This is a genomic window from Kitasatospora sp. A2-31, assembly GCF_022288725.1.
GTDB lineage: Bacteria > Actinomycetota > Actinomycetes > Streptomycetales > Streptomycetaceae > Kitasatospora.
The window spans coordinates 530104-644249 of sequence record NZ_JAKNTA010000004.1; the positions used below are offsets into that span (position 1 = coordinate 530104).

A 114146-nucleotide genomic window follows, 5' to 3' on the forward strand; every position below is an offset into this window, starting at 1 on the left:
ACGCCCCACGTCCGGAGGGCGGCCGGACGGTTGTGGTTGAAATGTGATCTATTTCTGTGCGGGCGATGAGTGGTTGGTGGTCTCATGGGCCAATGACCTACGCGTACCCGCCGCCGGCTGCCGCTCCGACCCGCCCGTGGTGGCGCCGACCTGCGGCGATCGTCCTGTCCCTGCTCTTCGTGCCGCCGCTCGGCCTGGTGCTGGTGTGGACCTCGCTCTGGCAGCGGCCGGTGAAGATCGCCGTCAGCGTGATCGGCGGGATCTACTGCCTGATCTGGTTCGGTGCGGTGCTCGCCGACCCGAAGCCCAGCCGTACCGAGCTCGTCCAGCCGGCCGCGGCGGCCACCTCGTCCGCCGCCGCCCCGGCCCCGAGCCCGACGGTCACGCCGGCCCCCACCCCGACACCCGCCCTCACGCCCACCGCCACGCCCACCCCCACGCCGACCGCCACGGCCACGCCCGCTCCGACGCCGACGCCGAAGGCGGCTCCGGCGGTCACGCCCACGCCGACCGCCGCGTCGCCCGTGTACTACACGAACTGCGCGGCCGCCCGGGCGGCCGGTGTCGCGCCGCTGCACCGGGGCGACGCCGGGTACCGCGCGGGCCTGGACGCGGACGGCGACGGCGTCGCCTGCGAGGCCTCCGCCGCGAGCGGAGGTTCGTCCTCCGGCTCGGGCTCCTCCTCCGGCTCGGGAGCCGCCACGAGCGGCGGTTCGTCCTCCTCCGGCGGCTCCACGTCCGGCACGGACTCGTCCACGAGCGGCGGCTCGTCCTCCGGCGGCGGGTCGGCCGCCTCGGGCTCCAGCGGTGGCGGAGCGGCGCCGTACTACGCCAACTGTGCGGCCGCCCGCGCCGCCGGCGCGGCTCCGCTGCACCGCGGCGACGCGGGGTACCGCGCGGGGCTCGACCGCGACAACGACGGCGTCGCCTGCGAGTGACCGCCGCCCCGGGCGGGCCCCGGCCGTCGTGCGCGGCACGGGGCACGCCCGCACCGCCGCGGTGACGGAGATCCCCGGGTCGCCGGCGCCCCGCGGGCGCGGAGCCGGCCGGCCCGGTCCCCGCGCGGTACCCGGGGCCGCCTCGCCCTCGGATGCACCGAAACCTCCGCCGTGCCGGATAGTTGACCAGGTGGCTGATCGTGGAACGGAGCGGAGAGGGCAGTCGATGGAGTTCGAGGACAGGGTGCCGTTCGTGGTCCGGCTGGAGGCCGAGGACCGGCAGGCTCTGTTCGCCTGCGGCACCCCGATGGTGTTCCCCGTCCGTCAGGTGCTGCTGCGCGAGCACGAGCCGTCGGCGCACGTCCTGATTCTGCTGTCCGGCTGGACCAAGGTGACATCGGCGGCCGCCAACGGCTACGAGGCGCTGCTCGCCCTGCGAGGGCCGGGCGACATCATCGGAGAGGCGGCGGCGCTCAGCGGCCGGCAGCGGTCGGCGACGGTCACCGCACTCGGACGGGTGGAAGCACTCGCGGTCGACGCCGACCGGTTCGGTGCCCTGCTCGACGAGCGGCCCGCGATCTCCAGGCAGTTGCTCGCGCTGACCGCGGACCGGATGCGCGACAGCGACCGGCGCCGAGTGCAGTTCGCGGCGCTGAACGTCCAGGAACGGCTGGCGCTCCTCCTGCTGGAGCTGATCCGTACCCACGGGAGGGAGACCCAGGACGGCGTGCAGTTGACGCCCGGGCTCACCCAGAGCGAGCTCGCCGGCTCGGTGGGCGCCTCCAGGGAGGCGGTGGCGCGCCTGTTGAAGGGGCTGCGTGAGCGCGGGATCGTCCGCACCGAACGGCGAGGTCTCGTGGTGATCCGGCCGGAGGTCCTGCGATTGATGGCGCGCCAGGCCGGGGTCTGACGCTCCGTCGGACACCGGACCGACGACTCGTCGGATCCCGTCGCCCCGGACTCCTTCTGTGTACACGGTCACATGGCGAGTGTGCTAGGTTCCGTCGCCTCACACTCCGTCTCCCTGGCATCTTTTGGGTGTTCAGACGGGCCGGTGTGCGGCCCGTGTTCCCAGTGGAAGGCAGCACATGCCCGAGCCTGTCAACCGGACGATCCTGCTCCTCGACATCGAGCGGTTCAGCCGCCGTGACGACGTGGTGCAGGCCGTCCTGCGGCGAACCCTCAAGTCGGTCGTGGACCAGACGCTGCTGTCCGCCGGGGTGGAGGTCACCCAGCAGTACCGCGAGGACCGCGGCGACGGCCTGATCGTGCTGCTCGGCGGCGAGGTGGCCAAGACGGCCGTCCTGCGCGCCCTCCTCACGGTCACGCCCGAACTGCTGCACGAGCACAACCGGCTCGCCTCCCGGGGCGCTCAGATGCGACTGCGGATGGTGCTGGCGGCCGGCGAGATCGCCCACGACCCGCAGACCGGCACGGCCGGCGGCCTCGTCGGGCACGACCTCAACCAGTCGTTCCGGCTGCTCGACTCCGACGCCCTGCGCACGGCGCTCGCCGAGCGGGTCGACGCCGAGTGCGTGCTGATGGTGAGCCCGGTGGTGTACGACGGCGTGGTGCGGCACGGGCACCGGGGAGTGCGGCCCGAACACTTCCGGCGCACCGAGGTCGCGGTCAAGGACGGCGTCCTCGACGCGTGGCTGCACCGCGGCGGCGAGCAGGCCGCGGCACCCGGCGCCGGCGGAGCGGAGGAACCGGCCCGACCCGGGCGGCCCGACGGCGGCCCGACCGGCGCCGGCGCCGGCGTCTCGGCGGCGGCGCCCGCGGCGCCCCGGTCCGGGGCGGCGGAGCGGCCGGGGGCGGTCTTCCACTTCCACGGCGCGCCGGTCGTGCACGGCTCCGTCGTCGGCGGTGACCAGCACGGCGTCAGCGGGGGCCGGGTGACGGGCGACGTGGTCCTCGGCGGCTCCGTCCGCAGGGGCGTCGGTGAGGACGGCCCGCACGCCGGGAGCGCGTCGTGAACCTCCTCCACGGGCACTCGGCCGCCCCCGCCGGCGGCGCGGTCGACGCGGGGCCGTACCCTGATGACGCTCAGGTGGCGGGCGGCCCGGCGGCCGGACCGGATGATCCCGACGGCCCCGCCGAGGCCTCCGAGGAGCACGCCTGGGACTCCCGGCGCGACCTGTACCGGCACACCCCGGGCATTCTGCTCGGCCACTCCGCCCGCCTCGGCGGTTCCCTGATCGGAGGGGACCAGCACGGTGTGAGCGGCGGGCACGTCACCGGTGACGTCATCCTCGGCGGCAGCAAGGTGGAGTACCACCTGGGCGGGGACGCCGAGGAGCGGTCCGGCGAGATCCCTGCCGCCGAGGTGGAGGCGCTGGCGGTGCACTTCGTCTACCCGGCCGCTCCGCAGGACGATGCGGCCGGACCGGACGGGCCGGGCGACGGCGCCCCCGGAACGGGGCCGGTGCAAGGACCCGCCGTCGATCCCGGCCCCGGCGCGTGGCCGCCCGGCAGCCCGTTCGGCGTGGCCCTGGCCCAACTCCTGGAGCACCGGGTCGCGGTGATCTCCGGCCCGGCGACCACCGGCCGCCGCTCCGCCGCCATGATGCTGCTGCGCGCCGCCGGATCCACCTCCTACCGGGCGCTCGATCCGGCACTCACGCCCGGCAGGCTGGCCGGGGAACTGCGCGAGGGCTGCGGCCACCTGCTGGCGGACTTCGCCACCGGGCCCGAGCGGCCGCTGCGTGAGCACCACCTGCGCGGCCTGAGCGAGAAGTTGCGCGCCCTCGACGGCCACCTCGTCATCGTGGTCGGGCCGCACCCCGTACTGCACGGCGGCATCGGGCACGTCCCGTGGCAGCCGCCCGAGCCCGCGGAACTCCTCCGCGGACACCTGCGCGGCCGGGACCTCGCCGGGCACGGGGTCGAGGAACTCCTCGACCTGCCCGCCGTCCGGTCCGTCCTCGGCCACCGGCGGCCGGTGGCCGAGCTGGCCTCCTTCGCGGACCGGATCGCCGAGTACGCGCGCGGCCACCTCTCCCTCCAGGGCCTCGCCGGCTTCGGCCACTACGCGGCCGAGCAGCAGGTGCGCGAATGGTTCGACAGTGCCGAACAGTCCCTGCACGACAAGGCTTTCCTGATCGCGCTGGCCGCCTTCGACGAGGCCCCGTACCCGCTCACCGCCGAGCTGAGCGACGTGCTCTACGGGCTCCTCCAACGGATCGAGGATCCGGCGGAGCCGGCCCGCATCCCGGTCTTCGGCACCTCGAGTGCCCAGCGGGTGGAACGGGCGCACGCCGACCGGTACGAGGAGGCCGAGGAGACGGAGTGGGGCCCGGTGCTCCAGACCAAGATCCAGTTCCGGGACCGGCTGACCGCCCTCACGCTGCTCCGTGAGGTCTGGATCGGCCACCCGTCGGCCCGCCCGGCGCTGGTGGCCTGGCTCCGCCGGCTCGCCGTCGACCCGCGCCCGCTGGTCAGGACCCGGGCCGCCTCGACGGCCGCCGTGCTCGCCCGGACCGACCTCCCCTCGGCCATGGCCCTGCTCGTCCGCCCGTGGGCGGCGGACCGGCGGTTCCGTGCCCGGCTCGCCGCCGCCAACGCCCTGACGCTGGCCCACCACCTGGACACGCCGCACGTGCCCCGCATCCTGCGCGAGTGGTGCACCTCCGACGACCACCGGCTGCGCTGGACCGCCGTGCGCACCTACGCGCTGGTGGGGGACTCCTTCCCGGGCGAGGCCGTGACCGCCCTGGTGGCCGCGGTCCGGGCACTGGAGAAGCGCGGGAAGCCGGCGCCCGGGTGGCCCCAGGAACTGGACGAACTCGCCGACTCGGCTGCGTCGCTGCTGCTCGCCGCGGGGCAGGGCGCACCCGGCCGGGCCGACGGCGGTTCGGACGGCGTCCGGACGGCCCGCGCCGGGACGGGCGGGAGCGAACCCGGGGCGGACCGCAGCGGTGCGGCGCCGAACGCTGCCACGGACCCCGTCGACGGGCTCTGGCCGACGCTGCTGCCGCTGCCACCGCGAGGGCTGCACCGGGACTTCGTCCTGCGCACGGTGGTCTACGCCTGCGGCCCCACCGACGGCGAACGCGGAACCGGCCGCCCGCTCCTGCTGGACCACTTCGGCCGGGCCGAGCGCGCCCCCGGAACCCCCGGTGCCCTCCTGCGGCAGTCGGTCGCCGGCCTCCTGCGGGCCGTGCTGAACGACCCGACGTGTTCCCCCTCCGGGCTGGTCGCCCTGCGCAGGTGGGTCACGGCCGCCGACACCGACCCGGACGCCGAACAAGCCCTCGCCGACCTGCTGCCGATGCTGGCCGCCTCGGTCGAGGACACCAGGCGACTCGCGTACCTGCTGGAGAACCTGCGCGGCGGACCGTCCGATCCGGTGCCGTCGGTCGCTGTCCGGCTGCGCGCGACGCTGCCCGGGGGTGCTCCGGTGGGGGCGGAGTCCGCTCCGCGGCCCTCGCCGGTGCCGTCACCGCGGTCCTAGCCGGGGGCGCCGGCGCGTACCACTGCCCCTCTCGAACCGCCGACCGCAGCCCGACCGGGCCACCGGCCCGGCGGTGCCCCTGCCCCCTGCCCGTGCCCCTGCCCCGTGCCCCCGCGCCACGCGACGTGCCTTCGCCGTCCGCCACCAGTCCGCCGGCAGTCCGAACCATCCGATGGAGAGCAACACCATGATGAGCCAGCCACCGCAGTGGCAGCAGAACGCGAACCGCGGCACGCACCTGGTCGACCCGGTCGTCACGATCCAGGAGCTGTCCCGCTTCAAGCCGCTGCGCACCACCCGCATCGACTACGCCCTGGTCTTCACGACGGCGCAGGGAGGTCTGGACACCTACCTCCCGCCGCGGCGTCCCAGCCGTACCGAGCTCGCCACCAAGCGGTGGAACAGCGTGTACGAGGTGGACATGGGCCTGCACGAGGTGGCCACCGCGGTCGAACTCCCCAGCAGTAACGAGGCCTTCCTGTTCGACGTGTCGCTGAACTTCAGCTGGCGGGTCGCGGACCCGGCCGCCTTCGTCGCCAGTGGCGAGCGGGACGTGCCCGCCATGGTGCAGCGGATCTGCGACACCCTGATGCGGCCGCTGCTGCGCGGGTACGCGATGGAGGACAGCGCCGCGGCCGAGAAGGCGGTGCAGGAACTCCTCGGCTCGTCCGGGCCGCTCGGCGCGGAGGCCGGGCTCCACGTGCGCTGCACCGTTCAGATCCGCCGGGACGAGGCCGCGCTGGACCACGCACGCGAGCTGCGCGAGCTCGAGTACGCCCGGCAGAAGCTGGATCCGCAGCACGAACTGCGCATGCGGGAGGACGAGTTGGCCGCCGAACGGGCGCTCGCCCAGGGGCGTCACCAGCACTGGATCGAATCGCAGAACCAGGAACTCGGCCACGAAAGGCAGTTGGCCCGCGGGCGGCAGGAGCTGGAGCTGCAGGAGATCGAGGTGAAGAAGATCGAGTACTACGCCTACTGGCTGGAGCGCGGTGGGCCGGGGGCGATGGCCTTCCAGCTGGCCCGTCACCCGGAGGACGCCCGGCTGGTGATGGAGAACCTCCGGGAGGACCAGCTCCGGGCGATGCAGAACCAGTTGCAGGTCGCGATGCAGGCGCTCGGCGGCGGCCCCGGCGGGCTGGAGGAACACCAGCTGGACGAGCCGCGGCGGTTGGCGGCCAACGTGATCCGCGAAGTCCTGAGCACGAAGCTCGTGCCGGCGGCTCCGCTCGGGCGGTCCGAGGTGGAAGGCACGCCCCACCCGGGGCCCGCCGCCGGTGGCGAGGACTTCCCGCTCCTGCCGCCGCAGCCCGCCGCCCCGGCCACCGAGGCCGGCCGGGGGACCGCTGCCGCAGGGGCGGACCCCGCGGACGGCGGGCCGGTCTTCGGCTACCACGTTCCGACCCCGCCGGCAGCCCCGTGACGCGGCCGGCGCCGGAGCCGACCGCGACGCGGGTGGGCTCGGACCCGGACCCGTCCGCCACCCGGGCCGCCGCCGCCCGCACGGCCGAGCGCCTGGTCACCGATCTCCGCCAGGAGACGGCCAGGGCGGACACCAAGGGCTCCGTGCTGGTGGGCGCCCAGGGGATGGCCGCCGCGGCCTTCGTGGGCATCCTCACCGGGCGCGGCTGGGATCCGGCCGACCTCTCCGTCGGCGGACGGCTGCTCTGGTGGTCGGGGGTGGCCTGCTTCCTGGCCTCGACGGGCGCCCTGCTCATGGCGGTGATCCCGCGCTACCGGACGGGTGTCTGGCGGCCGGGCATGCCCCTCACCCATTTCGCCGACATCCGAAGTGCCGCCGGCCACGGTCCGGCGGCGCTCGAGCAGGCCCTCCGTGAGACCGACCGGGCACCGCTCGCCGCCGCGCTCTCCGCGCTCACCGAGAACAGCCGGATCGTCGCGGGCAAGTACCGGTGGCTGCGGGCGGGCATGATCTGCTTCACGGCCGCCCTGGTCCTGCTGCCCGCCGCGTTCCTCGCGGGCTGACGCCGCTGGCCCTCCCGCCCACTCCCTCACCTGATCGACCTGCCACAGAGGTGCCCGTCATGTCCGTCCACGAACCGCACCCGGCCCAGCCCCTGCGCCGGGCCGATGAGCCGCCACCCGCCTACCCGGGTGAGCCCGCTCCGGCGTACCCGGGGGAGGCCGTCCCGGTGTACCCCGGTGAGCCCGCTCCGGCGTACCCGGGGGAGGCCGTCCCGGTGTACCCCGGCGAGCCTGCTCCGGCGTATCCGGGGGAGGCCGTCCCGGTGTACCCCCGCGAGCCGGTCCCGGCGTATCCGGGGGAGGCCGCCCCGGTGTACCCCCGCGAGCCTGCCCCCGCGTACCCGGGCGAACCGGCACCGCCGTATCCCGGCGGACCGGAACCGGAACCGGCAGCGGTGCCGTCGACGACAGGACCGCTGCCGCCACGGTTGACCGGGGAACCGCCGCCGTACCCCGGCCCACCCTCCGGGACCGCGTCGACGGCCGACCGGGACCCCGCCGCCCGCCCGGTCCCGCCGCTGCCACCGGTCCCGGCCGTCCCGGAACCGCCCCGGCTGCCGCCGGCCACGCCCCGTGCTCCGTTCGAGCAGCCGGACGTCCCCTCCCGGCTGGGTCTACCGGCCCACCAGGACGATCTGCTCCTGCAGTCGGGCCGCAAACACCTGAAGTCACGTGAACGGGGCGCGGACGGCGCCGCCGTCCTGCAGCTCGTGGTCACCCTCCCGACGGCGTCGATCAGCCTCGGCGTGGTGGCGATCGGCGGTGCGATGGTCAACCCCGTCGTCGGGGTGGTCGCGACGGTGCTCTGGGTGCTTTCCGGGGCCCTGGTGTTCCACCGTCCCACCGAGACGGTGATCGCCCGCCGTCTCCTGGGCATGCGGCGCCCGGGCCCCGCGGAGGCGGGGCGCCTCGCGGAGGTCTGGGAGGAGGTGGCGCGTCGCGCGGGCGTCCGGCCGGGGACCTACGAACTGTGGATCCAGGAGCGGGAGGAGCTCAACGCCACCGCGACGGCCGGTCACATCGTGGCGGTCACCCGCCACGCGATGGACCGTCTCCCCAACTCCCGCCTGGCCGCGATCCTCGCGCACGAACTGGGCCACCACGTGGGCGGTCACACGTGGGCCGGCATGCTGGCGGACTGGTACGCCCTCCCCGCCAGGACGCTCCGGCGGTTGACGGTCCTCGTCCTCGCCCGCCTGGTGAGCTCGTCCGACAGGCGGATCGCCGGCTGTGGCGGGTGCCTCACCCTCGTGGTCGTGGCCTTCGTCCTGGCGGTCGCCGCCGACCTGTGGTGGCTGCTGCTCCCGGCCGCGCTCGCCCCGCTGCTCGTCGCCTGGCTCCACCGCCGTGCCGAGTACCGTGCGGACGACTACGCGGTCGGCCTCGGGTTCGACGTCGAGCTGGCGGAGGTGCTCGCCGAGGAGCACCGCGCGCGGACCGTCGCGCCGGCGCCACCTACGGGGTTCTCGGACGAAGGTACCCCGCAGGGCCAGCCGGAGCCGGCGGGCGCGCCGCGGGGGACATCCGCCCACGCCGATGTGAAGGCCCGGCTCGACCGTCTCCTCGCCGGTGCCGGGACAGCCGCCGGACGCCCGCCCGCCGCCTAGCCGACCCCGCCCGCGGCGGCCGCCGTCCCGGTGGGCGCTGCGGGCGGCCGGTGGCCCTCACCGTCCCCGGTGGGCGCTGATGAGGTCGGCGTAGCGGTGGCCGCTGGTCTTGATGGTGCGGCGCTGGGTGGGATAGTCGACGTGGACCAGGCCGAAGCGCTTGTCGTAGCCGTAGGCCCACTCGAAGTTGTCCAGCAGGGACCAGGCGAAGTAGCCGGCCAGCGGCGCGCCCTGGGCGGTGGCGCGGGCGCACGCGGCGAGGTGCCGTTCGAGGTAGGCGGTGCGCTCGGGGTCGTGGACGGTGCCGTCGGGGGCGACGGTGTCGCGGTAGGCGGAGCCGTTCTCGGTCACATAGATGCGCCGGGCGCCGTACTCGCGGGTGAGCCGCAGCAGCAGTTCCTCCAGGCCGGGGGCGTGCACCTCCCAGGGCATCGCGGTGTGCTCGGGATTGGGGCCGGGGACCTGCCGGAAGTACGGGGCCGGACCGGCCGGGTCGGCGGTGACGACCTGGCGGAAGTAGTAGTTGAGGCCGAGCCAGTCGAGCGGCGCGGCGATCAGGTCGAGGTCGCCGTCGTGCTCCGGCAGGTCGACGCCGTACACCTCGCGCATGTCCTTCGGGTATCCGCGGCCGAGGACGGGGTCCAGCCACCAGCGGTTGACGTGCCCGTCGGCCCGGACGGCGGCGGCGCGGTCGGCCTCGGAGCCGGTGGCCGGTTCGATCGGGCTGAGGTTGTTGACCAGGCCGATCCGGGCACCGCGGACGGTCTCCCGCAGCACCCGCACGGCGAGGCCGTGGCCGAGGTGGAGGTGGTAGGAGGCATGGACGGCGGCGGTGAGGTCGGTGAGGCCGGGAGCCATCGCGCCGTCGAGGTGGCCGATCCAGGCGGAGCAGAGCGGTTCGTTGAGGGTGGCCCAGTCGGTGACCCGGTCGCCGAGGCGGGCGGCGACGGCGGCGGTGTACTCGGCGAACCGCTCGGCGGTCGCGCGTTCCGGCCAGCCGCCGCGGTCCTGTTGGGCCTGGGGGAGGTCCCAGTGGTAGAGGGTGGGGAAGGGCCGGATGCCGGCGGCGAGCAGGCCGTCGACCAGGCGGTCGTAGAAGTCCAGGCCCGCCGGGTTGACCCGGCCGTCGGCATGCGGGACGACGCGGGGCCAGGCGATCGAGAACCGGTAGGCGCCGAGGCCCAGCCGGCGCATCAGCGCGATGTCCTCGGGCCAGCGGTGGTAGTGGTCGCAGGCGGTGTCGCCGGTGTCGCCGTTGGCCACCCGGCCGGGGGTGTGGGCGAAGGTGTCCCAGATGGACGGGGCGCGGCCGTCGGCGTCCGTCGCGCCCTCGATCTGGTAGGCCGCGGTGGCCGCACCCCAGAGAAAGTCGTCGGGCAGGGAGCTCAGCGCGCTGAGGTCGGTCACGGCGGGCCTTTCGGTCACGGTGGGGGTTGTGGTCTCGGCGGAGGTCGCGCTCTCGGCGGGGGTGGTGGTCCCGGCGGGGTCCGGCGCCGGGGAGTCGGTCACTTGACGGCTCCGGCGGTGAGGCCGGCGACCAGGTAGCGCTGGAGCAGCAGGAAGCCCGCGACCACGGGCACGCTCACCACCAGCGAGGCGGCCATCACCTGGTTCCAGTAGACGTCGCTGAGCGTGGCGTAGCCCTGGAGGCCGACCGCGAGGGTGCGGGTCTCGTCGTTCGTCAGCACCGAGGCGAACAGCACCTCGCCCCAGGCGGTCATGAAGGCGTACACGGCGACGGCGACGATGCCCGGCACGGCGGCCGGCACGACGACCCGCAGCAGCGCCCGGAGCGGCCCGCAGCCGTCGACCAGGGCGGCCTCGTCCAGGTCCCGCGGGATCGAGTCGAAGTAGCCGACCAGCATCCAGATCGAGAACGGCAGCGAGAAGGTCAGGTAGGTGAGGATCAGGCCGCCCCGGCTGCCGTACAGCGCGACGCCGGTGGCGTTGCCCACGTTGACGAAGATCAGGAAGAGCGGGAGCAGGAACAGGATGCCGGGGAACATCTGGGTGGAGAGCACCGTCACGGTGAACAGCCGCCGGCCGCGGAAGCGGTAACGACTCACCGCGTACGCCGCGAGGACGGCGACCAGCACCGAGCAGACCGTCGCGCCGCCGGCCACGATCAGCGAGTTGACCAGGTACCGGCCGAGCGGGACGGTGTGCCAGATGTCCAGGTAGGGCCGGAGCGTCACGGTGCTGGGGAGCCAGCGGAACGGCCCCTGGACGTCCCGGAGCGGCTTGAGCGAGCTGCTGAGCATCACCAGGACGGGGACGCCGCTGAAGACGGCGAGCGCGGTCAGGAAGATCCTGCGGAGCCGGCGGAAGGACGCGGGCGGGTCGATCATTGCGCATCCCTTCGGCGCGAGGTGGCGAACAGATGGACGGCGGTCACCAGCAGCAGGAAGAGCAGCAGCAGGACGGACATCGCCGAGCCGGCGCCGAAGTTCCAGGTGACGAAGGAGGACTGGTAGATGTGCACGGAGATCAGGTCCGCCGCCTCCGGTGCAGACCGCCCGAACAGCACGTACGGGGTGTTGAAGTCGTTGAACGTCCAGAGGAAGAGGACCAGGACGAGCACCGTGTTCACCGGGCGCAGCGACGGCAGGGTGATCCGGCGGATCTGCTGCCAGACGCCGGCGCCGTCCAGCGCGGCGGCCTCGTAGAGCTCGCGCGGGATGTTCTGCAGGCCCGCCGTGAGGGTGAGGAAGGCGAACGGCCAGCTGCGCCAGACCGAGACGGTGACCAGCGCGGCGAAGCTGTTGTCGCCCAGCAGCCAGAACGGCTTCTCGTCGACCAGGTGCAGCTGGTCGTGGAGGACGTGGTTGATCAGCCCGGTGTCCCGCTGGAACATGAACGACCAGGTGATGACGGCGGCGTAGACCGGCAGCGCGTACGGCAGCAGGAACAGCGCGCGCAGTGCGCCGCGGCCGCGGAAGGAATCCTGCATCATGATCGCGGCCGTGGTGCCGAGCAGCCAGGCGAGGCCGACGGCGAGCACGGTGAAGGTGCAGGTGACCCAGAACGAGTGCAGCAGCGCCCGGCCGACGGGCGCGTGGAAGTCCACCGCCATACGGTAGTTGGCGAGTCCGGCCCAGGGCGCGGCGGACCAGTCCCGCACGAAGAACTGGGTGAGCCGCTTGAGGCTCATCACGATGCCGACCAGCATCGGCACCAGGTGGATCAGCAGTTCGAGGGCGAGGGCGGGGAGCAGCAGCAGGTACGGGAGGGTGCTCGGTCGGAGGCGGGGTCGGAGGCGTTTGCGGATCACGTCAGTTGGCCGGCATCTGCTGCTGGGCCTTGGTGAGTTCGGCCTTCACGGAGTCGTCGGTGGCGGGCTTGCCGGCGGCGGCCGCGGCGAGCAGGTTCTTCACCGCGGTGCCGACCAGCGTCTCGAACTGGCTCTCGTCGGGCACCTGCGGGAGCGGCCGGGCGCCGTCCGCGAGCACGCCGGTGAGGGCCTTGAGCTCGGGGGTGGCGAAGGCCGGGTCGGTCTGCGCCTCCTTGACCGGGGGGATCGAGCCGTACGCCTTGTTGAGCCGGGTCTGCTCCTCCGTCCCGGTCATGAACTCCACGAACTTCAGTGCGCCGTCGGTGTTGCGGGTGCCGCGGAAGACGGCGAGGTTGATGCCGCCGACCATCGAGGTGGTGGCGCGGTCGCCGGTGGCGCCGGCCGGGGCGGGGACGGGCGCGACGCCGTAGTCCTCGGGCTTCATGCCGTGCGAGGCGAGGTTGGCGCCGGCGGTCTGCCACATCAGCATGGCGGCCTTGCCGGTGGCGAAGTCGGTGACGGACTGGTTGTTGGCGTACTCGGCGTTGCCGGGTGCGGTGATCTTCTCGGTGCCGAGGAGGTCGACGTACTGCTTGACGGCGGCGACGGCACCGGGGCCGGCGAAAGTCGGCTTCCCGGCGGCGTCGAAGAAGTCGGTGCCGTGCTGCTTGGCGAGGACGAACGCGTGGTGGACGTTCTCGTTGACGTTGCCGCCCTCCACCACCAGGCCGTACCGGCCGCCGGCGGTGAGCTTCCTCCCGTCGGCGACCAGCTCCTCCCAGGTGGCCGGCGGCTTGTCGAGCCCGGCCTCGGCGAAGAGCTTCCGGTTCCAGTACAGGCCGTAGGCCATCGAGTAGAGCGGGACGGCGGCCGGGTCCTTCCCCGGCGCGCCCGTGGAGGCGAGTGCGGCGGGCAGGAAGCGGTCGCGGCCGCCGATCCGCCCGAACGCCGCCTGGTCGAAGGGCAGCAGCGCGCCGGTGGCCTGCAGCGAGGCGGACCAGGTGTTGCCGATGTTGAGGACGTCCGGGCCCTGGCCGGAGGTGGTCGCCGCGAGGATGCGGTTGAGCAGGTCGGACCACGGGACGACCTCCAGCTTCACCTTGATGCCGGTCTGCTGTTCGAACCGCTTCAGCTCCGGCTCCAGGACCTGGCGGTCGTTCTCCAGGCTGGTGCCCTGGTTGGAGGCCCAGTAGGTGAGTGTGCGCGGGCTGCTGTCGCCCCCGCCGCCGGCGGTGGAACCGCCGCCGCAGGCGGTGGCGGTGAGGACCAGGGTGGCGACCAGGGCGGTGGCCGCGGCGGCTCGGCTCATGGGCATGACCGATGTGCCCCTCTCGGGCTGGTGGGCTGCTTCCGGGGTGAGGTGCGGTGAGGGTGGGGTGGGGCGGGGTGGGGTGGGGCTGGGGTGCGGTGGGGCCGGGGTACTGCGGGGGCGGCCCGCGCCGGGGCCTGCCTGCTCCGGCGCCGGGCTGCTTACGGGTGGACTGCGGTGAGCATCAGGTGCGGTGAAGTCCGTTACTGGAAGACTTACTTCAGGCCGTGATTTAACGTGTGAGAAAAGCTTCCGTCAAGGGTTCGGACAGCGATAGATTCGGGTCAGGAGGGAGATCCCATGACCGTGCGGGGCAAGAAGACGGTGCGTGACCTGCGCAGAGGCAGCCGGTCGGCACTGCTGCGGCGGCTCTACTTCGACGGGCCGCTCAGCCGGCAGGAGCTGGGCGCGGTCACCGGCCTGAGCGCCGGATCGATCAGCAACGTGACCGGCGAGCTGCTCACCGACGGGCTGATCGAGGAGTGCGGCTCGGTGGAGTCCGACGGCGGGCGGCCGCGGATCCTGCTCCGGGTCGCGGCCCGCCGGGCCTTCCTGGTCGGGGTGGACGTCGGCGAGACGCAGGTCCGGGTCGCGCTGTTCGACCTGGCCCGGACGGAGCTGGCCGCCAGCGACCGGCCGCTCTCCGACCAGGGTCACGACGTGGACCACGTGGTCGAGCTGATCCTCGCCGGACTCGCCGAGGTGCTGGAGCGGACCGGCGCCGACCCGGCGGCAGTACTCGGCGTGGGCATCGGCGTCCCGGGCATCGTCGAACAGGGCGACTCCGACCGGGTCGATCCCGGTGTCGTCGTGCACGGTCAGACCGTCGGCTGGGACGCCGTGCCGTTGGGCCGGCTGCTGCGGGCCGGGACCGACCTGCCGCTCTTCGTGGACAACGGCGCCAAGACGCTGGGCCAGGCCGAGATGTGGTTCGGTGCCGGGCGCGGGGTCCGGCACGCGGTGGTGGCCCTGTTCGGCTCCGGCGTCGGCGCCTGCGTGATCGCGGACGGCGCCCGGTTCCGCGGGGCCACCAGCAGCGCGGGGGAGTGGGGCCACACCAAGGTCCACGTCGGCGGCCGGCGCTGCCGGTGCGGCGCGCGCGGCTGCCTGGAGGCGTACGTCGGGGCGGAGGCCCTGCTGGAGCGCTGGGGCGCGGCGCCGCCCGGAGGCGAGAAGGCCGGGCTGGCGGCGCTGCTGGCCGCGGCCGAGGCGGGCGAGCCGGCCGCGGTCGGCCTGCTGGCCGAGGCCGCCGAGTACCTGGGCGCGGCCATCGCCGACCTGGTCAACCTGTTCAACCCCGAGCGGATCGTGATCGGCGGGTGGGCGGGGCTGCTGCTGGGCCCCCGGCTGCTCCCCGGCATCCGGGCGGCGGCCACCGAGTACGCGCTGCGGTTCCCGCGGGAGCAGACCTCGATCGTGCTCGGGACGCTCGGCCCGGAGGCGGTCACCGTCGGGGCGGCGACGCTCCCGCTCTCGGACTTCCTGGACTCCGGCGGGGAGTTCCCGCGCCGCGCCGCCGAGCGCCCGGCGGCGCTGCCCTCGGGCGGACGCTGAGGCGCGGCCGCCGCGTCCGCCGTGCCCCGGCCGTCGCGTCCGCCGTGCCCCGGACGCCGTGTCCGTCGTGCCGCCGGTGACCAGGTGAATCGGCCGAATCCGCCGGCACACAGCCGAGTTCACGCCATGAGGAAAGTCTGCGCGCAGGGTTGACACCCCCGATCGGCAGCCCCGAGACTCCCGATCGGGGGCGCTCCCCGGGCCCGGACGGCGGGTCGGTGGCGCTCCGTCGCACACCCCGGTGACCGGCCGCCGCGGCGGTCCGTGCTGCCCGCACGACCGCCCGGATCCCACCCGCCCCCCGGCCGGCCCCGCCGCTCCCACCGCCCGGCGCCTGCGCTGCGCCGGGCGCGGTCCGGTGTGCCGCCCCCGCACCCACCCACCCCCACCGCAGGAGTAGCCCATGAGGCTGACCTCAGCACGCCCCCGCCGGGGCCCCACCGCCCTGCTCGGCCTGGCGGCCCTGCTGGCCGGCGCCGCCCTGGCCCTCCCCGCGCCGCCCGCCCAGGCCGCGCCCGCCGCCCAGTCCGCGCCGCTCCAGGACCGGGCCGCGGCCGCCGCCTGCGGCACCGACGACGTCGCCCGCGGCCGGCCCGCCACCGCGTCCTCCACCGAGAGCGCCGCCCTGGCCGCGGGCAACGCCGTCGACGGCGACCCGGGCACCCGCTGGTCCTCCGCCTTCGCCGACCCGCAGTGGCTCCAGGTCGACCTCGGCTCCGTCCGGCAGCTCTGCCGCGTCGTGCTCGGCTGGGAGGCCGCCTACGGGCGTTCGTACCAGGTGCAGGCCTCCGACGACGGGGTCGGCTGGCGGACGCTGTACGCCACCGACAGCGGCGCCGGCGGCACCGAGACGCTCGCCGTCTCCGGCAGCGGCCGCTTCGTCCGGTTGAACGGCCTGGCCCGGGGCACCGGTTGGGGCTACTCGCTGTGGAGCATGCAGGTCAACGCCGGTGACGGCGTCCCGCCGGTCCAGGGCGGCGGCGACCTCGGCCCCAACGTGCTGGTCTTCGACCCGGCCACGCCCGGGATCCAGGCCAAGGTCGACGAGGTGTTCCGCAAGCAGGAGGCCAACCAGTTCGGCCCCGAGCGCTACGCCCTGCTCTTCAAGCCGGGCAGCTACGGCAACCTCAACGTCCAACTCGGCTTCTACACCACGATCGCAGGGCTCGGCCTGAAGCCGGACGACACCTCCGTCAACGGGGACGTCACCGTGGACGCCGGTTGGTTCAACGGCAACGCCACCCAGAACTTCTGGCGCTCCGCGGAGAACCTGGCGCTCACCCCGGTCAACGGCACCGACCGCTGGGCCGTCGCCCAGGCCGCGCCGTTCCGCCGGATGCACGTCCGCGGCGGGCTCAACCTCGCTCCGGCCGGCTACGGCTGGGCCAGCGGCGGGTACATCGCGGACAGCCGGATCGACGGCAGCGTGGGCAACTACTCGCAGCAGCAGTGGTACACGCGGGACAGCGCGATCGGCGGCTTCTCCAACGGCGTCTGGAACCAGGTGTTCTCCGGCGTCCAGGGCGCGCCCGCGCAGACCTTCCCCAACCCGCCCTACACCACGCTGGACACCACCCCGGTCTCCCGCGAGAAGCCCTTCCTCTACCTGGACGGCGGCCAGTACAAGGTGTTCGTCCCGGCCAGGCGGACCGATGCCCGCGGCGTCTCCTGGGACGGCACCCCGCAGGGCACCTCGCGCCCGCTCGACCACTTCTACCTGGTCAAGCCCGGTGCCACCGCCGCCACCATCAACGCCGCGCTCGCCCAGGGACTCGACCTGCTCTTCACCCCCGGCGTCTACCACGTCGACCGGCCCATCGAGGTGACCCGGCCGGACACCGTGGTGCTCGGCCTCGGTCTGGCGACGGTCGTCCCGGACAACGGGGTGACGGCGATCAGGGTGGCGGACGTCGACGGTGTCCGGCTGGCCGGCCTGCTGATCGACGCCGGGGCGGTCAACTCGCCCTCGCTGGTGCAGATCGGTCCGGACGGCGCCGCCGCCGACCACGCGGCCGACCCGACCACCCTGCAGGACGTGTTCATCCGCGTCGGTGGGGCCGGCCCCGGCTCGGCGACCGCCGGGATCGTGGTCAACAGCGACGACGTGATCATCGACCACACCTGGATCTGGCGCGCCGACCACGGTGCCGGCGTCGGCTGGACCACCAACCCCGCCGACTACGGCCTGCTGGTCCGCGGCGACGACGTGCTCGCCACGGGCCTGTTCGTCGAGCACTTCAAGAAGTACGACGTGCAGTGGTCCGGCGAGCGCGGGCGGACGGTCTTCTTCCAGAACGAGAAGGCCTACGACGCCCCGAACCAGGCCGCGGTGCAGAACGGCGCGACCAAGGGCTTCGCCGCGTACAAGGTCGACGACGGCGTCACCGTCCACGAGGGGTGGGGCCTCGGCAGTTACTGCTACTTCAACGTGGACCCGACCATCCGGATGGACCACGGTTTCGAGGCGCCGGTCCGGCCGGGCGTGCGGTTCCACGACCTGCTGGTGGTCTCGCTCGGCGGCAAGGGACAGTACGAGCACGTGATCAACGGCACCGGGGCCGCGACCTCGGGGACGTCCACCACCCCGTCGACGGTGGTGTCCTACCCCTGAGGGCCCTCGATCCGTCGAACACCGGTTCCCTCCGCGGCGACTCGACTACGCTGGCCGTGATCACTGCCAAGATCGACCGAGGGGGTCCACCCATGCCGTACGAGCCCGGCGCGAAGGTGAAGCTGACCAGGGACACCCAGGTCACCGGAGACGGCACGGCCGGTAGGGCCGGCCTCCCCGGTCCGCTGTTCCTGGCCCAGGGCCTCGAGGGCGTCGTCACGGGCGTGGCGGCGGGAGCCGGCGGCGCGGCCGAGGCCGCGCTCGCGGCCTTCGACCAGCAGATCGGCGGCGCCCGGTTCGACGGCTTCACGACCCACCTGCTGGATAACCTCCGTCAGCAGGTCATCGGGAACGGGGCGTCCGCCGCCGGCGCCGGGTCACGGACCAGGTACCGGGTGCGTTTCGTGAACGGGTTCGTCCTCGACGGTCTCGAGGAGGACTGGCTGGCCGGAGCCTGAGCGCCCGGCACCGCGCCCCCGCCGCCGGCGGGGGCGCGGTGTCCGTGGCGCGCCCCCGTTCACCCCCCGGTCAGCACCGCCGGCGTGGGCCCGTCGGGGCGGACGGTGATGCTGTACGCGGCGCCGGCCGGGGTGCTCAGGAAGCGGGGCCGGTGAGCGGGGAGCAGGAGTTCGAGCAGCGCGGTGGTCTCCCGGACGGCGAACTGGGTGCCGAGGCAGGCCCGGGCGCCGAGGCCGAACGGGTAGTAGGAGCCCAGGTGCGCCGGCCGGGCGCCGGGCGTGGTGAAGCGGGCCGGGTCGTAGCGTTCCGGGTCGGGCCAGAGGGCCGGATCACGGTGGGTCAGGTAGGGGCTGACGACGATGTCCGTGCCGGCCTCGATCCGGTGTCCCACCAGGGTGTCGTCCTCGGCCGCGTGGCGGGGCAGGATCCATGCGGACGGGTAGAGCCGCAGCGTCTCGTTGACCAGAGCCTGCACCGCCTCCCGCCGTTCGGCGGAGCCCGCCGGCCCGGCCGCCGGCACCCACGCGCGTGCCTCGGGGTAGCGGTCGAGCAGGAGGAAGAGCCAGGTCAGCGTGGTGGCGGTGGTCTCGTGGCCGGCCACCAGCAGGGTGACCAGCTCGTCGCGGATCAGCCGGTCGGTGTACTCGGGGTGCTCCTCCCCGGCCTCGACCAGCACCCGCAGCAGGCCGTCCCCCTCCGGGGCGCGCCGGGCGGCGTCGATCGCGGCGTGCGCGACGGCGTCGATCCGCGCGAGGTCCGCGGCGACCGCGGCCGGAACGCCGGCGCCGTCCGCGGGCAGCGTCGGCATCGCGGCCACCACCCTTGCCACCGCGGCCAGTTCGCGGTCGGTGCGGTCGTCCAACGGGTGACCGGTCAGGGCCCGCCAGATGGTGTCCAGCGCGAAGTGGCGCATCTCCTCGGCGACGTCGAACCGCTCACCGGTACGGGCGTACTGCGCCCAGCGGTCGGCGGTGCGGCGCGCTGCACCGGCGATCCGCTGCTCGTAGCGGCGCATCCCGGTGCCGGTGAACTGGGACTGCAGCAGCCGGCGTTGGCGCTTCCAGGCCTCGCCGGTGGCGCAGAGCACCCCTTCGCCGGCCAGCATCCGGGCCCGGTGCGAGCGCTTGACGTACCGCTCGGGGTGGCGTCCGAGCAGGTGCTGGACGGCCTCCGGGCCGGTCACCAGGACGGTCGGGCGCGGCCCGAGCCGGATCGCGGCCACCCCGCCGAGTTCGCGCTGCGCCTGCGTGAACAGCTCGACCAGGTCGCCCTTGCGGGCCTGCCACCGCGCGACGGCCTCGGCCGGCAGCTCGGGTACGGGCCGACCCGCCCCGGCGGCGGGGCGCGGAACGGGTGCGGAGTGGGCTTCCGTGGCCACGGGGGACTCCTCGTCAGGCCGGCAGGGTCAGAGGCACTGTCGCGCATGACTGTACGTCACCGGGCTCTCACGGTCACCGGTAGCCCGTACGGGCGACCGCGCACATCACCCGACCCTGCGCGCGGCGCTGTTCCACTCGGCCGGCGGACAGGCACGTCGCGTGCGAACCGGTAGCCTTCGGCGTGGCCTGCCCGGCCGTCTTCTCGGTTCGCCCCTTCGGATGGGAGATCGCATGCCCGGGACCGCGCCCACTACGCCCCGCAGGACCGCCGGCAGACCGGCGCGGTGGCTGGCCCCGGCACTGCTGCTGCCGGTACTGGTCGCCTGTGGCGGAGGAGGTGGATCCGACTCCGGGGCGGGCGGGCAGAGCTCGGCGGCCGGTACGGCCGAGCTGGGGGGCACACCCCCGGCCGAGGGGCAGCAGCCCGAGGACCAGCGGACGAAGGCGGGCGGGAACCAGGGCGGGTTCGCCGGCGCCGGCAACGTGTCGGCCAGCGTCACCGGAACCTGGCCCGACCGCATCTTCCTCAGCCTGACGAGTACGGTGACGAGCACGTTCACGGCCACCGTCAAGGATGTCCATGACTGTGCCGGCGGTTCGAAGTCCTCCGCCTCCACGAGCGTCCCGTTCAGCGGGGGCAAGGCGAGCACTCAGGTGAGCCTCTCGGGGCCGAGGCCCGCCACCGAGACGATCAAGATCTGCTTCACCGTGACCGCGGGCGGGAAGAGCCAGCCGGTCAAGGCGGACGGGAAGGTCGACGTGCCGGAAAGCACCGGGACGAGCGGGGGCGGTGGGAACGGCGGCCAGAACGGGGGCGCCACCTCCGGAACCACCTCCGGAAGCAGCGCGAGCAGCAGGAGCACCCCCTGAACCCTGCCGCGGAGGGGCCGTCCTCCCCGGAACCGCCCGTCGAGGCCGAGGAACCCGAGCCCGCCGCCGAACCCCAGCCGTCCCCGGGGCCTTCCCCCGGCCGCTCGTGGAGCAGCTGGCTCGGTCTGATCGCCTCCTGGATCGGGCCGACCACCCTCGTCACCGCGCTGCTGTTCTTCTTCGGCTTCGCCTACACCGACTCGCTCTACAACCACTTCGGTCTGGACGCCGCGACGCTCGGCTTCGGCACCCAGGACCTCCTGCTCCGCAGCTCGCCCGCGCTCTACCTCCCGGCCGGGGTGCTGCTCTGCGGCGCCCTGCTGGCTGCGCTCGCCTACCACTTCGCGACCAGGACCGTCCGCGCCGGAGCCGAGGGGCGCCGGGCAGTCCGTCTGGCCTGCCGGGCCGTCGTGGCACTGGTCGTCCCACTGGTGGTGCTCGGCTTCCTGGCCGGGTTCGAAGTGATCGACGCGGGCCCGATGGGGACCCCGCTGCTGCTCGGCGGCGCGCTCCTGCTGGTCGTGCTCGCCCGGCTGCTCGCCGTCCGCACCACCGACGCCCCCTACCCGCTCACCGGAGAACGGGCGGCGCTCGGCATCAGCCTGGCGCTCATCGTGCTCTGCTCGTTCTGGGCCGCCGGTGGCTTCGCCCATCAGAAGGGGGAGAGCGACGCCGAGCGGCTCGCCGACAACCTTGCGCTGCGCCCGGCCGTCGTCCTCGACACCACCGAGCGGCTCTACCTCCAGTGGTCCGGGGTGGACGAGCGGGCCCTGCCGGACGGGGGAGCGGGGCAGCGGTTCCGCTACCGCTACCGGGGCCTGCGCCTGCTGGCGCAGGTCAACGGCAAGATGTTCCTGATCCCGCGCGACTGGACCTGGGAGGCGGGCAACGTCCTGATCCTCCCGGTCGACGCCAGCGTCCGGATCGCCTTCCACCCGGGGTGATGACACGCCGCCCGACGCGGACGCGGCCGTGCCGCGGGTCGTCCCCCTCGACGACTCCGCGGCACGGCCTGTCCCGCCGTTCGGCAGTGGATCCGTCCGCTCAGATCTGCTGCCAGAGCGCCGGGACGATCGGGGGCTCCCAGCCGACCTGGGCCGTGTGGCCCTGGATGCAGCGGTAGCTCGCACCGTTGAAGGTGACGACGTCACCCGCCCGGTAGGTGGTGCCCGGCGTCCAGGTGCCGCCCGGGTCGGGGTCGGTGCCGACCACCAGCGAGTAGGTGGTGCTGTGGGTGGCCGAGCCGGTGCCGGTCACGGTGAGGGTGTAGGTGCCGGCCGCGGTGCCGGAGCCGACCGCGATGTTCAGCGTCGCGGACCCGCCGGACTGCACCGAGGAGGGGCTGACCGAGGCCGTGACACCGCTCGGCGCGCCCGAGACGGCCAGGTTCACCGTCTGGGCCGACCCGGAGGTGGTGGCCGTGGACACCGTGGCGCTGACCGAGCCGCCCGGGGTGGTGGTGCCCGTCGCCGGGTTCACGGCGATCGAGAAGTCGCTGGTCGGCTGGCCGCCGCCCACCGAGGTCTTCCACAGCGTGTACGCGACGCCGTCGGCGCTGCGGTCCAGCGCGGTGGCGTTGATGTTGCCCGTGGTGTCGCACGCCGAGTGGTAGCAGGAGTCGTACGCGCGGCCCGCGGTGCCGCCCCACTTGGCCGCCTGCGCCGAGGTCTTGGTGGCGCTGGCGCCGGCCGCGTAGCCGGAGGTGGGGATGCCGGCCTGCTGGAACGAGTAGTCGTCCGAGCGGCCCTGGCCCTCGACGTTCTCCTCGGGCTGCACGCCCAGGGAGTCCCAGTAGGCCTTCATCGGCGCCGAGGCGGCGGAGTTGAGGTTGTTGATGAAGTAGCCGGCGTTGGGCGAGCCGACCATGTCGAAGTTGTAGTAGCCCTTGATCGCACTGCGCTGGCCGGCGCTCAGCTGGCCGACGTAGTACTGGGAGCCCTGCAGGCCCTGCTCCTCGCCGGTCCACCAGGCGAACCGGACGTGCCGGGTCAGGCCGGGGTTCTGCTGGGCGAGCACCAGCGCGGTCTCCAGCAGGACGGCCGAGCCGGAGCCGTTGTCGTTGATGCCGGGACCGGCGCCGACGCTGTCCAGGTGGGCGCCGAACATGGTGACCTGGTCGGACGGGCCGCCCGGCCAGTCGGCGACCAGGTTGTTGGACTGGTAGGTGCAGGAGGTGCAGGTCTGCTCGCTGACGGTGTAGCCGGCGGCCTGCAGCCTGCCCTTGATGTAGGCGAGCGACTGGCTGTGTCCGGCGGTGCCGGCCCGGCGGTTGCCGCCGTTCTGCGAGGCGATGGTGTTGAGCTGGGCGAGGTGCGCCTGGACGTTGGCCACGCTGACGTCGGGCGCGTTGCCGCCGGGGTTGCCGCCGCCGACCGTCAGCGTGTACTGAGCGGTGTGGGTGGTCGCGCCGGTGCCCGTCACGGTGATCACGTAGCTGCCCGCCGGGGTCGCGGCCGAGGTCGCGACGGTCATCGTCGCGGAGGAGCCGGCCTGGACCGAGGACGGGCTGAACGAGACCGTGGTGCCCGCGGGCGCGCCGGAGGCGGTCAGGCCGACCGTCTGCGCGGAGCCGGAGACGACCGAGGTGTTGACCGTCGCGGTGGCCGAGGAGCCGGGCTGGACCGAGCCGGTGGCCGGGTTCAGCGTCATCGAGAACTCGGGGCCGGTGCCGGAGCAGGTCGGGTCGCCGCTCTGGGCCGGCACGCTGACCGCGTCCCAGGCCGCCCTGGTGCGGGTGAAGAGGTTGCAGCTCGGGTCGAGGCTCTTCGCCGCGGTCAGGGTGGCGGTGCGGTACCGCTTGTAGGTCATGCCGCTGGTCTTGAGCAGCATGCCGCCGTAGAAGATCCGGCCGGCGTCCTTGATGCCGATGCCGGTCACGGAGGAGTTGTTGCAGGTCGGGCTGGTGGGCTTGCCGCCGCCCGGGTTCGAGCCCTCGGCCAGCAGGTAGAACCAGTGGTTCAGCGGGCCGGCCGCGGCGTGCACCTCGGTGCCGGGGATCGAGCCGGAGTAGCAGTTGGGGTCGTTGTTGACCTGGGAGGGGTTGGCCATGTTCCGGATCGGCCCGCGGCCGACCAGGTTGATCATCTCGCCGACGGTGTAGTCCGGACTGTCGTACGGCGAAGGCTCGTTGGCGTAGGCCTCGGTGAGTGCGCCGAAGATGTCGCCGGTGCCCTCGCCGAGCCCGTTCTCGTTGTTGGCGCCGCCGGGGGTGTACTGGTCGATGCCGTGGCCGAACTCGTGGCCGACCACGTCGATCGCGGCGATCCACTCGTTGGCGTTGTTGTGGCCGATGGAGACGGAGGTGCCGTCCCAGTAGGCGTTGACGTCGTTCAGGCCGACCTTGACCGGCCAGCTGCCGCCGTTGCCGTCGTGCCCGTTGCGGCCCAGCCAGTCGCGGAGCATGTCCCACTCCTTCTGCGCCGCGAACATCACGTCGGCGCAGCCGGTCTCCTTGCTGGTCGGGCTGCCGTTGCCCCAGGAGTCGCTCGACTTGCCGAACACCTGGCCGCTGCTGTAGTCCGCGCAGCTCAGGCCAGGCCGGTTCGGGTCGCGCAGCGAGTACGAGCCGCCGGAGGCGGTGGTGCTGATCGTGACCGGGGCCGGGCCGTTCCACTTGCTGTTCGCGGTACCGGCCTTGACGTCGTCGTAGCTGTCGATCAGCTCGCCGCTGCGGGCGTCGACGAAGACGTGCAGCCGGCTCGGGGCGGTGGCGGACCGCCCGCCCAGTACGGTCTCCCAGGCCAGCCGGCCGGTGCCGTCCTCGACCCGGACCACCAGACGGCGCACCTCGACGCGGTCGACCGCGGCCAGTTGGGTGCGGGCGGTCTTCTCCGCCCGGGCGGCGCTCACCAGCGGTGTGGTGGAGCCGCCGACCGGCCCGGTCGCGGCGGCCTGCAGGCCCCGGACCCTGCCCTGGCCGTCGGCTATCACGACGGCGTCGCCGCCGACCACCGGCAGGCCCTGGTAGCTGCGCTCGTAGGCGACCGAGTAGAGGCCGCCCAGCCACGGGGTGACGGACCGGCGTTCGTAGCTCTCGCCGGGCCCCTTGGCCAGGGCGTCCAGGCCCGCCGCGGCCGCCTGGTCGGCGGCGTTGACGGCGGCGGCCAGCGCGCTCGGCGGCGCGGCGGCGGCCGGTCCCGGATCGGCGGCCGCCTGCCCGACCGCGGTGGCGGTGAGCATGCCGGCCAGGACGGTCAGGGTGGTTCCCGCCGTCAGCAGTCTGCGTTTCATCTCCGAGGCTCCTCGAACGTGGGGGTGCTCGACCGCGGGCCGCGCCTGACTGGCACTCACCGGGGCCGCAGGGGGACGGCCGGTCGGTGGTCCGCGCTCGGGTGCCGGAACCCTCACATGCCGTCATGCCACCGTCAACGGCTGGAGTGCGGTGCTCGTGCAGTTGGCAAGTTCTGTCAAGCTGCGGGTTCTGTGGAGAGGTTGAGACCAAGAGGTTGAGACCAGTCGGCGGTACCGGATGTACGCGGCGGCTCCGGTCGAGTACCGTCCTCGGTGAGGTCCTCGGCAACGGAAGGACCGGACCGGGGGAGCGCGCGAAGGATCGACCGGGAGCGGACTCGGGAGGGCAGCCGTGCACCGCAACCACGCCACTGCACCGGACGCGGCCGACGTACCACCCGTCGCGGAACCGCCGGTTGACGTATCGCCCGTCTCCGGACCGCCGGTTGACCTACCGCCCGTCGCCGGACCGCCCGTCGCCGGACCGCCCGTCGCCGGACCGCCCGTCGCCGGACCGCCCGTCGCCGGACCGCCGGCCGAACCGCTCTGGCGGGCCTTCGGCGCCCGGCTGCGGCACTGGCGACGCCGGGCCGGCCTCACCCAGGCGCAGCTCGGCGCCGCGATCGGCTACGACCACACCGCCGTCAGCAAGTTGGAGCACGGCACCCGCCGGGCCGCCCCCCGGCTCGCCGCCCGCCTCGACGATCTGCTCGCCGCCGACGGAGACCTTCGCGCCGCCTGCCGCCGGGCCGAGGAATGGGGCCGTGAGGCGCCCGCCGCACCGCCCGACTGGGCCCGCCCGCCACTGCCCGACGCCCCCGGCGCCGGCCCCCGGCCCCAGCCCGCGCCGCCGCTCGTACCGCCGCCACCGGTCGTCGACCCGCCCCGGCGCCTCCCGGACTACGGCATGCTCTGCCCGCTGCACGGGGCGGACGGCTGCGCCGTGCCCGCACCCGCCGACGCCGCCGCCCTGCACGCCGCGTTCTGCGCCGCCGACCCCGACACCGCCCCGCCGCTGGACGCCGACACCGCCCACGCCCTGGCCGGCCTGCTCGCGGCCCGGCTCCGCGCCGGCGAGACGCGTGCCGCGCCCGGCAGTGCCGCCGTCGAGGAGACCCTGCGGGTCGTCCTCCGCCGGCTCGCGCGCACCCGCTCCGCCCGCGACCGCCGCCCGCTCGCCCGGCTGGCGGCCGAGTACGCGCACGCCGCCGGCGGCCTGCGGATGCAGCACGGGCGCAACGCCACCGCGATGGCCTGCTTCGACCGCGCGCTCACCTGGGCCGAGCTGGCCGACGACCCGGCCACCCAGGTGGCGGCGCTCAGCGACATGAGCACCCTCGCCCGGCTCGACGGCGACCCGGCCGCCGCCCTCGGCTACGCCGTGGAGATCGGCCGCGCCGCGCCCGGCCGGCACTGGGCCGGTGCGATGTCCCAGGTCGGCCGGGCCCGCGCCTACGCCCTGGCCGGCGACGTCCGGGGGACCGTGCGGCACATCGCCCGCGCCCGGCTCCACCTCGACCACATCGGCGAGCACGACGAGTCCGACGCGCCCTGGCTCTCCATCGCCTCGATGCGCCTGCGGGTCGAGGCCGGCGCCGCGGCCGCGCTGCGCGATGCCGCCGTCGCGGTCGACGACCCCCGGCTGGCGCTGCGCGCCGTGGATGCGGCGGGCACCGCGCTGCGGCTGCTCGCGCCCGACCAACTCCCCACCGCACGGCTGCTCTTCACCATCCGGATCGCCGACTGCCACCTCTGCGCCCACGACCCGCGCACCGCTGCCGAGCTGGTCGGCCCGCTCCTGGCGGAGGCCGCGGTGCTCCCTGCCCTGGTCCGGCACGAACTGCGCGGACTGCTCCACCGGCTGGCCGCCGCCGGGCTGGCGGGATCTTGACGATCGCAGGCGATCACGCCGCTCGTGGGCGGTGCCGGGCAGGCGCGAGGATCGAGGCACCGCCGAACAGGGCGGGCCCCGGTCCCACCGTCGAGGAGCACCCCATGGCTGCCACCACCACCGCTTCGACCGCCACCGCGACCGCGAGCGCCGTGCTGAGCGTTCCCGCCGCCGACCCGGCCGTCGCCGCCGCCCACTACCTCGCCCGCCTCTCCTTCGAGGCCGACGTCTCCGACGTCCACGCCGACCTGGCGGCGGGCGTGCCCGGGGTTGTCGTGGTCGACTCCCGCAACGACGCCGCCTGGTCGCAGGGCCGGATCCCCGGCGCCCTGCACATCCCCACCGCACGGATCGCCGAGCTGGCGCCGCAGCTGATCGGCCGTGACACCACCGTGGTCACCTACTGCTGGGGTCCCGGCTGCAACGGTGCCACCCGCGCCGCGCTGGCCTTCGCCCGGCTCGGGTACGCGGTCAAGGAGATGATCGGCGGCTTCGAGTACTGGGCGCGCGAGGGCTTCGCCTACGACACCGACCACGGCACCGACCGGCGCCCGGTCGACGACCTGACCGCGCCGCGCTCGGGCGTCTCCTGCGCGTGCTGACACCCGCTGCGGCGCCCGGAGACCTGGGCGCGCGCGGAGACACAGCGGAGCTGTTTGATCGGCTTGGCGAAGAGCAAGACCACTGCGCTGCCAAGCTCACTGGCTATCGACTACGGGGCCGGGTGGTGGTTGGTCTGTCACAGCTTCCTCGGCGACACCGAGGTGTTGATGGCGAACGGCGAAAGGCGGGCGATCAGCGAGGTTGCCGTTGGTGACGAAGTCTTGGCGACCGATCCCCAGACGGGCCTGAATGAGTCAAGGCCGGTGACCGAAGTGATCGTGACACCAGCCGACCTGCAGTTCACAGACCTTGAGCTGTCCGCATTCGATATCACCGGAACCGGCGCCGACCAGACGGAGTTCCGAGACCACCACCTGGCATCATCCGTTCTGGAGTCTCACAGCCCAGCGATGGCTTGATGCGCAGGATTTGAGCGTAGGCTCGGAGCTCAGGCGCCCCGACGGAAGCGCCGCGCACGTGACCAAGGTGCGGAACTATTCCGACGGCAAGGTGACTTACAATTTCAGCGTGTCTGAGGTCAGCACGTACTATTGTCCGTTGGCGTGGTGGCGGTTCTTGCACACAATGCAGAGCCGCGATGCATGACCTCGGTCATATTGCAAGACACCCTGCTGACCGATGAAGCGCAGGCGGCAGGGAAGAACCAGAAGGTCCAGCGGGATCTCGACAGTTTGTTCAAGCAGTTGGCCGCAGATAACATGAACCCGGGTAAGGGGACCAAGGCTCTCACCGGAACGGACATCAGCTATGCGCGAGGGCAGAATGGTGGCCGCGTGTTCTTTCGGAACGTAGACGGCGGAATCGAAATCGTTGGTAAGTCGAGCAAGGGCAACGAGCCGAAGGTCATAGGAAGGCTGATGAAGCTCTATGGGAAGCGCTGATCCCCTGTACCGGGTGTCAAACCCCCGGTTCGACGCCCTCTTCATGCTGGGTGCGGACGACTCGGTGGAGACCGTGGACAACGTGGACGCCGAGTTGATCCATCCGGATGGCAGGAGGTGGAGCGCCACCTTCATGACGCTGGACGAGATCTCGCGCGTCATGGATCGGTGGCGTGAGACCGGAGAATGCTTCGAAGGACGGTACTTCCACTGCGATGACCTGGTGATCGTTCGCGACCCCGGGGTCCAGGTGATGGTCGAGGTGTTCGAGCGAATTCTCGACGAGGGCGATCCGGACGATATCCTCCAGCGAATCGAGTGACTCCGACAGGCGGTCGCGACTGAAGTGGGGCGTGTCTTCGAGAAGACCTTCTCGAAGACACGCCCCACTATTGCTTCCCGGCCGAGGCGGTGGCGTTGTCATTACGAAGTCGGCACGCCCGTTTCGCGGAAGTGGAGAAGCGGGGCTGGAGTACCGGCTGGCGCGGTGTGACGTCCGCCGGGTGGACCGCCCCATCCCCCGGGGGTGCAGCTACCTGCACCCCCCGTCGGGCAGCTGGACGCAATGGCCGGGAGCGGCCGGCGCGGAAGAGTCGACCCGGCCCCCGTTCCGAGTCAGTTCACTCTCAATTATGGTGACGGGTGGACGCAAACCTTCTGTCACAGCTTTCTTCCTGACGCCCAGGTGCTGATGGCGAATGGGACACGGAAGCCGATCTCCGATGTCAATCCGGGCGACGAGGTCCTGACAGTGGACGCGGGTTCGCAGGGCAACACGACGAAGACCGTTACCGGCGTCATCGCGACCGGGAGTGATGAGTCGTTCGTGACCGGGGAAGGGCGAGAAGTCCGAGTCGCTCGTGGTGACTGATGCGCGTCCCTTCTGGGTCGCGGGCGAGGACCGTTGGGTGGACGCCGCCCAACTCAAGTCTCCGGGCATGAAGTCCGCATCACTCAGGCCAGTCGACTTTGCGTCCCGTCAGCGCACTTACGACCTCGTTGTCGCTGACACACACGCATACTATGTAGCTGCATTCGAGATGCCCGTGCTAGTGCACAACTGCATGGCCCGGGTCGGGCGATGGATGGGGGAGGATGAGTATCAGAAGATGGTGAGTACGGGTAAGGTCCAAGCGGAGAACAGGGGGCTGGGAACGCATGTCGCCCAGCCGCCGGACGTCGAGGCGCCTACCGGAGGCAGGCGGCCCCCGGATCGATCTACGTCGAGTTCGACGTTCCATGCTCCTGTCTGAAGGTTGGGGGTAAGCCTGGCTGGAAGCTCATACCATTTTTGAGAACCTGAAGACTACGGATCGCTCCGAAAAGCCGTCCTGCGTCGTAAACATCGAGCACGCTGAGCGGGCGCTCCTCGCATCCGGGTGGGCCACCGGTGAGCTTCAGGTCTCGGTGATCGACTACGGCGTGGATCTGGAGCCGCGAGAGCAGTACCGGGTGATCTCCCTCATGCAGGAGGTGGAGCCGATGATGCGGCCCCTAGTCGACTGGATCTCCGGAGCGGCTGAACTCGACTGATGGTGGGGACGGGTCCTCGGATTGTCGAGGACCCGCCCCCACTCGCAATTCGGACGGGTGCGGCTGTGTCCGCCGCGATGGGTGTGGGCGGCGCCTCCCGGGGCCTGGCGTCCCGAGGGGCGCCGCGATTGCTGCCGATGCCTCGAGTAGTGCTTTGTTAGGGGGCTTGTCACATCGTGTGGTCGGTAGTTCTCTGATCGTGCCGGCGCAGGCCCGGTTGGTGGGGAGGGTCAGGCAGATTCTTCTCATGGGCGATGAGCTCCGATGCATCGTCACATCGTGCTGGCATGCCGAGGGTGCGTCCAGCGGCCACCGGACGGATCGAGCGCGAGGGGAGAGGGGGAAGGCGCGGCCGGCCCGCTGACCCGGGCCGGGCTCCGGTCGGGCTCCGCGTCGCCGCGACCTTGCCTCCGCAACATCGCGACCAGACCAATCCGCGGTGTCAACGAACTCGCGGACGAAGGGGGCTGGTGCCCCTGCTCGATGGGGCAACCCCGCAATGCTTCACCGGGTAGGGCGAGGGACGGCAGGAGAAGGCAGTGGCGCACGTGCGGGGCGGGCCGTGGTCCGCAACGGCCATCCCGAGTGAGTACGGCTACTCAGGTGCCGCTGTGCCGGGCCGGGTGAGAATGTCGGACATGATCCCCTGGCCGGTGGACGTCCTGCTCGGCGTGCTGCTGCTCGTCCTGGAGACCGGGGCGGCCCTGAGGTGTGTGCTCAACATCGCCTTCGACCAGTGGCAGCGGTCGAAGGGCGGGCGGCCCGGTTCGAAGGAACGGGGGCCCGCGCTCGTCGTCGTGCCCGTCGTACTGCCGCCCGCGCTTGGTGCAGGTCTGTGGTGGGTGGGGCTGCCGGTCTCGGCCGGCATCCAGTTCGCCGTGCCCGGCGTGCTCGTCCTGCTGCTTGCGGTCCTCGCGGTGACGGGTACCGCCAAGAAGCGTCGCGACAAGCGGGACCGGGAGGCAGCGGCAGCCGAGCGTGACCGCGGGTTGGACATTCCGCCACCCGGCAGCATCGTCGTCCCCTTTCGCTGGGACCCGGAGGCGCAGCGCTACACGGCATCCCTCGAAGGCTTCCCGTTCGGGCCGCCGCTCCGTCCCGGCGGCTTCGACGGCGATCGCCCCGACGAGGGATCAGCCCTCCCACCCGATCAGTAGCCCCGTGCGCCCGGACCGGTCGGTAGGCCAGCTCTCGACGCCGTGGCACGTCACTGCCGACCCCGCCCCCCTTGATGCCCCCGGCGATCCCCGCCACGATGATGGTCACCCATCCGGCGGGTGGCCGTACTCAAGCAGGGTCCGGGCCGTTCCAACCTCCACATGGAGGGCCTGATGCACGAGTTGACCGTCTCCTGCGGCGCGGAGTTCGTCGAGCGCCTGGAGTCGCTGCCCGGGCTGCCGAAGGCCAGCGGGATCACCCGGCTGCTACACCCGGAGGCGGGCGAGCTGCGCCTCGCGTACGAGACGCTGGACCTGCCCACCGACGACGACCAGCGCCTCCTCGTCCACCTCCCGGCCGACGAGGCCACCGCGGCCGCGCTCGACCGCCTCACCGGCCTCCGCCCCGGCGCCCTCCGCGCGGTCTGACACCCCCGGAGGTGCCGGGCCCCCGCGGGCGTGGGCGGTCCGGACCGCTTGGGCGTGCGGTTGCGCGGGCGTGAGTCGTGTACGAATATTCACGGCAGTGCGCACCGCGCGTGACGGCCGGTCACCCGGACGTCCCCGCCGGCGTCGCGGCCGCCGGACAGGTGCGTGAGCATGTGGTCATCGCCCGCCACCCGGGGCCCGGCTCGACCCGGGACCCCGCCCGGGCAGTCCGATGCCGGCGTCCGTGGTCCGCGCGGGCGCCGACCGGGCCGTCACCCGAACGCGGCGGCGTTCGCGCGCAGGCGGCCCTTCCACCGAGCCGGAGCGACCCGCGATGACCGATGCCCCTGGCGTCACCGATGCGACCGACGCCACCGATGCCACCGACTTCCTCGACCTCACCCGCCTCCTGACCGCCGAACCCGCCCCCGACCCGGCGATCGGTGAGGCCTATCGACAGCGCCTCGCCTCGGCCTTCCCCCACGATCTTCCCCGGCTGCTCGACGCCCACCGCAAGGCCGTCACGCAGCCCGACCCGGCCGCCGCACTGCAGTCCGCGCTGGACGCCGACAGCGGGCTGGCCAGGGTGGCCCGGGAGACGATCGCGATCTGGTTCACCGCGGAGTTCACCCGGCCCGACGGTGCCATCGATCCGCCCGGCAGTGCCGAGCAGTACCAGTCCGGCCTGATCTGGCAGGTGATCCGGGCCCATCCCATCTCCCACGCGCCCGAGCTGCCGCCCCCGCTCGGCGGCTACGGCTACTGGGCCCGGCACCCGTGAGTTCCCGGTCCGCGCCGGGTGGCCGGCCCCGGCACCGGCCCCTGCCCGGCGCCGTGCCCGGCCCGGGCGGCCGCCCGGAGCGCCGGCCCGCGCCACGTGGTTCGAACACCTCCGACTCGAACACCTCCGAACCTCCGACCCGAGGACACGCCCATGGACAGCCCGTACGACGTCGTGATCATCGGCGCGGGGGTGGCCGGCGCGCTCTGCGCCTGCGAGCTCAAGAAGGCCAGACCCGACGCCCGCATCCTCCTCCTGGAAGCCGGCGCCAACGGCGTCGACCTCACCGAGCGGGCCGAGTACGTCGAGGCCTACCAGGTCTCCGCCACGCAGCCGACGACCTCCCCCTTCGCCGGCCTGCCCAACAACAAGGACCGCTGGGCGCCCTCCTCCGACGGCACCGGCGATCCGTTCACCATGAACAACTACTACGTCGAGACCGGCCCGGACCTCTTCAAGAGCGGCTTCCAGCGCATGGTAGGCGGCAGCACCTGGGCCTGGCGCGGCAACTGCCCCCGCTTCCTGGCACCGGACTTCGCGCTCAAGTCGACCTACAAGGTCGGTGCGGACTGGCCGCTGGACTACGACGAGCTGGAGCCCTTCTACGCCCGGGCCGAGACGGAGCTGGGCGTCTCCGGCAACCGCGCCGAGTGGGACGGCCTCACCCGCCGCTCCACCGACTTCCCGATGCCCGGCATCGTGCCCAGCTACGGTGACGAGGTGGTGCGGCGCGCCCTGGCCGCGATCCCGGCCATCGACGGCACGCCGGTGACCCTGATCACGAACCCGCAGGCCCGCAACTCCGAGGTGTACCAGGCACGGCCCGCCTGCCGGGGCAACTCCAGCTGCGTCCCGATCTGCCCCTCGGGCGCCAAGTACGACGCCGGGGTGCACGTCAGGCAGGCCCGGAAGCTCGGAGTGGAGTTCCGCACCGGCAGCGTGGCCGTCAAACTGCTGGCCCCCCAGGACGGCGGGCCCGCCACCGTGGTCTTCCGGGACTGGACCACGGCCGACCGGGCGGAGGAGCGGGTGGACGGCCGGCAGGTGGTGCTGGCGCTCGGCGCGGTCGAGACGGCCAAGCTCTGGCTGCTCTCCGAACTGAGGGACGACAGCGACCAGGTCGGCCGCAACCTGATGGACCACCCCACCGAGGAGGTCGTCGGCCTCCTGGGCGAACCGGTCTTCCCGTTCCGCGGCCCGCAGACCACGCTCAGCATCGAGACCTTCCGCGACGGCGCGTTCCGCAAGGCCACCGGCGGCTTCAGGATGACCGTCGGCAACGACGGCTGGGGGCGCACCGAGTCGCCGGCAGCGGCCCTGGACAAGCTGATGTGGAACGCGGACGCGCAGCGGATCAGGACCTTCGGACAGCCGCTGCGCGACGCGCTGGAGCACAAGGTCACCCGGATGCTGCGCTTCAGCTACTCCACCGAGCAACTGCCCGACCGGGACAACCGGGTGACGCTCTCGGCCGAGAAGGACGCCCTCGGGGTGCCCCGGCCCAAGATCGCCTACCGGATCGACGAGTACTCCAAGCGCTCCCTCGCCTACGCCCACAGCGTGGCCCGCCGGATCTGGCAGTACCTGGAGGACACCGCCGGCGCCGACCAGGTCGACCCCAAACAGCCCACCCTCGGCTTCAAGGGCTCCGGCCACACGATGGGCACCATGCGGATGGGCAAGGACCCGAACCGGTCCGTGGTCGACCCGAACGGCCGCGCCCACGGGTACGCGAACGTCTGGGTGATCGGCGCCTCCGTCTTCCCCACCGGCGGAACGGCCAACCCGACCGTCACCGTCGCCGCCCTCACGATCAGGACCGCCGAGAAGCTCGCGGCGGCGCTGTAGGAACCGACGCCGGCCGCCGCCCTCAGCGGGGCGGCGCGACCAGCCCCAGCTCGTACGCGGTGATCACGAGCTGCACCCGGTCCCGCGCGCCCAGTTTGGTGAACAGGCGGGACACGTGTGACTTGGCGGTGGCCACCGAGATGACCAGGTCCTGCGCGATCTCGGCGTTCGAGCGGCCGCGCCCGACCAGCGTGAGCACCTCCCGCTCCCGCTCGGTGATGCCCTCGACCGGCTGCGGCGGGGCCGCGGGGAGGCGCGTGGCCGCCGGCTGCCGGACGAAGTCCGCGATCAGCCGGCGCGTCACCCCCGGCGCGATCAGCGCATCGCCCGCGGCGACCACCCGGACGGCCGCGAGGATGTCGTCCAGCGCCATGTCCTTGACCACGAACCCGCTCGCGCCCGCCCGCAGGGCGCCGTGGACGTGGTCGTCCTCGTCGAAGGTGGTGAGGACGAGGACGCGGGTCGTCCGGCCCTCGGCCGTGATCCGGCGGGTGGCCTCGATCCCGTCCATGCCGGGCATCCGGATGTCCATCACCACGACGTCCGGGGCGAGTTCGGCGGCCAGCCGGACCGCCTCGGCGCCGGTCGCGGCCTCTCCGACGACCTCCAGGTCGGGGTGGTCGGCCATCAGCACGCGCAGGCCGGATCTGACCAGCGGCTGGTCGTCGGCCAGCACGACGCGGACGGGCGTCACCGGGCCGCCTCCGCCGCCGTGGCCTTCGTCGGAGCCGTGGCCGGCACCGCGACGGGTTCGGGCAGCGGAAGCCGCGCCAGCACCCGGAAGCCGCCCTCGGGGCGCGGCCCGACGCTGAGCCGGCCGTGCAGCAGGGCGACCCGTTCGCGCATGCCGACCAGGCCGAAGCCCTGGTCCGGGTTCCGCCCGGGCGCGCGCCGCACGCCGCGTCCGTCGTCGACGACCTCCACGGACAGCTCCTCGTCCCCGTATCCGACGACCACCCGACAGCGGTCGACAGCCGCGTGGCGGACCACGTTGGTCAGCGCCTCCTGCACGATACGGTAGGCCGACAGATCGAGTTCGGGCGGCAGCTGCCGCTGCTCACCGCTTCGCCGGACCTCGACGCGCACACCCGCGTCCGCGGTCGCCGCCGCCAGCCGGTCGAGGTCGGCGAGGCCCGGTGCAGGTGCGGGCGGCTCCCTCCGCGGGTTCGATGCGGCCGAGCCCCGGTCGGCCGCGGCCGGACCGCTCCGACGGAGCGACACGAGCGTGCGCCGCAGGCCCGCCAGCGTCTCCCGGCTGGTGGCCTCGATCGCCGCCAGCGCCTCCCGGGCCGCGGCCGGCTGGGTGTCGATGACCCGCCTCCCCATGCCGGCCTGGATGGCGACGATGCCGATGCTGTGCGCCACCATGTCGTGCAACTCCCGCGCGATCCGGAGGCGTTCGGCCGTGATCGCCTCGGCCACCTCCTGCGACCGCAGGGCCGCCGCGTGATCACGGCGCTCGCGGCTCAGCAGGCCGGCTGCAGCGGCTGCGACGAGCGCGAGCAGCGCGATCACCACGTTGACGGTCAGGTTGTCCCCGTGCGCGAACGCGGCGACGACGAGGAGCTGGACGGTGAACGACCCCGCGCCGGCGACGACGGCCGCCCGGCGGGCGCAGGTGGCGACGACGAAGCCGAGGACGGCGTCCGCCGCCAGATAGGAGAGGAACTGACCCTGGTATCCCACCGCCGGCCGGTCAGGGGCGGCGCCGGAGGTGGACAGCACCACGGCGGTGGCCCCGACCAGCGTGAGGGCCAGTACCGGCAGCGGCTGCCGTCGTACCATCCCGATCAGCAGGGTCGCGGCCAGCAGCGAGCCGACGGCCGGCACCGTCGCGGGCGCTCGTGTCGAGCCCCCGATCAGGAGGAGGACCACGAGGAGGTAGAGCACGCCGCCCGCCCAGGCCGCGGCGGCGTGGCCGGTCAGCGGGGATGCGGCCCTGTGGCCGGAAGGTCGCGGGGGCTCGGCGGTCCGTGCGGCGTCGTCCATGCGGCGAGACTAGCCAGCCGTCATGCGCGCGGCATCGGCCCGGGGATGTAAGCCTGCGGGCGAATGCGGACGGCTCGGGTGCCGCCCCCGGTCCGATGCCCGCGGAGGAGCCCCGGCGGCAGAGTCGTCGGCGTGATCGAAGTCAACGAACTCACCAAGCGATACGGCGACAGGACGGCCGTGGACCGGCTCTCCTTCTCCGTGCGGCCGGGCCGGGTCACCGGATTCCTCGGCCCCAACGGCGCGGGCAAGACCACCACCCTGCGGATGCTCCTCGGCCTGGACGCGCCGACCGGCGGGGCGGCCACGGTCGGCGGCGTGCCGTTTCGCCGTCACCCGCGCGGGCTCCGGCACGCCGGCGCCCTCCTCGATGCCCACCAGGTGCATGGCGGCCGCAGCGCGGCAGCCCACCTGGCGGCGCTGGCGCGCAGCAACGGCATCCCGCTGCGCCGGGTGGAGGCGGTGCTGGGGGAGGTGGGCCTGGCGGACGCGGCGGGCCGCCGGGTCGGCGGGTTCTCGCTCGGGATGAAGCAGCGGCTCGGGATCGCCACCGCGCTGCTCGGGGATCCGCCGGTGCTGATGTTCGACGAGCCGGTCAACGGCATGGATCCGGAGGGCGTGTTGTGGGTGCGCCGGCTGTTCCGGCGGCTGGCCGAGGAGGGGCGGACGGTGTTCCTCTCCAGCCACCTGATGTCGGAGATGGAGAACACCGCTGACGATCTCGTCGTCATCGGCCGAGGTCGATTGATCGCCGCCGAGCCGGTCCGGGACTTCGCGGCCCGCAGCGTGCGGCGCTGCGTCGTGGTGGGCACGCCGCGGGCGGCCGAGCTGTCGACGGTGCTGATCGGCGCGGGTGCGTCGGTCGAGCCGGTGGACGGCTCGGTGGGCGGGGAGCGGATCACCGTGACGGGCCTGCCCGCGGACCGGATCGGTGTGCTGGCCTGCGGGCACGGGATCCCGCTGACCGAACTGACCACCCGCACGGCGTCGTTGGAGGAGGCCTTCATGGAACTCACCGCGGACAGCGTCGAACACCAGGCGGGAGAGCGCCGATGACCACTCGCACTGCTGTGCCACCGGCCCGCTTCGGAGACCTGCTCGCCGCCGAGTGGATCAAGCTGCGGTCCCTGCGCTCCACGGCCTGGACGCTCGCGCTGACCACGGTGTTCGTGGTCGGGTCGGCGGCCGTGGCGGCGCTGGCCGACGTCCGGAACCTTGCCCGCGGGGGTTCGGGTCGGGCGTGGCCCGAGGGCTTCCTGCCCTTTGATGCCTACCCGCCGGCAGGCTACCTGACGTTGATGTTGGTGGCGGGGAGCGCGGGGGCGTTGACCGTGGTGAGCGAGTACGGCACCGGTTCGATCCGGACGACGACTGTGGCGGTGCCGGCGCGGGGGGCCGTGGTGCTGGCGAAGGGGGTCGTGACGGGGGTGGTGTGGACGGTGGCGGGGGCGGTCATCTCGACCGGGTCGTTCCTGGTCTCGCAGGCCGTCCTCGACGGGGAGGGGGTGGGTGTGTCGATCACGCACCCGGGGGTGGCGCGGGCGCTGGTCGCGTCGGCGTCGCTGGCCCCGGTGTGCGGGGTGGTCGGCGTGGGGCTGGGGGTGCTGATCCGGCACGGCGCGATGACGATGGTGAGTAGCGCGTTCCTGTTGCTGATGCTGCCGATGTTGTTCTCGACGAGCTCGCGCTGGTCCGCGGACGTGAACCACGTGACTCTGTTCGCGGCGTGGAAGCGCCTGGTCCAGAACTGGGGCGACTCGCCGGACAATTTGGAGTACACGGCCACAGTGCCCGGCGCGGTGGCAGTGATGGTTCTCTGGCCGCTGGTGGCGGTCGTACTGGCGGTGCTCGCGGTACGGCGCCGCGACGTGTGAGCCGGCGGGAGTGGGAAGTCGGTGGATCCGACTTCCCACTCCGAGTCAGACGGCCCCGAACTCGCCACCACACACAGCATCGACGAACGACTGCCAGGACCTGGCAGGGAAGACCAGGACTGGGCCGCTTGGGTCCTTTGAGTCACGGACCGGTAGGACACCATCGAAGCAGTCGGCGACCTCGATGCACTGCCCTGCGTCGCCGCTGTAGCTACTCTTGCGCCAAGTCGAGCCGCCAAGGCTCATGTTGATAGATCCTTCCGTGCAGCACGGATCATGTCCAAGGACACGGCCCGCATTGGGGCTTCAACCTGGAGCCGATCGTATCGCCTGCGCCAAATGGCAACTGTGGTTCGGTCTCGCTCCAGGAAGCCACGATTCGGAATCTCCGAATAGCCGAGCTGGCTCTCATCCGGCATGGTCAGCAGAGTGACGGCCGTTTGAAACGGGCGGGTGGCCAGCGAGAACGGAACCACCTGCACCAGGACGTTTGGACGGGTAGCCAGGTCTGCGAGGTACTGGAGCTGGTCTCTCATCACGGATGTGCCACCAAGCGACCAGCGAATGACGCTCTCGGCCAATGCTGCGTACAGCAGTGGTGGGTGCGAGCGGTGCAGCAGCTGTTGACGGGCTAGCCGGAAGTTCAGCCGTTCGTCGGCTTGGTCAGGCGTGATCTCGCCGCGCAGAACCGCCTCGGACAGTTCGGCTTGTGCGTATGCGCGAGTCTGAAGTAGCCCAGGAATGAGGGTGATCTCGAAGAGCCGCAGTTCCTTGGCTTTGGCTTCGAGGCCGGCGAACTCGGTGAACCCCTCGGCAAGGCCTGCCGAGTTCGACGCTTGCTGCCACATGAGGGCAAGGGTTCCGTGGGTGGCCAGCGCCTGGTCCGCCGAGCGTGCGAACCTCAGCGAAACCTGCTTCGAGCCAAGTTCCGCGAAGGAGACGGTCGAGTAGTGGAAGCCTATGAGCTTGGCCAGCTGAGATTGAGTGAGACCAGCGGCCTCGCGTGACCTGCGGAGCTGCACGCCGAAGGGCGCCCATCGACCGGATGCGGGATCAAGTTCCTTACGGTTCACCACTGGTGCTCCAACTTGGGCCTCAGGGAAGTCAAGACCAATTCCACGTCCGAGGGTAGCCCTCGCCGGGGCAGGATGGGTACAGAACGTGAAACCCCGACTTCGGAGGGTGTCCATGACGCCGCCTGCTCGCATCCAGCCACCGCCCGGACTCCACGGGTACGGCGTGCGCTGGGACCGCACTGCCCGGCTCTACAGGGTGCGGAACGAGGTCACGGGGGAATGGCTCTGCGGTCCCTCCGGTGAACTCCTCGGCTTCTCCGCCCTCACCGCCGCCACCTCGGCCTGGCGGACCTTCGAATGCCGCCGCAGGAGCGTCTGATGACCTCCGTCCTCACCCGCGTCACCGAGGAGCAGCGCCGCGAAGCCGCGTACGCGCTCGAAGACCTCGTCGCCGTCCTCGCCCTCGCCGGGGCCGACCTCCCGAACGCCGAGATCGACTGGCGCCACGGCCGGATGACCGGCTCCTACCTGATCGACCTCGGCTGCGCCACGCCCGAGCGCGTCACCCGCATCACGGACCTCCTCCGCAAGGGCCTGCGCAGCGAGCAGCAGGCATGAGCTCCATCCTCACCTCCGAGCTCGCCGGGCGCCTGCTCTGGTGGTTGCTCTTCGCCACCTCGCTCCTCGCCGGCCGTCGCCGCCTCCCCACCGGAACCTCCACCCCCAGCACCGAAAAGGACCACGACCGTGCGCACCGTCCGTGACCCCCGGCTCCTCGCCAAGCCGCCCGTCTGCCGGCTCGGCTGCCTCGCGCTCCTGCGCGACCAGGCCGGTCACGTCCTCCTCGTCGACCCCGACTTCCTCGACGGCCTGATCCTCCCCGGCGGCGCGGCCGCCACCAACGAGCCCCCGCACCTCGCCGCCTCCCGCCACCTCCAGGCCCAGACCGGCATCGTCCGCCGGATGACGCACCTGCTCGCCGTCGACTTCTCGCCCGCGGACCGGTACCTCGAACGCCTCAACCTCGTCTTCGACGCGGGCGTCGTCACCGGTCCGGCCGCGCGACGACTCGCCGTGCCGCCGCAGCACCACAGCAACCTCCTCGGTGCGCGCTTCGCCGATCCCGCCCACCTCGGCGCCCTCATGAGTCCGGCCCAGAACGCCCGCGTCCAGCAGGCCCTCGCCAACCTCGGCCGTTCCCTTCCGCTCCTCACCCACGGCCAGCGGTCCGCCTGACCTTTCGTCAGGCGCTGCGCGATCGCCTGGTCCGCGGGCATCGGCCGGGCGTTCGGCAGTCGCCTGTGCATTCGCGGTTGCCCACCCGTTGGAGTGGGCCGGCGGCGGGTGGTCTGTACCCGCACCGGTTGCTTGGTTTGAATCGACCCACTTCGTCGGGGAGGTGGTACCGCCCGCGGTACCGCCCCCGACCTCAGCCCTCACCACTGAAGCGGAGTCGGACGTGACCCCTGTGCACGATGGCGTCTACGCGATCGCCAAGCCCGATGAGCAGTTGCTCACCCTCCAGGCGGCCAAGGAGTTCGTGGTCCTGCTGCCCCCGACCGGCGAGGTCGGGGAGCAGGACTGGGAGGTGAGCGGCGTCGCCAACGGCAACGTCGTCATCAAGAACCTCCGGCACGGCAGTTACATCGGCCTGGACGGCCCGGTGGAGGTGAACCAGCAGGTCCGCGGCACCCCTGAGCCCTTCGAGTGGGCGCTGCGGCAGGCGGCCGAGCGGTTCACGTTCCACATCGTCGTCCCGGGCGGCCCGGTCGAGGGCCGCGAACTGGCGCTGGACCTCAGCGTGCTGGACATCTTCCCGCAGCGGACCGCGCTGCGCCCGCTGGAGGAGCGCGACCAGGCGCAGGCCTGGCTGTTCCAGTTCCGTGAGTAGCACCCGTTCCCCTCGGTAGCGGGTGCGGGGCGCCGGGGCCTTCCCGGCGCCCCGCGTCGTGGTCGCGGGGGCCGGTGGAATGATCGACTCGCTGGAGACGCACTCCCCGGGAAGGAATCATGCACTTCACCCTGGTCGCCGCCCTCCCCTCCACCGCGCCGAGCGACATCGACGCCGCGCTCGCCGAGGCGCTCGCCCCGTTCGACATCGAGCGGGAGGTGGCGCAGTACCCGGCCTACGAGCCGGCCGCCCCGAGCGGCAGCACCTGGGTCGAGACCGCCCGGCGCCGCGGTGAGCTGCCGGACCGCGACGACCTGACGTGGGCGCAGGTCGCCGAGACCATCAACCGCGTCCGGGGCTACGAGCCGGGCGACGACAACCACCTGTACGTCGACGGCGAGGGCCGCGCCTTCTTCCTCAGCACCTTCAACCGCAACGGGAAGTGGGACGGCTACCGGATCGGGGGTCCGCGGTCGGCCCACTTCCTGCACCGTCCGGACGCGGCCGGCGACCCTCGTCTGATCACGGTGCAGTACGAGGACGCCCCCGGGGCCGGCGCGGCCGCCGCGCTGCGCTGCGACGGCGGGCCGCGAGCCCTGCTCGACTTCGAGGCGCTGCGCGAGGACGGGGGGCGCGAGGCGGGCGAACGCCACGACCGGTGGACGGCCCTCGCCGGCGGGCTGCCCGGGGCCCGGCCCTGGGCCGACTTCCTCGCCCGGCACCGTGCCGACGGGACCGGCTACCCGCTCGACCTCGCGCGGGAGGACTACAGGGCCCAGACGAGGTGTCGGGCGGCCCTGGGCAGCGAGGAGTTCGGGCACTGGCCGGGCGAGTTCGCCACGAGCCGTGAGCGGTACGCGGCGCAGGCCCGCGACGCGGCCGTGCCGGGCGGTGCGCTGCTGCTGCCCGACGGCACGTGGCTGGAGCCGGGGGCGGGGGTGGACCGCGCCGCCTACCTGCGGGCCGCGAACGAGTGCCTGGACGGCCTCGACGGCGACACCGTCCTGGTCGCGGTGCACTGCCACCGCTGATGCGGGTGTGAGTGGTCGGGGTGCGGACGTGCCGCTGTGCGGCGGCCGAGGCCTCGCGACCGCGACGGCCGTTTCGAAAGCGCGGAGGAAACCCCTTGCCAAATGGTCAAGAAGTGTTGACCATTGGAGTCATGCCTAGCGATGATCTTCCCGGGACGTCGTTCCACGTCACCACCGACGAGCAGTTGCGCGCCGTCTCCAACCTCACGCGTCACCGGATCATGGCCGTGCTCCGCTTCGAGCCCGCGACGATCACGCAGATCGCCGAGCGCGTGGGCCTTGCCAAGGGGAGCTCCAGCTACCACGTGCGGCTGCTCGAACGGGCCGGCCTGGTGAAGGTGGTGCGAACCCGGAAGGTCCGGGGGGTCACCGAGCGGTACTACGCGATGTCCGCGCGGTCGATCGTGCTGCCGGACCGGGGCACGGGAGAGCCGGATGTGCTGATGCGGCACGCGGTGGCCGACCTGGAGGCGGCGCCGGTGGACGGCGAGCGGCACGTGCGGATGGCGCATCTGCGGCTCACCGACGAGCAGTTCGCGGAGCTGGGGGCGCGGCTCCAGGCGCTGGCGGACGAGTACCGGGAGCTGTCCGATCCGTCGCTGCCGGACGCGTCGCTCGTCTTCGCACTGTTCCACCCGGCATGGCGCGAGCAGGGCGAAGGGGGTGCCGAGTGACCTCGGACGTCCGGACGCTTCCGACCGGGTTCGGTCGACTGTGGACCGCGCAGACGGTGTCCTCGCTCGGTGACGGGGTGACTCATGCGGCGCTGCCACTGCTCGCGCTGGTGTTGACGCGGGATCCGATGGCGCTCGCCGTCGTCACGGCCGCCGGAACGCTGCCGTGGCTGCTCTTCGGGGTCCTCGGCGGCGCGCTGGTGGACCGCTGGGACCGTCGGCGCACGATGTGGATCGCGGATGCGGCGCGTGCGGTGCTGCTCGCGGTACCGGCGGCGGCCGCCGCGCTCGACGTGCTGAGCATTCCCCTGCTCGCGGCCGTCGCCTTCCTGCTCGGCCTCGGCGGACTGTTCTTCGACACGGCCGCGACGGCCTATCTGCCGGACCTGCTCGGCCGTGACCCCGCGCTCCTTGAGCGCGCCAACTCCCGCCTTCGCGGGGCCCAGACCGCCGCGTCCGGCTTCGCGGGGCCGCCCGCGGGCAGTGCGCTGCTCGCGCTCGGGCGGTCGGTCCCCCTGCTCGCCGACGCGGTGTCGTTCGCGCTCTCCGCGCTGCTCGTGCGGTCACTGCCCGCCGTTCCCCGGCCCGTGCCGCAGGCCCGTGAGTCGCTCCTGCGCCAGGCGCGGGCCGGTGCCTCGTACGTGTTCCGGGACCGCTTGCTGCTCGGGCTCGCGCTGCGTCCGGCGGTCGGGAACATCGCCTTCTGTGCCGTGGAGACGGTCCTCGCCCTGTTCGCGCACGACCGGCTCGGCACCGGCACCCTCGGCTTCGGCCTGCTCCTCACGGCGGAGGCGACCGGCGGGCTGCTCGGCGCGGGCATCGCCTCGTTCCTCGGCCGACGACTCGGCACCGGCGCCGCGCTCACCTGCACGGCCGCAGTCGAGGGGCTGGCCGTCCTGGGCCTCGCCGTCGCTCCGGATCCCTACGCCGCCGGCCTCGCGCTCGCCGTCTGCGGTGCGGCCATGGGCGCCACGATGGTGCTCGGCCCCTCCCTCCGGCAGGCGGTCGTCCCCGCGCACCTGATGGGCCGGGTCGCCTCCACCTCCCGCATGCTCGGCATGTGCGCCGCCCCGTTCGGCGCCTTCCTCGGCGGCTGGCTGGCCACCGCCTACGACGTACGGGCCCCGCTCCACGCCGCCGCCGGCCTCCTCCTCGTCATGACCGCCGTCACGGCGACCATGACCGGCAACCGCCGGGTCGAGGCGGCGCTGCGTGCCGCGACGCAGGCCGGTGATCCCGCTCGCCCGGAATCCCGGGAGCCCGTCCAGCTGGGTGCCGTCTAGGGCCCCGCGCAGGCGGCGCGCCTCCGACGGAGAGGTCGGCGGTGGCCGCGCCGATCCGCCGCGTCAGGGCGCGCAGCGCCGTGCCGATGGTGGCCGTCGGCGTGCCGTCGCCGCCCCGGATGCCGAGGGAGGCGGCCACCGCGGCGGTGAGTCCGGGCGGCACCCTGATCCAGACCGGGAGGACGGGCAGGGCGGCCAGGGGGGAGCCCCGGCGCCGGAAGAGCAGTACACAGGTGGCGGCGCCGACGAGCGCCGCCGCCACCGTGAGCCCGTGCCGGACACCGTCGACCCCCGGACATCGCCCCTCCCCGTGCCGGACGGTACCCCCGTACCCTTCCGGCTACCCCAGTGCTCCCGGGCGGGAAGCCGTTCCCGGCGGTCCTCGTGCCGGCACCGCCGCCGCGCCGGAGCTCAGCCGCCGGCCGTGCCGACCCTGCTGCCGGCCGCCGGGAGTCCGTACTCCACCCCGGTCAGGAGCTCCGAGAGGTCCCAGAGGCGGCGCCCGGTGTCGGCATCGGTGGCGGCGGGCGCGAGCGTCACCCGGGTCGGGGCGCCGCGCAGTTCGCCCGGGCCGTCGGGGCCGATGAACTCGCCGCTCCGCACGCCCGGATGGGTGGCCGCGTAGAGCTGCGGCAGCGCACCCCGGTCCGGGCTCTGGGCGAGCGGCCGGGCCAGGACGCCGAACAGCAGCCGGTGGAGCCGGGTGGGCGCACCGGTCACGATGTCGGTGGCGCTGTAGCCGGGGTGGGCGAGCAGGCTGCGGACCGGGCTGCCGGCCTCGGTGAGCCGCAGGTGCAGCTGCCGGCCGAAGACGGCGTTGGCGAGCTTGGACTGGTTGTAGAAGGCCATCGGCCGGTAGCCGCGGCTGCCGTCGAGATCGTCGAAGCGGATCCGCCCGCGCCGGTGGTTGATCGAGGTCACCGTGACGACGCGCGGATCGCGCCCCGCGGCGAGCAGGTCGAGCAGGAGGCCGGTGAGCGCGAAGTGGCCGAGGTGGTGGGCGGCGAACTGGAGTTCGTGCCCCTGGGCGCTGAGGGTGTGCGGCGGGGCCATGACGCCGGCGTTGTTGACCAGGACGTCCAGCCGGGGGTGGTCGGCGTGCACGCCGCGGGCGAACGCGCGGACGGAGTCGAGGTCGGCGAGGTCGAGCCGGCGTACCTCCAGCCGGGCGTCCGGCCGTTCGGCGGCGAGCTCCCGGGCGGCTCGGCGGCCCTTCTGCTCGTCGCGCACGGCGAGGACGACCGTGGCGCCGCGGCGGGTCAGCGCGCGCGTGGTGGCCAGGCCGAGGCCGCTGCTGGCCCCGGTGACAACGAAGACCCGCCCGGTCTGGTCCGGGATGTGTTCGGCGCTCCACTCCTGATGCTCAGTCATGAGTCACATGCTGACCGGGATGGCACTTGGTGTCAACCTGCCTCCGAGTGTCGCTCAGGGCATCGCGCTACCATGGCGCGGTGAGCCAGGTGACCTCCCGCCCCGAACCGACCATGACCATGGCCGAGCGCAAGCGCCGGCTCGTCGCCGACGAGTTGGCCGCGGCGGCCCTGCAACTGCTGGCGCAGAAGGGGTTCGACACCGTCACCATCGACGAGATCGCGGCGGCCGCCGGCGTCTCCAAGCGGACCTTCTTCCGGTACTTCGCCTCCAAGGAGGACGTCGTCGTCCAGGTGCTGGCCGACCTCGGCCCCGTGATGCGTACGGAGCTGGCGGCCCGCCCGGCCGGGGAGCGGCCCTCGCTCGCGCTGCGGAACGCCGTCTGGATCTCCGTCGCGGCCTGCGCGGACGGTGCGGAGCGCGGCGGGGCGTCCGAACGCGCCCTGCGGGTGGTGCAGTTGATCCTCGGGACGCCCGCGCTGCTGGCCCGCTTCCTGGAGCGGCAGGCGCAGTGGCGCGACGAACTGGCCGCGGAGCTGGCGCACCGCCTCGGGCTCGACGCGGCCACCGCGATGTACCCGCCGCTCGCGGCGGCGATGGCGCTGTCCGCCTTCGACGCGGTGCTGCGCCGGTGGAGCAGGAGCGACGGGGCCGAGGACCCGGCCGCCCTGCTGGAGCAGGCCTTCGCCGTGCTCGCCCCGGCGCTGGACACGGTGGCCGGCCCGGCTGCCTGACGCACCGGACGCACCGGTGCCGGGCGGGCGCGGCGCCGCCCGCCGGTGCGCCGGGCCCGCCTCGCGGCAGGGGCCGAAGGCGGGCTCGGGTCGACGGGCCGTGGTCGAAGGCGGGGGTCGGATGGCGCGGTGGCGGAGGGATCGCGAGGGTACCGGTGCGGCGCGGACGATCAGGTGAGGTCGGCGTCCGCGATCCACGAGCCGTGGATCATCGCCGGCACGCGGCGCGGCAGGTGGACGGTGGCGACCGGCGGGACGGACAGGTCGGAGGCGTCCAGGACCAGGAGCTTCGAGGCGTTCAGGTTGAGGTCGCTGACGACGGTGAGCAGGTAGCCGGCGTCCTCGTCGGTGGCGCGCGCGGCCGGGACGAACACGGCCTCGCTGGGCAACTGCCCGGTGCCGAACGGCAGCAGCTGCCGCGTGCCGGTGCGCCGGTCGTACTTGACCAGGGTGTGGTTGCCGACGCCGCGGTCGTCCGGGAAGGAGAGCGCGTACTGGTAGCGGTGCTCGCGGCCGGTGAAGGCGTCGTTGATGGTCGGGAACTCGACGGTCAGGTCGTCGGTCTGCTCCTCCCGGACGGTGCCGGCGGCCAGGTCGAGCGTCCACCGGCGGCTGCGCGAGCCGGAGTTGGGCTCGGCGCCGCGGCCCGGCGCGCCGACCCACCAGTTCCAGGAGCGCCGCCAGCCGTCCCGCCCGACACTCGGGCCCTCGACCACGATCCGGCCGGCGCCGTCCTCGTAGGCGTTGGCCAGGTGCATGGCGTAGCCGGGCAGGAGCGGGAACCAGCGGACCTTCGCCGCGCCGTCGGCGCCGCGCGGCATGACGCCGATCCGTGCGGCCTGCGCGTCGTCCCAGGCGTAGGGGATGCCCGAGTGCTCGGACGGGTCGAAGGTGACCGAGCCCTCCAGGAAGACCACGTGGTTCTCGGTGATGGCGAAGTCGTGCTTCAGCGCGGCGCTCGCGCCGGGGACCTCCTGGCTGGTGAGCACGGTGCCGTCGGGGGAGGAGACGTGGTGGATCAGGTAGGGCGGGAACGGGGACGAGGCGAAGAAGTGCAGTTCGCCGGTGGCCGGGTCCTCCTTGGGGTGGGCGGTCATGGCCGAGGTGAGGCGGCCGTTCCAGTCGAAGGCGCCGACGGTCTCCAGCTCGGGGGTGAGCTCGAACGGCAGGTTCGCCTCGCAGAGGGCGAGCAGGCGGCCGCCGTGCTCGATGACGTGGGTGCCGGCGGTGGAGGCGGTGAGGTCGGGGCCGTGCTCGGTCAGGTAGGGGGCGCCGTCGAGGGCGGGGGTGTGCACCCAGCGGTTGCGGTACCACTCGGCGCGACCCTCGCGGAGCCGGATGCCGTGCACCATGCCGCTGCCCTTGAACCAGTGGGTGGGGGTGACGCCGGGCTTGGGGTTGTGGCTGTTGCGGACCAGCCGGCCGGTCAGCTCGGGCGGCAGGGTGCCCTCGACGGTGAGTCCGGTGGCGGTGAGCTCGTCGGCGACCGGGGTGTAGTGGCCGGTCAGGTAGGGCTTGGTGGTGGCGGTCATGGCGCAGTCCTCGGTTTCGGCCGGTGATCTCGGGGTGGTGGTGCGCAGGGGATCCCCGGGCCGGGTCAGCGGCGCTCGGCCTCGGCCTTGAGGTGGTCGAGCCAGGCCTCCAGGGACGCCCGCAGCGCGGCCTCCAGCTCGGCCGGCTGCGCCTCGACGGGCGCGCCGGCCCAGGACTCCTCGGTGCGGACGGTCACCGCGCCGTCCGTCTCCTCGAAGGTCCAGACGTGGATGCCGTCGATGCCGTCGGCCGGGCCGCCCCAGACGATCCGCCGGCCGGGGACGAGCTCCAGGACGGTCGAGGTGATGTCCAGGCCGTGGGTCTGCCACCGGAAGGAGGCGCCGGGGGTGAGCGGACCCTCCAGGTGGGCCCGGTCGACGTCCGGCAGCCAGGCGGCCCAGGAGTCGATGTCGGTGTGCAGGGACCAGACGGCGGCGAGCGGGGCGTGGATCGTGGTGGTGAGGCGGACGACGGCGGGGGCGGTCTCGTCGATGGTGTGGACGGTCATGGCGGGCTCTCCTTCGGTGGGACGGGCGGGCCGGCGAATGCGGCGCCGGGCCGTAAAGCGCTGTTCGTACCGATTTCCGTGCGGCGAGGAGGCGCTCGGAATTCATGTGTGATTGACCACTCACTCATGCGGTCAAAAGGTGGGCGGGGCGGCGGCCCGCCGGGGGAGTGCGGGCCGCCGCCCCGCCGCGGCGGGGTGTGGCTGTGGGGCTCGGGGCCCGGTGTCGCGGTGCTGGGGTACTGCGGGGCCGGGGTGCTGCGGGGCCGAGGTGCTGCGGTGCGTCAGTAGTGCGTGATCCCGGCCGACAGGGTGCGCGTCCAGGGTGCGTCGACCTCCTCGGCGCCCATCGACACCAGCAGGTGACAGAGCATGCCGGTGGCGAAGAACTCCTGGATCTGCCGCTCGTCGCCCCCGGAGGCGCCGCGGACGTACTCGACCATGCGGGCGTAGCCCGCCCGGACGGCGTCCCGGATCGCCGGCTCGGAGACCGCCGCCGCCTGGGCGTGCAGCTGGACGAGCATCAGGTCGTTGTCGCTGATCAGCTTGGCGTAGGCGTCCCCCATGGCGTGCAGGACGGCCTCCGGTGCGCTGCTCGCGGCGTGTGCCGCCCCCTCCTCCAGGCTGGCCCGGACCCGGGTGAAGCAGTGCTCCACCACGGCGACGAACAGGGACTCCTTGTTCGGGAAGAGGCGGTAGACGTAGGCCTGCGAGATGCCGGCGGCCTTGCCGACCTCGGTGGTCGTGGTGCCGAAGTACCCCCGCGAGGCGAAGGCTCCGATCGCGGTGCGGAGCACCGTCTCCCGGCGCTCCTCGGCCGTGGACAACTGGCGGGGGCGTTCGTTCTTCATGTGAGTACTCAATCACTCACACCCGCCCGAGTCAACCCTCCGTCAGTTCCGCCGGAGCTCCGGGGATCGCCCTGCGGTTCGCTGGTCCAGACCATTGACGCTCGCCGATCCGGCTCCCTAGCATGATCCGCACTGCGGCGGCCATACGGGGGCCCGCCGCCTCGCCGAGCGCGCAGCTCCCTCCCACCGACAGGGCGCGCGGCCGAGCTATGACCTGGCCCTGCCGTCGTCGCCGACCGCGGGGCGGGCCACGAGGAGCATGATGAGCACGTCCGTCCAAGCGTCCGTCCAAGCGTCCGACCACGGGTCTGCCCACACGCCCGCCCGGAGCTCCCTCCGGGGTTCCGACCGCGACTCCGGCCATGACTCCGACCGCGACTCCGGCCATGACTCCGACCGCGGCTCCGCCGGCGACTCGGGACGGGCGTCCCGGCCGGGCGGGGCGCCTGCGGGCGTCCTCACCGTCGGTCAGGAACGCCTGTGGTTCCTGGACCAGTTGGACCCGGGGGATCCTTCCTACAACATCCCGCTGGTGCTGCGGCTCAGCGGCCGGCTGGACCCGGCGGCGCTGCGCACCGCCCTCGACGGCGTGGTCGCCCGGCACGAGGCGCTGCGCAGCCGCTTCCCGAACGACGACGGCCGTCCGTCCGTCGTGGTGGAGCCCCCCGCGCCGGTCGCGCTGGAGGAGGCCGACCTGCGGCACCGTCCGCAGGAGCTGCCCGCCGCACTCGCCGTACGCACCAACCGCGGCTTCGACCTCGCCCGCGGCCCGCTGCTGCGCGCCGCCCTGCTGCGCACCGGCGAGGACGAGCACGTCCTCTGTCTGGTCGTCCACCACATCGCCGCCGACGGCTGGTCGCTCGGCCTGCTGCGTACCGAACTCGCCGACCGCTACGCCGCGTTGCGCGTCGGCCGCCCGCTCGACCTGCCGCCGCCGCCCTCGTTCCTGGCGCACGCGGCCGCCGAGCGGGCCCGGTTGGCCGGCCCCGAGGCGGTGGAGGCGCTCGCCTACTGGCGCGAGCGGCTGGCCGACGCGCCCGCCCTGGAGCTGCCGCTGGACCGGCCCCGGCCGGCCCGCCCCAGCAGTGCGGGCGCCTTCCACACCCGCGTCCTGCACGGCATCGGTCCCGAGCTGGAGGCCTTCGCCCGCGCCCGCCGGCTGACGCCGTTCATGGTGCTCGCCGCCGCTCACCAGGCGGTGCTCGGCCGCTGCACCGGTCAGGACGACTTCTGCCTCGGCGTGCCCACCGCCGCCCGCACCACCGTCGAGGCCGAGCAGGTGATCGGCTACTTCTCCAGTGCCCTGGTGCTGCGTGCCGACCTCTCCCCCCGCTCCACCGGGGATGCCCCTGCCGGCCCCCCGACCTTCGCCGACCTGCTGCGTCGCACCCGCTCCGGCTGGCTCGGCGCGCTCGGCCACAGCCAGGTGCCGTTCGAGCAGCTCGCCGAGGAGCTCCGGGTGGAGCGCGACCCGGGCCGCACGCCGGTCTTCCAGACCCTGCTGACCGTGCACACCCAGAGCGGCGGCGCCCTGGACGAGCACGCCTTCGCCGACCTGCGCTGCACCGAACTCGACGGCGGCTACACCGCGGCCAAGTTCGAGCTCACCCTGGACGTCCGGCAGGACGGCGCGGACCTGCAGGCGATCTTCGGGTACCGGACCGACCTGCTGGACGAGGCCTGGGTCAGCCGGCTCGGCCGCCGGTTCGACACCCTGCTGCGCGCCGCCCTCGCCGACCCGGACACCCCGGTCCACCTGCTGCCGCTGCTGGACGGCGAGGAGCTCGCCGAGGTCGGTGCGACGGGGGCCGGCGTCGCCGAGGCCGGCCCGGCGCTGCCGCCGCACCCGGGGACGGTGCTCGCCGCGATCGACCTCGCCGCCGTCGAGCAGCCTGGCGCGATCGCCCTGGAGAGCTGCGAAGGCCGCCTCACCCGGGCCCAACTGGCTGCGGAGTCGGGCGGGTTGGCGGCCCGGCTGGCCGCCGCCGGGGTGCGCCGCGGCGACCTGGTGGCGTTCTGCCTGCCGCGCGGCCCGCGCGCGGTGGTCGCCATGCTGGCCGCATGGCGGGCCGGCGCCGGCTACCTCCCGCTGGACCCGGAGTACCCGGCGGCCCGGCTGGCCTTCATGCTGGCCGACAGCGGCGCCGCCGTCCTGGTCACCGCCGACGGCCGCCCGGTCGAGGGCCTGCCCGCGGACGTCCCGGTGGTCCCCGCCGTCCCGGCCGCCGCCGCGGTCGGCCCGGCTGTCTCCCAGGACCAGGACGCGATCAGCCCCGACGCCGCCGCGCGGCCCGAGGACCCGGCCTACCTGATCTACACCTCCGGCTCCACCGGCACCCCCAAGGGCGTCCTGGTGCCGCAGCGCGCGCTCGCCGCCCGGGTCGCCTGGATGCGCGAGGGTTACGGCGTCACCGCCGCCGACCGGGTGCTCCAGTTCGCCTCGCTGAGCTTCGACACCTGCGCCGAGGAGGTCTTCCCGGCGCTCGCCGCCGGCGCCGCCCTGGTGCTCGCCGCACCCGGCGCCACGCTGCCCGACCAGCTCGCCGAACCCTCCGCCGCCGGGCTCACCGTGCTCGACCTGCCCACCCCGTACTGGCACCGGCTCGTCGCCGACCTCGACACCACCCCGTGGCCGGCCGGCCTGCGACTGCTGGTGCTCGGCGCCGACCAGGTGCAGCCCGAGGCCGTCGCCGCCTGGCGGGCCCGCTTCGGGGACACCGTCCGGGTGGTCAACTCCTACGGGCCCACCGAGACCACGATCATCGCCACCACCGCCGACCTCGGCGCCGTGGACGCGACCGCCCGGCCGCCGATCGGCCGCCCGATCGGCGCGACCACCACGGTCGTCCTCGACCGCCACGGCACCCCGGTGCCGCCGGGCACCCCCGGCGAGCTGGTGATCGGCGGGGCAGGAGTGGCCCACGGCTATCTCGGCCGGCCCGGTGCCACCGCGCGCGCCTTCGTGCCCGACCCGGACGGCCCGCCCGGCGCCCGCCGCTACCGCACCGGCGACCTCGTCCGGCGCCGACCCGACGGCGCCCTGGAGTTCCTCGGCCGGATCGACAGCCAGGTCAAGCTCCGGGGCTACCGGATCGAGCCTGGCGAGACCGAGAGCGCCCTGCTCGCCCTGCCCGGCGTCGGCCAGGCCGTGGTGACCGTCCGGGGAGACGCCCTGGTCGGCTACGTGGTGCCCGCCGCAGGCGCACCCGCCCCCGAGCCGGACGCCCTGCGCACCGCGCTCACCGCCGCCCTGCCCGGCCACCTGGTGCCCAACGCCCTGCTGGTGCTGGACGCCCTGCCGCTGACGCCCAACGGCAAGCTCGACCGCCGTGCCCTGCCCGCCCCCGACACCCGGCCCGACCTGCGCGCCGCCTACCTCGCGCCGCGCACCGAGGCAGAGGAGCTGGTCGCCGAGGTCTGGCAGGAGGTGCTCGGCCTCGACCGGGTCGGCGCCCTCGACGACTTCTTCGACCTCGGCGGCCACTCCCTGCTGGCCACCCGCGTCGTCGCCCGGATCCGTGCCGCCGTCGACCTCGCCGTGCCGCTGCGCACCCTCTTCACCCACCGGACCGTGACCGCCTTCGCCGACGCCGTCGAGGCCGCCCTGGTCGCCGAACTCGCCGAGCTGTCCGAGGACGCCGCCGAGGAACTGCTCGCCGCGCAGGACTCCCCGGAAGGGACCCCCACGCCGTCATGAGTACCGAGACCCCCGTCGCCGGAGCCCCGGTCGCCGGAACCTCAGCCGCCGGAGCGGCCGAGCCGCCCGCGGCCCGGCTCTCCGCCGCCAAGCGGGAGCTGCTCAGCCGCCGCCTCAAGGCGCGCACCGCGCCCAGGCAGACCGTCCCGCGCCGCCCCGAAGGCGCCCCGGTGCCGCTCTCCTACGCCCAGGAACGCCTCTGGTTCATGGAGCAGTTCGCGCCCGGCACCGCCGCCTACAACATCCCGGTGGTGCGCCGGCTGCGCGGACCGCTCGATACCACGGCGCTGCGCCGCGCGCTGGACGCCTCGGCCGCCCGGCACGAGACGCTGCGCTCGCGCTACCCGGCCACCGAGGACGGCCGCCCGGTGCTGGAGATCGCCGAGCCCGGTCCGGTCGAGCTGGCCACCGCCGACGCGGCCGACGAGGAGGAGGCCGGCCGGCTGGTCGACCGGGCCGCCGCCGTCCCCTTCGACCTGGAGAACGGGCCGCTGCTGCGCGCCCTGCTGGTCCGGGTCGCCGCCGACGACCACCTCCTGCTGCTGGTGGTCCACCACAGCGTCAGCGACGGCTGGTCCAGTGAGGTACTGGTCTCCGAGGTGCTGCGCGGCTACGCCGCGTACGCCGCCGGCAAGCCCGACCCGCTGCCGGAACTCACCCTTCAGTACGGCGACTTCGCCATCTGGCAGCGCGAGCGGCTGAGCGGCGGGCGGCTGGCCGCCGAAGTCGCCCACTGGGCCCGCGAGCTGGCCGGCGTCGAACCGCTCCAGCTGGCGCTCTCCCGGCCCCGCCCGCCCCGGCAGACCTTCGACGGCGCCGGCTACGGCTTCCGCGTCGACCGCGACCTGCTGGACCGGCTTACCGCCCTCGGCAAGCAGCACGACGCCACGGTCTACATGGTGCTGCTGGCCGCCTTCCAGGCCCTGCTGGCCCGCTACAGCGGCCAGACCGACTTCGCCGTCGGCTCACCCATCGCCGGCCGGCCGGAACCCGAACTCGAGCCGCTCATCGGCATGTTCGTCAACGTGCTGGCGCTTCCCGCCCGGCTCGGCGGCGACCCCTCCTTCGCCGAACTGCTCCAGCGCACCCGGGAGACCTGCCTGGAGGCCTACGCCCACCAGGAGCTGCCCTTCGCCCAGCTGGTCACCGAGCTGAAGGTGCCCCGGGACGTCAGCCGACCGCCGGTCTTCCAGGCCGTCCTGGCCGTCCAGAACTACGCCACCACCCGCGAGGCCATCGGCGAACTCCCGCTGGACGTCCAACCGGCCGGCGTGCGGGCCAGCGGAACCCGGTTCGACCTGGAACTGTTCCTCCAGGAGTGGCCGGACGGCCTGGCCGGCGCCTTCAACTACAACACCGACCTGTTCGCCGAGGAGGACGTCGCCCGGCTCGGCGGCCACCTCGGGCGCCTGCTGGAGGCCGTCACCGCCCGGCCCGACGCGCCGCTGTCCACCCTCGACGGCCTCGCCGAGGACGAACGCGCCTTCGAGCTGGAGGAGTTCAACCGGACCGCGGTCGACCGTCCGGACACGACGCTCACCGCGATGATCGCCGAGCAGATCGCCCGCACCCCGGACGCCGTCGCCGTCTCCGCCGAGGACGCCCCGGCCCTCACCTACCGCCAACTCGACGCCGCCGCCGACCGGATCGCCGCCCGCCTGGCCGCCGAGGGCGTCGGCCCCGGCAGCCTGGTCGCGATCAGCGCCGAGCGGTCGCCCGAACTCGTCGCCGGCCTGCTCGGCGTGCTGCGCTCCGGTGCCGGCTACACCCCGCTGGAGCCCGAGTACCCGGCCGAACGACTCGCCTTCCTGCTGGAGGACAGCGCAGCGGCCGTCCTGCTCACCCAGCGGCGGCTGCCCGTCCCCAAGGGCTGCACCGCCCGCGTCCTGCTGCTGGACGACCCCGCCGAGTGGCCCAGGGCCAGGAACCGGCCGGCCGCCCCGACCCCCGACGACACCGCCTACCTGATCTACACCTCCGGCTCCACCGGCCTCCCCAAGGGCGTGCCCAACACCCACCGCGGCATCGCCAACCGGCTGCGCTGGATGCAGGACGCCTACCCGATCGGCCCCGGCGACGCCGTCCTGCAGAAGACGCCGGCCGGTTTCGACGTCTCCGTCTGGGAGTTCTTCTGGCCGCTCGCCACCGGCGCCCGCCTGGTGCTGGCCAAGCCCGGCGGCCAGAAGGACGCCGCCTACCTGCGCGACCTGATCGCCCGGGCCGGCGTCACCACCGCCCACTTCGTGCCCTCCATGCTCACCGCCTTCCTCGCCGAGGACGGCCTGGAGAAGTGCGCCCCGCTGCGCCGGGTCGTCTGCAGCGGCGAGGCCCTCCCGCCCGACACCGCAAGGGAGTTCGCCGCCCGGCTGCCGCACTGCGCGCTGGCCAACCTGTACGGGCCCACCGAGGCCGCCGTCGACGTCTCCGCCTGGGAGTGCCAGGGCCCGCTGGAGACCGTCCCGATCGGCCTGCCGATCCACAACACCCGCCTCTACGTGCTCGACCGGGCGCTGCGCCCCGTCCCGCCCGGCGCCCCCGGCGAACTGCACATCGGCGGCACGGCCGTCGCCCTCGGCTACCACCGCCGGCCCGGCCTCACCGCCGCCCGCTTCGTCCCCGACCCGTACGGCCCGCCCGGCTCCCGGCTCTACCGCACCGGCGACCTCGCCCGCCGCCGGCCCGACGGCACCCTGGAACACCTGGGCCGGATCGACCAGCAGGTGAAGATCCGCGGCCTGCGGATCGAACCCGGCGAGACCGAGGCCCTGCTGCGCGCCCGGGACGGCATCGCCGACGCCGCCGTGGTCGTCCGCGAGGACACCCCCGGCGACAAGCGCCTGGTCGGCTACCTCGTGCTCCACCCCGGCGCCGAAGAACCCGACCCGGCCGCGCTGCGGGCCGCGCTCAAGCAGTCGCTGCCCGACCACCAGGTTCCCACGGCCTACCCGGTACTGGACGCGCTGCCGCTGACCCCCAACGGCAAGCTCGACCGCCGGGCGCTGCCCGCCCCCCGGGTGCGCCGCCCCGGCTCCGGCGTCCTCGGCCCCCGGACCGAGGCCGAGCGGGTGCTCGCCGGGATCTGGGCCGACGTGCTCGGCGTGCCCGAGGTCGGCACCGACGAGGACTTCTTCGACCTCGGCGGCCACTCGCTGCTCGCCACCCAGGTGGTCGCCAGGGCGCGCAAGCGCCTCACCGAGGCCGGCGCCCGGCCGATCAGCGTGATGGACCTCTTCACCTGCCGCACCGTGCGCGACCTCGCCGCCCTGGCCGACCTCTCCGAACAGGACCGCGGCCCGCGCAGGCTGCTGCACCGGCTCACCCGTGCCGTGCCCCCCGGGCGCCGCCGGCTCACCCTGGTCTGCGTCCCGTACGGCGGCGGCAGCGCGGTCGTCTACCAGCCGGTCGCCGACCGGCTCCCGGCCGACACCGAGCTGTGGGCGGTCGCCATCCCGGGCCACGACATCGGCGTCACCGAACGGCACCTGCCCTTCGACGAACTCGCCGAGCAGCTCGCGGCGGAGATCCGCGAGCGGGTCGAGGGCCCGCTGGTGGTGTACGGCCACTGCGGCGTCGGCACCGCCCTGGCGGTCGCCACCGCCCGGCTGCTGGAGGCCTCCGGCCGCGAGCTCGACGCCGTCTACGCCGGCGCGCAGTTCCCCTTCGCCAGGCCCCGGAGCAAGGTGCTGAGCGGGCTCAGCAAGCTGGCCTCGCTGGAGCCGCTGCTCGGCGACCGGGTCTACGTCAACTGGCTCACCGGCATGGGCGTCGACACCTCCGAACTCGACCCGGACCAGATCCGGTTCATCGTCGGCAACATGCGCCGCGACTCCGCGGCGGCCGAGGAGTACTTCACCCGGGCCATCGCCGAGATCGACGCCGGCGCGCCCCGGCTCAGGGCCCCGATGGTCTCGCTGGTCGGCGACCGCGACCCGGCGGCCGACTTCTACCAGGAGCGCTACCGCGAGTGGTTGCTGCTCGCCGAGCGGTCCGCCGTCGCGGTGCTCGACCAGGGCGGCCACTTCTTCGTCAAGTACCGGGCGGACGAGGTGGCCGAGGCCGTCACCACGGTCCACCGCGCCGTCCTGGACGGTGAGACCGGCCGGCTGCCGGCGCAGGGGCCGGAGGCCTCGTGGTGGTTCCACGGCGAGACCGGCCCGCCCGCTCGCCCGGCGGGGGAGGTGGTCGGCGCGGGGGAGGTGGTCGGCGCGGGCGGGGCCGCCGGGACGGCCGGTGCGCCCGCCGAGCGGACGGCGCCGGCCGACGACGGGCCGCAGCCCAGCATGGGCCGCTTCCTGGCCGTCGCCGCCGGGCAGCTGGTCTCGATCACCGGCTCGGCGCTCACCGAGTTCGCACTTCCGGTCTGGATCCTGCTGGAGACCGGATCGATGGCCCGCTACGCGCTCTACGCCGTCATCGCCATGCTGCCCGGCATCGTGGTCGGCCCGGTGGCCGGCGCCCTCGTCGACCGGCTGGACCGGCGCCGGGTCATGCTGGCCGGTGACGTCGCCGCCGGCGCCACCCAGGCCGGGATGCTCGCACTGCTGCTCGCCGGGCAGCTGCACTCCTGGGAGGTCTACGTCCTGCTCGGCGTGCTCTCCGTGGCGCTCACCTTCCAGCGGCTCGCCTACGCCTCCGCGGTGCCGCAGATCGTGCCCAAGCAGTACCTCGGCCACGCCAACGGCGTCGTCCAACTCGCTTTCGGTGCAGCACAGTTCGTCGTCCCGCTGGTGGCCGTGGCGCTCATGGCGGAGATCGGCCTGCGCGGCATCCTGATCATCGACGTCGCCAGCTACGCGCTCGCCGTCGGCATCCTGCTGGCGGTCCGCTTCCCCCGGACGCTGCCCTGGACCCGCCGCGAGTCGCTGGTGGAGGAGATCAAGCACGGCTTCGAGTACTCCTGGCGCAACCGGGGCTTCCGCTCCATGCTGCTCTGGTTCGCCGGCCTGAACGTCTTCCTCTCCCCCCTGTTCCTGCTGGTCACCCCGATGGTGCTGGCCTTCTCCGACCTCGCCGGCGCCGCCCGGGTGGCCGTCGCGGGCGGCGCGGGGGCGCTGCTCGGCGGCATCACGATGGGCTTCTGGGGCGGCCCCCGCCGGCACCGGGTGCGCGGCATGCTCGGGCTCGCCGGCCTGCTCTCCGCGGCGTGCGCCGTCACCGGCCTGCACGCCGGCCTCTGGGTGATCGCCGCCGGGGCGTTCGGCATGTCCTTCGCGCTCTCCCTCGTCAACGGCGTCTACTCGACCATCGTCCAGGTCAAGGTGCCGCAACGGTTCCACGGCCGGGTCTTCGCGCTCAACACCCTGGTCGCCTGGTCCACCCTGCCGCTCGGCCACGGTGTGATCGCCCCGCTCGGCGCCGCCCTGTTCGGCCCGCTGATGGACGACGGCGGCGCGCTCGCCGGCTCGTTCGGCCCGCTGCTCGGCACCGGGCCCGGACGCGGCATCGCCCTGATGTACCTGCTGTTCGGCCTGGCGATGCTGGTCCTGGTCGCGCTGGGCCTGCGCCTGCCGGCCCTGGCCCGGTTCGACCGGGACGTGCCCGACGCCGAACCGGACGACCTGGTCGGCCTGCGCGAGCGCGCCCGCGCCGCGGCGGCCCGCCGGGCCGAGCGGCCGGAGCCGGCCGCACCGTCGGCGCGGGCCGGCGGCTGACCCCGCCGCAGCCGTGTCCGAGGCCCGTCCGAGGCCCGGCCGCAGCCCCTCCGCAGCCCCGGCGGCCGATCCCGGCCGCCGGGCCCCGTCCCTCCCCGAGGAGTACACCGTGAGCACCGCAGCGCACTACCAGGTGGTCGTCAACGACGAGGAGCAGCACGCGCTCTGGCCGGCCGGCACCCCGCTGCCCGCAGGCTGGCGGGCCGAGGGCTTCACCGGCAGCGAGGAGGAGTGCAGTGCCCACGTCGACGAGGTCTGGCCGGACATCCGCCCGCTCAGCCTGCGCCGCCGGACGGCCGGGCCGGCCGAGTGAGCAGCCCCGCCGCAGGGTGCCTCGCCCGACCGTGCGGCGGCGCGCGAGGCCGTGCCGCCGGCCCGTCCCGGCTGGCCCGGGACGGCCCGGCGGCGGCCCGGCGGTGGCGGGTCACCCGCGGCTCAGGGCGAGCGCGTCACCGTGCAGCGCAGGCCGCGGAAGGTGGACGAGCCCATCTCCGGGTTCTCGTCCTCGTTGCTGGTCAGCAGGTTGACGTTGGCCTCGCGCCAGCCGCCGTCCGCGCCGCGCTCGGGGTACCACCAGGCGGCCGGCGCCACCACCACGTCGGGGGCGATCCTGTCGGTGACCCGCACCCGTAGCCGGATCCGCCCGGTGCGGGTGGCGAGTTCGGCCCAGTCGCCGTCCCCCAGGCCCTCGCGGGCGGCGGCCTCGGGGTGCATGTCGAGCAGGGGCTCGGGCTCCTTGCTGCGCAGCGACGGCAGGTCGCGGAACTCGGAGTTGAAGTAGAACGGCGAGTGCGCGGAGGTGAGCAGGTACGGGCCGTCCTCGGGGCCGCCGACCGGTGGGCCGGCGACCGGCAGCGGCGGGTAGCCGAAGGCCCGGAGGGCGTCGCAGCGCAGGCCGACCTTGCCGCTGCGGGTGCCGAAGCCGCGCTCGCGGTACTTGTGGTAGACCAGCGGGGTCGCCCGGTAGTGGAGTTCGGCCAGCTGCCGCCAGTCCATCCCGATCGGCTCCAGCCGGGTGTCCAGGGAGTCCCGGGCGTCCGGCCAGAAGTCGGCGGACAGGCCCAGCCGGTGGGCGAGTTCGGTGAGGATCCACTCGTCCGAGCGGCTGTCGCCGACCCGGGCGAAGGCCCGCCGGGCCGCGACGTAGTGGGCGTGCTCGACGATCTGGTCCCGCTCCAGCCAGCCGCCGACCGGGAGCACCACGTCGGCCATGGCCGCGGTCGGGGTGAGCCGGAGGTCGGCCGCGGCGAGGAAGTCCAGGCGCTCCAGGGCCTTGCGGATGCGATCGGAGTCCGCGTAGTTGAGCAGCAGGTTGCTGCCGTGCACCAGCATCGTGGTGACGGGGTGCGGGGCGGCCGGGTCGAGCACGGCGTCCCAGACCGAGCCGGGATGCGCCCAGCCCGACATGGCGAGGATCCGGTGCCGGTCGCCGCCGAGCCGCTTGGCGGCCTGCTCCGGCGGCAACAGCTCGGCGCGCGGGAAGGAGCGCCGGCCGTCGATGCCGGGCGGGTCCCAGAGGACGTCGCCGCCGGGACGGTCGAGGTTTCCGCAGATCGCCGAGAGCAGCAGGACGGCCCGGCAGGTGTGGAAGGAGTCGCGGTGCTGCTGCGGCCCGGTGCCCAGCTCGATGGCGGCGCTCGGTGCGGCCGCGTACGCGAGGGCGGCGGCCCGGATCTCCTCGGCGGGTACGCCGGTCCGCTCGGCGACCGCCTCCGGGGCGTAGTCGGCCACGTGGGCGGCGAGGTCCTCGAAGCCGACGGTGTACTTCTCGACGAACTCGTGGTCGTAGGCGTCGGCCTCGATCACGGTGTGGATCATCGCGAGTGCCAGTGCGGCGTCCCCGCCCGGCCGGACCTGGAGGAACGTCTCGGCCCGCGAGGCCAGTTGGGTGCGCCGCGGGTCGACCACGATCATCCGGGTGCCGTCCCGGACGGCGGCGAGCAGCCGGGTGCCGATCACGCCGTCGCCGTGGGTGAGCGCCTTGTTGGAACCCCAGACCAGCACCAGGTCGGGCCGGCCCTCGTAGTCGCAGAAGGTGAAGCCGCCCGCGGTGAGGATGCCGGCCATCACCCGCGGGTAGAAGCAGACGTGCGCCGGCCCGAGCACGTTGGGCGTGCCGAAGCTGTTGGCGAACCGGAAGACCCATTCCTGGTAGTTGCGGTCGGTGCCCTGGGCCAGCACCACCGACTCGGGACCGTGCTCGGTCCGGGCCCGGTCGAGGGCGGCGGCGACCCGGTCCAGCGCCTCGTCCCAGCCGATCTCGCGGAACTCGCCGCTGCCGCGCGGTCCGGTGCGCAGCAGCGGCGTGGTCAGCCGGTCGGGGTGCTCCAGCTGTTCCAGCGAGGCCCGCCCCTTGGCGCAGAGGAACCCGTGGTTGTTCGGGTTCTCCGGGTCGCCCTCGATCGCCGTGAGGCGGCCGCCGTCGACGGTCACGATGGCGCCGCAGCCGCCGTGGCACATCCGGCAGATCGTCCGGTGCCGGCCGTCCTCGGCGAGCACCTGGACGACCGGGAGCGGCCGGCGGTGCCGGTCGGCGGGACTCTGCGGGGTCATGCGGTCCTCCGTGGTCGGGGGCGGGGCGGGGAGCGGGCGGGTGGCGCGGGGATCGGACGGGGCGGCGCGGGGAGCGGGCGGGTGGGGCGGGTCAGCCGCGCGGGCGCCGCCCGGTGTGCACGGCGTGGTCCGCCAGCAGCGCGCGGCAGGTCTCGTCGTCGATCGGCCGGATCGCCTCGCGCAGGGTGAGCCCGGAGACCCGCGGCAGCCGCTCGCGCAGCCACCCGGCGACCTCCTCCGGGTGGTGCTTGGCGCCCTCGCGCAGCGCCCAGCCGAGCGCCTTGCGCACGAAGAACCGGGTGTCGGTCAGCAGCGGGTCGGCGAGCTCGCCGAAGTCCTGGAAGTAGTGCGGGAACTCCCCCCGGTCCCGCAGGGCCAGCAGGTAGGAGAGGATCCCGCCGCGCCGCACCCACTGGTGGTCGTCCCGGCTCCAGCGCAGGAAGTCCTCGCCTGTCTCGGGCAGCCGCAGCAGCAGGGCCCCGGCGCCCTTCGGGGCGATCAGGTCGACGTGCGCCCACGTCCCGCACTCGCGCAGCAACTGCTCCAGGTAGACGACGTCCTCGCGGACGAGCAGGTCGGCGCGGTTCTCCAGGAGGAGGGCGGCGCAGGAGCGGGACTCGTGGACGGGTGGGGCCCAGAGTTCCTCGGTGAGTTCCAGCAGGGTCTCGCGGTCGAGGCCCGGGTGGCGCCGGACGAAGTTCCGCACCAGGGTGCGCATGGCGGGGAGGGGCACCCCGAGGTGCTCCAACTCGCTCTTCAGATAGGCCTTCTCGCCTTCGGCCCGGCCGGGCACGGCGCTGTCCTCCAGCTCGGACCGGAGCCGGTCGGCGAGCACGGGGGCGGGCGGGGCGTCGAGGGACTGCGGGGGCTTGCGGGTCACCGATGGTACTCCGGGTCGGACGGGGCCGGACGGGCCGGGCGCGGGGGCCCGACCCGTCCGGACGCGGGTGGTTCTGGCTCTCTGACGTTACGTCGATTCGGTTCGGACGCAGGCGTCAGTCCTGCTCGCCGGCCGTGTCAGCTGGCGTCGTGGTAGGGGAACTTGAGCTCGCCCGCCCACAGGTACTCGGAGGCCGGGCGGCCGCTGCGGCCCTCGGTGTAGCGGAAGACGTCCTGCCAGATCGCGCTGACCTTGTCGTTGCGGTAGGCGATGCTGGGGCCCTGCTGGTCGTACCAGCGGACGATCTCCAGGAAGAACGGGCCGGTGGCGTCCTCACCGAAGTAGACGATCGCGCGGTCGCCGGTGGTGAGCTTCTCGTCCCGCAGGGTCGGCCAGTCGCGGGCCATCAGCTCGTGGAACTCGGCGACCTTGTCCGGGCGGACCAGGTAGTGGGCGAGCCCGGTGTAGGCGTCCTCCTCCGGGAGGTCGGGCTCGTCCTGGTGGTAGCCCATCCGGTGGACGATCGGGTAGTCGACCGGCGGCCGGCCCTCGCGGGCCTCGGTGATGGCGGCCATCTCCTGCCAGATCGCGTTCACCTCGGGTGTGTTGAAGGCGCGGCTGACCGCGTTCTCGTCCACCCAGGTGACGATCTCGAAGAACACCGGGCCGTGCTCGCTCTCGCTGTGGTACACGGTCGCGGGCTCGTCGGTGACCAGCCCGTGGGCCTTCAGGGTGGGCCAGTGCTTGGCGATGATGTCACGGGCCTGCTCGGCACAGCCGGGCTTGACCATGTACGTCGCCATCATGTGGGTGGACAGCACCACGGGGGACTGGGACATCGGATGACTCCTTGGTTCTGGTGACTACAGGTGCGGAGATGGGTTCCGGGGGCGGCGCGGTGCCGCCGGTGGGCGGCCGGTCAGGCCGTTCCGGGCTGCTGGGCCGGTCCGGCCGTCTCGGCCTTCCCGGCGCTCTCGGGCTGCTTGGCCGGGGCCGACTTCCCGGCCGCCGGGGCGCTGCCCGTGGTCCTGGCGGGGGGAGGCTTCGGCGGCCCGAAGGCCGGGGCGGGCGTGTCGCGGATCAGCAGCAGCGCGGTCACCCAGCCGAGGGCCAGCAGGCCCACCGGCAGCAGGAGCCCGCTGTGCATGGCGTTGGTGAAGGCGTCCGCGAAGGCGTCCTGCACCTTGGCGGCCTGCGCCGGGTCGGCACCGGCCACGGCGGGCGGCGGGCCGCCGCTGCCGATCTTCACGGCGCCGTCGGTGAGCGGCGCGAAGGCCTGCTTGAAGCCCTCCCGGGCCTCCGCGGGCAGCGCCTGCGCCTGCTCGTTCACCCAGCTGCGCAGCCCGCTGGAGATCCGCATGGACAGGACGGCGCCGATCGCCGCGCTGGCCAGCAGCCCGCCGATCTCCTGCGAGGTGTTGACCAGCCCGGACGCCACACCGGCCTGCGGCGGCGGGACCTGCCGCATCCCGACGCTGAACAGCGGGGAGAAGACCAGGCCCATCCCGAGGCCGGCCAGCAGGAAGGGGCCGATCAGGTCGAGGGTGCCGGTGTCCGTCCTGGTGACCAGGATGAACGCGCCGAGGCCGGCGGTGAAGCAGGCCAGCCCGGTGAGGATGACCGCCTTGCCCGAGCCGCGGTCGGAGAGCTTGCCGCCGATCCCGGCGACCAGCGCCGAGGTGAGCGGCATCACCGCGATGGTGAAGCCGGCCCGTAGCGGGGTCATCCCGAGGACGGTCTGCAGGTAGAGCGAGATCGGCAGGAAGGCCCCGAGCATCGAGAAGCCCATGACGGCGGCGACGATGTTGGCCGAGGCGAAGTTGCGCAGCTTCAGCAGGTCGAAGGGGAGCAGCGGGCCGGAGCGCTGGTGCCGCCGCTGGTCGAAGCCGAAGTAGACCAGGATCAGCAGGCCGGCGGCGATCGAGGCCCAGGCGGTGGCGTCCCAGTCCAGCCGCTCGCCCTCGATCAGCCCGAAGGCCAGGCCGCTGAGGCCGAGGATGAGCAGGGCGGTCGGCACCAGGGCGAGCGGTTGCCGCTTGCCGGGCCGGTAGTCGTGGACGTGCTTGAGCACGAGGTAGGCGGTGGCGAGGCCGATCGGCAGGTTGAGGTAGAAGATCCAGCGCCAGTCCAGGTAGCTGACGATGACCCCGCCCAGCGTCGGGCCGGTCAGCACCGCGAGCCCGGAGAGCGCGCCGGTGAAGCCGAAGGCCGCACCCCACTTGGACGGCGGGAAGACCATGGTGACGATCGGGAGGATCTGCGGGGCCAGCATCGCGCCGCCGACGCCCTGGGCGAAGCGGGCGCCGATCAGGACGCCGGCGTTGGGCGCCGCCCCGCACAGACAGGAGGCGGCGACGAACAGCGCCAGGCCGTAGAGGTAGACGCGGCGGGGCCCGAAGAGGTCGCCGAGGCGGCCGGCGACGATGAGCAGGGTGGCGTAGCCGAGGATGTAGGCGCTGAAGACCCACAGGCCCTCGTCGAGGGACGCGTGCAGGCCGGACATCACATGGGGCAGCGCGATATTGACGATCGTCATATCGAGCAGCGTCATGAAGAAGCCCATGCTGAGCACGCCGAGAATCAGCCAGGGACTTTTGTCCCGGGTCTGCCGGTCGGGCATAGGTGGCTCATTTCTTGGAGCGCCGGAAGCCGTCGGCCGGAATGCGGGCACCGGGCTTCGGAATCGGGGAAGCGCGGAATGTCCGCCGGCTCGGCAGGGCCGGCGCGGAGCGGTCGCGGCGGTGAGGCCGCGAATGGACGGGACGGGTCAGTCGGCGCGCCGCAGCAGTACCGCGTTGGCGTCGACCTTGAGCACGTCGGTGTGGAGCTGGAACGGCAGCAGCGGGCCGCTGCTGAACAGGTCGGCCGGGAAGTGGCGCTCGATCGAGGGCGCGTCCACCGGCTTGAAGGGGAACATCTCCTGACGGCTGCCGCGCAGGTACAGCAGGCCGCCCGGGTGGAGCAGCCGGGCCACCTCGGCCGCGTAGCGGTCGCGGTCCTCCGGGCCCAGGTGGTGGAAGCAGCCGCGGTCCACCAGGAGGTCGAACTCCTCGTCGGGCAGGTCGAGTTCCCGGACGTCGCCGACCCGGAGCTCGACCTCCAGGCCGAGCCCGGCGACCCGCTCGCCGGCCAGCGCGACCGCCTCGGCGCTGATGTCCACACCGGTGGTGCGGTAGCCGGCGCGGGCCAGCGCGACGGTGTCCCAGCCGGTGCCGCAGCCCAGGTCGAGGGCGCGGGCGCCGGGGGCGGGCGGCGTGGCGGCGAGGAATCCGACCAGGTCGGGGGAGGGGGCGCTGAGCTCCCAGTACTGGTGGTGGTCCCCGGCCTTGTAGGCCCGGTCCCAGTCCAGGGTGGTCGTGGTGGTCATGGTCGTAGACCCCTTCCGGAGGCGCGCCGGACCGCACCGTGCGGCCGGCGGGGCACGCCGGCCGGCGTGCGCGGGGTGAGGTGGCCGCCGCCCGGACCGCCCACGGTGCCGGCGAGGCCGGTGGCCGAGGGGGTCGCGGTGGCGTACCAGCCGATTACCTCGGGGCGCCCGGGCGTCAGCACCGGCGAGCCCCGGTAGACCTCGTAACGCGGCCAGCCGGCGCGCAGTTCGAGGCCGAGGGCCGGGGTGACGTGGCGGTGGCGGACGGGCGGTTCGGCCTGGGCCGAACCGCCCTGCCAGAGCATCAGCCGCTCGCTCAGGACGGGCAGCACGCGGATGCCCAGGCTGTCCCGGCGCGGATCGAGCAGGGACAGCCCGGCGACCCGGTCCCGGGGCACCGACAGGCAGGCGTCGAACCGCCTGCGGTCGGGCGCCGTGGACTCCGGGTCGTCGTACAGGATTTCGATGCCGACGGTACGGTCGTCGGAAATCCCGCGGTTGAACAGGAATGCGGTGAGGCGAAGCCAGGTCGCCTCCCGCGGAGTTCCGTTCGCCGGATGCCTGAGGCTGATCACGAGAAGTGGTCGGGGGAGCACCGGGAACCATTCTCCGGTCCCCTGGAATTGCCCGCCCAATGTCTGCGGCCTATTCACAGGGGTGACGCTATCAACGGGTCAGTCCTCGCGTTTGACTGTCCTGGACACGTTCACGGCGGATTCCGGACCGATCGGCTCCGCTCCCGGGCCGTCGGTGCGCGGCCGCAACAGCGCCGCCGCCCGGGCCACGCTGCGGGCGAGCTCGTCCACCCGGGCCCCGAGCTCGGGATCCGCAGGCTCGCCGCCCGGCACGGCGCTCCGGGCCTGCGGGACGGCCACCTGCTCGGGCACCATCCAGGCCCGGTACCAGCGGACCACCAGACGCAGGTGGTTGAGCGCGTTGGAGTTGCTGCGGCCGCCGAGCGCGCAGATGGCGCCGAAGACCTTCCCCTCGACGTGCTCGAAGTCCAGCAGGTCGAGCGCGTTCTTCAGGGCCCCGCCGATGGTCCCGTGGTACTCCGGGCCGGCCAGGATGACGCCGTCGGCGGCACGGAACTCCTCCCGCAGCAGCTTGACGTCCGGCCGGCTCGGCCACGGGTCCTGCTTGTCGCCGTTGCAGAACGGCAGGTCCAGCTCGCGCAGGTCCAGCAGGGACGTCCGGCAGCCGTCGGCCTCCAGCAGGGACACGGCGCGGCGCAGCAGCAGCTGGCTGGTCGAGCCGGGGCGCATCGAGCCGCCCAGGCCGAGGATCCGGGGCGGCGCGGCGGCGCTCACGCGTCCTCCTCGCAGATGGCGTCCGCCGGGCAGCAGTCCATCGCCTCGTACACCAGCTCCTCCTCGTCCTCGTCGACCGGCTGGCGGGCCACGTAGGTGTAGCCGGCCTGGTCGTTGCGGACGAAGGAGTCGGGCGCGATGCACCGGCAGGTGTCGCAGTCGGTGCACTCCGCGTTGACGAAGAACCGCCCGGGCACGTTGTCCGGCAGCCTGGCCGGCACGGGGAACCCGCTCATGCGCCCACCTCTTCCTCGGCCTCGGCGGCCGGGAGGTACCCCCACCGCTCGCTCATGCGTGACTCCGTCCCGCGTGGACCAGCTCCAGGACCCGCTCGGTGTCGGTGCGCAGCAGGTGGCCGTAGGTGTGGCCGAGCTCGTCCTCCGGCGCGTACGCCAGCAGCTCGACGCTGTCGAAGCCGGCCAGGTAGTCGAGTACCCGGCGGACCTGGTCCGCGGTGTCGACGCTCAGCCCCAGGTGCGACATCAGCGAGCGCTTGCGGTCGGCCGGCAGGCCGGCCCAGTCGCCGTAGGCGCGGCAGGTGAAGAACTCCACCTCGGTGCCGCGCTCGGTGGTCAGGTTGATCCAGTGGCCGGGGGTGCCGTGCACCCGCGGGGCGATGTGCGAGGGCCCGGAGGAGACGCGGCTAAGGCCCGGGTGGTCCCGGACCGTCTCCAGCCAGGCCTCGAACTCCTCCTCGCGCCGGTAGTCGCCCAGGTAGACGGCCACGTGGTGCAGGCCGGTCAGCCGCAGGGTGCGGGCGTCCAGCGGCTGGCCGAAGAAGGAGAGCAGCGCGTCGTCGGTGGTGGTCGCGGCCGCCCGGTCGGCCCAGTCGAGGACCTCCTTGAGCGCGGGCTCGCGGTCGGCGCCGGTCGGCAGGTACTCGGTGGCGGGGAACAACAGGCTGGGTGCCATGGCGAATCAGCTCCGTCGGGCGGTCAGGTAGTCCGTGATCAGGGTCTCCAGGTCCTGGTGGCCGGCGTAGGGCTTCAGCAGGTCCTGGTAGAGCTCGGGACGGCGGCCGTGCAGGCAGAAGTAGAGGCTCTTGCGGAACGAGAGGTCGACCTCGCGCAGTTCGCGCACCCGGTCGAGGTCGAGCTCGGCGATCAGCACGCCCTCCTCCTCGTCCAGGGAGCCGACCAGCTGCTCGGGGGCGGCGACGGTGCTGTGACCGGCCACCGAGATGGATACCTGCCGGCCGGCCCGCTCGCCGGTGACCTCGCCGACGGCGCTGGCCAGCAGGGTGTAGCAGACGTTGAAGGAGGAGTTGGCCTGGATGCACGGGCGGGTGATCTGGATGTTGCCGCGCAGTGCCGCGCCGGGCACCGCGATGATCTCGGCGCCGCGCATGGCGAGCGTCCGCGGCACCTCGGGGATCCAGAAGTCGGAGCAGACGCAGATGCCCAGCCGCCCGAACGGCGTGTCCACGATGACGAGTTCGTCGCTGGGGGAGACGGTGACCATCTCGGCGGCGAAGCGGTGGGTCTTGCGGGCCTTGGCGGCGATGCGGCCCCGGTCGTCCAGCAGCACCGAGGTGTTGTAGTAGCGGTCGCCCTCCCGCTCGACGACCGTGCCGCAGAGCAGGTAGCAGCCCTTGGCCCGGGCCACCTCGCCGAGCCGGTCGAAGACCGGGCCCGGTACCGGCTGGTCGATGACGCCCTTCAGGTGGGCGCGGCCGGGGAAGTAGAACGGCGGGCCGAGGAAGAACTCCGGCAGGATGATCAGCTCGACGTCCTGGACGGTGTCCAGCAGGGCGAGCGTACGGGCCAGGTTGACCTCGGGGTCGTGATCCCAGAGGGTCTGGATCAGCGCGACCCGGGGCCGGCTGGTGGCGAGCGTGCGGTCGGTCATCAGGTCAGGCTCCATCCGGGGCTTACGGGGTGTCCGGCGTGTCCGGGGTGTCCGGGGCCGACGCGTCGTCCGGGTCCCGCCCGGCCGCCGCGGCCCAGTCGGGCAGCGGCCCGTCCGGGTGGGTGGCGGCGGTCAGCGCCAGGCCCAGCGGCGAGCGGCGGAAGTCGGCGGCGAACGGCGCGGCCTCGCGCATCCGGCGCAGTTCGTGCAGGTCCAGGTCGGCGGTGAGCAGCACCTCCTCGCGGTCCGCCTCGGCCAGCACCGGCTGCTGCTTGCGGAAGTCCCGCGAGTAGGCGCCGATCGCCAGCGGGCTGCGCAGGATCGCGCTGCGGCCCATGTAGGTGAGGCCGGCCAGGGTGTTCTCGCCGGTGGCGCTGGCGAACAGCACGTAGGCGCAGTTCTCCGCGGCCCGGGCGAGCAGCATCTGGCGCACCGGTTCGGCGAACGGCCGCAGCAGCACCGAGGGTGCGACGATGATCTCCGCCGAGTCGGCGAACAGGCCGCGCAGCACCTCGGGGAACTGCACGTCGTAGCCGAGCGCGAAGCCGATCCGGCCGAGCGGGGTGTCGAGGACGCGGGCGCCGGTGACGCCGGTGATGAAGTGCGCCTCCAGGTCGTACACCATGGTGCGCCGCGCGGTGCCGGCGAGCTCGCCGGTGTCGTCCAGCAGGACGGCGGTGCTGTGCACGTGCTCGCCGGAGCGCTCCAGCACGCCGGCGGCGATCCAGATGCCGAGCTCACGGGCGAGGCCGGCCAGCCACTCGGTGAGCGGTCCGGGCACCGGCTCGGCGATCTCGTGGCTCTTGGGCAGGTTCAGCGCGGTGGCGAACACCTCGGGCAGGACGACGAGCCGGCAGTCGTCGTCGGCCGCGGCGCGCACCAGCTTCTCGGCCCGCTCCAGGTTCTCCGCCCGGCGGTTGGTGGCGACGGACAGCTGGACGACGCCGACCCGGTACCGGCGAAGGTCTGCGGTGGGCATGGTCGTGCTCCTTCCGGTGTCGGGTGCGGTCGGGACGGCGGGCCGGGCGCGGGGCCCCCCCGGGGGCGGGCACCGCGCCCGGCCGGTGGCCGGCGGACCGTCAGTCGAAGATCCGCTCGTAGATGCCGGGCTCGCCGACCGTGTACCCGGTGTCCCGCGGCTTGGAGGAGACCACCAGGTTGATGCCCTCCTTGCTGACGCTCCAGCTGTCGAGACCGAGCTGGTCGAGCAGCTCGCGCATCTCGTCGGTGGAGTACGAGGCCCGCAGCGAGCGCATGAACTGGTTGGCGTCGCCGCCCGCGTACTGCAGCACGAAGGAGACCATGCCCTCGTCGGCGTCACGCGCCAGGTCGTACAGCAGCACGGTGCCGCCGGGGCGGCAGACCCGGTTCAGCTCGGGCAGGATCCGGGCCGGCTTGTCCCAGCGGTTGATCGCGCAGAAGCTGAACACCACGTCGAAGCTGTCGTCCTCGTACGGCAGCCGGGTGTAGCGGGCCCAGTCGCAGGCGAAGTCGCCGCCGTAGGAGACCAGGTTGGCGAAGATGGTGTTCTCCCGGGCCACCTCCAGGAAGGCGTCGTTGCTGTCCAGCCCGGTGAAGGTGGAGTCGGGGTGCTGGGCGGCCAGGCGCAGCGACAGCAGGCCGCTGGCGCAGCCGATCTCCAGCACCTCCTTGTCCGGACCGCAGTCCGGCCCGATGAGCTTCATCATGTGCTGCATCGGGATGATCATGGAGGTGCGCACGCTCCGGTCGTACGCGCGGCACTCCTCGGTGTCCTCGAACGGGTCGCCCTGCGGGGTGCGCTCGGCGAGGTCGAAGATCCGGCCCCGGCGGGACCGGCGGGTGGTCTCAGAGCTGGACAACGGGGAGTCCCTTCCGGCCGTCGGTGCGGTCGATCTGCCACTTCAGGATCTCGGTGCTCGCCGAGGTCGGCTGCGGGAGCCGGTAGTTGGCGTCCGAGTAGAAGCTCTTGGAGATGTTGTCGATGTAGTACCAGCCCTTCGGGTAGGTCACCTGGATCGCCTCGTCGTCGACCTCCAGGAGCCCCTTGGCGACCAGGTCGTCGACCTTGTCCTTGAAGTACTCGTACGGGTCGACGCCGTGCCGCTCGCGGTAGACCGAGCGCTTGACCCGCAGCAGCTTCAGGCCGAGGACGAGGCTGCGGCAGCGCTGCTCGTGCTCGTCGGTGTAGGCGCCCATGACGACCGGGAGCCGGCCCTCGTTGCACCGGCTGATGTACCCCTCGATGTCCGGCTCGTTGAGGTACATGTGGTTGTTCAGGTACCCGTAGGCACCGGAGCCGATGGCCACCATGTCCCCGCACCGGCCCCAGATCTGGGACAGGTGGTCGGTCAGGTAGAAGGTGTCCGTCTCCAGGCCGCGGTACGGCTTGCTGCCGTCCTTCAGCACCGGGTAGGTCTTGACGCCGGCCGCCTCCCACTCGGGCCGCATCGGCTCGATGAAGTCGTTGTAGGTCAGCGCCAGGTAGCCCGCGTCCATCAGCGTGGTGTGCAGGTACTGGTACATCTCGTCGGCCTCGCGGGTGCTCGGGCACGGCGGGGTGGCGCCGCTCTGCAGCGCGAAGAACACCTCCGAGCCCGGCATGACCGCGTAGTTGTAGACCGAGAACGAGGTCACCGGCAGGTCCATCAGGGTGCGGATGTCCTGCGCCCAGAGGTCGGCGGTCTGGCCGGGGATGCCGATCATGTAGTCGATGCAGAGGTTCTCCAGGCCGCTGCGGTCGATCAGCTCGATCGTCTTGGTGGCCGACTCGCCGGTGTGCGCGCGGGCCCGGCCGAGGTAGCGCAGCAGCGGGTCGTGGAAGGTCTGCACGCCCAGGCTCATCCGGTTGACGCCGTGCTTGAGCAGCACGTCCAGCTTCTGCTGGTCGACGTCGACCGGGGTGGACTCGATGGTGATCGAGCAGTCCGGGCTGAAGTTGAGCCGCTGCTTCATGAAGCCGAGCAGGTCGTCCAGCTCCTCGGCGCGCAGCGTGGTCGGCGTGCCGCCGCCGAAGTAGCCGGAGGTGAACACGGTGTCCCGGACGTGCGGCAGCTGCGAGTACAGGTCGATCTCGTTCTTCAGCGCCTGGATGTAGCGCTGCACCAGGGTGTTGCGGGTGGAGAACTTGTTGTACGGGCAGCTGGTGCACACCTGGTTGCAGAACGGGATGTGCACGTAGAACGACGTGGTCTTGGGGAACTTCTCCCGCGTGGCGTAGATCTGCTCCGCCGTCAGGGGCTTGACGTCGCAGGGGTACCAGCGGACGAACTCGATGTCCCGCTCCGGGTAGTCCCGCCAGAAGCTCGGGGTGTCGAGGAAGTTCCGGGTGATCGCTTCTTGGGTCATCTGCCTCTCCGGTCGTCAGGGTGCGCGGTGGTGCTCGACGGTGAGTGCCATCGGGCCGTCCGGGTCGACCACCCAGTCGGCCATCTCCGCGGCGTCGAGCCGTGCGCGCAGTTCGGCGCAGGTCCAGGCGCCGCGGAGGGAGTCCAGGTAGGTGCGCAAGCGGTACTGGCCGTCGGGCGAGTCGTCGGCGGCCATCTCGCGCAGGGTGTACTCGAGGATGAACGGGTCGGGGTCCCGGCGCAGGTCGTTGACCAGCAGCCGGCCGCCGGGGGCCAGGGCCCCGGCGAAGTCCCGGAGCAGATCGGCGGGTTCGGTGCACTCGCCGAGCGCGTGGACGCTGTAGGCCAGCGCGAACCCGCCGGCCAGGCCGTCCGGGAGCGGGTCGCCGGGCCGCCAGTGGCCGACCGGCACCGCCTCGCCGAGCCGCTCGCGCAGCGGGGCGACGGCGTTCGGGTCGGTGCACAGCACCCGCAGGTCCACCGGGCGGCGGGCCAGCAGGAGGGAGGCGAACCCGCCGTAGCCGGGTCCGACCTCCAGCACCGGGCCGCCGTCCGCGCAGGCGGCCTCCAGCAGGTCGAGGAACTCCTCCTTGTACTGGTTGCGGGCGGCCACGTACCGGTCGTACGCGAGCCGGTCCGCCTCGTCGGCGAGCCGATGGCGGGTCGGCGTCCGTACGTCCGGCAGCAGGCCGGTGGACATGCTGCTCACACCTCCCTCAGCAGGGCGTACAGCTCCCGCTCGGTCTCGGCGACGGCCCGCAGGGCCTCCCGCAGCTCCCCGGCGAGTCGTTCGCGGACCGGGCCGAGCCCGTCCGCCGCGGCGGCCCGCAGCCGGGGCAGCCGCTCGCCGAGCAGGGCGGCACGGGCGAGGGCGGCGGGGCCGCCGTCCAGCAGCTCCGCCTCCCGTGCCCGGTAGGCCGCGCCGAGCTCGGCGAAGTCATCGGTCCAGTCGGGCAGCAGCAGCGCGATCACCCGCGCCCACTGCCCGGCGCTGTCGGCGCAGAGCAGCGCCGCGTCGGCCAGCCGGTGGTCGCCGGTGAGCTGCGCCGCCTCGGCGAGGAACTCCCGGAAGAGGTTGCGGAAGGCGTTCCCGCCGGTGCCGGCCAGCTCGAAGTCCACGAAGGCGCCGGCCAGTTCCTCGACCACGGAGAGCGCGGGGGCGTCGCTGCGCAGCAGGTGCTGCAGCCCCGCCCCGTAGGAGTCGAGGCCGCGCAGGCCGAAGGTGGGCACCGGCGGGTGCAGCATCGCCCGGCAGGAGTACCGGATGCCCTGGCGGACGTCCTCCTCGGTGGGCAGGCGGGCCGTCTTCCAGTCGGCCCGCAGCAGCGCGTGCCGGGGTGGGAACGGCTGGTGGGCCGAGGCCCGGGCGGCGGCCAGCTCGGCCGTGGTCAGGGTCTGCGGCCGGGCGGGCCGGTCGGAGACGGTGACGGTGCCGGCCTGCGGGTCGTGCCCGAGCACCACGATCGCGTGGGCGCCGAAGTGCCGGGTGGCCTGGAAGTACGGCAGGTGGAAGAGGTCCACGTAGACCACGGCCGGGCGGCCCTGGTCGAGCTCCTCGCGCAGCTCGGCCCAGGCCCGGTCCGGGTCGTCGTCGACCGCGACCTCCACGTCCAGGCCCACGCCGGCGGCCATCCGCCGGGTGAACTCCGGGAACGGGCCGTTGCGCCCGCCGGTGAAGCCGCGTCCGCCGGGCGGCGGCGGCAGGTGCATGAAGCTGATGCCGCCGGCCAGGCCGAACAGCATCGCCTCGCTGACCTGCAGGCCGTGCGCGGCCAGTTGCTTGCGCAGCGAGGCGGTCTCGCAGTGCGCGCCGCCGTACAGCGGCTCCGGGTCGGTGGTGCTCATGCGACTCCTCCCGGGGAGACGGGCCGCTCGGCCCAGGCGGCCCAGGCGAGCGCCTCCGGGGGGACGGCGCCGGCCGGTGCCGCTTCGGCGGCCTTCGCCTCGGCGGCGATCTCGTCCAGGACCGAGCGGGTGTAGGGGTTGGCGTCCGAGGGCGGGTAGTCCAGCGCCGTCCCGACCAGGACGTTGCGGATCGCGGCCCGCACGATGTCGGTGGGCAGCCCGCGCCCGGCCAGTTCGGCGGCCAGCTCGGCGCAGGCCTTGAGGGCGACCTTGGTGGCGGCCCGGTTGGCGGGGCCGACGACCTTCTCCGGCCCCAGCACCACCTCACCGAGGTCGGCCGCCAGGGTGCGCAGGAGCCCGATCCGGCGCGGCGCGGAGGTCACCAGGACGGTCTTGAGGCCGAGCGCCACGGCGGTGAACTGGCAGACCGGCTTGAGCCCGACCACCTCCACGTTCAGCTCCGGCAGTTGGTCGGTCGGCACGCTGGTCGCCAGGTTCACGAACAGCGGCCGTCGGCCGATCTCCTCGGTCAGCGCGGCGAGCCGGCGCAGCGCCGCCTCGGTCTCCTGCGGCGGCACGCAGATCAGCACGGTGTCGGCGGCCGACAGGATCTCGCGCTGGTCCATGTCGGGCAGCGACAGGGCGGCGGCGACCCGCCGGGCGACCGCCGGGTCGCTGTCGTTGAGCAGCACCGGGAAGCGCTCGGCGAGCCGGTCGGCCAGCACCGCGCCGAGCCGGCCGAGGCCGACGACGGCGATCGTGCCGGGGTCGTTGTGCCGGGGCTCCGCCGGATTGCCGGGGCGCAGACCGAGTGTCACGAAACCGCCTCCAGGTCCTCGATGGTCAGACTGCCGGGCTTGAGCATCCGGTCCATCGCCCGCCGGACCTGCGCCCGGTCGATCGGGGCGACGTGAGCAGGCACCCCGAACTCGGCGGTGACCCGCTCGGCGACGGCCGCACAGAGCGCCTCCGGGTCGCCGCCGTCGGCCTCGACGCGGATCTCCACCCGATCCCCGGCCGGGCCGGCCGCCCAGTACAGACCCGCGCCCGCGGTCGAGAGCACGGTCTGCTCCAGCGCCAGCTTGTTGATCCGCCGCCCGCCGACGATCAGCTGCTCGCTGACCCGCCCGTGGTGGGCGAGCACCCGGCGCGGACTGCCGCAGGCGCACGGCTCGGCGGAGACGGTGACGAAGTCCCCGCTGCGGTAGCGCAGCAGCGGCATGGCCCGGCCGGCCAGCGAGGTGATGACCAGCTCCCCGGCGGTGCCGTCCGGCACCGGCTCGGTGGTCTCGGGATCGATCACCTCGAACAGGTGCCGGTCCTCCGTCAGGTGCAGGCTGCCCCGCTCGCAGACCAGCCCGAGCGAGTTGGTCTCGGTGGACCCGTAGGCGTTGGACAGCTGCACGCCCCAGAGCGCGGCGATCTTCTCCAGCTTGGCCGGCGAGCAGGTCTCGCCCACGTACAGGAAGGTCCTGAGCCCGATCTCCGCCGGGTCGCGGCCGGTGTCCCGGAGCATGTCGTACAGCCGCAGCGCCCGGCTCGGCGTGCAGATCAGCGCGGTCGGGCGGACGGTCCACATCATCTCGACCATCCGCTCGAACGGGCAGACCAGGCTGAGCGTGCCCACCGGGACGACCGCGGCGCCGACCTGCTCCAGCGCCCGGTCCAGGTCGTACGAGGCGAAGGCCAGCTCGTACGGGATGGCGATGAAGGCGAGGTCTCCGGGTCCGAGCACGTGGCCGACGGACTGCTCGACCGCCACGTTGCCGCGGATCCAGTCCTCGTAGGTGATCATCGAGGAGGTCGGGCTGCCGGTGGTCCCGGTGGACTCGCCGTAGCGGATCAGCTCCTCGCGGCCCACCGCGAGGAGGCCGAACGGGTAGGCGCCGCGCAGCTCCGCCTTGGTGGTGAACGGCAGCGCCCGCAGCCCGGCGGCGTCCGTCGGCCGCACCGAGCCGAACTCCGCGGCCCACTTCTCCCGATAGAACGGCGAGTTGGCGAAGGCGTGGTCCAACTGGCGCCGCAGCATCGCGAACTGGTGGTCCGGCACCTGGTCGGGGCTGAGCTTCTCGAACGCCGCCAGGTCGGCCAGCGCGGCCTCGCGGATCTCCGGATAGCGCAGGTGCGGCGGGCGGTCGGCGGTGGTCACCGGGCATCCTCTCCAAACATCAGCTGGGTCTTGATCCTGGTGCGGGGGTCGAGCCCGAAGGCCTCCTCCGCCCGTTCGGCCGGCAGCCGGTGGGTGACCAGCAGCCCGGCCTCCTCCCGGTGCCCGGCCAGGAACTCCTGCGCCCGGGCGAAGCCGCCGGTGCCGCCGATCGAGCCGACCAGGGTCAGGGCGTTGGCCACCAGCAGGTCGGTGCGCAGTGCCGCGCTGCGCCGCAGCCCGAAGCAGAGCACCCGGCCGCGCGGCACGGCGCAGGCCAGCGCGGTGGCGAGGCCGTCGGCGCCGCTCGAGCAGTCCACCGTGAGGTCGTAGCGGGCGGCGGCGGTGAGGGCGGCGTAGCCGCCGGCCGACCGGGCGGTCGGGTCCGGCTCGGGGGCCTCGGTGCGCACCCGGGCGCTCGGCAGCAGGTCGGCGACGGCCGCGGCCTTCACCGGGTCGGCCTCCAGCAGCTCGACGTCGCCGGTCCCGTAGGCGCCGGTGAGCAGCAGGTAGGAGGCGAGGCCGAGGGCGCCGGCCCCGATCACCAGGACCCGCTCGTCGGGGCGCGGGGCGACCCGGTGCAGGCCCTGGGCGGCGACCGCGAAGAACTCGGAGAGCGCCAGCAGTCCGGGGCCCAGGCCGTGCCGGTCGGGGTAGAGGTAGCGGCGGTCGACCGTCTGCAGCCGGGTGGAGAAGCCGTCCACGGTGAGGCCGAACTTCTCGATCCGGGCGCAGACGTTGCGGTCGGTGCCGCAGCGCGGGCAGTCGCCGCACCAGCGCGAGCAGTCGCCGGTGACCCACTGGCCCAGCAGGTCCCGGCCGCCCGGGCCGGTGTCGACCACCCGGCCGGCCCACTCGTGGCCGAAGCGCAGCGGATAGCTGCTCGGCCCGCCGTAGGTGCCGTCGTACAACGCCTGGTCGCTGCCGCACAGGGTGACCCGGTCGACCTCGACCAGCACCTCGTCGGGGCCGAGCGGCGCGGTCGGCGGCTTGGCCTCCTCGACCGAGATCCGCCCGGGGGCGGTGAGCCGCAGGTCCGGCCCGGCGCTCATCGCGCACCCCCGGCGGGCGGCGTCGGACGCGGCGGCAGGTGCTCGTTGAGCTCGGCCTCGATCCGCTCGCTCTCGGCCCGCGCCATGGTGATGCGGTCGCGCAGGCTGATCGAGTTGAGGCCCCACCACAGGTACCAGTTGTCGTTGGCGAGGACGCGGGCCTGGATCTCGTCCAGGAGCGCGTCGTCCTCGATGACCGCGCGGGACGCGTAGTACTTGGGCACGATGAATCGCTCCGTTCCGGTGATCATTCCCTCGGCGACGGCGGTGGCGTGCAGGGCGGTCCCGCGGCACACCCGCAGTCCGAGGGTCCAGAAGGCGTGCACGTCGGGCGTGGCCGGCGGCACGAGCTGCTCCATCACGTCGAAGGTCTCGCGGACCGAGTCCCGGTCGTCGCCGGGGCTGCCGATGAACAGGCAGTGCTCGACCCGGATGCCCGCCTCCACGAAGCGGCGGTGGGAGTCGACGATCTGCCGTTGCCGGAAGTTCTTCTTCAGACCGCGCAGGATCCGGTCACAGGCCGAGTCGGTGCCGAACTCCACGTAGTAGCAGCCGGTCCGGGCCATCAGGTCGACCAGCTCGGCGGTCACGTTGCCCGGGTTGACCATGCAGGACCACGGCATCTCGATGCCGCGCCGGACGAACTCGCGCAGCACCTCCAGCGAGTAGTTCAGCGGCAGGTTGAACACCCCGTCGACGATCTCCAGGACCTCCAGGCCCTCGTCGCGCAGCCGCTCCACCTCGTCGGCCACGCGGGAGACCTCGTCGAACTTCACCCCCGTGCCGTCGACCAGGAAGTTGCTGCAGAAGACGCACTCCAGCACGCAGCCCTTCTTGGTCTGGATGGTCGCCGGCACCTTCAGGCTGCGGTCGTGCGTCTCGTACGAGTAGCTGAAGTAGCGCTGGTCGTAGAGCGCCGGGTCGGGGCGGGCGGCCTTGCGGTAGTCGATCCGGAAGACCGGGTCGCGGCGGTGGTAGCCGCCGTCCGGCAGCGGGCGGATCACCCCGGGCACGTCCAGCGGCTCCTCGCCGCGGGCCAGGTGCTCCAGCAGGGGCTGGACCGACTCCTCGGCGAAGCCGGTGATCCCGTAGTCGGCCTGGACGAAGTCCATCAGGTCCTCCGGCACGGTGGAGAACCCGGGACCGCCCAGGAGCACGGTGACGCCCGGCAGTTCGTCGCGCGACCAGTCGGCGACCTCGCGGGCGAGCGGGGTGTAGACGACCGGCTCCAGCATGCTCTGCGAGTCGACGTTGCGGATCGAGATCCCCACCACGTCCGGTTTGAAGGACTGCACCGCGGCCCGCACCACCGGCTCGTCCTCCTCCTCCCACATCAGGTCCAGCGTCTCGACCTGGTGCCCGGCCTCCCGGGCCTGGGTGGCGATGGTGACCATGCCGATCGGCAGCACCGGCCGGAAGGACTTCAGCTTGTTGATCGACACGAAGAGCACCTTCACGGCCGGCCTCCGTCGACCTCGGTGAGCACGGCGACCAGGCAGCGCAGCTGCTGCTCGCTCTGGTGCCAGTGCACGACCAGCCGCAGCAGGCCCAGCCGGCGCGCCACCGAGGCGATCAGACCGCGCTCCTCCAGGGCGTCCACCAGCTTCTCCGGCGCGGGGTGGCGCACCGTCACCACGGTGAGCTCGGGCTCGGGGGCGACCTGGAAGCCGGCCCCGGTCAGCAGCCGCACCAGCAGTGCCCGGCGCTCCCAGAGCCCGGCCACCGCGGCCCGGTAGCCGCTGCGGCCCTGGGCGCGCAGCGCCGCCCAGGTGGCCAGCACCGCGCCGCCCGGCCGGGTGCCGAGCAGGGCCTGGTGGTCGAAGGTGCCCCGGTAGTGCGAGGAGGTGCGCAGCGCCGCGCCGTCCTGCGCGTCGCGGAACAGCACGTGCCCGGCCGGGATCGGTGCGCCGCCGTACTTGTGCGGGTCCAGGGTGACGGAGCTGACGCCGGGCACCGAGAACCCGATCGGCGGCAGCGGCTCGCCGAGCTCGCGGGCGAACGGCACCAGGAACCCACCGGTGGCGGCGTCCACGTGGACCGGGACGCCGAGCTGCGCGGCGTGCGCGGCGATCGCCGGCACGTCGTCCACGGCGCCGGACTCGGAGCTGCCGGCGGTGGCCACCACCAGCGCGGTCTCCGGGGTGACCAGCGGCAGCAGGCGGTCGAGGTCGACCCGCAGCCGCCCGTCCGAGGGGACGCGCACGACCTCCACCGGGAGCAGCGCGGCGATCTTGTCGAAGGAGAAGTGCGCGCTGTCGCCCAGCAGGATCCGGGCCGGCGCGTCGGGACCGAAGCGCGCCCGGTGGCGCCGGACGGCCGCCTGCACCGCCAGCAGGTTGGCCTCGGTGCCGCCCGAGGTGGCCACGCCGGTCGCCCCGGGCCCGTCCATCAGGTCGGCCAGCATGGCCGTCACCTCGCGCTCGGCGCGGGCCAGCGACGGGAAGATCCGGTTGTCGCCGAGGTTGGCCTGCTGGTGGGCGGCGAAGACCTGCTCGGCCACCGGGAGCGGGGTCGAGCAGATCGAGTTGAAGACGGTGCCGTCCCGGTAGTCGTGGTCGTCCGCGCAGAGCCCGGCGACCTCGGCCAGCACCTGCTCGACGGGGGCGCCCCGGTCGGGCAGCCCGCCGGCGGGCTCACCCGGAGGCGGGGACCCGGTGGGGGACGGCGAAGAACTGGGCAGCGTTGCCATGAGCGAGAGCCCTCACGATCTGCTCGGGGACACCATGGAGTCGGAGCCGGTGCACCGTCCGGGCCAGACCCAGCGGGTCGGCCGAGCCGAAGTGCAGGCCGGTGTTGAGCATCAGCCGCTCCGGGCCGAAGCGTTCCAGCAGCCGCAGCACCTCGCGGTGCGACTGCTTCTCGCGGATCTGGAACAGCGCGTCCTGGCGCGGGGCGACCGCGATCCCGTACCCGCCGAGCCCGCGCAGCGCCGGGTGCTCGGCGAGCAGGTCGATCCGCTGCTCGTCGAGGTCGAGCAGGGCGATGGAGGCGGGGTCGATGCCGGACCGCTCCACCGCGCCCGCCAGCGGCGCCAGCATCTCCCGGAAGGGCGCGAGCGCGGGCGGCGACTCGACCAGCACCGGCACACCGCGTGCCGAGGCCAGCTTCAGCTGCCGCTCCAGCACCTCCACCTCGTCCGGGCCGCCGTTGCGCAGCGACAGCTCGCCCAGCGCCCGGACCCGCGGGTGGTCCAGGTACTCCTCCAGCGCCTCGATCCCGGCCAGCGCCCCGGACAGCCCCGCCATGTCGGCCGCGTGCACCGCGAGCGCCACGTGCAGGTCGATCCCGTACGCGGCGGCGCGCGAGGTCTCGGCCACCGCGAGCCGTTCGAACCGGGCGGCGAAGGCGCTGCCGGTGTCCCGGGCCTCCAGCGAGGCGGAGCACGGGGCGAGCGCCGTGAGCACCCCGCTGACGGCCATCAGCTCGTAGTCGTCGGCGTTGCGCAGGTCGCTGTGGACGTGGTGGTCGAACAGCGGCGTCAGGCCGGTCCCGTCCAGTGCCCGGGGGGCGAGCGGCGGCGGGGGCGGCGGCGGTCCGGGGGCGCGGCCGGCGGGCACGGCGGCCTCAGCCCCGGAGACCGTCGGCGGCGGCGATGGCGGCGGTCAGCACCTCACGGCTGCGGCGCAGCGCGTGCTGGTACCGGTCGGCGTGGTTGTACAGCTCCACACTGACGAACCCGTCGTAGCCGCCGCGTCCGAGCACCGAGAAGAAGCCGGCGAAGTCGATGTCGCCGTCCCCGGGGATCTCGTGGTGGTGCACCCGGCCCTTGATGTCCTCGACCTGGATGATCCGGGTGTATGGCAGGTTCCGCTCGACCGAGCCGAGGTAGTCCTCCTCCACCACCCGGCAGTGGCCGAGGTCCTGGGCGAGCGCGAAGCGGTCGGAGGCCAGCTCGTCGGCGAGGCGGGCCACCCCGTCGTTGGTCTCCAGGAAGAACTCCGGCTCGGGCTCCATCGCCAGGACCGCGCTGCCCGGGCCGTCCAGCACCTGCTGGATGCCTTCCGCCAGCCACTGCCGGGCCTGCTCCTCGGAGACCTCGGCCTTGCGCTTGCCGGTGGCGAAGTTGACGTAGGGGATGCCGAGTTCGTCGGCGATCCGGACCGACCGCCGCACCAGGTCGACCCGGCGGGCCCGGCCCTCGGCGGTGGGGTGGATCAGCGAGGGCTCGAACCGCTCCTCGCCCAGCAGGTTGTCCGCGCCGGCGGCCAGGCAGCAGGCGGTCAGGCCGGAGCGCTCCAGCGCCTTGCGGATCGGCGCGGCCTCGGCGGGGCCGAAGGCGAACGGGTCCAGGTGCGCCGGGTGGAGCGAGAGCTCGATCCCCTCGTAGCCGGCGTCGGCGACCGCCTCGATCGCCCGCTCCACCGAGATCGTCCGCAGGCCGTTGGCGTTGTAGGCAAGCTTGACCACAGCAGTTCTCCTTGTCTCGACCGGTGCTGACCGGCCGTCGGGTCCGGTGGGCTCACACCGGCGGGTGGGTCACTTCTCGGCGGTGGCGTGCACGTGGAAGTCGTGCCAGGTCCGCAGCTCGATCCGGTGGAAGCCGGCGGCGCGCAGCATCTCCTCCAACTCGCCCAGGGAGAAGCGCAGGTGCACCTCCTCCGGGCCGGCGCCGTCGGGCTGCCGGGCGTACCACGCCTCGATCTCCCGGTTGCGCTCCTTGTCGGCGGTCTTGCGGTAGTCGGCCAGCGCCACCCGGCCGCCGGGTCGCAGCACCCGGTGCATCTCGGCGATGGCGGCGGGCGCGTCGTCGGCCAGCTCGTGCAGGACGTAGGTGGAGATGACCAGGTCGGCGCTGTCGTCGGGGGCGGGCAGCGGCACCACGGGGCTCACGGTGCGGGTGACCCGGTCGGCCACCCCCTCCCGGGCGGCCCGGGCGGCGAGCACGTCCAGCAGCTCCGGGCTGCCGTCCACGCAGTGCACCGAGCCCTGCGGCCCGACCGCCCGGGCGGCCGGCACGGCCGCGTAGCCGGTGCCCGCGCCGACGTCGATCACCTGCTGGCCGGGCGCGGCGCCGACGGCGCGCAGCAGGTCCTGCACCTCGCCGAGCGCCCAGCGCAGCGGACCGTCGAGCCGGTAGACCGTCTCGGCGATCTCCGGGGAATGCGCGGTGTTCATTGCGATGACTCCTTCGGGGGCCGAACGGGCCGTCCGGCCCTGCTGATTCGGCGGGTCGGCGGGTCGGCGGGTCGGGGCGTGCACGGGCGTGCACGTCGTACGCCCGGCGCGGTCGGGCGCACGGCGGCGCACGGCGGCGCCCGCGGGGCTCAGGCGGCGGGGCTCAGGCGGCGGGGCTCAGGCGTCGGGGCTCAGGCGTCGGCGAGGACGCTCTTCAGCAGGGGCTCGGGCACCGGCGTCTCGTGGTCGCCGTCCACGGTGTGCACCCGGCCGATCTCGGGCACCAGCACGAACCGCACCGCGCTGCCGGCCCGGCGCTTGTTGTCGCTGAGGATGACCTCGACGATCCGCTCCGGCGTGAACTCCTCCGGCACCGAGGTCGGGCTGCCCATCAGGGTGCCGAGCACGTGCTCCTGGCGCTCCAGCACCTCCGGGCGGGTGACCCCGAGCCGGATGCCCAGCCGGGCCGCGGCGCACATCCCGATGCCGACCGCCTCGCCGTGCAGCAGCCGGCCGCCGGAGAGGAACTCCACGGCGTGGCCGACCGTGTGGCCGTACTCCAGGATGATGCCGGTGCCGCGCTCGCCGGGGTCCAGCGCCAGGATGCCCAGCTTGCTGCGGACCACCTCGTGGCAGACCCCGAGCAGGTCGTCCCGGATGCCGCCGACGCCGTCGGCCAGCAGGCCCTCCAGCCGGTCGAACCAGGCGGCGTCGTTGACCAGGCCGTTCTTCAGCGCCTCGACCAGCGCGCTGCGGTGTTGGCGCTCCGGTTCGGTGCGCAGCGTCGCCACGTCGGCCCAGATGAAGATCGGCGCGTGGTAGACGCCGAACTGGTTCTTGCCGAGCGCGCCGTTGATGGCCTGCTTGTTGCTGAGGGTGCCGTCGGTGAGGTTGAGCATGGTGGTCGGGATCTCGACGAAGCGCAGGCCCCGGTAGACCATGGCGGCCGCCAGTCCGGCGAGGTTGCTGATCATGCCGCCGCCGAGGGCGCCGACGATCGAGTCCTTGGTGGCGCCGGCGGCGACCAGCCGTTCGCAGAGGGCGGTCAGCTGCGGCCAGCCCTTGACCTGCTCGCCCTCGGCCACGGTGATCAGATTGACCGCGACGCCGGCCCGGCCGAGCTTGTTGGCGAGGTCCCGGCCGAAGCGCTCGTACAGCGGTTCGCTGGTGACCAGGTAGAACTCGTCGAAGTCGTAGCGTCCCAGGTACTCGGGCAGGCGGTCGCCGATCCCGTCGCCGAGGTAGAAGGGGCAGCTCGGCCTGGTCCCGCTGGACAGCTCGATGATGGTTCCGTCGGACACGTCGGTCCTTTCGTGCAGGGTGTCGGAACGGGGGTGTCGGAACGGGTGGTGCGGGAACGCGGGTGGTTCCGGGTGCGCCCCCGCGCGCCCGCGCGCGACCGGCGCGCGGGCCGCGGAGCGTGTGGTCGGTGGGTGGGTGGCGGTCGGTGCTGCGCCGGGTGCGCGGCACGGCCGTACCGTGCCGGCGCGGCGCGAGCGCGCTGCGGCGTGCGGACGCTCAGCGGTGGGCGAGGTAGCCGTCGAGGTCGAGCAGCCCGTTGCCGCTGACGCAGGCCACGATCACCTCGGACCGCCCGGTCTCGCGGGCCAGCACGGCCCGCTCCACCGCGGCGCGCAGGGCGTGGCAGGACTCCGGGGCGATCAGCATCCCCTCCGTGGAGAGCACCAGCCGCCCGGTCTCGAAGGCGTCCGCCTCCTCGTACGCGGTCGCGTCGAGCAGCCCCTCGCCGCGCAGCACGCCGATCAGCGGCGAGCCGCTGTGCTGGCGCAGGCCGCCGACGTGGGTCTCCGGGAGCTCGTAGTCCCGGCCCAGGGTGTACGACTTGCTGAGCGGGGTGACGCCCTCGGGATCGGCGTGGTCGTAGCGCAGCGTGCCCCGGGTGAGCCGCGGGGCGCTCGCCGACTCCGCGCCGAGCAGCAGAAGACCGTCCCCGCGCTCCGCCTTCTCGGCCAGGAAGGGGCCCATGAAGCCGCCGAGGTTGCTGCCGCCGCCGACACAGGCGATCAGCGCGTCCGGCTGCTCGCCGAGGGCGGCCAGCTGCGCCTTGGTCTCCTGGCCGATGACGGTCTGGTGGATCAGCACGTGCGCCAGGTTGCTGCCGGAGATGTAGCGGGTCTCCGGGTGCAGTGCGGCGTGGCTGATCGCCTCGCCGATCGCCGTGCCGAGCGAGCCGAGCAGGTGCCGGCCGTCGCGCAGCAGCGCCTTGCCGACCGGGGTCTGCTCGCTCGGGGAGGGGTGCACCTCGGCGCCGAGCATCTCGATCAGCGCGTTCCGGCCGGGCTTCTGCCGGGCCGAGACGCCGGCCCAGTAGATGACGGCCTTCAGGCCGAAGCGGCGGGCGGCCCAGGCCACCGCGTGGCCCCACTGGCCGGCGCCGGTCTCGGTGACCAGCGTCCCGACGCCCTGCTGGGCCGCGTAGTAGGCCTGCGCGATCGCCGAGTTGAGCTTGAAGCTGCCGGTCGGCAGGACGTCCTCGCGCTTGAGGTAGATCCGGGCCGGAGTGTCCAGGTAGCGCTCCAGGGCGCGGGCGCGCAGCAGCGGGGTCGGCCGCCCGATCGAGGCGAGCTCCTCGCGCACCCGCTCCGGGATCGCCAGGAAGGGCTCGGTGGCGGCGTCCTGGGCGCGGACGGCGTCGAGCCGGATCCGCTGCTGCAGGGCGATCCGCGAGCCCCAGTCGTCCTGCTCGGCGCCTTCGGGCTCGCGCGGCGGCGGCACGGCGCCCGGCAGGCTGGGGACGAGGTTGTACCAGTGCGACGGGACCGAACGGGGGTCCGCCGCGGCCGGCACCGGTACGGGGGTCCACGGGGCGGCTGGAGTCACGATGCATCCCTCTCGTCATCCGGATGGGGGAACCGTGCACGTCAGTCTCCGCAGCCGATGGACCGGGTGAGAAGCGGATCGCGCGTTGTTGACCGGCTCAGTCAAGCTTCGGATCGGTTGCCCGGGTCGGACTTGACCGGAACGGTGGGGAAAGCGGTTTCCGGTCCCGAAGCCACGGGTTTCGCGGCCCGGACCGCGCGGCCGGGCGCGCGGTGACCGATTCCGCGCCGCCTCGTTCGCCCTCGCGGGGGCCTGTGGCCGCAGTGACCCCTGGGCGCCCAGCGCGCCCCGATCCAGCAGCCGTACGGGAGTTCGGAACCATGAGTACCACCGGCAGGGCAGAGAAGACCGACCACCGCAAGCTCGGCGGCGCGCTGTACAGCGCGAAGTCGGTCCCGCAGGTCGTCGACGTCCCCGAGTTCGCCTTCCTCGCCGTCGACGGCGTCGGCGACCCCCAGCAGAGCCCCGACTTCGGGCCCGCCATCGCGGCGTTGTACGCCACCTCCTACGCCCTCAAGTTCGCCGTCCGGGCCGAGACCGGCCTGGACTACGCGGTGATGCCGCTCGAAGGGCTCTGGCACAGCAACGACCCGCACTTCGACGCGGTCTCGGCCGACTCCTACGGCCCCGGCGCCCGGGCCGGCTGGGAGTGGACCCTGCTGATCCGCCAGCCCGTGCCGTACACCGACGCGCAGCTGGCCGCCGCGCTCGCCAAGGCGGAGGCCAAGGCCGAGGGCAGGGCCGGCACCGAGGCGGTCGGCCGGATCCACCGGGAGTCCTTCGCCGAGGGCCGCTGCGTCCAGGTGCTGCACAAGGGGCCGTACGAGACCGAGCCGCGCACCGTGAAGCTGCTGCACGACTACCTGCACACCGAGCGGCTCGCCGAGGCCGGACGGCACCACGAGATCTACCTCTCCGACCCCACCAGGACCGCGCCCGAGCGGCGGCGCACCATCCTCCGGCAGCCGGTGTCCTGACCCCCTGGTACGTTCGGACCCGGACGGTGCCCCCGTGGCCGCCGTGGCGCGCACCCGTGCACCGTCCGAGTACCGCCGGTGCACCGGTGGGCCCGCTGGACAGCCCCGGAGGGCCCCCCTAGCATCGGGAGAATCCCCGCCCGGGTCCGTGGCCCGCCGGGGTCCGTCTTCGCCCGGTTTCGGGCCTGCGCCCGGGGCGGTGTCCGCACGGACCCGCCCCGGGACGACGACGACTAGGGACGTCCGACCCTGGCGCGCACGGGGGGTGATCGCGCAGGTTTGCAGTGATGTGCGACCGATCGGCGTGCGTGTCAGCGACCCGTCCGTCGCCAGGTGTCGGCCCCGCAGGCCCGGATTCGGCTCCGGTGGCGGGCCCGTGCGACGGACCCGAGAACCGGAGGGCTTCAGTCCGCTATGAAGATCGACACGCTCAGCAGCCACGACGAGCGACTCCGCCGGGCCATCCCGCACATCGTGGCCCAGGTCAGGGACGGTGAGGCGGCCGTCTCCCTGGAGGAGCTCGCGATGGCCACCAACACCTCTCCCGACTACCTGCGCCGGGTGTTCCGGCACCAGGTCGGCGAACCCATCCACCGGTACGTGCGCAGACTCAGACTCTCCCTCGCGGCCTACCGGCTGGTGTACGGCGACCGCACGATCATCGACATCGCGGTGAGCGCCGGGTACAACTCGCACGCGGCCTTCACCCGCGCGTTCCGGTCCGCGTACGGGATCTGTCCCACCGACCTGCGGACCAATCCGCAGAACACCAGCTGGAACACCGCCGGCGCGGCCGGCACGGACATCCGCCCGGCGGCCATCCCGCAGCGCCGGGTCGCCTTCTACTCCCACCTCGGCCCGATCGACAGCGCCAACACCGCGTGGGAACGGCTGCGCGGCTGGCTCACCACCCAGGGGCACTGCCCCGCCCGCTCCAAGGCGCTGGGCGTCTCCTACGACGACCCGGACTTCTTCATCGGCGCCCGGACCAGGCACGACATCTGCGTCCCGGTCTCCGACCGCTTCGACCCGCAGACCCGTGACGGCATGGGGGTCCAGGTGGTGCCCGCCTCCACCGGGCTGGCGATGCGTCACGTCGGCCCGCCCGAACTGATTCCGTTCACCTACATGCACCTGGCGGTCAGTGCGGCCACCAAGGGCATGCAGCGCACCGAACGCCCGCCCCTTCCTTATTACTTGGAGTTCTCCTCGTTCCCGTCCGCCCACCCCGAGCGCCAGGTCGCGGTGGACGTCTACCTGATGCCGCACGCCCGTCGGGCCTGATCCGCGGCGGCCCGGCGCCCGGGCAGTGGGCACCGGGCCGCCGCCGGTCGGTCGACCGGCGAGCGGCCGAGGGGGTGGGAGCACCCTGCTCGCCCCCGCACCCCGGGACGCCTGCGACGGTTCGCAGCCGATGCGATCCGCAGGAGGCGCCCTGGGCCGTCCGGGTGACATAGTGGCCCGCGGACGCGGCATGCTGCCGCGTCAGATCGCGGCACGGGCAAGGTCGTACGGGGGGATTCCCGCAGGTCGTCGCCCGGTCGCCCGGAAACCAAGCAAAGGATGGTTACCCGTGCGGTCCGAGAAGGCTTCGGCCACCTCCGCACCCGTGGCCGCCAGTCAGTCACTGACCCTGGCGGGCATGCTCTTCGCCGTCTCGATGACCTTCATCGACCAGACGATCATCTCCATCGCCGCCCCGGACATCATCCGGGAGCTGCACCTCTCCTCCATGGGCATGCAGTGGGTGGTCAACGCCTACCTGCTCGCGCTGGCGGCCTTCTTCGCCCTGGGCGGACGGCTCGCCGACGTCCTCGGCCACAAGCGGATGATGGTGGTCGGCACGCTGACCTTCGTCATCGCCTCGGCCCTCTGCGGCGCGGTGCCCTCGGGCGGCGCGGCGCAGACCTGGCTGATCGCCTTCCGGGCGCTCCAGGGCGTCGGCGCCGCGTTCATGTTCCCGGCCGCGCTCGCGGTCGTGGTCGAGGTCTTTCCGGTGGCGCGGCGCGGCCGCGCGCTGGCGCTCTTCTTCGGCGTGGCCGGCGGCCTGACCGCGATCGGCCCGATCCTCGGCGGCTGGCTCACCAGCTGGACCTGGCGGGCGATCTTCTGGGTCAACGTGCCGGTCGCCGTGGTCGCGCTGGTCCTGACCGCGATGGCGAAGATCCGCAACACCCCGCGCAGCGAGCCGATCGACTGGGTCGGCGCGGCCCTGGCGGCGCTCGGCATGGGCCTGAGCGTGTGCGGCCTCCAGCAGGCGGCGACCTGGGGCTGGGACAGCCCGGCGACGTGGCTCTGCATCGGCGGCGGCCTCGCCGTGCTGGTCGTCTTCGTCCTGGTCGAACTGCGCAGCGCGGACCCGCTGATCAAGCTGCGGGTCTTCGCCGACCGCGCGTTCGCGGCCGACAACGCGGTGCTCTTCTTCGCGATGATCGCCTTCGTCCCGGTGTTCTTCTTCGCCTCGGTCTACGCCCAGGTGGCTCTCGACCAGTCGGCCAACGACGCCGGCCTGTACCTGCTGATCTTCTTCGCGGGCTTCGGCCCCGCCTCGCAGATCGGCGGCCGGCTGCTGGACCGCCGCGGCGCCAAGCTGCCGATGATGCTGGGCACCGCGCTCTCCGCCGCCGGCTTCGCGCTCTGGGCCGGGAAGATCACCGACCTGTCGCTCGGCGCGCAGTGGCCCTACATCGTGATGGCCGGCGCCGGCATCGGCCTGCTGCTCACGGCCGCCTCGACCGACGCCGTCAACCGCGCGATCGGCGCCTCCTACGGCGAGGTCACCGGCATCACCCAGACCGTGCGCAACTACTCGGCCAGCCTGGGTCTCGCCGTCCTCGGCACGGTCCTGCTCAACAGCACCACGGCCAACATCGAGAAGACCCTGCAGGGCCAGGGCCTCCCGGCGGACGCCGCGCACAGCACCGCCGAGATGATCACCAAGAGCATCACCGGTCACGGGGAGGCGGGCAGTGCCCCGTCCGACGCCCCGGCGGCGCTCATGGCCGCCATCCGCCACGACTTCGCCGCGGCCAACGGGCCGGTGCTGTACGGCATGGCGGTGGCGCTCGCGGTCGCGTTCGTCTGCGCGCTGCTCCACCCCGGCACCCGGGTGACCGCAGAGTCGGAGCACACCGAGAAGGCGGCCGCCGCGACGGCCGCCTGACGTCAGGTCGGACACGGGGAGCCGTCGGGTCGCCAGGACCCGGCGGCTCCTCGGCGTTCCCGGGTGAAGCGCTCCGCTACGCCAGGAAGCCGCGGAGGAGGGCGGCCGTGGCGGCGAGGTGTTCGTCGGTGGCGCGGCGGGCGGCCTCGCCGTCGCCGGCCAGGATCGCCCGGGCCATCGCGCGGTGCTGCTCGGCGGCGTGCTCGATGTTCCGCTCCAGCATCGGGATCGCGTTGAGCAGGTCGTTCAGGCGCATCCGGGCCTCGGCGATGCCGGCGGCCAGCGTGGGGGAGCCGGTGAGCTCGGCGATGGCGAGGTGGAAGCGCGAGTCCAGCTGCCGGTACTGCTCCGCCGGGGCGTCCTCCAGGTCGGTCAGGCGGCTCTCCAGGTAGGCCTGCTGCTCGGTGGAGAGGGCCCGCCGCGCGGCGGCCTCGGCGGCGCCGGTCTCCAGCACCTGCCGGTAGGTCAGCGCGTCCTCCAGCTCGCTGCCGAGGTCGCGGGCGGCCCGCCGCAGCTCGGCGACGTCCGGCGCGGGCATCCGGTAGGTGACGAACGTGCCGCCGTAGCGGCCGCGGCGGGACTCGACGCACTCGGCCTGCTGGAGGGTGCGCAGCGCCTCGCGCAGGGTCTCGCGGCTGACGCCCAGCCGGGCGGCGAGCTCGCGCTCGGCCGGGAGCCGGTCGCCGAAGTCGAAGACGCCGAGCTTGATCGCCTGGAGCAGCCGCTCGACGGTCTCCTCGAAGGCGTTGCCGGTCCGCACCGGGCGGAAGATCGCCCCGGCCTGCCAGTCCAGGCGCGCCCGTGCGCGTGCTTCGTCGAGGTCCACGCCCGAATCGTACCCACGGGCGACGCGGGGCGGACCGGCCCCGTCCGTTCTCCGCCCGGCTCTTGACGCGGGCCGAGCGGGGGGTGAACGATGCTGCCCACCACCCCAATGGTCTGGTTCCAGTCCATTGCAGAGCCGTCCGACCGTCGATCCCCGCCGGGGCGGCGCGCCACACTGCCGTGGCCGCGTGCCCCCTCGGCACACCTCAACCCCCAGGGGTGCCCATGACTGACGCACGCTCACCCGACCACCCTGCCCCGTCGGTGTTTCCGGCGAACACCGCGACCGTTTCCGCCGACGAACAACGGCTCCGCGAACTGGGCTACACCCAGGAGCTGGCCCGCTCGATGTCGGGCTTCTCCAACTTCGCCGTCTCCTTCTCCATCGTCTCGATCCTCTCCGGCTGCCTGACCCTGTACGGGACGGGGATGAACAACGGCGGCCCCGCGATGATCATCTGGGGCTGGCCGGTGGTCGGCCTGCTCACGCTCTGCGTGGGGCTGGCCATGGCCGAGATCTGCTCCAGCTACCCCACCGCCGGCGGGCTCTACTACTGGTCCGCCAAACTGGCCCGCAGCGGCGGTCCGGCCTGGAGCTGGTTCACCGGCTGGTTCAACTTCCTCGGCCAGGTCGCCGTCACCGCCGGCGTCGACTACGGCGCCGCCTTCTTCACCAACGCCTTCCTCTCGCTCCAGTTCGGCTTCGAGGCGACCCCCGCGCACACCGTGGAGATCTTCGCCGCCATCCTGCTGATCCACGGCCTGCTCAACACCCGGGGCGTGAAGCTCGTCGCGCTCCTGAACAACGTCTCCGTCTGGTGGCACCTGGTCGGCGTCGCCGTCATCGTCGGCGCGCTCGCGCTGCTCCCGGACCGGCACGCCTCCGCCTCCTTCGTGTTCACCGAGTTCGTCGACAACACCGGCTTCCACAACCAGCTCTACGTGGCCATGCTCGGCCTGCTGCTGGCCCAGTACACCCTGACCGGCTACGACGCCTCCGCGCACATGACCGAGGAGACCCACGACGCCGCCCGCTCCGGCCCGCGCGGCATCGTCAACGCCATCACCGTCTCCCTGGGGGCCGGCTGGATCCTGCTGCTCGGTCTCACCTTCGCGATCCGCGACTACGACGGCGCCCTCGCCAGCGACACCGGCGTCGCTCCCGCCCAGATCTTCATCGACGCCATCGGCACCGGCGGCGCGGAGTTCCTGCTGCTGATCGTGATCGGCGCCCAGTTCTTCTGCGGGATGGCCTCCGTCACCGCCAACTCCCGCATGATCTACGCCTTCTCCCGCGACGGCGCGCTGCCCGGCTCCGCCCTCTGGCACCGCATCGACCCGCGCACCCAGACCCCGACGAACGCCGTCTGGCTGGCCACCGGCGGGGCCCTGCTGCTCGGCCTGCCCGCGCTCTGGAACACCACCGCCTACACCGCCGTCACCTCGATCTCCGTGATCGGCCTGTACATCTCCTACGTCATCCCGGTCTACCTCCGGCTGCGGCAGGGGGACGCCTTCCCGCGCGGCCCCTGGCACCTGGGCCGCTGGAGCCGCCCGATCGGCGCGGTCGCCGTCGGCTGGACCGCGTTCATCACCATCGTGTTCATGCTCCCCACCGTCAGCCCGATCACCGCCGAGTCCTTCAACTACACCCCCGTCGCCGTCCTGGCGGTGGTCGGCTTCGCCGGCCTCTGGTGGCTGGCCTCGGCCCGGCACTGGTTCACCGGCCCGATCATCACCGGCCCCGCCGCCGACGCGGCACCGCCCGGACCCACCGCACCGGACCCCGAGATGGAGACCCGTTGAACAGCGCCCGGCTCACCCTCGACGAGCTGCGCACCCGCGTGGCCGACGGCTCCGTCGACACCGTCGTCCTGGCCATGACCGACATGCAGGGCCGCCTCCAGGGCAAGCGCGTCGCCGCCGAGTACTTCCTCGGCGACGTCGTCCCCAACGCCGCCGAGGGCTGCGGCTACCTGCTCGCCGTCGACGTCGACATGAACACCGTGGACGGCTACGAGATCTCCTCCTGGGAGAGCGGCTACGGCGACCTGGTGCTCCGCCCCGACCTCGACACCCTGCGCGCGGTGCCCTGGCACCCCGCCACCGCGATGGTCCAGTGCGACGTCGCCCACCACGACGGCCGCCCGGTCGCCGTCTCCCCGCGGCAGATCCTGCGGCGGCAGCTGGAGCGGCTCGCCGCCCGCGGCTGGCACGCCTACGCGGCCACCGAGCTGGAGTTCATCGTCTTCCGGGACAGCTACGAACAGGCCTGGGACAAGGACTACAGCCGGCTCACCCCGGCCAACCAGTACAACGTCGACTACTCCATCCTCGGCACCGGCCGGATCGAACCGCTGCTGCGCCGGCTGCGCAACGGCATGGCCGGCGCCGGCCTCACCGTCGAGTCCGCCAAGGGCGAGTGCAACCTCGGCCAGCACGAGATCGCCTTCAAGTACGCCGACGCCCTCACCACCTGCGACGACCACTCCGTCTACAAGACCGGCGCCAAGGAGATCGCCGCCCAGGAGGGCTGCAGCCTCACCTTCATGGCCAAGTACGACGAGCGCGAGGGCAACTCCTGTCACGTCCACCTCAGCCTGCGCGACGCCGAGGGCGCGCCGGTCTTCGCCGGTGACCGGCCGCACGGCTTCTCCCGCACGATGGAGCACTTCCTGGCCGGCCAGCTCGCCTGCCTGGCCGACTTCGCCCTGCTGCTCGCCCCCACCGTCAACTCCTACAAGCGCTACGTGCCCGGCAGCTTCGCGCCCACCGCCATCGCCTGGGGCCGCGACAACCGCACCTGCGCCCTGCGGGTGGTCGGCCACGGCCCCTCGCTGCGCTTCGAGAACCGCGTCCCCGGCGGCGACGTCAACCCCTACCTCGCGATCGCCGCCCTGATCGCGGCCGGCCTGCACGGCGTCGAGCAGCAGCTCGAACTCGAACCGGAGTTCACCGGCAACGCCTACGCCTCCGACGCACCCCGGGTGCCCGCCACGCTGCGCGACGCGGTGGAGGCCTTCGAACGCAGCGCCGCCGCGACCGAGGCCTTCGGCAAGGACGTGGTCCGCCACTACGCCCACGCCGGGCGCACCGAACTCGCCGCCTACGAAAGGGCGGTGACCGACTGGGAGCGTCGCCGTGGATTCGAGCGGCTCTGAGGGAGGCTCCACCCATGACCCGCGAACCGCACCCGACCCGCGAACCGCAGCGCCGGCCGCTGATCGGCATCACCAGCTATCAGGACGAGGCCGCCTGGTCCGTCTGGCGCCAGCGCGCCTCCCTGCTCCCGCAGACGTACGTCGACGCCGTCGTCCGGGCCGGCGGCACCCCCGTCCTGCTGCCGCCCCAGCCCGGCGGCGCCGAGCACCTGGCCGAGGCCTTGGACGGGCTCGTCCTGGCCGGCGGCCCGGACGTCGACCCGGCCCGCTACGGCGCGGCCGCCGACCCGCGCACCGGCCCGCCCCACCCCGCCCGCGACGACTGGGAGAACCGGCTGCTGCACGCCGCGCTCGCCCGGGACCTGCCGCTGCTCGGCGTCTGCCGCGGCATGCAGCTGCTGAACGTCGCCCTCGGCGGCACCCTGCTCCAGCACCTGCCGGAGCGGAGCCACCAGATCGTCCCGGCCGGCTTCGTCCGCCACCCGGTCGCGGTCGAGGACGGCAGCCGGCTCGCCGGTGTCCTCGGCACCGCCACCGACGTCTCCTGCTACCACCACCAGGCGGTCGACCGGGTCGGCCGCGGACTCCAGGTGACCGCCCGGAGTGCCGATGGAACCGTCGAGGCGCTCGAACTGCCCGGCCACCGCTTCGTGCTGGGCGTCCAGTGGCACCCCGAGACCGACCCCGACGACGACCGCCTGTTCCACGCGTTCCTGACCGCCAGCCAGCCCAGGGAGAACACCCGATGACCGAACCGGACCTCTACGAGGTCGTCAACCCCGCCACCGAGGAGGTGATCACCACCGTCGAACTGGGCGGAGCCGCCGAGACGGACGCCGCCGTCGCCCGCGCCCGCGCCGCCTTCGACACCTGGCGCCGGGTCGCCCCGGCCGACCGGGCCCGGCTGCTGCGCGCCTTCGCCGCCGCCGTCGACGCCGACCGCGAGCACCTCGCCGCCCTGGAGGTCGCCAACGCCGGCCACACCATCGGCAACGCCCGCTGGGAGGCCGGCAACGCCCGCGACGTCATCGAGTACTACGCCGCCGCCCCCGAGCGGCTCTTCGGCCGCCAGATCCCGGTGGCCGGCGGCCTCGACGTCACCTTCCAGGAACCGCTCGGGGTGGTCGGCGTCATCGTGCCGTGGAACTTCCCCATGCCGATCGCCGCCTGGGCCCTCGCCCCCGCCCTCGCGGCCGGCAACACGGTGATCGTCAAGCCGGCGGAGCTCACCCCGCTCACCGCGCTGCGCCTCGGCGAACTCGCCCTGCAGGCGGGCATCCCGGAGGGCGTGCTGCAGATCCTGCCCGGCCGCGGCACGGTGGTCGGACAGCGCTTCGTCACCCACCCGGACGTGCGCAAGGTGGTGTTCACCGGCTCCACCCGGGTCGGCAAGGAGATCATGGCCGGCTGCGCCGCCCGGGTGAAGCCGGTCACCCTCGAACTCGGCGGCAAGAGCGCCAACATCGTCTTCGCCGACGCCGACCTCGCCAGGGCCGCCGCCACCGCCCCCTACGCCGTCTTCGACAACGCCGGCCAGGACTGCTGCGCCCGCTCCCGGATCCTGGTCGAGGCCTCCGTCCACGACGAGTTCATGGCGCTGCTGGAGCCCGCCGTCCGCGGGGTGCGGGTCGGCGACCCGGCCGACGAGAAGACCGAGATGGGCCCGCTGATCTCCGCCGCCCACCGGGCCAGGGTCGCCTCCTACGTCCCCGACGCCGCGGCCGTCGCCTTCCGCGGCACCGCCCCGGACGGCCCCGGATTCTGGTACCCGCCGACCGTGCTGGCCCCGGTGCGCCACGACGACCCGGCCTTCACCGAGGAGATCTTCGGCCCGGTGGTCGCCGTCGTCCCGTTCCGCGACGAGGAGGACGCCGTGCGCATCGCCAACGCCACCGAGTACGGGCTCTCCGGCTCGATCTGGACCCGCGACGTGGGTCGCGCCCTGCGCGTCTCCCGCGCCGTCGAGGCCGGGAACCTCTCCGTCAACTCGCACTCCTCGGTGCGCTACACCACCCCGTTCGGCGGCTTCAAGCAGTCCGGCCTCGGCCGCGAGCTCGGCCCGGACGCCCTCGACGCCTTCACCCAGACCAAGAACGTCTTCATCTCCACGGAGGAGTGATCAGCATGACCCAGCGACTCGACGGCCGGGTGGCCGTCATCACCGGCGCGGGCAGCGGCATCGGCCTGGCCACCGCGCGCCGGTTCGCCCAGGAGGGCGCCAAGGTGGTCTGCGCCGACCTCGACCCGGAGACCGGGGCCAAGACCGCCAACGAGGTGGGCGGCCTCTTCGTGGAGGTCGACGTCACCGACGAGCGGGCGGTGGAGGCCCTCTTCCAGAAGGCCGTCGACACCTACGGCCGGGTGGACATCGCCTTCAACAACGCCGGCATCTCCCCGCCCGACGACGACTCCATCCTCACCACCGGCCTGGACGCCTGGAAGCGCGTCCAGGAGGTCAACCTGACCTCGGTCTACCTCTGCTGCAAGTACGCGATCCCGCACATGCAGCGCCAGGGCAAGGGCTCGATCATCAACACCGCGTCCTTCGTGGCCGTGATGGGCGCCGCCACCTCGCAGATCTCCTACAGCGCCTCCAAGGGCGGCGTGCTGGCGATGTCGCGCGAGCTGGGCGTGCAGTTCGCCCGCGAGGGCATCCGGGTCAACGCGCTCTGCCCCGGCCCGGTGAACACCCCGCTGCTCCAGGAGCTGTTCGCCAAGGACCCGGAGCGGGCCGCCCGCCGCCTGGTGCACATCCCGCTCGGCCGGTTCGCCGAGCCGGAGGAGATCGCCGCCGCGGTGGCCTTCCTCGCCTCCGACGACTCCTCCTTCATGACCGCCAACACCTTCCTGGTGGACGGCGGCATCTCCGGCGCGTACGTCACCCCGCAGTAGTCGGGAGCCGGCGCAGCGGCCGGGCGGACCCTCGGGACCGCCCGGCCGCTGCCGTGCGCGGCGGTGCGGCGGGGATCCCGGCGAACCCGTCGGGCGGGACTGCTGCATCCGGCGTGTTGCGGACGGTCGCAGCGCTAGCCTGGGGACGGAAACACCCCCAGCACGGCAGGGGACGGCCGGGGCCCGGCGCCCCGGAGGTTCCACCGCTCGAGTTCTAGAACACCGTGATCCGCCTGGTACGGAAGGATTCCCATGTCTGAGAACCACGATGCAAAGGTCGTAGCGGCGGAGGAGGCCGGCGGCTGCCCGGTCGCGCACGGGCGCGCCCCGCACCCGACCCAGGGCGGTGGGAACACCCAGTGGTGGCCGGAGCGGCTCAATCTGAAGATCCTCGCCAAGAATCCCGCCGTGGCCAATCCGCTCGGAGAGTCGTTCGACTACGCCGAGGCGTTCCGCGGCCTCGACCTGCCGACCGTGAAGCGGGACATCGAGGAGGCGCTCACCACCTCCCACGACTGGTGGCCGGCCGACTACGGCCACTACGGCCCGTTCATCATCCGCATGGCGTGGCACAGCGCCGGCACGTACCGGATCAGCGACGGCCGCGGCGGCGCCGGAGCCGGCCAGCAGCGGTTCGCCCCGCTCGACAGCTGGCCGGACAACGCCAACCTGGACAAGGCCCGCCGGCTGCTCTGGCCGGTGAAGAAGAAGTACGGCCGCAGCCTCTCCTGGGCCGACCTGATGATCCTGGCCGGCAACGTCGCCCTGGAGTCGATGGGCTTCCGGACCTTCGGCTTCGGCGGCGGCCGGGTGGACACCTGGGAGCCGGAGGAGGACGTCTACTGGGGCCCGGAGACCACCTGGCTGGGTGACGAGCGCTACACCGGCGACCGCGAGCTGGAGAACCCGCTGGGCGCGGTCCAGATGGGCCTGATCTACGTCAACCCGGAGGGCCCGAACGGCACCCCGGACCCGCTGGCCGCGGCCCGCGACATCCGCGAGACCTTCCGCCGGATGGCGATGAACGACGAGGAGACCGTCGCCCTGATCGCCGGCGGTCACACCTTCGGCAAGACCCACGGGGCAGGGCCCGCGGACCACGTGGGCGCCGAGCCGGAGGCGGCGCCGCTGGAGCAGCAGGGCCTCGGCTGGAAGAGCACCTTCCGCACCGGCAAGGGCGGTGACACGATCACCAGCGGCCTGGAGGGCGCCTGGACGCCCACCCCGGTGAGCTGGGACAACAGCTACTTCGAGACGCTGTTCGGCTACGAGTGGGAGCTGACCAGGAGCCCGGCCGGGGCGTACCAGTGGAAGCCGAAGGACGGCGCCGGCGCCGGTACCGTGCCCGACGCCCACGACCCGGCCGCCAGCCACGCCCCGACGATGCTCACGACCGACCTTGCGCTCCGCCTGGACCCGGTCTACGAGCCGATCTCGCGGCGCTTCCTGGAGAACCCCGAGCAGCTGGCGGACGCCTTCGCCCGGGCCTGGTTCAAGCTCACCCACCGCGACATGGGCCCGGTCGTCCGCTACCTCGGCCCCGAGGTCCCGACCGAGCAGCTGCTCTGGCAGGACCCGCTGCCGCCGGTGACCCACCCGCTGGTCGACGCCGCCGACGTCACCGCGCTCAAGGCCCGGGTGCTCGACTCCGGCCTGGCGGTCTCCGACCTGGTCTCCGCCGCCTGGGCCGCGGCCTCCTCGTTCCGCGGCAGCGACAAGCGCGGCGGCGCCAACGGCGGGCGGATCCGCCTGCAGCCGCAGAGCGGCTGGGAGGTCAACGACCCCGACCGGCTGGCGGGCGTGCTGCGCACCCTGGAGGGCGTCCGGACGGCCTTCAACGCGGAGCAGACCGGCGGCAAGCAGGTCTCCTTCGCCGACCTGGTCGTCCTCGCGGGCTGCGCGGCGGTCGAGCAGGCGGCGCGCGCCGCCGGCTTCGAGGTCGAGGTCCCGTTCGCTCCGGGCCGGGCGGACGCCTCGCAGGAGCAGACCGACGTGGAGTCCTTCGCCGCGCTGGAGCCGGGCTCCGACGGGTTCCGCAACTACCTGGCGAAGGGCAACCGGCTGCCGGCCGAGTTCCTGCTGATCGACCGGGCGAACCTGCTCACCCTGAGCGCCCCGGAGATGACCGTCCTGGTCGGCGGCCTGCGCGTGCTGGGCGCCAACCACCAGCAGTCGTCGGTCGGCGTGCTGACAAAGACCCCCGGGGCCCTGACCAACGACTTCTTCGTCAACCTGCTCGACCTGGGCACGACCTGGACGCCGACCTCCGAGGACGCCACCGCGTTCGAGGGCCGCGACGCCGCCACCGGCGAGCTGAAGTGGACCGGCAGCCGGGTCGACCTGGTCTTCGGCTCCAACTCCGAGCTGCGGGCCGTCGCCGAGGTCTACGCGAGCGACGACGCGAAGGAGAAGTTCGTGACGGACTTCGTCGCGGCCTGGGACAAGGTGATGAACCTGGACCGGTTCGACCTCCGCTGACCCGCCGGCCCCGCGCGGCCGGGCCGCCCCCACCCGGGCCGGCCCGGCCGGGCGGGTGCCGGACCGCCCGCCGCAACGCCGACTGCCGCGTCCCCGGGACCTTCCCCGGGGACGCGGCAGTCGGCGTTGCGGCGGCGCCGGGAGGTCAGTCCTCCTCGACGGTCTCGAACGCGTCGGGCTCGGGGGTGGCGAGCCCGCCGAGGTCGCGGACCTTCTCGCGGAACGCGTCGGCGCTCATCGCCGCCCGGTGGGACTCCGCGTCGGTCCAGCGCGCCGTCTCGACGAAGACCTCCGGCCGGCGGAGCGAGCGGTAGAGGGTGTGGCTGAGGAAGCCGGGCTGGGCGCTCATGTGCTCGGTGATCCCGGTGAGGACCTTGCGGAAGGCCTCGACGTCGCCGTGCACGGTGAGCCGGTTGATGACGGTGATCATGTCCTGTCTCCAGTGGGTCGGTCCGGGCGGGCCGCTCCGGTGGCCCGGCGCAGGTTGCGGCGGAGGATCTTGCCGTTCGGTGAGCGGGGGATGCGGTCGACCGCGTCCAGGTACCGGATGTGCTGGTAGTAGGGCAGCCGGCCGTTGACGAAGGCGGCCAGCTCGTCGAGCGAGGGGCCGCTTCCGTCGTCCGGGGCGAGCACGACGAAGGCGTGCGCGACCGCTCCGGTCGCCGGCTCCGGGTGGTCGACCACGGCGCAGTCCAGGACGGCCGGGTGGCGGATCAGCACCTCCTCGATCTCGGTCGGGGAGACCAGCCAGTTCTCGTGCTTGAAGACGTCCTTGAGCCGGTCGACCAGGAACAGGTGGCCGTCCTCCGCCTGGTAGCCGATGTCCCCGGTGGAGAACCAGCCGTCGGCGTCGGTCGCCGGACCGTCGGCGTTCAGGTAGCCGGCCATCAGCTGGGGGCCGCGGACCTGGACCTCGCCCCGCTCCCCGGCGGGCAGCGGGGCCCGGGTCTGAACGTCCACCACCCGGCAGTCGGTCCCCGGGACGGGACGGCCGACCGAGCCCGGGCGGGGGTCGCCGGGCCGCTCGCAGTGGGTGAGCGGCGAGGTCTCCGCGAGTCCGTAGCCCTGCACCACCGGGACGCCGAACTGCTCGGCGAGCACCCGGGCGTGCGCCGGCAGGAGCGCCGACCCGCCGGACAGCACCGCGCGGACGGTGTCCAGCCGGAGCTCGCCCAGCCCCGGGTCGGCGGCCAGCGCCGCCAGCCGGACCGGCAGGCTGTAGAGGTGGGTGGCCCGGTTCCGGTTGGCCGCCGCGACGGCCGCGGTGGGCGCGGAGTCGGGGCAGAGCACCTGCGTCGCCGCCGCGTGGACGGCCGAGTTGAGGTGCATCGGGTGGAACAGCGGCAGGTGGTTGACGGTGACGCTGTCGCCGTCCAGGCCGTGCACGGCGGCGATCTGCGCCGCGTTGGTGACCAGGTTGCGGTGCGTCAGCCGGACGGCCTTCGGATCACCGGTGGTGCCGCTGGTGAACTGGATGCACGCCACCGCGTCGGGGTCGGGCGCCGGTCCGCGCTCGCCGGGTGGCAGCAGCCCGGTCGGCAGCCGCTCGGCGGTGATCACCCCGCCCAGCTTCGGCAGCCGCGGGCGCAGCCGCTCCAGCCGCTCGGCGACCTGCGGCGGGGCGACCACCGCCGCGACCTCCGCGGTGCCCAGGGCGTGCACCATCGCGTCGTCGCCCATCAGCGGGTTGACGACGGCGACGGTGTGGCCGGCCCGGACGGCGCCGTAGTACGCGACCACGAACGGCACGTCGAGGGCGGCCACCACGCCCACCACCGCGCCGGTTCCCCCGACCGCGGCGGTGAGGGCGCCGGCCGCGGTGTCCACCTCGGCGTCGAGGTCGGCGTAGGTGGTGTCGCCGAGGGGGGTGCGCAGGGCGACCCGGTCAGGGGCCACGGCGGCGGCCCGGCGCAGCAGGCCGTCGAGCGCGAGCTCGGGCACCGGGCCGGGGACCGGCCCGGGGTCGCCGTCGGTGCCGGTGCCGGCGGCGGGGGAGGCGTCGGTGTCAGTCACGGGCCGCACGGAGGCGCTCCTCGGCGAACTGCTGCGCGTAGCGCAGGGTCTGCAGGCTGTTGGTGCTGAGCACCCGGCGCAGGTAGGCGCGGGCGTCGGCGACCGTGGTGCCCTCGCCGAGCAGGTGGAGGGCGGAGGGCTTGATGGTGGCGGTGTGCCGGGCCCGGGCGATGACGCCCTCGGGGGTCTCCTCGAAGACCCAGTGGCCGGTGTGGCCGTCCAGCAGGGCGGGGAGGTTGATCTGCTTGTAGATGATCTTGTTGATCTCCGGCAGGCAGACCCGGACCGACCGGGTGGTGTGCTCGCTCCCGTCCGGGGTGTGGGTGTGCATGTCGAAGAACTGCACGCCCGGGACCTCCTCGGTCATGTCGAGCTTGGTGACGTGCGGGACGCGCTCGGGCCACTTGTCCGCGGCGTAGAGGAACTCGTAGACGTCCTCCAGCCGGCCGCCGATGAACAGCGGGTCCTCGAAGGAGATGACCCGGGGCTCCAGGTCGTCCCACTGCTCGGCGCTCTCGCGCAGCGACTCCAGCTGGGCGGGGGCGCGCTCCTCGTGCTCGGCGGTGATCCGGGCGGCCGCGTCGGGGTCGTCGCCGGCCGTGGTGAAGGTGTGGACGAGCTCGACCGCGGTCGCGCCCGCGCCGTGTGGGGTGAACGCCCAGGTGGCGGTGGACGAGGCGAGCGGGGCCGGCGGGGCCACCTGTTCCAGGGTGATCCGCAGGCCGCTGCGGTCGAGCCGGCGGCGGGCGTCCCAGGAGTGCACGCCGGTGCCGCCGGTCAGCGCCCAGCGGCGGACCAGCTGGGTGCCGTCGGCGTCCTCCTCGAGGATCTCGCCGTGCACGGCGGGGCCGAAGTGCTGCACCCAGGCGGCGAGGTCGGCCGTCAGGTCGAAGCAGAGCTCGGCGGGCGCCTGGACGACCGCGTTGTGCCGGACGGTGTGCGTGGTCGACATGCTGTTTCCTCTCTCAACGGGGAGCTCGACGGGGAGCTCGGTGGGCCGGAGCCCGGGGCTGACGGAGCGCCGGAGGCGCTTCGCGGTGAGGGCGGGTGGTCGGGGCGCGGCCGGTCGGGGCGCGCTCCGGGTCAGCGGCCGCCGGAGACGTCGACGACGGCGCCGGTGATGTTGCCGTTCGCCTCCGAGCAGAGGAAGGCGACGGTGCGGGCCACGTCCTCGGGCGCGCTGAGCCGACCGGTCGGGGTGCGCAGCCGTTCCCGCTCGCGGACCTCGGCCGGCAGGTCGGCGAGGACGCCGTCGGTCCGGGTCAGGCCGGGGCTGACCACGTTGACCAGGACTCCGTCCGGCCCGGCGTCCCAGGCGAGGCTGCGGGCGAAACCGTGCAGGGCGGCCTTGCCCGCGGCGTAGAACTCCTGACCGGGAGCGCCGTCCCGGGCGAGGTGGGAGGAGACCAGCGCCACCCGGCCCCAGCCGCGGGCACGCATCCCGGGGAGCACCAGCTGGACGGTGCGCAGGGTCTGCTCCAGGTTGTCCCGCAGCAGCGGCTGCCACTCCGCGGCCGGCACCTCCTCGGTGCGGGTGCCGGGCGGCCGGCGCCGGCCGCGCCGCAGCGCGTTGGCCACCAGGACGTCGACGCCGCCCCACCGCCGCTCCACCTCGGCGTACGCCGCGGCGACGGAGTCCGGATCGCCCAGGTCGTACGGCACGGCGAGGGCCCGGCCGGCCGCGGCGCCGAGCTCCTCGGCGAGGGCCCGGGCCCTCGCCTCGCCGGTGCGGTAGGTGAGCGCCACCCGGGCGCCCTCGGCCGCGAACGCCCGCGCGGTGTGCCGGCCGATGCCGGCGGAGGCGCCGGTGACCAGCACCGTCCGGCCGCTGAGCCCGAGGTCCACGGTCACACCTCCCGGGGGGCGCGGCGCCGGCCGCGCAGCACGTCGAGGGCGACGGCGAGGTCCGCGGGGGAGAGCCGGTCACCGCGCGCGCAGAGGTAGCCGTCCGGCCTGACCAGCAGCCAGCCGCCGGGCGGCAGGCCGAGGTCGGCGCGGAGCGCGCCGCCGGGGTCCGGCAGCGCGCCCGGGCCGTCGCCGGCCACGGTGCGCACCGACAGCCACTCGCCGTGCTCCGCGCGGGCCGCCGCGGCCGCCTCGGCCGCGCCCGCGGGGCCGGCGGCCACCAGCAGGCTGGGCCGCAGCTCGCGCAGCTCGTCGAGCAGGGCGGTCCAACCGGGGCCGTCGGCCCGCTCCGCGGTGACCTGGCTCAGCCGGCTCCCGGGGCGCGGTCCGGCGGCTCCGGCGGGACGGCGGTCGGGCACGGTGAGCGGACTGTCGGCGTACTCCAGCGCCAGGGCGGACATCGAACCGATGATCTTCCGCTCGATCCGGCCGCGCAGCGGTGCGAAGGCGCGGACCAGGGCGAACACCACGGGCAGGGCCGCGCCGGCGGCGGAGTTGCGCAGCTGCACCAGGCGGGTGGCCTTGCGGGTGGAGCCGAGCAGGGCCCGGCCGACCGGCACCCGCTCGGCCGAGTAGCTGTCGAGCAGGGCGGGGTCCGCGTGGCCGTGCTCGACCAGGGCGAGCTTCCAGGCGAGGTTGTAGGCGTCCTGGAGGCCGGTGTTGAGGCCCTGGCCCGAGGCGGGGCTGTGCACGTGGGCGGCGTCCCCGGCGAGCAGGCAGCGGCCGCTGCGCATCGCCGGGATCATCCGCTGCTGGATGGTGAAGACCGACACCCAGCCGGGCCGGTGCACGGTGACGGGCCGGCCGAGCCCGCGGCGCAGCTTGCCGGCGAACCGCTCGGCGACGTCCTGCGGATCGCCCTCGTACGAGGTGTCGGCGGTGTCCAGCAGCCGCCACTTGCCCTCCTGCGGGAAGGGGATGGCCATCACCGTGCCGCTGCCGACCTTGATCCAGTGGATGCTGTTCTGCGGCAGGTCCACGTCGACCTCGGCGTCGGCGATCAGCCAGGTCTCGGTGGAGTCGCCGATCAGCGGCAGCCCGAGCAGCCGGCGGACGGTGCTGTGCCCGCCGTCGCAGCCCACCAGCCAGCCGACGGTGGTGCGTTCGGGGCCGGCCGGGCCGCTCAGCTCGACGGTGACGCCGTCCTCCTGCTGCTCGAAGCCCTCCAGTCGCACCCCCCACTCGATCTCCACGCCCTGCTTGGCGACGGCCTGGCGCAGCACGTCCTCGGTGGCGGCCTGGTCGATCATCAGGGTCATCGGGAACCGGGTCGGCACCCGCGAGTAGTCCGGGCCCAGCACGGCCAGCCGGCGGCCGTCGAGGTGCATGGTGAAGCGCTGGATCACCCGGCCGCGCGGCATCATGTCGGCCAGCACGCCCTGCTGGTCGTAGACCTCCAGCGACCGGGCGTGCGTCGCCATCGCCCGGCTGGTGGCGGCCGGGCCCTCGGCCGCGTCGACCAGCCGCACCGGCACGCCGCGCCGGGCCAGTTCGAGCGCCGTCGCCAGGCCGACCGGGCCGGCGCCCGCGATCAGTACCCGCGGCCCGTCCGGCGGCGCCGCCGGGCCCTTCTCCGCCGTCGTCATGTCCGCCTCCTGGCAGTCTCGGTGGGGCCGGCCGGTCCGGTGGGGTCCGTGGCGGGGCCGGCGGGGGAGCCGGCCGCGCGGGCGGCCGGGGCGAGCGGGAGCAGCCCGGCGCGCCACGCCTCGGCGAGCGTCGGGGCGAGGCGGTCGCGGTCGGAGAGCAGCCGGTCCGGGGCTTCCGGCCACGGCAGGGCGAGCTCCGGGTCCAGCGGGTGGACCGCCCGCTCCAGCTCGGGCCGGTAGGGCGCGGAGCACAGGTAGAGCACCGTGGCGTCCTCGGTGAGCGCGGTGAAGCCGTGGCCCAGCCCCGGGGCGAGCTGCACGGCCCGCCAGTGGCCGGGTCCGAGCCGGACCGAGTCCCAACGGCCGAACGTGGGCGAGCCGACCCGGAGGTCGACCACGACGTCCAGCACCTCCCCGGCCACGCAGGTGACGTACCGGGCCTGCCCCGGCGGTGTGCTGACGTAGTGGATGCCGCGGACCACGCCCCGGCGGGAGACCGAGAGCCCGGCCAGGGCCACCGGCATCGGCCCGTCGGGGCCGACCGGCCGGTCCACCGAGTACAGCTCAGCGAAGGCGCCGCGCTCGTCGTGGTGCGGCCGCAGGGTGACCTCCCACGCCCCCTCCACCGCTAACGGGCGCATGCCGCACGCTCCTTCCGCACCAGCTCCGCCAGCACCGGGACGACCTGCGCGGGCGCGGGGAGGCCGGCGATCTCCCCGGCCAGCCCGGCCGCGGCCGTCCGCGCCGCCGGATCCGCCAGCAGCGCCCGCACGCCGTCTGCGACGGCCGCCGCGTCGGCCCGCTCGGGGGGCAGCCAGCGGCCCGCGCCGAGCCCTGACAGCCGCTGCGCGTACGCGGTGGTGTCGGACAGGTAGAACGGCAGGACCAGCTGCGGCAGGCCGTGCACCAGGGCCGTCATCGCCGTGCCCGGGCCGCCGTGGTGGACCACCAGGTCGCAGGCCGGCAGCACGGTGTCCAACGGGAGCCAGCCCGCCGCGCGCACCGAAGCGGGCAGTGCTCCGGTGGGCGCGGCGTCACCGGCGGCGAGCACCGTCTCCACGCCCGCCGCGTCCAGGGCGGCCGGCAGCGCGGCCAGCAGCCCGGCCCTGGCGGCCGGTGCCATCGAACCCAGCGTCACGCAGACCCGGGGGCGCTCGCGCGGTTCGCGGAGCCAGGGCGGCACCCGGGCCGGTCCGTTGTACGGGACGTAGCGGATCCGGTGGACCGGCCCGGCCGGCCCGTCCGGGAGCTGCAGCCGTGCCGGGCACGGGTCCAGCCGCAGCCGCGGCGCCGGCAGCCCGGGCAGTCCCAGGGCGGCCAGCTCCGGCGCGAGCTCCTGCTCCGCCGCCTCCGCGTACAGCCCGGAGAGCCGCAGTCCCCAGCCGTGCTCCACCCAGGGCAGCCCGAGCCGGGCGGCGGCCAACCGGCCCGCGTACTCGGTCGGCTCACTGACCACCAGGTCCGGGCGCCAGCGCTCGGCGATCCGCAGCGTCCGCTCCAGGACGTGCGCGGCCAGCCGCCCGAAGCCGCGCCCGCTGCGCCGCACCCGCCCCTGCGGGTCGGCCGGCCGGGCGGCCGGCGTGCCGTCCCGCTCGAAGCCGATCATCCCGCCCATCGACACCGCGCCGGCACTGGCGACGGCGGGCAGGCCCGCCTCGCCCGCCACCCCGGCGAATTCCCCGGGAGCCGCCAGCAGGACTTCGTGGCCCGCCGCCCGCAGTGCCCAGGAAAGGGGCACGAGCGGCAGGACATGCCCGTACATGGGCGCCGTCGTGAGCAGAATCCTCATGCGCCCCACGATGGCAGAGCGGGGCCGCCCGGAATAGGCCGGAAGCCGCTCCTCGATTCAGGGTCGAGCCGGACTCGACCGCTTCTCAGGTCCGCGCACGGGAAACTGCGGGCGGGCCGTACCGGCCCAGGAAACGGAGGGCTCCCGAAATGCGCGTGCTGTTCACGACTTTCCCCTCGCCGTCCCACCATTTCCCGATGGTTCCGCTGGAATGGGCGGTGCGCTCCGCCGGCCACGAGGTGTGCGTCGCCAGTGCGCCCTCGCTCACCGCCGCGGTGCTCGGCTCCGGGCTGCCGATGGTGGAGGTCGGCTCCGCGGTGGACCTCGGCGGCAGCGCCCGCAACCGCGACCTGTCCGCCTGGCACGACCACGACCGCTGGCCGGCCCGCTGGCCGGTCGAGCCCGACCTGCTCGACGACTCCCGCAAGCGGCTGCTGGAGGCGCTCGGGCAGCGGCAGTTCGCCATGGCGGCCGGCATGCTGGACGACCTGCTCGCCTTCGCCCGACACTGGCGGCCCGACCTGGTCGTCCACGACGCCGTCTCCTACGCCGGCCCGGTGGTCGCCGCCGCGCTCGGGGTGCCGAACGTGAGCCACCTCTGGGGCAGTCCCGGGCTGCAGAAGCTGGAGATGAAGGGCTTCGGCGACGAGCCGCAGGAGGGTTACGTCGAGCTCTTCGAGCGCGTCGGCGCCGAGGTGCGGCTGCGGCCCGCCGCCTGGATCGACCTCTGCCCGCCGAGCATGGGATTCGGCCCCGTGCCGGACGTCCGGCAGGAGCGCTACGTCCCCTACAACGGGCCCGGGACGCTGCCGGACTGGCTGCTCGAACCGCCGCAGCGCCCGCGGGTCTGCGTCACCTGGGGCGCCACCACCGCCAAGCTGCTCGGCCCGGCCATGACGGACCTGCTGCGCAGGGCGGTCGAGGCGGTCGCCGCCCTGCCGGTCGAGGTGGTCCTGGCCACCACCGCCGACCAGCGCGAGCTGCTCGGCGACCTGCCGGACCAGGTGCGCACCGCCGTCTCGCTGCCGCTGCACCTGCTGCTGCCCGGCTGCGCCGCGGTGGTCCACCACGGCGGGTCCGGGACGACCCTGACCGCGGCCCGGGCCGGCGTCCCGCAGGTCACCATCACCCGCCGGCCGGAGCCCACCCTCAACGCCGAGCGGCAGGCCGCCACCGGCGCCGGCATCCACCTCACCTACGGCGAGCTGGACCGGGAGGCCGACCCGGTGGCCGCGATCCGCGAGCGGGTGGCCGCCGTCGTGGCCGGCGACCCCTACCGCGAGGCCGCCCGGCGGCTCGCCGCGGAGATGGCGGAGCAGCCCGCCCCGGCGGAGGTCGTCACCGAACTCGAGAAGCTGGTCTGAATTCCCCGGCGGCCGGTCGCCGGCCGTTCGGCGGGTCCGCCGAAACACCGCCCCCAGGCACTTCGCCCCAGCAGAGAGAGGCATTCATGAGAAAATCACCGTCCACCGCCGCGGTTTCCCCCGGTTCGGCCGTCGACCACCTCGTGTCGCTCACCGGACTGCGCGGAATCCTCGCCCTCACGGTTTTCGGCGCGCATTTCTTCCTCTCCTTCCACTTCGCCGGCGGCACTTTCGACTCGCAATTCCAGCAGGACGTCTTCCACGTCCTGTTCTCCCGCTCCGGCGGGCCGGCCGTCGCCTGCTTCTTCCTGCTCAGCGGCTTCGTGCTGACGTACATCGCCCGGCCCGGGGACACCGCGCGCTCCTTCTACCGGCGCCGGATCGCCAAGGTCTACCCGGTGCACCTGGTCACCGCGGCGATCGCCTTCGCCCTGGTCGCCGTCCGCTACGGCGTCCCCGGGACGAAGGTCACCCTCTCGCACGTCTTCCTGGTGCAGAACTGGGTGCCCAGCCAGTGGTACTACCTGACCATGACCGGCCTCGACTGGTCGCTCAGCTGCGAGGCCCTGTTCTACCTCTGCTTCCCGGTCCTGATCTTCGTGCTGGCGCGGGCGCGGAACTGGCAGCTCTACACCGCCGCGGCGGTCTGTACGGTGCTGGCCTTCGTCCTGCCGTACGTGGTCTCGCACACGTTCACGCTGACCAGCCCCGACCCGATGGAGATGGTCCCGACCCAGGACTACGGCGGCCCGATGGGGTACTGGTTCGCCTACATCTTCCCGCCGATGCGGATGGCGGAGTTCGTCATCGGCATCGCGCTCGCCCTGCTGGTGCGCCGCGGCGCCTGGCGCGGCCCGAACGCCGCCGTCGCCCTGCTGCTCACCGCCGCCGGCTGGGGCATCAACCTCCACCTGCCCAGCTACCTCTCGCTGGGCGCCGGCATGGTGATCCCGTTCGCCCTGCTGATCGCGGCGCTCAGCACCGCCGACATCACCGGAGGCTGGTCCCCGCTGCGCTGGCGGCCGCTGGTGTGGTTCGGCGAGATCTCGCTCTCCTTCTACCTCACCCACCTGCTGGTGCAGGAGGAACTCTTCAGCCGGCTCTGGCAGTTCGGCGTCGACCGGGACTGGCTGCCGGTCCCGCTGCCGGTGCTCTCCTGGTGGGTCGGACTCCTCTCCTTCGCCGCCCAGTTCCTCATCGCGCTGGCCGCCGCCTGGCTGCTCTACCGGCTGGTCGAGCGCCCGATGGTGCGGCTGCTGCGCCCGCGCGACGTCCCCTCCCTGCCGATCACCGCCGCCGCGCACAGCGCGCCGCAGCCGCCCGCCGCCGAGCGGGCCGACGAGACCCAGCTGGTGGAGAAATGAGCGAGCTGCGCGTCCTGGTCACCGCCTCCGGATGGCCCACCCACTACATGGCCATGGTGCCGCTCGCCTGGGCGCTGCGCGCCGCCGGCCACGAGATCCGGATCGCCGCCCAGCCGTCCATGCGCCCGGCGATCGTCCGCTCCGGCATGCCGATGGTCCCGGTGGGCCCCGACGTCGACTACCTGGCGGTACGCCGGAGGACCCTCTCCCAGGAGAGGGCCGACGGCACCCCCGGCACCGCCGAGGAGATCCGCGAGGCGGCCGCCGCCGACGACGGCGGGCTCTTCGGTGCCTGGGCCGAGGCCACCACCGCGGCCCTGGACGACACCGTCGCCTTCGCCCGCGCCTGGCGGCCCGACCTCGTCATCGGCGACACCATGGCCCCGGCCGGCCTGGTCGCCGCCCACGCCCTCGGCGTGCCCGGCGTCCGCCACCTCTGGGGGCCCGACATCCTCGGCTCCGAGGGCGGCGAGAAGCTCCTCGACATCCTCCCCGGGTACTGGGAGCCCTACCGGCGGTACGGCCTGGACCTGCAAGGACGGGACCCGGCCCACCGCACCGTCTCGCCCTGCCCGCCCAGCCTGCAGGGGCCGCCCGCGCCGACCCGGCTGCAGCTGCGCTGGCCGCCGTACAACGGTCCCGGCACGGTGCCGGACTGGGCCGACCGGCCCGCCGGGCGCCCGCGGATCGCCCTCACCTGGGGCACCTCCACCACCGGGGTCCTGGACGGCGCCGGCACCAGCCTGGCCGACGTCCTGGCCGGGCTGGCCGGGCTCGACGCGGAGGTCGTCGTCGCCGTCACCGCCCAGGAGCGCGAACGGCTCGGCACCCCGCCGCCCGGCGTCCGGGTGCTGGAGGACCTGCCGCTGCACGTCCTGCTGCCCGGCTGCGCCCTCCTGGTCCACCAGGGCGGCTTCATGACGGCGCTCACCGCCGCCCACCACGGTGTGCCGCAGCTGCTGCTGCCGCAACTGCCCAACCAGATCAGCGACGCCGAGGTGCTGGCCGGCTCCGGCGCCGCCCGGGTGCTGCCCGCCGGGCGGACCGGGGCCGAGGACGTGCGCGCCGCCGCCGAGGCGATGCTCGGCGACGACTCCCACGCCGAGGCCGCCCGGCGCCTGCGGCGGGAGATCCTGGAGCAGCCCACCCCGCGCGAGGTCGCCGCCGCCCTGGTCGACCTCGCCGCCGCGGGGACGTGAGCGCGGCCCCCGGCGGCGGCCGCACACCGCTGGTCGTCGTCCTCGGGGCCTCGGGCTACATCGGATCGGCCGTCGCGGCGCAGCTCGCCCGGCGGCCGATCCGGCTGCGCCTGGTGTCCCGGCGGCCCGCGGTGGTGCCCGCGGCCCGCACCGCGGTGGTCGAGCAGGTGGTGGCCGACCTCGCGGCGCCCGGCGCGGCCGCCCGGGCCGTGGCGGGCGCCGACGCCGTCCTCGACCTGGTGGCCCACCTCGACCCGGCGGTCGGCTGGCGCGCCGTGGAGGCCGGCGGCGCGGAGCTCGGCGAACGGCTCGGGGCGGCCCTGGTCCGCGAGATCGCCGGCGCCCTGGGCACCGGGCATCGCCCGGCCGGTGCGCCGCCGCCCCTGGTGGTCCTGGCCGGCTCTGCCTCGCAGGCCGGCCGCGGCGGCGTGGTCGACGGCACCGGCCCCGACCGGCCCGTCACCGTCTACGCCCGGCAGAAGCTGGCCGCCGAGACGGCGCTGCTGGCCGCCGGCGCCGAGGGCGTGCTCCGCGGGGTCTCGCTGCGCCTGCCCACCGTCTACGGCCGCGGCCCCGGGCCGGACGGCCACGGGGTGGTCGCCGCGATGGCACGGCGAGCCCTGGCGGGGGAGCCGCTCACCGTCTGGGGCACCGGCAGCGTCGTGCGCGACCTGCTGCACGTCACCGACGCGGCCGCCGCGTTCACCGCCTGCCTCGACCACGGCGCCGAACTCGCAGGCCGTCACTGGCCGGTGGGCACCGGGCGGGCGGTCCCGGTCCGGGAGCTGTTCACCGCGCTGGCGCGGGCCGTCGCCGAGCGCACCGGCCGTCCGGCCGTCCGGGTCGACTCGGTTGCGCCGCCCGCGGCGGCGACGGCCGCGGACGTCGCCGGCACCGTGGTGGACGCCTCGGCGTTCCGCGCCGTCACCGGCTGGCGGCCCCGCCGGGAGCTGCCCGAGGCCCTGGCCGAGCTGGCGGCCGCCCTGGCCGACCGCTCCTGAACCGCCCCTGAACCGCCCCCGGATCCGCGCCGCAACGGGCCGGCCCCGCTCGACGATCGAGCGGGGCCGGCCCGTTGGGCGCCGGAGCGGCTCAGACCACCTTCACCTCGGGCACGTAGACGATCCACCGCCCGCCCGCGCGCCGGAACCCCTCCTCCTTGGCCATGATCTCCTCGGCGTGGTTCCAGGCGAACAGCACCGCGTAGTCGGGGTAGTCGGCCCGGAACTCCTCCGGCGAGCGGACCGGGATGTGCGAGCCGGGGCTGAGCCTGCCCTGCTTGGCCGGCGTGCTGTCGGCGACGTACGACACCAGCTCGGGGCCGATGCCGCAGTAGTTGGTGAGGGTGGCGCTCTTCGCCGTGGCGCCGTACGCGGCGACGGTGGCGCCCTCCGCCTTGCAGCGCTCCAGCACCGCGCGCAGGTCGTCGCGCACCTTGTCGACGGCGGCCGCGAACCGGGCCAGGGTGTCCTGCTCGGTGATCCGGGCCGCCTTCTCGCGCTCCAGGAACAGGCCGACCGCGGGGCTGGGGGTGCGGGCGCCGCGGCGGGCGACGGTGTAGCGGATCTCGCCGCCGTGCACGGTCAGGTGCTCCGCGTCGACCAGCTCGAAGCCGTAGTGGGCGGCCATCGCCTGCACGGAGCGGACGGTGAAGAAGTAGAAGTGCTCGTCGTAGATCTGGTCGAACGAGGTCTGGTCGATGATGTCCGCCATGTAGGGGTCCTCGAAGACGAAGACCCCGTCCGGGGCGAGCAGGGCGTCGACGCCGCGGAAGACCGAGTCGACGTAGGAGATGTGCGAGAAGGTGTTGGCGGCGTAGATGACCTGGGCGGGCCCGTCCGCGGCGGCGATCTCCGCGGCCGTGGCCTCCTCGAAGAAGGCGTTGCGCACCCGGATGCCCTTGGCGGCGGCCGCCTCGGCCACCCCCTTGCACGGCTCGACGCCGAGGTGGCGCCGGCCGGCCCGGTGGACCGTGTCGAGCATGATGCCGTCGTTGCTGCCGAACTCGACCACGAACGCGTCCGGGTCGAGCAGTTCGGTGTCGAGGAAGTGCCGCGCGGTGGCCCGGAAGTGCTGCTGCATCACGGTCGAGCCGGACGAGTGGTACGGGTAGTCGGTCCGGAACATCCGTTCGCGCGGGACGTCCTCCAGCAGCTGGACCATCGTGCAGGATTCGCACTGGGCGACCGCCAGGCGGTGGAAGAACTCCTCGGCACCGCCGTCCGGGTCGACGAAGGCGTCGGCCAGCGGTTGTCGGCCGAAGTCGAAGAACTCGTGGACGGCGCCGCCGCAGATGCGGCATTCGGACGTGGCAGACATGATGGCTCCTCAACTCCTGTCGATGACGCGGACCCGCCGGCCGGTCGGGCGGTGGCCCCGGGTCGGACCGCCCGCGCCCGGGGCGATCCCTTGATCGGGATCGTCCCGGACGCGACTCGACAAACGGTTGAGGTGTGCTGGACGAGGACGGCCCCGCGGGGAGCCGCCGCCGTCAGGCCGGGACGACCCGCCGCAGGTACTCGCCGGTGACGCCCGGGCCCGCGGCGATCTCGGCCGGCGTGCCCTGGTTGACCACCCGGCCGCCGCGGTCGCCGGCGCCCGGCCCCATGTCGATGATCCAGTCGGCGCAGGCGGCGACGTGCAGGTCGTGCTCGGCGATGACCACCGAGTTGCCGCTGGCCAGGAGGGTGTCGAAGGCGTCCACCATCTTCTGCACGTCCGAGGGGTGCAGCCCGGTCACCGGCTCGTCCAGCAGCACCAGGCCACGGCCGCGCCCGGTGGTGCCGAGCAGGATCGCGTTGGCCAGCTTCAGCCGCTGCGCCTCGCCGCCGGACAGCTCGGTGCCGCTCTGGCCGAGCTGGAGGTAGCCGAGGCCGGCCCGCTGGACGGCGCGCAGCGTGGTGGCCAGCCCGGCGGGCTCGGTGAGGAACTCCGCGGCCTCGTCCACGGTCATGGCGAGGATCTCGTCGACCGCCTTGCCCCGGTAGGTCACGCTCAGCACCTCGGGGGTGAACCGCCGGCCCTCGCAGACGTCGCACTCCACCCACATGTCGGGCATGAAGTGCAGGTCCACCTGGCGCCGCCCGTAGCCGGTGCAGGTCTCGCAGCGGCCGCCGGGGGAGTTGAAGGAGAACGCGCCGGGGCCGAGGCCGAGCGCCTTGGCCCGCGGGGTGGCGGCGAACAGCTTGCGGACGGTGTCGAAGGCCTTGGTGTAGGTGGCCGGATTGGACCGCGGGGTGCGGCCGATCGGGTCCTGGTCGACGACGGTCACCCAGCCGAGGCGCCCGGCTCCCTCGACGCCGGCCATGGCGGTCGGGCGCTCGCCGCGCAGCACCGCGTCCATCCCGGCGCCGAGCGCCTGGTGCAGCAGGCTGCTCTTGCCGCTGCCGCTCACCCCGGTGATGCAGGTCAGGGTGTTCAACGGGATGTCCACCCGGTCGAGCCGGACGTTGTGGACGTCGACGCCGAGCAGGCTCAGGCGTGCGGCCGCGCCCGCGTCGAACCGCTTGGCGCGCCGCACCCGCGGGCCGCGCCCGGCGAGGTAGGCGCCGGTGACCGACTCCGGGTGGCCGCTGAGCTCGGCGGTCGGCACCGAGGCGACCAGCGTGCCGCCCTGGCGGCCGGCACCGGGACCGAGGTCCACCACCCAGTCGGCGAGGGCGATGAGCTCGGGGTCGTGCTCGACCAGGAGCACGGTGTTCCCGGCGTCGCGCAGGTCGGTCAGGATCTCGCGCAGCGGGTGCTTGTCGGCCGGGTGCAGGCCCGCGCTCGGCTCGTCCAGGACGAAGATGATGCCGCTGAGGTCCATGTTCAGCTGCGCGGTGACCCGGGCGCGCTGGAGTTCGCCGCCGGACAGCGAGGGCGCGGTGCGGGTCACCTGGAGGTGGCCGAGCCCGAGCTCGACCATCAGCCGGACCCGGCGCGAGAGGTCGGGCAGCACGTTGACGGCCACCTCGCGCTGCATCGGGGTGAGGGTGGCGTCGATGCCGTCCACCCAGGTGCGCAGCTCCTCCACCGGCAGCTTGATGACCTCCGGGTAGGTGAGGCCGCCGAGTTCGAGGGTGCGGGCGGTCTCGCCGAAGCCGGTGCCGTGGCAGGCGGGGCAGGGCACCCGGACCATGAAGCGGGCGTAGGTCTCGCGCGCGGTGTCGGTGCCCGAGGCCTCGTAGAGCCGGGTGACCTCGCGGACGGCGCCGACCAGCGGCACGCTGCGCTCGATCACGGTCTCGGTGCCGGACTTCTTGTGCTTGCTGGTGATCTTGAACGTGACCGCCTCGCCGTCCGTGCCGTGCAGGACGGCGTGCCGGAACGCCTCCGGCAGCTCCCGCCAGGGCCGGTCGAGGTCGGCGCCGTGCTGCGCGGCGAGAGTGGGCAGCGCCAGGTGCTCGCCGGAGTTGGTGCGCTGGAACCACTCGCCGGCGCCGCCGAACAGCGGGAGGTCGGGCCGGGTGATGATCCGGTCCGCCTCGGCGCTGTCGGTGTGGCCCATACCGGCGCACCGCTTGCAGCGGCCCTCCATGCTGTACCGGTCGAAGTAGGCGCTGGTGAGGTTGCGCAGCTCGGGGTGCGCGACGGCGAGCGGGCCGAGTGCGGGCATCCGGGCGAAGAGCAGCCCGAGGAAGTCGTTCAGCCCGCTGATGCTGCCGAGGGTGGAGCGGGGGCTGCGGTTGAGCCGGCGCTGGTCGACCGCGAGGGTGACGCCCAGCCCGCTGATCCGGTCCACCTGCGGCCGGTCCTTGGGCGAGATGAACTGCCGGAAGAAGGGCGAGATGCCGTTCAGGTACCGCAGCTGGGCCTCCGCGTGGACGGTGTCGATGGCCAGCGACGTCTTGCCGCTGCCGCTCACCCCGGTGAAGGCGACGATCCGGTTCTTCGGAAAGGTGACGCTGACGCCCTTCAGGTTGTGCGTCCTGGCGCCGACGATCTCGATGACATCCCCGCCCGGGACGTGATCCGTGTGGCTCACTGCTGCTCCTCCGATGCCGCCCGATGAACTTGACTCGCGATACTACTCTCACGATACTAAAGCCGTGAATCTAACTCGACTCATGGTTCTCGGGACGCTGCAGAGCAGTGGTCCGCTGCACGGCCACGAAATCCGCCGCATCGCCGAGGTGACGAGCGTCAGCAGTTGGGGCGGCGTCAGCGTCGGCGCCCTCTACCGTGAGCTCCGGACGATGGACGAGACGGGCCACGTCGAGTCCGTCCGAACCGAGCAGGTGGGCAGGCGGCCGGC

100 protein-coding genes (1 of these 100 running past the window's edge) are annotated in these 114146 nt (G+C 73.7%); 51 read left to right on the top strand and 49 right to left on the bottom strand.

Annotation, left to right across the window (positions count from 1 at the left end; genetic code table 11):
* Positions 1-92: 92 nt before the first annotated feature.
* The 7 genes from MCM47_RS14390 (at position 93) to MCM47_RS14420 (ending at position 8984) form a co-directional block, all read left to right on the top strand.
* Positions 93-938 (top strand): excalibur calcium-binding domain-containing protein, encoded by an 846-nt coding sequence (locus MCM47_RS14390; protein WP_238861968.1) that lies wholly within the window; start codon positions 93-95, stop codon positions 936-938.
* A 226-nt stretch (positions 939-1164) separates the two neighbouring features.
* The gene (locus MCM47_RS14395; RefSeq protein WP_238862142.1) at positions 1165-1848 is read left to right on the top strand and encodes a Crp/Fnr family transcriptional regulator; all 684 of its coding nucleotides are present in this window, start codon (positions 1165-1167) and stop codon (positions 1846-1848) included.
* A gap of 178 nt (positions 1849-2026) precedes the next feature.
* Positions 2027-2914, top strand: coding sequence for a hypothetical protein (locus MCM47_RS14400; RefSeq protein ID WP_238861969.1), 888 nt, complete (start codon positions 2027-2029; stop codon positions 2912-2914).
* Positions 2911-5391, top strand: coding sequence for a hypothetical protein (locus MCM47_RS14405; protein WP_238861970.1), 2481 nt, complete (start codon positions 2911-2913; stop codon positions 5389-5391). Before MCM47_RS14400 ends, MCM47_RS14405 begins: the two co-directional genes overlap by 4 nt.
* 172 nt (positions 5392-5563) lie before the next feature.
* Positions 5564-6814: a PE-PGRS family protein gene (locus MCM47_RS14410; protein WP_238861971.1), complete on the top strand. Its 1251-nt coding sequence runs from the start codon at positions 5564-5566 to the stop codon at positions 6812-6814.
* A gap of 32 nt (positions 6815-6846) precedes the next feature.
* Positions 6847-7377: a Pycsar system effector family protein gene (locus MCM47_RS14415; RefSeq protein WP_238861972.1), complete on the top strand. Its 531-nt coding sequence runs from the start codon at positions 6847-6849 to the stop codon at positions 7375-7377.
* 428 nt (positions 7378-7805) lie between these two features.
* Positions 7806-8984: a M48 family metalloprotease gene (locus MCM47_RS14420; protein WP_238861973.1), complete on the top strand. Its 1179-nt coding sequence runs from the start codon at positions 7806-7808 to the stop codon at positions 8982-8984.
* Positions 8985-9041: 57 nt separating this feature from the next.
* Here MCM47_RS14420 and MCM47_RS14425 read toward each other — a convergent pair whose 3' ends face one another.
* From MCM47_RS14425 to MCM47_RS14440, 4 genes are all read right to left on the bottom strand, one after another.
* Positions 9042-10409 carry a GH1 family beta-glucosidase gene (locus tag MCM47_RS14425; protein ID WP_374209129.1) on the bottom strand — a complete coding sequence of 456 codons (1368 nt, stop codon included), beginning with the start codon at positions 10407-10409 and terminating at the stop codon, positions 9042-9044.
* Between the two features lie 80 nt (positions 10410-10489).
* Complete coding sequence (locus MCM47_RS14430; protein ID WP_238861974.1) at positions 10490-11332, bottom strand: carbohydrate ABC transporter permease; 843 nt, start codon at positions 11330-11332, stop codon at positions 10490-10492.
* Positions 11329-12255 carry a carbohydrate ABC transporter permease gene (locus MCM47_RS14435; RefSeq protein ID WP_238861975.1) on the bottom strand — a complete coding sequence of 309 codons (927 nt, stop codon included), beginning with the start codon at positions 12253-12255 and terminating at the stop codon, positions 11329-11331. The genes MCM47_RS14430 and MCM47_RS14435 overlap by 4 nt, the downstream gene beginning before the upstream one ends.
* A 1-nt stretch (position 12256) precedes the next feature.
* On the bottom strand, positions 12257-13570 hold the full coding sequence (locus tag MCM47_RS14440; RefSeq protein ID WP_238861976.1) for a sugar ABC transporter substrate-binding protein: 1314 nt from the start codon (positions 13568-13570) through the stop codon (positions 12257-12259).
* Positions 13571-13864: 294 nt separating this feature from the next.
* Between MCM47_RS14440 and MCM47_RS14445 the strand changes: the two genes are divergently transcribed.
* The 3 genes from MCM47_RS14445 (at position 13865) to MCM47_RS14455 (ending at position 18187) form a co-directional block, all read left to right on the top strand.
* Positions 13865-15118 carry an ROK family protein gene (locus tag MCM47_RS14445; protein WP_238861977.1) on the top strand — a complete coding sequence of 418 codons (1254 nt, stop codon included), beginning with the start codon at positions 13865-13867 and terminating at the stop codon, positions 15116-15118.
* 403 nt (positions 15119-15521) lie between these two features.
* A complete protein-coding gene (locus MCM47_RS14450; RefSeq protein WP_238861978.1) occupies positions 15522-17729 on the top strand; it encodes a discoidin domain-containing protein in 2208 nt (735 codons plus the stop codon).
* Between the two features lie 92 nt (positions 17730-17821).
* The gene (locus MCM47_RS14455) at positions 17822-18187 is read left to right on the top strand and encodes a hypothetical protein (RefSeq protein ID WP_238861979.1); all 366 of its coding nucleotides are present in this window, start codon (positions 17822-17824) and stop codon (positions 18185-18187) included.
* A gap of 59 nt (positions 18188-18246) precedes the next feature.
* Here the strand turns inward: MCM47_RS14455 and MCM47_RS14460 are convergent, their stop codons facing one another.
* Positions 18247-19566 (bottom strand): cytochrome P450, encoded by a 1320-nt coding sequence (locus MCM47_RS14460; protein ID WP_238861980.1) that lies wholly within the window; start codon positions 19564-19566, stop codon positions 18247-18249.
* 232 nt (positions 19567-19798) lie between these two features.
* On the opposite strand from MCM47_RS14460, the gene MCM47_RS14465 reads away from it, so the two are divergent.
* Positions 19799-20437: a hypothetical protein gene (locus tag MCM47_RS14465; RefSeq protein ID WP_238861981.1), complete on the top strand. Its 639-nt coding sequence runs from the start codon at positions 19799-19801 to the stop codon at positions 20435-20437.
* Positions 20438-20736: 299 nt separating this feature from the next.
* The gene (locus tag MCM47_RS14470) at positions 20737-21381 is read left to right on the top strand and encodes a hypothetical protein (protein WP_238861982.1); all 645 of its coding nucleotides are present in this window, start codon (positions 20737-20739) and stop codon (positions 21379-21381) included.
* 100 nt (positions 21382-21481) lie between these two features.
* Here the strand turns inward: MCM47_RS14470 and MCM47_RS14475 are convergent, their stop codons facing one another.
* Complete coding sequence (locus tag MCM47_RS14475; RefSeq protein WP_238861983.1) at positions 21482-24667, bottom strand: M28 family peptidase; 3186 nt, start codon at positions 24665-24667, stop codon at positions 21482-21484.
* Between the two features lie 352 nt (positions 24668-25019).
* On the opposite strand from MCM47_RS14475, the gene MCM47_RS14480 reads away from it, so the two are divergent.
* The 11 genes from MCM47_RS14480 to MCM47_RS14520 all read left to right on the top strand — a co-directional run bounded on the left by MCM47_RS14480 (position 25020) and on the right by MCM47_RS14520 (position 33811).
* Positions 25020-26558, top strand: a complete 1539-nt coding sequence (locus tag MCM47_RS14480; RefSeq protein ID WP_238861984.1) for a helix-turn-helix transcriptional regulator — start codon at positions 25020-25022, stop codon at positions 26556-26558.
* 104 nt (positions 26559-26662) lie between these two features.
* Entirely contained in the window at positions 26663-27160 is a 498-nt protein-coding gene (locus tag MCM47_RS14485) for a rhodanese-like domain-containing protein (protein WP_238861985.1), read from the top strand.
* Positions 27161-27223: 63 nt separating this feature from the next.
* Positions 27224-27580, top strand: a complete 357-nt coding sequence (locus tag MCM47_RS14490) for a Hint domain-containing protein (protein ID WP_238861986.1) — start codon at positions 27224-27226, stop codon at positions 27578-27580.
* 183 nt (positions 27581-27763) lie between these two features.
* Entirely contained in the window at positions 27764-28063 is a 300-nt protein-coding gene (locus MCM47_RS14495) for a hypothetical protein (RefSeq protein WP_238861987.1), read from the top strand.
* Positions 28050-28385 carry a hypothetical protein gene (locus MCM47_RS14500; RefSeq protein WP_238861988.1) on the top strand — a complete coding sequence of 112 codons (336 nt, stop codon included), beginning with the start codon at positions 28050-28052 and terminating at the stop codon, positions 28383-28385. Before MCM47_RS14495 ends, MCM47_RS14500 begins: the two co-directional genes overlap by 14 nt.
* A 616-nt stretch (positions 28386-29001) precedes the next feature.
* Entirely contained in the window at positions 29002-29316 is a 315-nt protein-coding gene (locus tag MCM47_RS44005) for a hypothetical protein (protein WP_374209130.1), read from the top strand.
* Between the two features lie 154 nt (positions 29317-29470).
* Entirely contained in the window at positions 29471-29596 is a 126-nt protein-coding gene (locus tag MCM47_RS41720) for a hypothetical protein (protein WP_255752169.1), read from the top strand.
* A 638-nt stretch (positions 29597-30234) separates the two neighbouring features.
* Entirely contained in the window at positions 30235-30753 is a 519-nt protein-coding gene (locus tag MCM47_RS14505; RefSeq protein WP_238861989.1) for a hypothetical protein, read from the top strand.
* Between the two features lie 120 nt (positions 30754-30873).
* On the top strand, positions 30874-31182 hold the full coding sequence (locus MCM47_RS14510) for a hypothetical protein (protein WP_374209127.1): 309 nt from the start codon (positions 30874-30876) through the stop codon (positions 31180-31182).
* Between the two features lie 334 nt (positions 31183-31516).
* A complete protein-coding gene (locus MCM47_RS14515) occupies positions 31517-31963 on the top strand; it encodes a sorbitol dehydrogenase family protein (protein WP_238861991.1) in 447 nt (148 codons plus the stop codon).
* Positions 31964-32116: 153 nt separating this feature from the next.
* Complete coding sequence (locus tag MCM47_RS14520) at positions 32117-33811, top strand: GMC family oxidoreductase (protein ID WP_238861992.1); 1695 nt, start codon at positions 32117-32119, stop codon at positions 33809-33811.
* A gap of 22 nt (positions 33812-33833) precedes the next feature.
* Here MCM47_RS14520 and MCM47_RS14525 read toward each other — a convergent pair whose 3' ends face one another.
* Both MCM47_RS14525 and MCM47_RS14530 read right to left on the bottom strand, forming a co-directional pair.
* Positions 33834-34505, bottom strand: coding sequence for a response regulator transcription factor (locus tag MCM47_RS14525; protein ID WP_238861993.1), 672 nt, complete (start codon positions 34503-34505; stop codon positions 33834-33836).
* Entirely contained in the window at positions 34502-35800 is a 1299-nt protein-coding gene (locus MCM47_RS14530; protein ID WP_238861994.1) for a sensor histidine kinase, read from the bottom strand. The genes MCM47_RS14525 and MCM47_RS14530 overlap by 4 nt, the downstream gene beginning before the upstream one ends.
* 132 nt (positions 35801-35932) lie before the next feature.
* Between MCM47_RS14530 and MCM47_RS14535 the strand changes: the two genes are divergently transcribed.
* On the top strand, positions 35933-36856 hold the full coding sequence (locus MCM47_RS14535; protein WP_238861995.1) for an ATP-binding cassette domain-containing protein: 924 nt from the start codon (positions 35933-35935) through the stop codon (positions 36854-36856).
* Positions 36853-37674 (top strand): ABC transporter permease, encoded by an 822-nt coding sequence (locus MCM47_RS14540; protein WP_238861996.1) that lies wholly within the window; start codon positions 36853-36855, stop codon positions 37672-37674. Before MCM47_RS14535 ends, MCM47_RS14540 begins: the two co-directional genes overlap by 4 nt.
* Before the next feature lie 45 nt (positions 37675-37719).
* On the opposite strand, the gene MCM47_RS14545 is transcribed toward MCM47_RS14540, so the two are convergent.
* Together MCM47_RS14545 and MCM47_RS14550 are read right to left on the bottom strand one after the other, a co-directional pair.
* Complete coding sequence (locus tag MCM47_RS14545; protein WP_238861997.1) at positions 37720-37920, bottom strand: DUF397 domain-containing protein; 201 nt, start codon at positions 37918-37920, stop codon at positions 37720-37722.
* On the bottom strand, positions 37917-38747 hold the full coding sequence (locus MCM47_RS14550; RefSeq protein WP_238861998.1) for a helix-turn-helix transcriptional regulator: 831 nt from the start codon (positions 38745-38747) through the stop codon (positions 37917-37919). The genes MCM47_RS14545 and MCM47_RS14550 overlap by 4 nt, the downstream gene beginning before the upstream one ends.
* 115 nt (positions 38748-38862) lie before the next feature.
* On the opposite strand from MCM47_RS14550, the gene MCM47_RS14555 reads away from it, so the two are divergent.
* The 8 genes from MCM47_RS14555 to MCM47_RS14590 all read left to right on the top strand — a co-directional run bounded on the left by MCM47_RS14555 (position 38863) and on the right by MCM47_RS14590 (position 43569).
* Positions 38863-39069, top strand: a complete 207-nt coding sequence (locus tag MCM47_RS14555; RefSeq protein WP_238861999.1) for a hypothetical protein — start codon at positions 38863-38865, stop codon at positions 39067-39069.
* Positions 39069-39308: a hypothetical protein gene (locus tag MCM47_RS14560; RefSeq protein ID WP_238862000.1), complete on the top strand. Its 240-nt coding sequence runs from the start codon at positions 39069-39071 to the stop codon at positions 39306-39308. Before MCM47_RS14555 ends, MCM47_RS14560 begins: the two co-directional genes overlap by 1 nt.
* Positions 39305-39454 (top strand): hypothetical protein, encoded by a 150-nt coding sequence (locus MCM47_RS14565; protein ID WP_238862001.1) that lies wholly within the window; start codon positions 39305-39307, stop codon positions 39452-39454. Before MCM47_RS14560 ends, MCM47_RS14565 begins: the two co-directional genes overlap by 4 nt.
* Entirely contained in the window at positions 39438-39926 is a 489-nt protein-coding gene (locus MCM47_RS14570) for an NUDIX domain-containing protein (RefSeq protein ID WP_238862002.1), read from the top strand. Before MCM47_RS14565 ends, MCM47_RS14570 begins: the two co-directional genes overlap by 17 nt.
* Before the next feature lie 223 nt (positions 39927-40149).
* A complete protein-coding gene (locus MCM47_RS14575; protein ID WP_238862003.1) occupies positions 40150-40581 on the top strand; it encodes a hypothetical protein in 432 nt (143 codons plus the stop codon).
* Positions 40582-40700: 119 nt separating this feature from the next.
* Positions 40701-41612 (top strand): hypothetical protein, encoded by a 912-nt coding sequence (locus tag MCM47_RS14580; protein WP_238862004.1) that lies wholly within the window; start codon positions 40701-40703, stop codon positions 41610-41612.
* A 131-nt stretch (positions 41613-41743) separates the two neighbouring features.
* A complete protein-coding gene (locus MCM47_RS14585) occupies positions 41744-42286 on the top strand; it encodes a transcriptional regulator (RefSeq protein WP_238862005.1) in 543 nt (180 codons plus the stop codon).
* The gene (locus tag MCM47_RS14590) at positions 42283-43569 is read left to right on the top strand and encodes an MFS transporter (RefSeq protein WP_238862006.1); all 1287 of its coding nucleotides are present in this window, start codon (positions 42283-42285) and stop codon (positions 43567-43569) included. Before MCM47_RS14585 ends, MCM47_RS14590 begins: the two co-directional genes overlap by 4 nt.
* Before the next feature lie 411 nt (positions 43570-43980).
* Here the strand turns inward: MCM47_RS14590 and MCM47_RS14595 are convergent, their stop codons facing one another.
* Positions 43981-44940 (bottom strand): oxidoreductase, encoded by a 960-nt coding sequence (locus MCM47_RS14595; RefSeq protein WP_238862007.1) that lies wholly within the window; start codon positions 44938-44940, stop codon positions 43981-43983.
* A gap of 113 nt (positions 44941-45053) precedes the next feature.
* Between MCM47_RS14595 and MCM47_RS14600 the strand changes: the two genes are divergently transcribed.
* Positions 45054-45674 (top strand): TetR family transcriptional regulator, encoded by a 621-nt coding sequence (locus MCM47_RS14600; protein WP_238862144.1) that lies wholly within the window; start codon positions 45054-45056, stop codon positions 45672-45674.
* A 170-nt stretch (positions 45675-45844) separates the two neighbouring features.
* Here MCM47_RS14600 and MCM47_RS14605 read toward each other — a convergent pair whose 3' ends face one another.
* The 3 genes from MCM47_RS14605 to MCM47_RS14615 all read right to left on the bottom strand — a co-directional run bounded on the left by MCM47_RS14605 (position 45845) and on the right by MCM47_RS14615 (position 48563).
* A complete protein-coding gene (locus MCM47_RS14605; RefSeq protein WP_238862008.1) occupies positions 45845-47206 on the bottom strand; it encodes a carotenoid oxygenase family protein in 1362 nt (453 codons plus the stop codon).
* 65 nt (positions 47207-47271) lie between these two features.
* Positions 47272-47715 (bottom strand): SRPBCC family protein, encoded by a 444-nt coding sequence (locus tag MCM47_RS14610; protein WP_238862009.1) that lies wholly within the window; start codon positions 47713-47715, stop codon positions 47272-47274.
* Between the two features lie 281 nt (positions 47716-47996).
* Positions 47997-48563, bottom strand: coding sequence for a TetR/AcrR family transcriptional regulator (locus tag MCM47_RS14615; RefSeq protein ID WP_238862010.1), 567 nt, complete (start codon positions 48561-48563; stop codon positions 47997-47999).
* A gap of 262 nt (positions 48564-48825) precedes the next feature.
* On the opposite strand from MCM47_RS14615, the gene MCM47_RS14620 reads away from it, so the two are divergent.
* From MCM47_RS14620 to MCM47_RS14630, 3 genes are all read left to right on the top strand, one after another.
* Entirely contained in the window at positions 48826-52260 is a 3435-nt protein-coding gene (locus tag MCM47_RS14620; RefSeq protein WP_238862011.1) for an amino acid adenylation domain-containing protein, read from the top strand.
* Complete coding sequence (locus tag MCM47_RS14625) at positions 52257-57911, top strand: non-ribosomal peptide synthetase/MFS transporter (protein WP_238862012.1); 5655 nt, start codon at positions 52257-52259, stop codon at positions 57909-57911. The genes MCM47_RS14620 and MCM47_RS14625 overlap by 4 nt, the downstream gene beginning before the upstream one ends.
* 109 nt (positions 57912-58020) lie before the next feature.
* Positions 58021-58224: an MbtH family NRPS accessory protein gene (locus MCM47_RS14630; RefSeq protein ID WP_238862013.1), complete on the top strand. Its 204-nt coding sequence runs from the start codon at positions 58021-58023 to the stop codon at positions 58222-58224.
* Positions 58225-58346: 122 nt separating this feature from the next.
* On the opposite strand, the gene MCM47_RS14635 is transcribed toward MCM47_RS14630, so the two are convergent.
* The 25 genes from MCM47_RS14635 to MCM47_RS14755 all read right to left on the bottom strand — a co-directional run bounded on the left by MCM47_RS14635 (position 58347) and on the right by MCM47_RS14755 (position 84194).
* On the bottom strand, positions 58347-60464 hold the full coding sequence (locus tag MCM47_RS14635; RefSeq protein ID WP_238862014.1) for a molybdopterin-dependent oxidoreductase: 2118 nt from the start codon (positions 60462-60464) through the stop codon (positions 58347-58349).
* Positions 60465-60555: 91 nt separating this feature from the next.
* Complete coding sequence (locus MCM47_RS14640) at positions 60556-61344, bottom strand: DNA alkylation repair protein (RefSeq protein WP_238862015.1); 789 nt, start codon at positions 61342-61344, stop codon at positions 60556-60558.
* A gap of 137 nt (positions 61345-61481) precedes the next feature.
* Complete coding sequence (locus tag MCM47_RS14645; protein WP_238862016.1) at positions 61482-62183, bottom strand: hypothetical protein; 702 nt, start codon at positions 62181-62183, stop codon at positions 61482-61484.
* An 80-nt stretch (positions 62184-62263) separates the two neighbouring features.
* Positions 62264-63964, bottom strand: a complete 1701-nt coding sequence (locus tag MCM47_RS14650; protein ID WP_238862017.1) for an MFS transporter — start codon at positions 63962-63964, stop codon at positions 62264-62266.
* A gap of 147 nt (positions 63965-64111) precedes the next feature.
* Positions 64112-64711 (bottom strand): class I SAM-dependent methyltransferase, encoded by a 600-nt coding sequence (locus MCM47_RS14655; RefSeq protein ID WP_238862018.1) that lies wholly within the window; start codon positions 64709-64711, stop codon positions 64112-64114.
* Positions 64708-65286: a hypothetical protein gene (locus MCM47_RS14660; RefSeq protein WP_238862019.1), complete on the bottom strand. Its 579-nt coding sequence runs from the start codon at positions 65284-65286 to the stop codon at positions 64708-64710. The genes MCM47_RS14655 and MCM47_RS14660 overlap by 4 nt, the downstream gene beginning before the upstream one ends.
* Before the next feature lie 99 nt (positions 65287-65385).
* Positions 65386-66021, bottom strand: a complete 636-nt coding sequence (locus MCM47_RS14665; RefSeq protein ID WP_238862020.1) for an NADPH-dependent FMN reductase — start codon at positions 66019-66021, stop codon at positions 65386-65388.
* The gene (locus MCM47_RS14670) at positions 66018-66257 is read right to left on the bottom strand and encodes a ferredoxin (protein ID WP_238862021.1); all 240 of its coding nucleotides are present in this window, start codon (positions 66255-66257) and stop codon (positions 66018-66020) included. The genes MCM47_RS14665 and MCM47_RS14670 overlap by 4 nt, the downstream gene beginning before the upstream one ends.
* 52 nt (positions 66258-66309) lie before the next feature.
* Positions 66310-66933 carry a hypothetical protein gene (locus MCM47_RS14675; protein ID WP_238862022.1) on the bottom strand — a complete coding sequence of 208 codons (624 nt, stop codon included), beginning with the start codon at positions 66931-66933 and terminating at the stop codon, positions 66310-66312.
* A 6-nt stretch (positions 66934-66939) separates the two neighbouring features.
* On the bottom strand, positions 66940-67869 hold the full coding sequence (locus MCM47_RS14680; RefSeq protein WP_238862023.1) for a carbon-nitrogen hydrolase family protein: 930 nt from the start codon (positions 67867-67869) through the stop codon (positions 66940-66942).
* Positions 67870-67891: 22 nt separating this feature from the next.
* A complete protein-coding gene (locus MCM47_RS14685; protein ID WP_238862024.1) occupies positions 67892-68848 on the bottom strand; it encodes a carbon-nitrogen hydrolase family protein in 957 nt (318 codons plus the stop codon).
* A 100-nt stretch (positions 68849-68948) separates the two neighbouring features.
* Positions 68949-69710, bottom strand: a complete 762-nt coding sequence (locus tag MCM47_RS14690; RefSeq protein WP_238862025.1) for a class I SAM-dependent methyltransferase — start codon at positions 69708-69710, stop codon at positions 68949-68951.
* Positions 69697-71196, bottom strand: coding sequence for a coproporphyrinogen-III oxidase family protein (locus MCM47_RS14695; RefSeq protein WP_238862026.1), 1500 nt, complete (start codon positions 71194-71196; stop codon positions 69697-69699). The genes MCM47_RS14690 and MCM47_RS14695 overlap by 14 nt, the downstream gene beginning before the upstream one ends.
* A gap of 15 nt (positions 71197-71211) precedes the next feature.
* On the bottom strand, positions 71212-71895 hold the full coding sequence (locus MCM47_RS14700; RefSeq protein ID WP_238862145.1) for a class I SAM-dependent methyltransferase: 684 nt from the start codon (positions 71893-71895) through the stop codon (positions 71212-71214).
* Between the two features lie 5 nt (positions 71896-71900).
* On the bottom strand, positions 71901-73040 hold the full coding sequence (locus tag MCM47_RS14705) for a BtrH N-terminal domain-containing protein (protein ID WP_238862027.1): 1140 nt from the start codon (positions 73038-73040) through the stop codon (positions 71901-71903).
* On the bottom strand, positions 73037-73858 hold the full coding sequence (locus tag MCM47_RS14710; RefSeq protein WP_238862028.1) for an NAD(P)-binding domain-containing protein: 822 nt from the start codon (positions 73856-73858) through the stop codon (positions 73037-73039). Before MCM47_RS14710 ends, MCM47_RS14705 begins: the two co-directional genes overlap by 4 nt.
* On the bottom strand, positions 73855-75189 hold the full coding sequence (locus tag MCM47_RS14715) for a phenylacetate--CoA ligase family protein (protein WP_238862029.1): 1335 nt from the start codon (positions 75187-75189) through the stop codon (positions 73855-73857). The genes MCM47_RS14710 and MCM47_RS14715 overlap by 4 nt, the downstream gene beginning before the upstream one ends.
* On the bottom strand, positions 75186-76238 hold the full coding sequence (locus MCM47_RS14720; protein ID WP_238862030.1) for a zinc-binding dehydrogenase: 1053 nt from the start codon (positions 76236-76238) through the stop codon (positions 75186-75188). The genes MCM47_RS14715 and MCM47_RS14720 overlap by 4 nt, the downstream gene beginning before the upstream one ends.
* On the bottom strand, positions 76235-77695 hold the full coding sequence (locus MCM47_RS14725) for a B12-binding domain-containing radical SAM protein (protein WP_238862031.1): 1461 nt from the start codon (positions 77693-77695) through the stop codon (positions 76235-76237). Before MCM47_RS14725 ends, MCM47_RS14720 begins: the two co-directional genes overlap by 4 nt.
* Positions 77692-78927: a tyrosine decarboxylase MfnA gene (gene mfnA, locus MCM47_RS14730; protein ID WP_238862032.1), complete on the bottom strand. Its 1236-nt coding sequence runs from the start codon at positions 78925-78927 to the stop codon at positions 77692-77694. The genes MCM47_RS14725 and mfnA overlap by 4 nt, the downstream gene beginning before the upstream one ends.
* Positions 78872-79795 (bottom strand): deoxyribonuclease, encoded by a 924-nt coding sequence (locus MCM47_RS14735; RefSeq protein ID WP_238862033.1) that lies wholly within the window; start codon positions 79793-79795, stop codon positions 78872-78874. Before MCM47_RS14735 ends, mfnA begins: the two co-directional genes overlap by 56 nt.
* Before the next feature lie 7 nt (positions 79796-79802).
* Positions 79803-80645: a sugar phosphate isomerase/epimerase gene (locus tag MCM47_RS14740; RefSeq protein ID WP_238862034.1), complete on the bottom strand. Its 843-nt coding sequence runs from the start codon at positions 80643-80645 to the stop codon at positions 79803-79805.
* Positions 80646-80714: 69 nt separating this feature from the next.
* Positions 80715-81353 (bottom strand): class I SAM-dependent methyltransferase, encoded by a 639-nt coding sequence (locus MCM47_RS14745; protein WP_238862035.1) that lies wholly within the window; start codon positions 81351-81353, stop codon positions 80715-80717.
* Positions 81354-81544: 191 nt separating this feature from the next.
* Positions 81545-82654, bottom strand: a complete 1110-nt coding sequence (locus tag MCM47_RS14750; RefSeq protein WP_238862036.1) for a 2-deoxy-scyllo-inosose synthase — start codon at positions 82652-82654, stop codon at positions 81545-81547.
* A 217-nt stretch (positions 82655-82871) separates the two neighbouring features.
* On the bottom strand, positions 82872-84194 hold the full coding sequence (locus tag MCM47_RS14755; protein WP_238862037.1) for a TrpB-like pyridoxal phosphate-dependent enzyme: 1323 nt from the start codon (positions 84192-84194) through the stop codon (positions 82872-82874).
* 320 nt (positions 84195-84514) lie between these two features.
* Between MCM47_RS14755 and MCM47_RS14760 the strand changes: the two genes are divergently transcribed.
* From MCM47_RS14760 to MCM47_RS14770, 3 genes are all read left to right on the top strand, one after another.
* Positions 84515-85171: a GyrI-like domain-containing protein gene (locus tag MCM47_RS14760; RefSeq protein ID WP_238862038.1), complete on the top strand. Its 657-nt coding sequence runs from the start codon at positions 84515-84517 to the stop codon at positions 85169-85171.
* A gap of 414 nt (positions 85172-85585) precedes the next feature.
* Entirely contained in the window at positions 85586-86455 is an 870-nt protein-coding gene (locus MCM47_RS14765; protein WP_238862039.1) for a GyrI-like domain-containing protein, read from the top strand.
* A gap of 358 nt (positions 86456-86813) precedes the next feature.
* Positions 86814-88334, top strand: a complete 1521-nt coding sequence (locus MCM47_RS14770; RefSeq protein ID WP_238862146.1) for an MFS transporter — start codon at positions 86814-86816, stop codon at positions 88332-88334.
* A gap of 76 nt (positions 88335-88410) precedes the next feature.
* On the opposite strand, the gene MCM47_RS14775 is transcribed toward MCM47_RS14770, so the two are convergent.
* On the bottom strand, positions 88411-89160 hold the full coding sequence (locus MCM47_RS14775) for a FadR/GntR family transcriptional regulator (RefSeq protein WP_238862040.1): 750 nt from the start codon (positions 89158-89160) through the stop codon (positions 88411-88413).
* A gap of 347 nt (positions 89161-89507) precedes the next feature.
* Here MCM47_RS14775 and MCM47_RS14780 point away from each other — a divergent pair, with 347 nt between their 5' ends.
* From MCM47_RS14780 to katG, 6 genes are all read left to right on the top strand, one after another.
* Positions 89508-90965 (top strand): amino acid permease, encoded by a 1458-nt coding sequence (locus MCM47_RS14780; protein ID WP_238862147.1) that lies wholly within the window; start codon positions 89508-89510, stop codon positions 90963-90965.
* The gene (locus tag MCM47_RS14785) at positions 90962-92320 is read left to right on the top strand and encodes a glutamine synthetase family protein (protein WP_238862041.1); all 1359 of its coding nucleotides are present in this window, start codon (positions 90962-90964) and stop codon (positions 92318-92320) included. Before MCM47_RS14780 ends, MCM47_RS14785 begins: the two co-directional genes overlap by 4 nt.
* Positions 92321-92334: 14 nt before the next feature.
* Positions 92335-93069 carry a gamma-glutamyl-gamma-aminobutyrate hydrolase family protein gene (locus tag MCM47_RS14790; RefSeq protein WP_238862042.1) on the top strand — a complete coding sequence of 245 codons (735 nt, stop codon included), beginning with the start codon at positions 92335-92337 and terminating at the stop codon, positions 93067-93069.
* Positions 93066-94439 (top strand): aldehyde dehydrogenase, encoded by a 1374-nt coding sequence (locus MCM47_RS14795; RefSeq protein WP_238862043.1) that lies wholly within the window; start codon positions 93066-93068, stop codon positions 94437-94439. The genes MCM47_RS14790 and MCM47_RS14795 overlap by 4 nt, the downstream gene beginning before the upstream one ends.
* Positions 94440-94444: 5 nt before the next feature.
* Complete coding sequence (locus MCM47_RS14800; RefSeq protein ID WP_238862044.1) at positions 94445-95212, top strand: 3-oxoacyl-ACP reductase; 768 nt, start codon at positions 94445-94447, stop codon at positions 95210-95212.
* A 252-nt stretch (positions 95213-95464) separates the two neighbouring features.
* On the top strand, positions 95465-97690 hold the full coding sequence (gene katG, locus MCM47_RS14805; protein WP_238862045.1) for a catalase/peroxidase HPI: 2226 nt from the start codon (positions 95465-95467) through the stop codon (positions 97688-97690).
* 145 nt (positions 97691-97835) lie between these two features.
* Here the strand turns inward: katG and MCM47_RS14810 are convergent, their stop codons facing one another.
* The 7 genes from MCM47_RS14810 to MCM47_RS14840 all read right to left on the bottom strand — a co-directional run bounded on the left by MCM47_RS14810 (position 97836) and on the right by MCM47_RS14840 (position 104983).
* Entirely contained in the window at positions 97836-98120 is a 285-nt protein-coding gene (locus MCM47_RS14810; protein WP_238862046.1) for an antibiotic biosynthesis monooxygenase, read from the bottom strand.
* Positions 98117-99712, bottom strand: a complete 1596-nt coding sequence (locus tag MCM47_RS14815; protein ID WP_238862047.1) for a class I adenylate-forming enzyme family protein — start codon at positions 99710-99712, stop codon at positions 98117-98119. The genes MCM47_RS14810 and MCM47_RS14815 overlap by 4 nt, the downstream gene beginning before the upstream one ends.
* Positions 99696-100655, bottom strand: coding sequence for an aromatase/cyclase (locus tag MCM47_RS14820; RefSeq protein ID WP_238862048.1), 960 nt, complete (start codon positions 100653-100655; stop codon positions 99696-99698). Before MCM47_RS14820 ends, MCM47_RS14815 begins: the two co-directional genes overlap by 17 nt.
* Positions 100656-100786: 131 nt before the next feature.
* Positions 100787-101548, bottom strand: a complete 762-nt coding sequence (locus tag MCM47_RS14825) for an SDR family NAD(P)-dependent oxidoreductase (protein ID WP_238862049.1) — start codon at positions 101546-101548, stop codon at positions 100787-100789.
* Positions 101549-101550: 2 nt separating this feature from the next.
* Complete coding sequence (locus tag MCM47_RS14830) at positions 101551-103194, bottom strand: FAD-dependent oxidoreductase (protein ID WP_238862050.1); 1644 nt, start codon at positions 103192-103194, stop codon at positions 101551-101553.
* Entirely contained in the window at positions 103191-103835 is a 645-nt protein-coding gene (locus tag MCM47_RS14835; protein WP_238862051.1) for a dTDP-4-dehydrorhamnose 3,5-epimerase family protein, read from the bottom strand. Before MCM47_RS14835 ends, MCM47_RS14830 begins: the two co-directional genes overlap by 4 nt.
* On the bottom strand, positions 103823-104983 hold the full coding sequence (locus tag MCM47_RS14840) for a nucleotide disphospho-sugar-binding domain-containing protein (protein ID WP_238862052.1): 1161 nt from the start codon (positions 104981-104983) through the stop codon (positions 103823-103825). The genes MCM47_RS14835 and MCM47_RS14840 overlap by 13 nt, the downstream gene beginning before the upstream one ends.
* 197 nt (positions 104984-105180) lie before the next feature.
* On the opposite strand from MCM47_RS14840, the gene MCM47_RS14845 reads away from it, so the two are divergent.
* From MCM47_RS14845 to MCM47_RS14860, 4 genes are all read left to right on the top strand, one after another.
* Positions 105181-106347: a nucleotide disphospho-sugar-binding domain-containing protein gene (locus MCM47_RS14845; protein ID WP_238862053.1), complete on the top strand. Its 1167-nt coding sequence runs from the start codon at positions 105181-105183 to the stop codon at positions 106345-106347.
* An 86-nt stretch (positions 106348-106433) separates the two neighbouring features.
* Complete coding sequence (locus MCM47_RS14850; protein WP_238862054.1) at positions 106434-107711, top strand: acyltransferase; 1278 nt, start codon at positions 106434-106436, stop codon at positions 107709-107711.
* Positions 107708-108910 carry a nucleotide disphospho-sugar-binding domain-containing protein gene (locus tag MCM47_RS14855; RefSeq protein ID WP_305067977.1) on the top strand — a complete coding sequence of 401 codons (1203 nt, stop codon included), beginning with the start codon at positions 107708-107710 and terminating at the stop codon, positions 108908-108910. The genes MCM47_RS14850 and MCM47_RS14855 overlap by 4 nt, the downstream gene beginning before the upstream one ends.
* Positions 108907-109911: an NAD(P)-dependent oxidoreductase gene (locus MCM47_RS14860; protein ID WP_238862055.1), complete on the top strand. Its 1005-nt coding sequence runs from the start codon at positions 108907-108909 to the stop codon at positions 109909-109911. The genes MCM47_RS14855 and MCM47_RS14860 overlap by 4 nt, the downstream gene beginning before the upstream one ends.
* 91 nt (positions 109912-110002) lie before the next feature.
* Here the strand turns inward: MCM47_RS14860 and MCM47_RS14865 are convergent, their stop codons facing one another.
* Both MCM47_RS14865 and MCM47_RS14870 read right to left on the bottom strand, forming a co-directional pair.
* A complete protein-coding gene (locus MCM47_RS14865; RefSeq protein WP_238862056.1) occupies positions 110003-111229 on the bottom strand; it encodes a class I SAM-dependent methyltransferase in 1227 nt (408 codons plus the stop codon).
* Positions 111230-111401: 172 nt separating this feature from the next.
* Positions 111402-113876 (bottom strand): excinuclease ABC subunit UvrA, encoded by a 2475-nt coding sequence (locus MCM47_RS14870; RefSeq protein ID WP_238862057.1) that lies wholly within the window; start codon positions 113874-113876, stop codon positions 111402-111404.
* A gap of 82 nt (positions 113877-113958) precedes the next feature.
* Here MCM47_RS14870 and MCM47_RS14875 point away from each other — a divergent pair, with 82 nt between their 5' ends.
* On the top strand, positions 113959-114146 hold the 5' end (the start) of the coding sequence (locus MCM47_RS14875; RefSeq protein ID WP_238862058.1) for a PadR family transcriptional regulator. 472 nt of this gene lie beyond the right edge of the window; only the first 188 of its 660 coding nucleotides appear in the window; it begins with the start codon at positions 113959-113961; the stop codon falls past the right edge of the window.

What these genes read in the sequence shown, in the direction of transcription:
- MCM47_RS14390 (WP_238861968.1), top strand. Translation starts at nt 93, where the DNA reads ATGACCTACGCGTACCCGCCGCCGGCTGCCGCTCCGACCCGCCCGTGG.
- MCM47_RS14395 (WP_238862142.1), top strand. Translation starts at nt 1,165, where the DNA reads ATGGAGTTCGAGGACAGGGTGCCGTTCGTGGTCCGGCTGGAGGCCGAG.
- MCM47_RS14400 (WP_238861969.1), top strand. Translation starts at nt 2,027, where the DNA reads ATGCCCGAGCCTGTCAACCGGACGATCCTGCTCCTCGACATCGAGCGG.
- MCM47_RS14410 (WP_238861971.1), top strand. Translation starts at nt 5,564, where the DNA reads ATGGAGAGCAACACCATGATGAGCCAGCCACCGCAGTGGCAGCAGAAC.
- MCM47_RS14430 (WP_238861974.1), bottom strand. Translation starts at nt 11,332, where the DNA reads ATGATCGACCCGCCCGCGTCCTTCCGCCGGCTCCGCAGGATCTTCCTG.
- MCM47_RS14440 (WP_238861976.1), bottom strand. Translation starts at nt 13,570, where the DNA reads ATGCCCATGAGCCGAGCCGCCGCGGCCACCGCCCTGGTCGCCACCCTG.
- MCM47_RS14445 (WP_238861977.1), top strand. Translation starts at nt 13,865, where the DNA reads ATGACCGTGCGGGGCAAGAAGACGGTGCGTGACCTGCGCAGAGGCAGC.
- MCM47_RS14450 (WP_238861978.1), top strand. Translation starts at nt 15,522, where the DNA reads ATGAGGCTGACCTCAGCACGCCCCCGCCGGGGCCCCACCGCCCTGCTC.
- MCM47_RS14455 (WP_238861979.1), top strand. Translation starts at nt 17,822, where the DNA reads ATGCCGTACGAGCCCGGCGCGAAGGTGAAGCTGACCAGGGACACCCAG.
- MCM47_RS14465 (WP_238861981.1), top strand. Translation starts at nt 19,799, where the DNA reads ATGCCCGGGACCGCGCCCACTACGCCCCGCAGGACCGCCGGCAGACCG.
- MCM47_RS14475 (WP_238861983.1), bottom strand. Translation starts at nt 24,667, where the DNA reads ATGAAACGCAGACTGCTGACGGCGGGAACCACCCTGACCGTCCTGGCC.
- MCM47_RS14485 (WP_238861985.1), top strand. Translation starts at nt 26,663, where the DNA reads ATGGCTGCCACCACCACCGCTTCGACCGCCACCGCGACCGCGAGCGCC.
- MCM47_RS14495 (WP_238861987.1), top strand. Translation starts at nt 27,764, where the DNA reads ATGACCTCGGTCATATTGCAAGACACCCTGCTGACCGATGAAGCGCAG.
- MCM47_RS14500 (WP_238861988.1), top strand. Translation starts at nt 28,050, where the DNA reads ATGGGAAGCGCTGATCCCCTGTACCGGGTGTCAAACCCCCGGTTCGAC.
- MCM47_RS44005 (WP_374209130.1), top strand. Translation starts at nt 29,002, where the DNA reads ATGAAGTCCGCATCACTCAGGCCAGTCGACTTTGCGTCCCGTCAGCGC.
- MCM47_RS14505 (WP_238861989.1), top strand. Translation starts at nt 30,235, where the DNA reads ATGATCCCCTGGCCGGTGGACGTCCTGCTCGGCGTGCTGCTGCTCGTC.
- MCM47_RS14515 (WP_238861991.1), top strand. Translation starts at nt 31,517, where the DNA reads ATGACCGATGCCCCTGGCGTCACCGATGCGACCGACGCCACCGATGCC.
- MCM47_RS14520 (WP_238861992.1), top strand. Translation starts at nt 32,117, where the DNA reads ATGGACAGCCCGTACGACGTCGTGATCATCGGCGCGGGGGTGGCCGGC.
- MCM47_RS14530 (WP_238861994.1), bottom strand. Translation starts at nt 35,800, where the DNA reads ATGGACGACGCCGCACGGACCGCCGAGCCCCCGCGACCTTCCGGCCAC.
- MCM47_RS14540 (WP_238861996.1), top strand. Translation starts at nt 36,853, where the DNA reads ATGACCACTCGCACTGCTGTGCCACCGGCCCGCTTCGGAGACCTGCTC.
- MCM47_RS14545 (WP_238861997.1), bottom strand. Translation starts at nt 37,920, where the DNA reads ATGAGCCTTGGCGGCTCGACTTGGCGCAAGAGTAGCTACAGCGGCGAC.
- MCM47_RS14555 (WP_238861999.1), top strand. Translation starts at nt 38,863, where the DNA reads ATGACGCCGCCTGCTCGCATCCAGCCACCGCCCGGACTCCACGGGTAC.
- MCM47_RS14560 (WP_238862000.1), top strand. Translation starts at nt 39,069, where the DNA reads ATGACCTCCGTCCTCACCCGCGTCACCGAGGAGCAGCGCCGCGAAGCC.
- MCM47_RS14565 (WP_238862001.1), top strand. Translation starts at nt 39,305, where the DNA reads ATGAGCTCCATCCTCACCTCCGAGCTCGCCGGGCGCCTGCTCTGGTGG.
- MCM47_RS14580 (WP_238862004.1), top strand. Translation starts at nt 40,701, where the DNA reads ATGCACTTCACCCTGGTCGCCGCCCTCCCCTCCACCGCGCCGAGCGAC.
- MCM47_RS14585 (WP_238862005.1), top strand. Translation starts at nt 41,744, where the DNA reads ATGCCTAGCGATGATCTTCCCGGGACGTCGTTCCACGTCACCACCGAC.
- MCM47_RS14595 (WP_238862007.1), bottom strand. Translation starts at nt 44,940, where the DNA reads ATGACTGAGCATCAGGAGTGGAGCGCCGAACACATCCCGGACCAGACC.
- MCM47_RS14600 (WP_238862144.1), top strand. Translation starts at nt 45,054, where the DNA reads ATGACCATGGCCGAGCGCAAGCGCCGGCTCGTCGCCGACGAGTTGGCC.
- MCM47_RS14605 (WP_238862008.1), bottom strand. Translation starts at nt 47,206, where the DNA reads ATGACCGCCACCACCAAGCCCTACCTGACCGGCCACTACACCCCGGTC.
- MCM47_RS14610 (WP_238862009.1), bottom strand. Translation starts at nt 47,715, where the DNA reads ATGACCGTCCACACCATCGACGAGACCGCCCCCGCCGTCGTCCGCCTC.
- MCM47_RS14615 (WP_238862010.1), bottom strand. Translation starts at nt 48,563, where the DNA reads ATGAAGAACGAACGCCCCCGCCAGTTGTCCACGGCCGAGGAGCGCCGG.
- MCM47_RS14620 (WP_238862011.1), top strand. Translation starts at nt 48,826, where the DNA reads ATGAGCACGTCCGTCCAAGCGTCCGTCCAAGCGTCCGACCACGGGTCT.
- MCM47_RS14625 (WP_238862012.1), top strand. Translation starts at nt 52,257, where the DNA reads ATGAGTACCGAGACCCCCGTCGCCGGAGCCCCGGTCGCCGGAACCTCA.
- MCM47_RS14635 (WP_238862014.1), bottom strand. Translation starts at nt 60,464, where the DNA reads ATGACCCCGCAGAGTCCCGCCGACCGGCACCGCCGGCCGCTCCCGGTC.
- MCM47_RS14645 (WP_238862016.1), bottom strand. Translation starts at nt 62,183, where the DNA reads ATGTCCCAGTCCCCCGTGGTGCTGTCCACCCACATGATGGCGACGTAC.
- MCM47_RS14650 (WP_238862017.1), bottom strand. Translation starts at nt 63,964, where the DNA reads ATGCCCGACCGGCAGACCCGGGACAAAAGTCCCTGGCTGATTCTCGGC.
- MCM47_RS14655 (WP_238862018.1), bottom strand. Translation starts at nt 64,711, where the DNA reads ATGACCACCACGACCACCCTGGACTGGGACCGGGCCTACAAGGCCGGG.
- MCM47_RS14670 (WP_238862021.1), bottom strand. Translation starts at nt 66,257, where the DNA reads ATGAGCGGGTTCCCCGTGCCGGCCAGGCTGCCGGACAACGTGCCCGGG.
- MCM47_RS14675 (WP_238862022.1), bottom strand. Translation starts at nt 66,933, where the DNA reads ATGGCACCCAGCCTGTTGTTCCCCGCCACCGAGTACCTGCCGACCGGC.
- MCM47_RS14680 (WP_238862023.1), bottom strand. Translation starts at nt 67,869, where the DNA reads ATGACCGACCGCACGCTCGCCACCAGCCGGCCCCGGGTCGCGCTGATC.
- MCM47_RS14685 (WP_238862024.1), bottom strand. Translation starts at nt 68,848, where the DNA reads ATGCCCACCGCAGACCTTCGCCGGTACCGGGTCGGCGTCGTCCAGCTG.
- MCM47_RS14695 (WP_238862026.1), bottom strand. Translation starts at nt 71,196, where the DNA reads ATGACCCAAGAAGCGATCACCCGGAACTTCCTCGACACCCCGAGCTTC.
- MCM47_RS14700 (WP_238862145.1), bottom strand. Translation starts at nt 71,895, where the DNA reads ATGTCCACCGGCCTGCTGCCGGACGTACGGACGCCGACCCGCCATCGG.
- MCM47_RS14705 (WP_238862027.1), bottom strand. Translation starts at nt 73,040, where the DNA reads ATGAGCACCACCGACCCGGAGCCGCTGTACGGCGGCGCGCACTGCGAG.
- MCM47_RS14720 (WP_238862030.1), bottom strand. Translation starts at nt 76,238, where the DNA reads ATGAGCGCCGGGCCGGACCTGCGGCTCACCGCCCCCGGGCGGATCTCG.
- mfnA (WP_238862032.1), bottom strand. Translation starts at nt 78,927, where the DNA reads ATGGCAACGCTGCCCAGTTCTTCGCCGTCCCCCACCGGGTCCCCGCCT.
- MCM47_RS14745 (WP_238862035.1), bottom strand. Translation starts at nt 81,353, where the DNA reads ATGAACACCGCGCATTCCCCGGAGATCGCCGAGACGGTCTACCGGCTC.
- MCM47_RS14760 (WP_238862038.1), top strand. Translation starts at nt 84,515, where the DNA reads ATGAGTACCACCGGCAGGGCAGAGAAGACCGACCACCGCAAGCTCGGC.
- MCM47_RS14765 (WP_238862039.1), top strand. Translation starts at nt 85,586, where the DNA reads ATGAAGATCGACACGCTCAGCAGCCACGACGAGCGACTCCGCCGGGCC.
- MCM47_RS14770 (WP_238862146.1), top strand. Translation starts at nt 86,814, where the DNA reads ATGCTCTTCGCCGTCTCGATGACCTTCATCGACCAGACGATCATCTCC.
- MCM47_RS14780 (WP_238862147.1), top strand. Translation starts at nt 89,508, where the DNA reads ATGTCGGGCTTCTCCAACTTCGCCGTCTCCTTCTCCATCGTCTCGATC.
- MCM47_RS14790 (WP_238862042.1), top strand. Translation starts at nt 92,335, where the DNA reads ATGACCCGCGAACCGCACCCGACCCGCGAACCGCAGCGCCGGCCGCTG.
- MCM47_RS14795 (WP_238862043.1), top strand. Translation starts at nt 93,066, where the DNA reads ATGACCGAACCGGACCTCTACGAGGTCGTCAACCCCGCCACCGAGGAG.
- MCM47_RS14800 (WP_238862044.1), top strand. Translation starts at nt 94,445, where the DNA reads ATGACCCAGCGACTCGACGGCCGGGTGGCCGTCATCACCGGCGCGGGC.
- katG (WP_238862045.1), top strand. Translation starts at nt 95,465, where the DNA reads ATGTCTGAGAACCACGATGCAAAGGTCGTAGCGGCGGAGGAGGCCGGC.
- MCM47_RS14810 (WP_238862046.1), bottom strand. Translation starts at nt 98,120, where the DNA reads ATGATCACCGTCATCAACCGGCTCACCGTGCACGGCGACGTCGAGGCC.
- MCM47_RS14820 (WP_238862048.1), bottom strand. Translation starts at nt 100,655, where the DNA reads ATGTCGACCACGCACACCGTCCGGCACAACGCGGTCGTCCAGGCGCCC.
- MCM47_RS14830 (WP_238862050.1), bottom strand. Translation starts at nt 103,194, where the DNA reads ATGACGACGGCGGAGAAGGGCCCGGCGGCGCCGCCGGACGGGCCGCGG.
- MCM47_RS14835 (WP_238862051.1), bottom strand. Translation starts at nt 103,835, where the DNA reads ATGCGCCCGTTAGCGGTGGAGGGGGCGTGGGAGGTCACCCTGCGGCCG.
- MCM47_RS14840 (WP_238862052.1), bottom strand. Translation starts at nt 104,983, where the DNA reads ATGAGGATTCTGCTCACGACGGCGCCCATGTACGGGCATGTCCTGCCG.
- MCM47_RS14845 (WP_238862053.1), top strand. Translation starts at nt 105,181, where the DNA reads ATGGTTCCGCTGGAATGGGCGGTGCGCTCCGCCGGCCACGAGGTGTGC.
- MCM47_RS14850 (WP_238862054.1), top strand. Translation starts at nt 106,434, where the DNA reads ATGAGAAAATCACCGTCCACCGCCGCGGTTTCCCCCGGTTCGGCCGTC.
- MCM47_RS14855 (WP_305067977.1), top strand. Translation starts at nt 107,708, where the DNA reads ATGAGCGAGCTGCGCGTCCTGGTCACCGCCTCCGGATGGCCCACCCAC.
- MCM47_RS14865 (WP_238862056.1), bottom strand. Translation starts at nt 111,229, where the DNA reads ATGTCTGCCACGTCCGAATGCCGCATCTGCGGCGGCGCCGTCCACGAG.